Here is a 112,214-nt window from a genome sequence, read left to right on the forward strand (position 1 = left end):
CGTACTGCCGGTCAACGGCTCGCCCCGCCTCATCATCGACATTCCCAAACGCGCCGACGTGCATCTGGCCGACAAGGACGTCGTCTATACCGACTTCGTCATCGAGGCGACGATCGAAGCGTTGCGCGAAGCGGGCCTCGGCAACGCCAAGGTTGGCCTCGTCGGCGAGGATGTCATGCCGGTGAGCTTCCACCGGGCGATCACCACCGCCTTGCCGGGCATCGTCTTCACACCCGCCGATGCGATCCTGACGGCGATGCGCCGCATCAAGTCGCCGGCGGAGATCGCTCTGCTGCGCCATGCCTCGGTGGTCGGCTCGCGCATGATGGACAAGATGATGGCGGCGGTCGTCCCCGGCGCCTCGCATGGAGACATTGTCGCGGCCGGCATGCAGAGCCTGCTGCCCGCGGGCGGCATGCTCTACAACTCCTTCATGGCTTCGGGCCGTGGCGGTGACAATCCCAAGATCGTGCGCCAGGCCTTCCCGACCTGGGGCTCACCTGAGCGTCTCGAGGCCGGCGACTGGTTCAGGGCCGGCATCTCCGGCGTCGTCGGCGGTTACATATTCGACCTGTCGCGCTCCAAGGCGGTCGGTGGCTCGACCACCAACCGCCAGATCAGCCTGTTCGAGGCGGCGATCTCCTGCGTCGAGGCCGGCATCGAGGCCATCAGGCCCGGCGCCACCGCCGGCGACCTCGCCACGGCGGGCCTCGGCCGCCAGCGCGAGCTCGGCTTCGAGATCAAAGGCGTCTTCTCCGGTCTCGGCCACGGCATCGGTCTCGGCTGGGATGCGCCCTGGCTCACCCCCGGCGAGCCGACGCCGATCACCCCCGGCATGGTCCTGTGCTTCGAGCGCACCGTGGAGCAGGATGGCTATGTCGGCGATTTCGAGGAGACGGTGCTCGTGACCGAGACCGGAATCGAAATGCTGACCGATGCGACCAAGAGGAACTATTGAGATGCCACGCGGCGCCGCTATCGAAATTCGGGATCTCACCAAACGTTATGGCGACGTGAAGGCGATCGACGCCGTGTCGCTCACGGTTGCCGAGGGAGAGTTCGTGACACTGCTCGGGCTCAGCGGCTCGGGGAAGTCCACGACCCTGATGGCGGTCGCCGGTTTCGTCGATCCGGATGGCGGCGCGATCGCGATCTCCGGCAGCGACGTGACCACACTGCCGCCGGAGAAGCGCAATCTCGGTGTGGTGTTCCAGAACTACGCTCTGTTCCCGCATCTGAACGTCTTCGACAATATCGCTTTCCCGCTGCGCATGCGCCGCCATGCCGAGAGCGAGATCGACACCCAGGTTCGCCGTGTCCTCGACCTCGTCTCGCTGCGTGACCTGAGCGCAAGGCGCATCACAGAGCTTTCCGGCGGACAGCAGCAACGTGTGGCGCTGGCACGCGCCCTCGTCTTCTCCCCGCCGGTCCTGTTGATGGACGAGCCGCTCGGCGCCCTCGACCGCCAATTGCGCGAGCAGCTGCAGATCGAGATCCGCCGCATCCACCGCCAGCTCGGCGTGACCGTCCTTTATGTGACGCACGACCAGGAAGAAGCGCTGTCGATGTCCGATCGCATCGCCATCATGGCGGACGGGCGGATCCAGCAGCTCGGCACGCCGCATGAAGTTTACATGCAGCCTTCCAACCGCTTCGTGGCCGGCTTCTTCGGGGAATCGAACTTCCTCGATGTGGCCGTCGAGCGCGCCGGCGACAATCCCGTCCTGCGGCCCAAGGGCCTGCGCGACATCACGCTTCACGCCGCCTTGCGCCGGCCTCTCTCGGGTGACCGTTTTCTCGCCATGGTGCGGCCGGAAGCCATCGAGATCGGCGACAGCCGCGATCCCGCTTTCGAGAACAATCTGCCGGGCACCGTCGAGCAGCAGGACTTTCTCGGCGCGACGCAGCGCCTGACGGTCAAGACGGGCGCCGGCAGTGTTGCCGTCCGCATGAGCCGGCTCGCCAATGCCGCGGCGCTGCCGGCCGGGGCGCCGGTCTGGCTCAAATGGCGCGCCGGCGAAACGGCGGTCTTCGATGCACAGGACTGAGGCCGGCGCAGATTCATTCTGGGCGGCAAGCGCGCGAACCCCGGCTTTTGTGGGTGACGCCTTGCAGGGCGACCGCGTCGTCGACGTCGCCATTGTCGGTGGCGGCTTCACCGGGCTTTCCACCGCGCTGCATCTCGCCGAGGCGGGGCGCAGCGTGGCGGTGCTCGAGGCCAGGGACATCGGCTATGGCGCCAGCGGCCGCAATGGCGGGCAAGTCAATCCCGGCCTCAAATATGAAGAAGCGGCGCTCATAAAAAAGTTCGGCCCGCAAGGCAGCGCCTTCTACCGCCTCGGCCAGGAGGCGCCTGATTTTCTCGTCGGCCTCGTCAAGCGTCTCGGCCTCGACTGCGATCTGCGCCGCCCCGGCCTCATCCGTCTGGCGCATAATGAGCGGGCTCTCGCAACGCTGCGCGCGGCCCAGGCCGACTTCATCGGCCGCGGCCTGCCGATCACGCCGCTCGAACTCAAGGATATAGAGGCGCTCGTCGGCACCGACCGCTATCCCGGCGGCTGGATCGATGCGCGCGGCGCCAATGTCCACCCGCTCGACCTCGTCCGGGAACTGGCACGCGCCACAGCGGCGGCCGGCGCCCTGATCTTCCCGCATAGCCCCGCCGTCCGTCTTGCCCGCCGGAATGATGGCTGGAGCGTCGCGACACAATCAGGTTCTCTCCAGGCGCGCAGCGTCGTGGTCGCCACCAATGGTTATTCGGACGGGCTCGTGCCGGGACTCGCGGCCTCGTTGCTTCCGGTCAACAGCTTCCAGATCGCCACGGCGCCGCTCGATGAGGCGCGCGCCCGCCGGATTCTCCCGCAAGCTCATACGGTCTATGACAGCCGCCGGCTGATCCTGTATTTCCGCCGCAGCGCCGACGGGCGGGTGATCCTGGGCGGGCGCTCCTCCTTCAGCTCCAGCCGCGGGCTCGGCGCCAGGCGTGCCGATTATTCGGTGCTGGAACGTGTGCTGACCGGAATCTTTCCCGATCTCGCCGGCGTGCCCATCGCCCATCGCTGGACCGGCCTCGTCTGCATCACCATGGATTTCCTGCCGCATTATCATGAGCCCGAGGACGGGCTGCATGTCGTGCTGGGCTTCAACGGCCGCGGCGTCGCCCTCTCGCATCGCGCTGGCGCCTGGATGGCGAACCATCTCCTTGGCCGTCCGGACAGCGGCGCCATGCCGCGCACACCCATAAGGCCGGTGCCCTTCCATGCCTGGCGCGAGCCCTTGCTCAACGTGGCCATGCAGTGGAACCATCTGCTCGACAGATTCGGCCGCTAGGGGAAAAATGGGCAAACTTGCCCGGCCTGCCGATCCTTACTATATGACTGGCCATGACTTATGTGACCGCCCATGAAGGCACCGAAGGCCGCACCGGCCAGATCAAGCTGCACGGCCCGGAAGGCTTTGCCGCCATGCGCAAGGCCGGCCGGCTGACCGCCGAGGCCCTCGATCTCCTGGTTCCGCTCGTCAAGCCGGGCATTGCCACCGAGACGCTCGACGTGGCGATCGCCGAATTCGCCCGTGACAACAAAGCGGTTCCCGCCTCGCTCAATTACCGCGGCTTTCCGAAGTCGATCTGCACCTCGATCAACCACGTCGTCTGCCATGGCATTCCCAATGACAAGCCGCTGCGCGAGGGAGATGTCGTCAATATCGACGTCACTTTGATCGTCGATGGCTGGCATGGCGATGCGAGCCGCATGTACAAGGTCGGCGAGGTCAACCGCAAAGCCGAGCGGCTGATGGAAGTCACCTATGAAAGCCTGATGCGCGGCATCGGCGCGGTGAAGCCCGGCAACAAGACCGGCGATATCGGTCATGCCATCCAGACCTATGCGGAAGGCGAACGTTGCTCGGTGGTGCGCGACTTCTGCGGCCACGGTCTTGGCCGCCAGTTCCACGACCATCCCAATATCCTCCATTACGGCCGCGCCGGCGAAGGCGTCGCCCTCAAGGCCGGCATGTTCTTCACCATCGAGCCGATGATCAATCTCGGCCGCCCGCATGTGAAGATCCTGAGCGACGGCTGGACCGCGGTGACCCGCGACCGTTCACTCTCGGCCCAGTTCGAGCATACGATCGGCGTCACCGAAACGGGTTGCGAGATCTTCACTCTGTCGCCCAAGGGGCTCGACTACCCGCCTGCTGCTCAAAACTGACGCCCCGGCGTCCTTGCCGAACGCACTTGTTCATGATACGTTCCGCCGATCATGGGCGCGAAATCCAGCGATAGTTCTGGCTCTCTCGACGAAGTCGGGTTCAGCCTAGGGTGCGACGGAACCGTCGCGGAACTCCTCGAATTGCCTCGGGATTTGCGCTCGTCGCGGTCGCAGAATATCGTCGGCACCGCCAGGCAGATCGAGAAGCCTCACCATCTGGGTCACCGCGAGCGGCTACGCCAGCGTTTCCGGCAAGGCGGCGCCGATGCCCTGCCCGATTACGAACTGCTCGAGCTCCTGCTCTTCCGCGCTCTGCCGCGCCAGGACGTGAAGCCGCTCGCCAAGGCGCTCATCGCCCGCTTCGGCAGCTTCGCGGAAGTCGTCGCCGCCAATCCCGAACGTCTGAAAGAAGTGCCGGGTGTCGGCGAGGCGGTGGTGACCGAGCTGCTGATCACCCACGCGGCGGCGCAACGCGTCACCAAAGGCGAGATCAACCGGCGCACTTTGCTCGCCTCGTGGAATGCCGTCATCGATTATTGCCGCGCCGCCATGGCCTTCGCCGAGCGCGAGCAGTTCCGCATTCTCTTTCTCGACAAGAAGAACGGCCTCATCGCCGATGAAGTCCAGGGTGAAGGCACCGTCGATCACACACCGGTCTATCCGCGCGAGGTGATGAAACGCGCTCTCGAACTGTCGGCGAGCGCCATCATCCTGGTGCACAACCATCCCTCCGGCGACACGACGCCGTCGATCGCCGATATCGACATGACGCGCAAGCTGATCGAGGCCGGCGACAGGCTCGCCATCAAGGTGCATGACCACATCATCGTCGGCCGCAATGGTCATGCGAGCTTCCGCAGCCTGAAGCTGATCTGAGCGTTGACGGCCCGATATGCCGCATGCTACTCGGCCGGCGCGCAATCCACCCAGAATAAGGGAATTGTTGATGCCGGAGCTTGTGACCACCCGCTGATCGTCTCGACTGATCGAGACATCTAACCGCACCATTTCGCCAGGCGCGCTGCGCCGGCACTGAAATGCTGCGCGGGTGTTTTCCATTCACAGGCTAATTTCATGAACATCTCACGCGGCGAGCAGCGTGTTCTGCACGTCCTCGCGCAAGGCGGATATATCCGTCATCAACGGGCCGATACCGGCCGTATCCTCGAAGTCCTCTGCTTCACCCGCGACGGTCACGTGCTGACCGATTGCACGCTCGAGGTCTTCGGCAAGCTCCGGCGCAAGCGCCTGATCGAATCCCGGGAATCGAGCCCCTATCGGATCTCCGAAAAGGGCCGTCGCTCGGTGCGCGGCCAACTCGATAATCGTTAAAGGAAGAGAACCATGAACTTCACAATCCGTCCCGAGCGTCCCGCAGACATGCTGATCATACGGCAGCTCACCGACGCAGCCTTCAAAGGCGCCGACTACAGCAGCGGCACGGAAGGCGCCATCATCGGCGCCCTGCGCGCGGCCGATGCGCTGTCCGTGTCTCTCGTCGCAACCATCGACGAAGCGGTAGTGGGCCATGTCGCCTTCTCGGCCGTCACCATCGACGGTGCTGATATCGGCTGGTTCGGCCTCGGTCCTGTCTCGGTCCGGCCCGATCTTCAAGCGAAGGGCATCGGAGGCGCCCTGATCCGTGAAGGACTGAAGCGTCTCAGAAGCGCTGGCGCCAAGGGATGTATTGTCTTGGGTGATCCCACCTACTACCGGCGTTTCGGGTTCGAGCATGATCCGGCTCTCACCTATGACGGGGCTCCGCCTGAATATTTCATGCGGCTGTCGCTTGACGGCTCGAAGGTTTCGGGAGCCGCTGCCTATCACCCGGCCTTCTCAGCCCCCTGACGATGAGAGGGTGATCCCGCGCAAGCGCGGATCACCCCTTTCGCGGCCTTGCCTTGCGAGACTGTCCGGCAAGCCGGACAATGAGTTCCGATGGCCAAGCTACCGGCTTCGGTCGTATCAGGCTATCCAGAGTGTGGACATCCACGACACTTCGGCAGGCACATGACGACAAATCCAAGCTGGCTCCTCAAGCGCTTTCCCACCGGAATGCCGGGCCCCGACGACTTCACATTGGAGGATCGCCCCATCCCGGCGGGCCGGCCCGGCGAGTTGCTGGTCAGGACGCTTTGGCTGTCGGTCGATCCCTATATGCGCGGCCGCATCAGTCCCGCGAAAAACTACGCGGCCGGCGTGCAGATCGGCGATCTCATGCGCGGTGGCGGCGTCGGCGAGGTCGTGGCCTCCGAGTCACCGCTTTTCAAGGCCGGAGACATCGTCCAGGCCGACGATTTCGGCTGGCAGCCTTACACGACCATATCCGCGGCAGGCGCCATCCGCCTCGACCCGGCAGAGGCACCGGTTCAGACGTCCCTCGGCTGCCTGGGTATGCCGGGCCTGACCGCCTATTTCTCGCTGTTGAAGACCGGCCGGCCCAAGGAAGGTGAAACCGTTCTGATCTCGGCGGCGTCAGGTGCCGTCGGCCAGATCGCCGGCCAGATTGCGCGCCTCAAGGGATTTGATCCCGTCGCGGTCGCCGGCAGCGATGCAAAGCTCGAATGGTGCAAGAGCATCGGCTATCGGACCGGTATCAATCACCGATCGGCAGCGGACATGGTCGAAGCGGTGGCCCTCGCCTGCCCGCGCGGCGTCGATGTGTTCATCGACAACACCGCCGGGCCCATTCACGATGCGGCGATGCAGAATATCAACCTGTTCGGCCGGGTCGTCATCGTCGGAACGGTCTCCCTCGCCGACCGCTTCGGCCAGCCCGATATCGGGCTCAGGCACCTGCGCCGCATCCTCGTCTCGCGTGTCCGCATCGAAGGTTTTCTCCTCGACGATTTCGCCGCCGACTATGCGGCGGCCCGAGCTGAGCTTCTGGACTGGCACAGGCGTGGTCTTCTCGAGACGCGTGAGGATGTTTCGAACGGCATCGCGACGGTTCCCCAGGCCTTCGTGCGCATGTTAAAAGGCGAGAACTTCGGCAAGCAGCTGGTCAAGCTCTAGCGGCGGACGTTTTGGAAAACATCGACGATATGATCCTCTTTGCCGAGGTGGCCGACTGCGGCAGCTTCACCAAAGCGGGCGTTCGCCTCGGCATTCCGAAATCCACGATCAGCCAGCGTATTTCGCAGCTCGAGGCACGGCTCGGGCTGCGTCTGCTCAACCGCTCGACCCGCAATGTCACCCTGACGGGCAGCGGCCAGGTCTATGTGGAACATTGTCGCCGCATCCGGGCCGAAGCGGCGCTTGCCACGATGGCCATGTCCAATCTGAAGGACCAGCCGGTCGGCGCGCTGCGGATCACCTGTCCGGAAGTGACCGCCAGCTACTTCATGCCCGGCTTTCTGCGGGACTTTTCGGCCCAGTTCCCCAGGATCGAGATCGAAGTGCTGGCCACCAACGAAAACCTCGACATCATCCAGGAGCGTATCGATTTCGCCTTCCGCGTCGGTTCCGTGTCGGGCCAGGACTTCATCGTCCGCACCATTTCCTCGATCAAGCGCATTCCCGTCGCATCGCCGGATTATCTCAATTCTGCCGCGCCGGTCACACAACCGGATGACCTGCTTCATCACCGCTGCCTGATCCACGCCGCGCATCCCGAATGGAGCTTCACGAAGGATGATGCGCGATCGGCGTTTCATCCGCCTGCCGCTATAAAAAGCGACTCGATGGGTTTCCTCCTGCAGGCGAGCGTCGCCGGCTCCGGGATAGCTTTGCTGCCGGCCTATATCAGCGCGTCCTTCAGAGCCGCCGGCGCGCTGATCGAGCTGCTGCCGGACTGGCAGGTGCCGGCGCACCAGATGAGTCTGATCTTTCCCAACCGGGACAATCACTCGAAAGCGCAATCGGCCTTTCGCGCCTATGTCGAGGCCTGTGACTTTTCACGCCTGTCGTCCACCTTCTGAAGGCTCCGCGCCGCCGTGACGATGCCGATGAGCGGCGCCAGCGCGAAGACGGCAAAAAGCCAGAAGGCGGCGCTCTGCGTGCCGGGGATGCCGCCCGGCGCGGTGAGGCCGGCGAGATTGACCACCATGCCGGCGAGCGCCGCGCCGAGAGCGGTGGCGAACAGCTGCACGGTGGTGATCGCCGCCGAAGCGAGGTCCTGCTCGTCCCGGGGAGCGGCGTGCAGGATGCGGGTCAGAAGATGCGGCCAGCTGATGCCGACACCACCGCCCACCAGCAGGAAGGCGACGGAGAGCGGCGCCAGCACCTGCCATTCGCCTCGGCTCGCCGGCGGCATCAAAAGCGCCAGCAGGACCATGCCGGCAAGCGTCAGCATCGGCGCCAGGCGTACCGCCTTTTCGGCACGCCGCCCCTGATTGCCCGAGCTCAGGATCGATCCCAAGGTCCACCCGACCGATGTGATGACGGCAAGATACCCGGCAAGCAGCGGAGTCTGCGCATGCAGCACCTGCAGGAACAAAGGAATGAACATCTCGCTCGTCGTCACCGTGATGGCGAGGAGCGACATGGTGAGGAACAGCATGCAGATAGGTGCCGCGAGGCTGAAGGCGCCGCGCGGCAGGAGACGCGTTTGCGCCCTGCCCTCGACGACGATCAGCACCGCCACCAGGACCAGCGCCGCGGCGATACCGGCGATGTTCCAGACGAGCAGCGGCGAGACGCTGCCGACCGACACGACAAAGACGGCGAGAACGAGAAGCCCGAGCTGCGGCAGGGCCAGCGGAGAATGTTCATCCGTATCCGGATTTTTTCGGGGGAGAATGGCAAGCGCCAGGCCGGCGAACAGGATCGTCGCCGGCAACATCGTCCAGAACGCGGCCCGCCAGCTGCCGAGCTCGGCGAAGGTGCCGCCGATGGCGGGACCGGCAAGCGTCGCCACGCCCCACATGGCGGAAACGATCGCCATGGCGCGCGGCCACAGGGCCTCGGCAAAAACCAGCCGGATCATGGAATAAGCGAGCGCGAACAGAAATCCACCGCCTAGCCCTTGCACGAAGCGCCCGGCCAGAAGCACCGGCATGCCGGGCGCCACGGCGCAGATGAGCGTTCCCAGGCCGAAGAGGCCGGCCGCAACCGCATAAGCGACGCGCGGACCGACCAGGCCCAGAAGCTTCGCCGAGAGCACCGAGCCGATGATCGAGGCGACGATGAACAGCGTCGTGTTCCAGGCATAATAATCGAGACCGCCGATATCGGCGACGACCGACGGCAGGATCGTGGTCGCGACAAACACATTGATGGCGTGCAGCGCCACCCCGCCGGCCAGGGCCAGCGAGCGCACACCATTGCCGCCGGAGAGCAAAGCGCTCCAGCCGATTCGTCGATCCGTCATGCGCGAGCCCCGATTCAGTTGGGGCGTCTTTAGCCCAGAAGAGCTCGCTTCCACCAATGCATTGTCAGTCGGCCGGGCATGCTCTCGCTTGCGGTCTCATGGCGCGATCTGCTGCTGCAATCGGCGCAGGCTCCGGCCAAAGACGGCCTTGTCGTCGAGCGCCCGCGCCAGCGTGAGCGCCCCCTGTATGCCGATCACCACGTCCTCGGCCACAGGCCTAGCCAGGCGCGCTTCCATGCCGGAACGGATCAGCGCCCCTTCCAGCGCCATTACCCAGCGTTTGAAATACCCCCGGATGGCGCCGGCGAAACGGTCGCGTGTCTCGTCCAGCGCGAAAGCGCCGATGAGACAGACGCGGCGGCCGGACTGGAAATAGCCATCGACCGACTTCCACATGCGGGCGATCGCCTCGCGGGGCTCGCCTCGCTCCAAGGGCTCGAAGACTTCGCGCACGAACCAGCCATCGACATGGGCGAGGATCTCGGCCGCCATCTCTTCCTTGCCGCCCGGAAAGAAGTGATAGAGGCTGCCTTTCGAAAGCCCGGTGCGCGCCGTGATGGCGCTGAGAGACGCGCCCTCATATCCCAGCTCGCGAAACACTTCCGCGACGAGCGGGATCACATCGGCTTTTTCGAAAACCTCGCGCATCTAAAGCCCCAGGTCTGAGAGACCCGGATGATCGTCGGGCCGGCGTCCGAGCGGCCAGTGGAATCTGCGGCCGCTTTCCTTGATCGGCATGTCGTTGATCGAAGCGAAGCGGCGCTGCATCAGGCCGGAGGCGGCGAATTCCCAATTCTCATTACCGTAGGAGCGGAACCAGTGGCCGTTGTCATCGTGCCACTCATAAGCGAAACGCACCGCGATGCGGTTGCCGGCGAAGGTCCACAGTTCCTTGATCAGCCGGTAATCGAGCTCGCGCGCCCATTTGCGGGTGAGGAATTCGACGATCTGGGGACGCCCGACCGGGAATTCGGCGCGGTTCCGCCACTGGCTGTCTTCCGTATAGACGAGCGAAACGCGCGCCGGATCGCGGCTGTTCCAGCCGTCCTCGGCCATGCGGACCTTGGCGGTGGCGGTTTCGAGGGTGAAGGGAGGCACCAGAGCTGCGGCCATGTCGATCTCCTATTAGACCTTTTAACTCACTCTAAACCGATCGGTTTACAGATGCAAGCAGGACCGTTGAACCCACTTCTTTTTATGTGTAGACAATAACCGAACTCGCTTTTTCATCCGGATTCTCCCGAATGCCCGCCAAGCCTGCCCGCAAGAAGGCCGAACCGACCCTCGCCCTCGACGGCAACGGCCCGATCTACAAACAGATCGAGCGCGCCGTGCGCGGCGAGATCCTGAGTGGCCGCTGGCCGCCCGGCCACCGCATCCCTCCCGAGCACACGCTGCTGCAATGGTTCTCGACCACGCGCGCGACGGTCAGCAAGGCGCTCACCAAAATGACCGAAGCGGGCTTGCTGGAGCGCCGCCGTAAGCAAGGCACGATCGTCGCGCAGTCGACGGAATCGCATGCCGTCATCGGCTTCCTCGACATCCGCAAGGAGATCGAGGCGAAAGGACGCGAATACAGCTACCGGGTGCTGCGCTCGGCGAAGATCGTCGCCGGCCCCAAGACCGCCGCCTGGCCGGAAGTGCCGGCCGGCACGCCGATCCTGCATCTGCAGGCCGTCCATAGCGGTTTCGGCAAGCCGGAGGTCCTCGAGGAGCGCTTCATCAATCTCGAGGCGGCGCCTGATGCCGTCCATGCCGACTTCGAGGCCGAGACACCGAATATCTGGCTGCTGGCGCGCCTGCCCTGCACGCGCCTGCGCCATTCGATCAAGGCCGAGATCGCCACCGCCGAACAGGCCCAGCAATTGCAGATTCCCGCCAATGGGCCCTTGCTGGTATCCCGCCGCCGCACCTGGGCAGACGCCCTGCCCGTCACCTGCGTCAAGCTTGTCTATCCGGGCGAGCGCAATGAATTCGTCGGCGAGTTCAATCCGCTGGAGTCATAAGGCGATGAGCGAGCTGGCGCGCCACAACCGCAGAAGGGTGATCGACCTCATCGGCGCCGCCGACCGGCTCATCATCGCCACGACACCCGAGCATGTCTTCTATTGCAGCGGCTACCGCAGCATGAGCTACGACACCGATCCCGCGACCCGCATGGCGGTGGTCTTCGATGCGGACCACGGCATTCTCATCGGCCATAAGGCGGATCACTGGGCCGCCGTCGAAGCAATGGGCGAGGACCTCGAGTATTTCGCTTATGGCACGTTCTTCTTCGACGAGCGCGACGTGGCGCCAACAGTGGGGTTCAAGACCTACGACGAAGCGCTTCTCGCCGCCATTCGGCAACTCTCAGGCGGTAAACGCGGCATCTTCCATGATCGCGCATCGGACGATCTGCTGAAAGTTTTTAGCGACACTCTCAGCGGCACCGACGGCTCGGCCGTCTTCCGTCGCGCCCGCGCGGTCAAAAACGAGCTCGAGATCGACCTCATGCGCAAAGCCTCCGCTTTGACCGAACGGGCTTTGGCACGAGCCCTCAAGGAAGCCCGCGCCGGCATGAGCGAAGCCGATCTTACCGCCATCATCTCGTCCGAAATGATCATCGAGGGCGCCCAACCCGGCTTCGTCGTCGTCACCGCGGGCGAGCGCAGCGCGCTGGCCGATGCCTATTCGACGACCAGGCGGTTGCTCGGCCATGACATCGTGCGCATCGATGTCGGCTGCCGGTTCAACGGCTACTGGTCCGATACCGCGCGCAGCGCCTTTGTCGGCGAGCCACGCCCGGATGCGCTCGCCGCCTTCACGGCGACGGCAGCCGGCCAGGATGTCGGCCGGAAGCTGGTCAAGCCCGGCATATCGACGGATATCGTGTTCCGCGAAACCGTCGCCACGGTGCGCACGTCCGGCCTCCCCGATTACCAGCGTCATCATGTGGGCCACGGCCTCGGCCTCGAGTCGCATGAATATCCGACGATCTCCGCCGCCAACAATGTGACCCTCGAGCCCGGCATGGTGCTCTGCATCGAGGCGCCCTATTACCGGCCGGGCTGGGGTGGCGTGATGACCGAGGATACGATGGTCGTCACGGCGGAAGGTGCCGAATTCTTCACCCATCTTTCCCACGCGCCGATCATCATTGCCGCCTGACGCAGTTCGCCGGCTTCTTCCGCCCTCACCCTGAGGTGCGAACGCAGCGAGCCTCGAAGGGTGTGCTTCAGCAGCGACACTCTATCCTGATGGGCGCTTCGAGGCCCGCCTTCGGCGGGCACCTCAGCGTGAGGGATGTTGACTACCCCCGGTCAAGAATGGTGAAGGACGCCTCGACGAAACGGTCGACCTCCTCGATGCTGTTCGACAGGCTCGGCGACACATGTATGCCCTTAAGCGACCGGTCTTCCTCGACCTCGAAGGCCAGCACATGGATCTTGAATTCATCGAACAGCGCCTTGGTGAAGGCGGCGTTCTCCATGCCTTCGACCGTGAAGGCGCCGAAGCCGGTGCCGGGCTTCGCCTCGATATCGGTGAGGATGCGGACCCGTTCATGGGCGCTGAGCGGAACGACCCAGCGCTCGCGCATATAGCGCAGACGGGCCGACTTCTCCTCCTGGCCGATACCGCGATTGAAGTCGATCGCATCCGGTATCGCGGCCGGCAAGGCCTTGAACACCGACCCCACTTCCTCGAACTTCTCGATCGACGACGCCGGCTTGTTCGACCAGCTCGCCCATAGCGGCCAGACATCGGCGATCCGCTCGCGCCGGACATAGAGGAAGCCGGTGCCGCGCGGCCCGAACATCCATTTATGCAGGCAGGCCGCGAAGGCGTCGCAGCCGAGCTCGTCCAAGCTCAGGCAGATATGGCCCGCCGAATGGGCGCCATCGACAAAGGTGAAGATGCCCTTGCTGCGCGCCAGTGCCGCGATCTTGGCCGCCGGCAGGACCTGGCCGCTCCGCGCCACGACATGCGGGAAGGTGATGAGACGCGTACGATCGCTGATCAGCCTGGAGAATGCCGCCACGACCTCATCGTCGCTGGCGCGGCCAAAGGGAATGTCGGCGAGCTTGACCACGATGCCCTCGCGCTCGGCGCGCTGGCGCAGGATGGCGAGATTGGAGTCGTAGCAATATTTGGTGGCGATGACTTCGTCCCCGGCCTTCAGCGTCAGCCCGTTGAGGACGGTGGCGATGCCTTCCATCGCATTGCGATTGAGTGCGATCTCATCGTCGCCGGCGCCGAAATAGTCGGCCAGGAGCTTGCGGATCCGCGGCGACGACCCGCTTTCCTTCAACTCCCGGAACGGCTCATGCACATCGAGCTCATAAGAGAGCGACAGATCGACCAATGACCGGACCCGGTCGCGCACCTGCGCCGGCGCCGCCCCGCGCCGCGTATTGACGAGCTGCGTATGCGTATACATGGGCTTCATCAGCGCCCGCACCGAGCTCCAATAGGTTTCGTCATCCGGCGCCTTCTTCAAGACGGTGACGGCAGTGGCGACATCATTCTTCAGCAACATGTGAAGGCTCCCGGAATAGTCGAAAAAGATTCAATGGACCTTGGGGGCGATGACCTCGCCGCGATGGACCTGCTCGGCGATGACGCAGGCGGCACTGTGGCCCGAGGACAGCGCCACCGTCTCGGGCTCGTTCACGGCGCAGATTGCCATCGCCTGCGGGCAACGGGTGCGGAACCGGCAACCCGAGGGCGGATTGGTCGGGCTCGGAATGTCGCCCTTGAGCACCGGCGCTTCGCGCAGGGCCTCGATACGGGGATCGGCGCTCGGCACCGAGGCGAGCAGCGCCGACGTATAGGGATGACCTGGGCGCGCATAGACATCGAGCGAGCTGCCACCCTCGATGACCTTCCCGAGATACATGACATAGACGCGCGAGGCGGCCTGGCGCACCAAAGCGAGGTCATGCGCGATGAACAGGCAGGCGACCCCCAGCTCCTTCTGCAAGGTCAGGAACAGGTTCATGACCTGCGCCCGGATCGAGAGATCGAGCGCGCTCACCGGCTCGTCGCAGATGAGGACCCGCGGCTCGACCGCCAGCGAGCGTGCGATGGCGACACGCTGGCGCTGCCCGCCCGACAGCTCGCGCGGATAACGCTCGGCGAGCACGGCCGGCAGGCCCACCTGATCGAGAAGCTCGAGAATGCGCCGGCGCTGTTCCGTGCGGTCGGCGACGCCATGGATGATCAAGGCCTCGGTGATGGCTTCGCCGATCGTCTGCCGGTCATTGAGCGAGGCATAAGGATCCTGGAAGACATATTGGATGGCGCGCCGTGTCTCGCGCAATTTGCGGCCGCCGAGCGTGCCGAGATCGACACCGTCGAGCAGCACACGCCCGCTTTGCGGCTTCTCGAGCCCGACGATCGAGCGGCCGAGGGTCGACTTTCCGCAGCCCGATTCACCGACGAGCCCGACGATCTCGCCGGGATTGAGATGGATACTGACGCCGTCGACCGCCTTGACCCATTTGCCGCGTTCGACGCTTTTGAAACGGGTGACGAGATTTTCGACTTTGAGCAAAGCTGTATCAGCCGGCATGGAGAGCCTCGCTGGAACGGTTCACGATGGGACAGGCGGCGAGCACATGGCGATCGGCGGTCGGCGCCAGAAGCGGCCGCGCAGTTTCACAAGTCGGAACCGCATGGCGGCAACGCTCGACAAAGGCACAGCCCGGAATGGGCGCGCCCAGTACCGGCGGCATGCCCGGCAGCCCGCGAAAGGTGGAGCCCGGCAAATCCTCAGCGCGCGGGATCGCGTCGATCAGGCCCATCGTGTAGGGATGCCGCGGCGCCGTCAGCACGCTCTGCACCGGGCCATATTCCATCACCCGTCCGGCATACATGACGGCAAGGCGTGACGCGATGCCGGCGACGACGCCCATGTCGTGGGTGATGAGCACCATCGCCATGTTGAGGCGCTTCTGCAGGTCCTTGAGCAAGGCGATGATCTGCGCCTGCACGGTGACGTCGAGGGCCGTCGTCGGCTCATCGGCGATGAGGAGCTTGGGCTCGGCCGCGATGGCGATGGCGATCATCACGCGCTGGCGCAGGCCCCCCGACAGCTCATGCGGATATTGCCGGAGCCGCGCCTCGGGATCGGACATGCGCACCATCTTGAGAAGATCGAGCGCCCGCGCCTCGGCCTGTGTGGAGGTGAGGCTCAGATGCAGCTCGGCGACCTCGGCGATCTGCCGGCGGATGGTGCGTGCCGGGTTGAGCGCGCTCATCGGGTCCTGGAAGATGACGCCGATAGAGCCGCCGCGCAGCTTGCGCAGAGCCTCGTCATTCATCCCCACCAGCTCCTTGCCGTCGAAGCGGATGGAGCCCGAGACATGGATGCTGACGCCCAGCGGCATGAGCCCCAGCGGCGCAAAATTGAGCACCGTCTTGCCGCTGCCGCTTTCACCGACAATGGCGAGCGTCTCGCCGGCCGCGACCGAATAGGAGACCTGATCGACCGGACGCAATGCCGAGCGGGCGGTGAACAGATCGATGGATAGATCGCGGACGGTCAGGATCGGAGATGACGTGCTCATGCTGCTTCCTTCGCCCACAAAGCCGCGGTCAGTTGCCGTTTGCGCAGAACCCTCGCCGACAGCGGCGTCGGCACGCGGTTGAGCGCCACGGCTTCGCCCAGCAGATTGAAGCCGATCACCACCGCCGTCAGCGCGAGGCCAGGCAGGATCACCTGGCGGGGCGACGCCTCGAGATAGGGCAGCGCGTCGACTAGCATCTGGCCCCATTCGGGCGTCGGCGGCTGGATGCCGAGACCAAGGAAGCTCAGCGTGGCGATGGCCAGCGCGACCGCGCCCGCATCGGCCGTGGCATAGACGAGCACGGCGCCGAGCGTCGTCGGCAGCAGATGCTTGAAATAGATGCGCAACGGGCTGGCGCCGAGGACGCGCAGGGATTCGATATGCGGGCGGTTCATCACATTGACCGCGACGGCGCGGCTGATGCGGGCGCTGCCCGGCCACCAGGCGAGCGCCAGAGCGAGGATCATGTTCCAATAGCCGGTGCCGAAGATACCGATGACGGCCAGCGCCACGATGAGGCTCGGCATGGCGAGACCGACATCGACGATGCGCATCAGCCCCTCCTCGACCCAGCCGCGGCGGTAGCCGGCGATCGTGCCGATGGTGACGCCGACCGAGAGCGCCAGGATGAGCACGAGGCTCATGCCGACAACGGAAGTGCGCGCCGCGGCGATCAGCCGGCTCAGCGTGTCGCGGCCGAGATGGTCGGTTCCCAGCCAATGGGTGAAGGACATGTCCTGGTTCGCCTGCAGCAGGTCCTGGGCATTGGGATCATGCGGCGTCAGCCACGGCGCGAAGATGCCGAGGAAGAGGAAGATGGCGACCGCGCCGACGGCGACTTTCGGCATGCCGGCGATGGTGGAAAGGAAAGCGCGCAGAAATTTCATCGTCAGCTCCCTTGCCGCCTGAGTTTGGGGTCGGTGAAGATCATGCCGATATCGACCAGAAGATTGAGAAGGATGAAGAAGGAGATGAAGATCAGGAGGCAGGCCTGCACGACCATGAAGTCGCGGAAGCGGATGCCGGTCAGGAAGAGATCGCCGACGCCATGCCAGGCGAAGAGCGGCTCGACCACGACGGCGCCCACCACCATCACGCCGGTCTGGGCGCCCAACGCGTTGATATAGGTAGGCGCGATATTGGGCAGCGCGTCGCGGAAGAGAATGGCGCGCCGGTTCAGCCCCTTGGCGACGGCGGTGAGCGCGAAGGGACGCGCCATCGCCTCTTCGAGCCCGACCCGCACCACCCGGCTCAAGACCGCGGCCGGCAGGAGGCCGATAGTGAACCAGGGCAGGATCCAGCTCGACGGCCCGGCGAGCCCGAAAGTCGGCACGAGGCGAAGCTCGACCGCGAAGGCATAGATCAGCAGCGCGCCGACGAAGAAGGACGGCATCGAAGCGCCCAGCAAGGCGACACCGCGGCCCGCCACATCCGGCCACTGCCGTGGCCACATGGCCCCGGCGAAGCCGAAGACGAGGCTGAGAAGCAAGGCGACCGTGCCGCCGCCCGCCACCAGCATCGCCGTCACCGGAATGCGGCTCGCCAGCGCCGGCCCGACCTCCTCGCCCGTCTTGTAGGAGATGCCGAGATTACCGGTGAGCGCGCCCGTGAGCCACCCGGCGTACCGCACCGGGATGGGATCGTTGAGCCCGAGCTCCTCCTCGATCTTCTGGATGTCGGCGAAGCTCGCATTGGGCGATCTCAATTCGGCGATCAGCACCGCGATATTGCCGGGCGCCGACACGACGAGCGTGAAGCACAGCAGCGTGGCGAGGACCAGCAGCACCAGCGAGTTGTGGACCCGGCGCGAGACCAGAGACAGCATGGTCTAGCTCTGCTCGCTCAAGGTGATGCCTTCATAGGGAAGATCATATTCGGTCGAAGGCGGCGTAAAGCCCTTCACGCGCGGCGAGTGCGCCCACATCGACGGCACATAGAGCAAGGGGGCGACCGCCGCCTCGGCCTGGAACCAGTCATAGATGTTCTGCAGCGCGGTTTCGATATTCGCTTCCGACGCCTGCATCACGGCGGTGACCAGCGGGTCGAGATTCTGCGCATCGACGAAGAGCTTGCCGTCGACGCCATTGTCATAGGTCGACAGGAACAACCCGACGATGCTGCCGAAGGGCTCATAGGGCGCGCCGAAAGTGAGGAAGAAGGCCATGTCGTATTTGCGCGCCGGAATATCGCTGTGGCGCGAGGCGTGGTCGATCGAGCGGATCGTCAGGTCGATGCCGATCTCGCGCAGTTGCGCCTGCATGACCTCGGCGACGGCGCGCGATCCGGCGATCTGCTCCTCGCTCGCGACGAGCTCGACGGCGAGCGGCTTGCCGTCCCTCTCGCGGATGTCATCACCCGTCCATCCCGCCTCCTCGAGCAAGGCCTTGGCGGCGGCAACGTCACGCGCGGGGACATCGACAGGTTTGCCGGCCATCGGCACGGTCGGTGCGAAGAAGTTGCCGGCGGGCTGCGCCAGTCCCTGATAGAGCACCTGGGCGATCGCCGCGCGGTCGAAGCCGATATTGATCGCCTTGCGGACGCGCGCATCCTTCAGCGCCGCATTGCGGTCGGGATTAAAGCCCAGCACGATGGTGGTCGTGCCGGTCTCGACCGAGACCTCGATGCCGGCCTTCTTGAGCGTCGTCGCCTCATTGGCGGTGAGCGGCGCCAGGAAATCACCGCCGGTGAGGTCGATCTCGCCGGCCCGGAGCGCCGCCATGCGGCTGCGTGAATCCGGCAAGACCTTGAGCTCGAGGCGCTCGAAGGACGGCTTGTCGCCCCAATAGCCGTCGAAGCGGCGGAACGAGCTGCCTTCATTGGTGGCGCTGTCCTGAATCCACGGGCCGGTCCCGACCGGCGCCTGATAGTTGCCGTCCTTATCCACGGATTTGGGGCTGAGGAAGCGGCTCGGCCGGATGAAGGAAAGCTCATAGAGAAGGCCGAGCACCGGCTCCTTGAACCGGATTTCAATCGTATTCTCGTCGATGATCTTCTTGCTCTCATAGGCGCGCGACAGGTTCATCCAGTTCTGCGCGTCTTTGCCGATCCAGCGGTCGAGATTCCACATGCAGCTCTCGGCGTTCCACGCCGTGCCATCCTGGAAGGTGACGCCCTGGCGCAGCTTGAGGCGGAGCAGCTTGCCGCCCTCCTCGAGCGTCCATTCGGTGGCGAGGCAAGGCAGCGCCTCGCCGTTCCGACCATACCGGATCAAAGGCTCGAAGATGAGATCCTGCACGCCCCACAGGCCTGCATATTTATGCGGATTGAGATCGCCGGCCGGCTTCATGATCGCCACCGTCAGCGCGCTGCCCGTAGCAGTCTGCGCGATGGCGGAGAAGATCGGGAATGTACCAAAGGCGGCAGGCGTGGCGAGCATGCCCTTGAGAAAGATGCGTCTGGACGTCGTCATCGGCGTTTCCCTCGATTTTGTTATTGTCTATACAATAAGAAATATGAGATTTTTATTGTCTAGGCAATAGAAAATCGTCGCCCTCGGTGAGATTCTCAAAACCCCGGGCGCGCAGGACGGTCCGATGCGGTACGAGCGGCGATGGCCGCTTCACGCCTCCTCCCTTAAGACTGTTCGGGAGGCAGCGCCGATGAGAAGTAAGGCGCCATCCATTGGTAGAAGAGCTGAACGCGCGGTTCCTGATAACGGCGTCGCTGTGAGATCACATACCAACCGCCGTCGGCTTCAGTAGTGATCGCAAAAGGACGCAGCAACGAGCCTTCCTTGACATAGGAGCCGGCGAGTTCCTCGCTCGCCAGCGTTATGCCGCCGCCGTGATAGGCGATGTCGATGGCGAAGCCGGTGTCATTGCAATAGATATGTTTGCGAAATGCACTGAGACCAGAGATGCCTGCGGCCTCCAGCCATTGCCGCCATTCCTGTCCGTCATCCTGGTGAATGATCGGATAGTCGACGAGATCAAGGATGGTGCGTGGAATTCCCCCACGCGCGGAGAAAAGCTTGGCGCTGCAGACCGGCGCCAGCTTCACCTGCCCCAACAGCATCGTCACATGATCAGGCCACGGTCCTTTGCCGAACAGGATTCCGATATCGGTATCCTCTTCATGGGCGACCCGGCCATTGTCGACCAGTTTCAGATTGCAGCCGACATGCGGATGGCGCTCCACGAAATCTCGCACATGGCGTGACAACCACTTGCTGCCAAACATCGAAGAGCACGTGATGGTCATCGTGCCGGCCGATCCGGCGCTTTGATGCAGCACCTGAACGGAATCGGCGAGCGCGCCCAGCGTCGTCTGAACTGTGCCGAGGAACAGCCGGCCCTCCGGACTTAGCCTGACCGAACGGCCATGCCGTTCGAACAGAGACACGCCGAGGCTCTCCTCGAGCCTCTTGATCTGATGGCTGACGGCGCTGTCGGTGAGGTGAAGCGCACGCGCCGCTTGCGAGAAGCTCTCGCTTTGCGCGGCGATGCGGAAAGTTGGAAGTGTATCGAGCGGAATACGCATGGCACCTAGATGAATTACATTCATCGATCTTCTTAAAAACGATCACTGGATGTCAATGTGATTCATACTACTATCGCGACCGCCACGTCGGCCAATGATGACATCCGGGAGAAAACACCATGAAACAATTGGGAAAACTGCTGCAGGTGATGCTGCTTTCGGTTTGGGCCGTGCTCGCCGGCACAGGTACCGGGTCCGCCGACACGCTTGCCGACATCAAGAGCCGCGGCACGCTCCGGGTCGGCATGGCCGATTCAACGCCGTCCCAGTCGAAGGATCCCAACAGCAACGAATGGGAAGGCTTCAATGTCGACATGGCGAAGAATCTCGCCGAGCAGCTCGGGGTGAAGCTCGAAATTGTCGATGCCTCCTGGAGCACCCTCATTCCCGGATTGCTGGCCGGGCAATATGACATCGCGATGTGCGACATGTTCGCCACGCCAAAACGAGCCCAGACTGTCGCGTTCACGACGCCTTATATGAATCTGGGCTTCTCCTGGGTGGTGCGCGCCGACTTCCCCGGTGAAGACGCCGCCGCTCTCGACGACCCGGCGATCCGGATTGCCAATTTGTCGGGCTCCGCCATGGGTGATATCATCCGCAAGCTCGCCCCCCGGGCGCAGGTCAAAGACGTCGCCAGCGACAATGTCTTCTCACCGCATCTCGAAGTGGCTTCCGGCCGCGCCGACGCCACCTTGTCCGACCATTACAACAATACGCAATTCCTCAAGCGCAATCCCAGCGTGAAAGCGCGCATTCTCGGCGGCGACAAGCAGTTCCAGCAAACGCCCATGGCCTATGCGGTGCGTCCCGACGATCAGCCGTTCCTCAACATGCTGAATAGCTGGATCATCTACAACCAGACCACCGGCTTCTCCGAGGAGCTCAGGCACAAATGGTACGGCTTCTGATGCTCTAGCAGCCGCATCCACTCTCACCACCTCAGCGCTGTGATCATCATGTATTCCATCGTCAGCGATCTCCTGCCCGGCTTTCTGACACAATATTGGCTGGCTCTTGCTTTCGCCGTGCTGACGTCGCTCAAGTTCCTGGCCTTGGGTGTCGGCGTCGGCTTCACCGCCGGCCTGGGCCTGGCCATTGCCCAGCTCTCACCTTCGCCCTGGCTGCGCGGTCCTGTCGTGGCACTGGTCGAGCTGATCCGCAACACGCCGCTTCTCGTCCAGCTGTTCTGGATACATTTCGCGCTGCCGGCGCTGACCGGCATCGGCAGCTCTCCCGAGCGCAGCGCCGCCATCGGCATCGCCCTGTCCGGGGCGTGCTATTTCAGCGAGATCATCAGGGGCGGCATCCAGGGGGTGCCCAAAGGCCAGCGCGACGCCGCGGCGGCGCTTGGCTTGTCACGCTGGTGCATCTGGAGCCGCATCGTGCTGCCGCAAGCGGTCATCGACACACTGCCGGCGCTGGCCAACACGGTCCTGTCCTTCTTCAAGGCAACCTCGATCCTATCGGTCATCGCCGTGCCGGAATTGATGATGACATCGACCCGGATCAGCGCGCGCACCGGCGACCCGATCGGCGTCCTGACCTTGATGACTCTTCTCTACATCTTCGTCGGCGCCTTGCTCACGCTCATGCTCCATCGCGTCGAGACCGCTTTCAAGCTCAGGAGCACACGCTGATGCGCCTTGATCTGACCTTCCTCGCCGAAACCTGGCCGCAGCTCGCACAAGGCGTGCTGGCGACGCTCGCCATCACAGCAATCTCCTTTCTCGGAGCCCTTGTCCTGGGCTATGGCCTGACGATCCTGCGGCTCTCCGGCCGTACCGGCTTGCAGCGCGCCGGAAATCTCTATGTGGCGCTGTTCCGGGTGATCCCCGAGCTTGGCGTGATCTTCTGGAGCTATTACTGCCTGCCGATCCTCCTCGGCCTGGCGCTGTCGGAATACACCTGCGGAATTCTGGCCCTGATGGCAATCGGCGCCGCCTATGCATCCGAGATCTTCCGCGCCGGTTACAACGCGCTTCCTCGCGGCCAGATGGACGCGGCGCGCGCTCTGGGGCTCGGCAACTGGCAGACCTGGCGCCTGGTTCTAGCCCCACAGATCCTCCGCCGAACGATGCCCGCTCTCATCAATTGCGGCATCGACACGCTCAAGAATTCGACACTCCTCGCTGCAATCGGTGCGTCGGAGCTCGCCTATCAAGCCTATCAGATCGGCAATGCCACTTATAACTATCTCGCCCCTTTCACCTTCGTGGCGATCGTATTCTTTCTGATCATCTTCCCCTTGAGTCTCCTCTCGCGCCACCGCGAAGCGGCGCTGCAGAGACAGTCACGGTAACATCCATGCAATTCCGGCAAGACCTTCTCGACCATCCGCAACGCGAGCACCTCCTCGATATTCGCCGCGCCATTCATGCCGAGCCTGAGCTCTCCCACCAGGAATTCGCAACCAGCGCGCGCGTCGCGCGCGAGCTGCGCCGGGCGGGCCTCGATCGCTTCACTCCCGTCGGTCCCATCGGCTTCGCGGTGGATATCGCCGGCACCGGAACAGGATCGGCACGGAAGATCGGCATTCGGGCCGATATGGACGCGCTTCCGATTCATGAGACCGCCCAGGTCGCCTTCCCATCGCGGCGGCCCGGCGTCATGCATGCTTGCGGCCATGACAGCCACACGGCGATGGTCCTCGAAACAGCGCTCTGGCTGCAGCATCGCCGCGACCGCTTCGCGGGCACCGTCCGCTGCCTGTTCCAGCACTCCGAGGAAACGCTGCCGAGCGGTGCTCGGGAGTTCGTGACCGCCGGCCTCGCCGATGACCTCGACATGGTGTTCGGCATCCATGTCGATCCGATGCTCCCTTGCGGACAGATCGCCGCTCCAGCCGGCCCCTTCGCCTGCTCGTCCGATCATTTCGATGTCGTCCTCTCCGGACGTTCGGCTCATGGCGGCCGACCCCATGAGGGAATTGACGCAATCGCCGGTGCCGTCACCTTCCTGCAGGAAGCGAACCGAATCAGCGCCCACAATGCCGACCCGATGATGCCGCTGGTCGTCACCGCCGGCAGGATATCCGGCGGCACAGCACACAATGTCATTGCCGACCGTGCCACCATCGGCGGCACGATCAGGGCCGGCGGAACCCAGGCGCGTGACATCGCCCATCTCCGCCTGCATGAAATCGCCAAGGGCCTCGAAACTTTGCACGGCGTAACGGCCTCGGTGACAATCAGGGAGGATGCCCCTCTCCTCTCCAACGATGCCGGCGTCGCCGCGATCGTGCGCGAAGCGGCGGTCAAGGTCTGCGGCGACAAGGCGATCCTGTCACAATCGGGCATGTGGAGCGCCAGCGACGACTTCGCCTATTTCAGCAATGTGAAGCCCGGAACCTATTTTCGCCTCGGCGTGCGCAACGAGGCCAAAGGGGTCGTTCACCCCCTGCATCACCCGGATTTCGCCATTGATGAGGACGCCCTCGCCCTCGGCGCCGCCGTGCTCATCCAATCCGCGCTCGATGCGCTTGCCGCCTGACCTTGATGAATTCACCTAAGCAGAAAGGGATACCACTGTGAGCCAGACCAGGAACCTGCGCTTCGATGCCGCCGAATATGCCCGCCGCCTCGCGACGATCAAGAATAGTATGGCCAAGCAGGGCATCGAGGTCCTCTGCGACGCCGATCCGGCCAACATGTATTATGCGACAGGCTTCGATGCGATGTCGTTCTTCACGCCGCAGCTGATGATCATCGGGCTCGACGCCGAGGAGCCGATCGTCATCACACGCAAGATGGATACGCGCGCCGTCAAGCGCACGGCCTATATCGGCGATGACAGCATCTTCGGCTGGCCCGAGATCATGTGCCAGCATCTCACCCTCAATCCGATGACCTATGCCGCCGAGGTGATCCGAGGCAAAGGCTGGGACCGCAAGCGCATCGGCATCGAGATGGATGCCTGGATGATGAGCCCTCGCGATTGCGATGTGCTGCGCAGTCATCTGCCGAACGCCCAGATTTTCGATGCCAAGCTTCTGATCAATTGGGCACGCACTGTGAAGTCGTCGGCCGAGATCGCCTATATGCGCCAGGCGGGACGGATCCAGGAGAAGGTCATGCGCGTGGCCATCGATACGGCACGGCCAGGGGTGCGCGAATGCGATCTCGCCGCTGAGATATATCGTGCGCAGTTGCGCGGCACCGAGGAATATGGCGGCGACTATTCGGCCTATCAGGCTTCGATCCCGACCGGCGACAAGGCCGGCAACCCGCATCTGAGCTGGACGGATGCCCCACTGCAGAACAACCAGGCCTTCACGATGGAATTAGGCGCGGTTCGCCACCGCTATCACGCTCCCATGGCCCGCACTGTCTATCTTGGAAGGACGGCTCCCCAGAAGCTGATCGACACATCGAAACATGTCACGGACGGCTTCGACGAGACAGTGAGCCGCATTCGTCCGGGCATGACCTGTCACGAGGCCAATGCGATATGGGAACGCTATAATCGCGACTTCAATCTGGAAAAGGATTCGCGCATCGCTTATGCGATCGGCTGTTGCTATCCGCCGGTCTGGCAGGAAAAGACCGTCAGCATTCGCGCCGGCGAGCCGGTCATTCTCGAAGAGAACATGACTTTCCACATGATCCTTGGCATTTTCCATGACGACTGGGGATACTCGATGAGCGAGTCCATCCGTATCGGTGTCGAAGGGGTGGAGATTCTGGCCGATTTTCCGCGTGAGCTGTTCGTTCTCAACTGACGGGGCGACACGCGCGGCGGAACAGCAGAACCCGGCCGCGCGGAATGGCGACGGTCTGCATGTGAGCATCGATCGGGTCCATGCGCACATGCTGCTCGCCGGCCGGCAATGTCAGGACTAAAGGTCTAGCGACCGCCTGATACGCACCTTGCCGATATTACGTCCGTCCATGGACACGACTTCGAAGACAAAGGCACCGACGGTCACCGTTTCACCGGCTTCGGGCAGATGGCCGAGCTGCCAGAGAATATAACCCGCCAAGGTGGAATAGCGGTCGGCTCCGTCGACGAGATCCGCCTCGAGCAGCGCCGAAGCCTTGCGTATGTCCATCCACCCGTCGACCAGCCAGGAACCGTCCTCCCCCTGCTCGGCCACGAGAGAGTCCTCGCCCTCCTCCGGAAACTCTCCGGCGATCGCTTCCAGGATGTCCGTCGGTGTCGCAATGCCTTCCAGGGAACCGAACTCGTCCACGATCACCGCCATCTGGAGCGGCGATTTGCGCAGCTGCTCCATCAGGCGCAGCACGCTGATGCCCTCATGCACGACCAGAGGCTGACGCAGCGATTTTTCCAGATTGATCCTTCCCTCCGCGATGAGATCGCGCAGGAGATCCCTGGCCAAAGCGATGCCGACGAATTCGTCGAGATTGCCCCGCGCCAACAGAAACCTGGACCGGCCCAAATCGAGAATTCTGGCTTTCAGCGCATCATGGCCGTCGTCGAGATTGAGCCAGTCGATGTCGGTACGCGGCGTCATGATGGACACCGCCGGCCGCTGGGCGAGCGTCAGCACGCCCTGGATCATCTCCTTCTCCTCCGGCGCGAAAAGCCCGCGCTCCTCGGCGCGCTCCGCAATGACTTCGGCGGCGCCACCCAGCGCCAACTCGCCCCGCTTGCCGCCCAGCAGCCGCAACACGGCATCCGCCGTGCGCTCTCTGAGATCGCCCGTCGTAACCAGCCGTTCCTTGTTGCGCCGCGCCAGCTGGTTGAACGCCTCGATCAGGATGGAAAAGCCGATCGCCGCATAAAGATAACCCTTCGAGATATGGAAGCCGAAGCCTTCGACGATGAGCGAAAAACCGATCATCATCAGAAATCCCAGACACAGGACGACAACTGTCGGATGTTTAGAGACGAAAGCCATCAACGGCTTGGACGACAGCATCATCACCAGGACCGCGACGACGACCGCGATCATCATGACTGTCAGATCCTGGACCATGCCGACCGCCGTAATGACGCTGTCGAGAGAGAAGACGGCATCGAGCACGACGATCTGCACCAGCACTTGCCAGAACACCGCATGGGCCACTTTGCCTTGCGCGTGCCCGATCCTGCCTTCCAGCCGCTCATGCAGCTCCATCGTTCCCTTGAACAGCAGGAACAGGCCACCGAAGATCAGAATGAGGTCGCGCCCGGAGAAATCGAAGCCACCCACACTGAAGAGCGGCCGGGTCAAGGTCACGATCCAGGCGATCGAGGCCAGGAGACCGAGGCGCATGATGAGCGCCAGGGATAGGCCGATCAGTCTCGCCCGATCGCGCTGTTCGGGCGGCAGCTTGTCGGCAAGGATGGCGATGAAGACGAGATTGTCGATGCCGAGCACGATCTCCAGCACGATCAGGGTCGCGAGCCCTGCCCATGCGGTAGGGTCGGCCATCCAGTCGAAAAACATGCTCTTATCCGTCGGCGGATCGGAATATCGCGTGGGCGGCGGCACCGATGCCGCCGTCCACCCGACAAGGTTCAGATCTCGAAGTCGCCGAAGCCTCCGACGTCACTGTCCTCGAAGCTGGCGGGTTCCGCCTGCGCGCTCTCCGGCGCTGGCGCCGGTGCGGCATCGGCCGGCGGTGTGGCTGCCTGCGCCGCGCTGCCGCCGAACATGCTGGTGAGCATGCTGCCCAACATGAGGCCGCCCGCGACCCCCATGGCCGTCTGTGCGGCGCCGGCGAGGAACCCGCTGCCCTGGCGCTGCGCCGCCATGGCTTGCACCGGAGGCGCCTGAGGAGGCTCCGACGAAGCCCGGCCCATTCGGGGAACCAGACCGCTCGGCCGCGTGTCCTCGCGATTGTCGCACAGAGCGCCGGGAGCCTCTCTCTCCAGCTCTGCGATGCGCGCCTGCGCGGCATTCAGCGCCTGCTCCTGGACGATGATCGTCTGGGCCATGAAATAGGCCGCTCCCGGCTGACGCTTCAGCTGCTCGCCGATATAGGCCTCCGCGCCGCCATCGCGCGGCGGCGAATGCCGCTCGACATCGGCCAGCCTTCCGAACAAGGCCTCGATGGCTTGCTGGTCGCTTTTGTCCATACTCTGTGACTCCATAATTTGCTTTGTGATGTCACTCTTCGCGCTGGCCGGTGAAATGCAGCAGCAGCTGGAAGATGTTGATGAAATTCAGGTAGAGCGAGAAGGCGCCGAACACCGCGAGCTTCTGCCTGGCCTCGGCATCGAAATTCTCGGCATATTGCTCCTTGATCGTCTGGGTGTCCCAGGCGGTCAGGCCGAGAAACACGAAGATGCCGATCACCGAGATGATGAACTGCAGCGCGCTCGAGCCGAGAAAGAGATTGACCAGGCTGGCGATCACCACGCCGATCAGGCCCATGATAAGGAAGGACGAGAACTGGGTGAGGTCGCGCTTGGTCGTGTAACCATAAAGGCTGGTCGCGCCGAACATCGCGGCGGCGATGAAGAAGGTGCGCGCGATGCTGGTGCCGGTGAAGACCAGGAATACGGAAGCGAGCGACAGTCCCATGACGGCGCAGAACGCCCAGAACATGACTTGCGCCGTGGCCGCGGACATCGTCTGGATGCGGAAGGAAAACAGCAGGGCGAAAGCCAGTGGCGCCAGCATCACCACCCATTTGAGCGGCGAGGAGAAGATCGGCACATAAAGTGCCGGCGTGGACGATACGACGAAAGCCACGATGCCCGTCAGCACGAGGCCGAGCCCCATATAATTATAGACGCGCAGCATATGCTGGCGCAGTCCCTCGTCGAACAAGGCGTCGGAGCGGGCGGTGCCGCCGCGCGACACATAGGGTGGCGTATTCATTCGGTCTCTCCTTGTGTTTTGGGATCAGTAGAGCGAGCTTGCGAGTCCGGCGGCAATGCGGTCCAGATGTTCGGTTCCGGGTTTTGCGACAAGCGCATAGGCCACTTCACCGACCTGAAAATAGACAGAAGTGGCATCAGTCGTCGTCACCACGGTCGGAGAAACGACCTCAAAGGTGCCCGGACGGACGGCGAAGAGGGAAAGCTCACCATCGTCCTTGGATTCGACCGCCATTTCCACGCTCGCGCCGAATTGCGACGGGAAGACCTGCACGTCTTTCACCTTCCAGCTGTCGGGCAAGACGGGAAGCACGATCGCGGTGGCGGCCCGGATTTCCACCGGATCGAACTCCGGGACTTCCGGCTGGGAGACCATCGCCGCACGCACGATGCTCGCCTTCTGGGCTTCGATCGCGTCCTTGACATAGGGCGGCGGAGCCGCGAGCGCGACGCCGTGCAGACCGCCCTGCGATCCGAACATCCCATGCGCCGCCCATCCGGCGGCGACGAGCAGGAAGACCGCGGCGCCACGGCGCAGATTGCTCCACAGCCGGCCGCGCGCGAGGCCCCGCTCAAGCCGGCGCGCTGCATCGCTGGTCGCCGGGCGGGCCGTTCCCTCCGGTTGGGCAAGGGCAAGCCTCAGCTCATCGCGTGCCCTGAGATCCGACATCACGCGGGCCGCCACCACCGGGTGGGCGGACAGATAGGCCTCCACCTCTATGCGGCGCGGCACATCGAGCTGATCGTCGACATAGGCGTCGAGATCGGTGTCCTGGATGGAATCGAATGGCCTATTCATCCCGGCCTCCAACGAGTTTCAGATAAGATCTGGATCCTGGCGGAGTGGCTGCTTCGAGCTGCCGGAGGCTCGCCCGTGCCCTGCCGATCCGTGACATCAGAGTGCCGATCGGAATGCGGAGCGCATCCGCGGCATCCTGGTAGGACAGGCCTTCGATGGCAACGAGGTGCAGCGCCGCCCTCTGCTCCTCGGGCAGATCGAGGAAGGCCTCGCGAATCTGGGACAGCCTGACGACATGCTCCTGCGGCGGCTCGGAGAAAGTCGCCGCCACCTGCCCGGCCGCGTCTATTCTGGCCTGCTCCGAACGGCGCGACCGGCGGCCGTCGACGAAGACATTGTGAAGGATCGACAGCAGCCAGCTGCGCAGATTGCCATCGTGCCGGAATGTATGCTTTCGCTCGAAAGCCCGCAGCAGCGCATCGTGAACCAGATCCTCGACATCGGCCGGATCACGCGTCAGCGAACGCGCATAACGTCTCAGCGAAGTCAGTTGCCCGATGACATCGAAGCGGCCTCTGAATCTGTCCATATAGCGTGTACGGAACCTAGCCGAGGCTTAATCCGGAAAAAATGATCGGCCGCGGGAGCGTCATAGATCACGAATCCGGGCCGGTTGACCTGAACAGGCCGTGATCCGACGGTAACCTTTTCGTGACTGACGGAAAGGCGGCCCTATTTCTTGACCGGGCGCTGGCCGAGGATCGCCGCCAGCGGATTGGCGGTCGGTGCGGCGGCGCGCTTCAGCGTGTTCGTGTCGTGATGGTTGAAGGGCTTGCCATGCACGAAGAGGTCGGTCTGGACGAGATAGGTCCAGCTGTCGTCGTCGTTGAACGTGATATCGATGCGGTAACTGTCGGTGCGGAACGCCTCATCGAGAAACTCGGTCGAGCAGATGCCGTATTTCGTGTCACCGCGCTTTGCCGCGACCGAGATCTTTTTGTCATTCGGTCCCGCGTGTCCCGCCGCCAGCAGGACCTGGCCGCGCGGAATGGCGACGGTCTGCATGATGAGGCCGGTCGCCGGCTCCCACAGCCAATAGCCGACCTGGTCGTGGAAGGTGATGTCTTCTTCGGGCGTGTTGATATGGATGTGATAGCGCAGGCCATAGAAGAGCTGCGGGCCATTGGTCTGCGCATCGATCGGATCCATGCGCACATGCTCGATGAACACGCGCCGTTCCGGTCCTTCCGCCTTGGGATTTATGTCGACGCCCTTGTCGGCCTGCCATAGCCCCGCAAGCCCGCGCAACGGACCAAGATTGGCGAGTGTGTCGGGGGACACATTCGTGGGCTCGGTGAAGATGTCGGCGGGAATGGGAAGCATCGGTGCCCTCTTTCTCTAGGTGGGATCAGTCGCGAGAAACCGTGTTGCGGCGGCGGCGAGCGTCACCGCGCCGACCGGCAACGCCGCCTCATCGACCCGGAATTTCGGATGATGCAGCGGATAAACCGCGTCCATCGCTTCGTTGCGGATGCCGAGGCGGAAATAGACCGACGGGCGTTTCTCGCTGTAGAAGCCGAAGTCATCCGCCGCCGTCCAGCCGGGCGCATTCAGCACATTCTCGGGTCCGAATTTCTCGGCGGCGCTGTCGCTGACGATGCGGGTGAGCTCCTTGTCGTTCACCACCGGCGGCTCGCCGCGTTTGATGTCGAGCTCGACCTTGGCCTGATGGCTCTGAGCCACGCCATTCAGAATCTCGCGCAGGCGCTTCCAGGCCTTGGCCCGCGTCGTCTCGTTGCCGCTGCGGATCGTGCCCTTCAGCCTGACTTTGTCGGCGATGACATTATAGGCGCCGCCGCCTTCGAAGCCGGTCACCGAGATGACCAGGGGATCGTAAGGATCGATCTCGCGCGCCACGATCTTCTGGATCTCCGACACCATGGCCGCGGCGGTGGCAATCGCATCGACACCTTCGGACGGCTTTGCCGCATGGGCGGACGAGCCCGTCACCGTCGCATCGAAGATATCGCAAGCGAGCGTATAGGGACCGCTGCCCACCGCGATCTTGCCCGCTTCCGTGTAGGGATCGACATGGATGCCGATGGCGCCGTCGATATCATCGAGCAGTCCCGCCTCGACCACCCGCCGGCCGCCCAGAGGCTCGGCCTCCTCGGCCGGCTGGAAGATGATGCGCACCGTGCCGCCGAATGTGTCGCGTGAGCGGTGCAGATGCGCCGCCGTGGCAAAGACCATGGCCGCATGGGCGTCATGGCCGCAGGCATGCATGACGCCCGGATTGAGGGAGGAGAAATCGACACCCGACTCCTCCAGGATCGGCAGCGCATCGATATCGGCACGGATCGCCACTTTGCGGTTGGAGGGTTGCGCTTGGCCGATGATGTCGACCGCAAGTCCGTAGCCCGCCACTTCGCGCACGCCGGCGAGCCCTTCCTTCTCGAGCGCCTGCTTGAGATAGGCCTGCGTCTTCACTTCCTCGTTCGAGAGCTCCGGATGCCGGTGCAGATGGCGGCGGATCTCGATCATGCGATCGAGAATATCCTTGTGCATCCCCTGCTCACGCTTTGACATGGATCTCCCTCGGGAACCTGGTCAGTGTCTCGTTGCCGCGCTCGGTGACGAGAATGGTTTCGCTCACCTCGATGCCCCAGCCCTCCATCCACATGCCGAGGATGCTATGCACCACATTGCCGGACTCCAGCACCGTCTTGTCACCGGGGCGCAGGCTGATCGTATGCTCGCCCCAATCGGGCGGATAGGCAACCCCGATCGAATAGCCGATGCGCGATTCCTTCTTGAGCCCGTGACGCGCGATAACCTTGCGCCAGGCGGCTTCGACATCTTCCGCCAGGATGCCCGGCCTCGTCGCCTCGAGCACCGCATCCATGCCTTCGATGACCGCCTTGGCCGTGTCGGCGACGCGTTGGGGAGTCTTGCCCAATTGCATCGTGCGGGCCAGCCCCGCCGCATAACGCCGGCAGACACCTGCGAGCTCGAGCGCAATCGTCTCATTGGCGCCGAAGCGGCGGTCGCTCCACATGATGTGCGGCGCCGAAGCATTCTCGCCGCCGAGAATGGTCGGCGGCAGCGCCGTGATGTCGCCGGCGAAATCGGGACTGCCCGCCACTTGCGCGCCTTGGATCTGGGCGATGGCGTCACATTCGCGCACGCCGGGCGCGATGACTTCATAGGCCTTGCTGACGGCCGCCTGCGCCAGCAGCGACGCTTTGCGCAAGTATTCGATCTCCGGCTTCGTCTTCACCGCGCGGATCCAGTTCACCAGGAGATCGGCGTCCTGGAATTTGGCATTGGGAAGGCCGGCGGTGAGCCGCGCATGCGCCTTGGGCGAGTAATAATAGGCTTCGAGCTCGATGCCGATGCGGCGGCTGCCCCAGCCCTTCCTGCTGATCCACTGGGCGATCCAGTCCATCGGATGGCGGTCGACGCGCTGCACATGGTCTTCCGGGAAGCCGACGACATTCTCAGGTTTCATCCAGGCGGTGAGCAGACCACCCGCCGCATCCATGGCGCGCCCGATCCATACCGGCTCTTCATTCTCGATCGGCACCAACACGACCTGCGGCGTATAGAAGGACCACCCGTCATAGCCGGTGATGTAATGCTGGTTGGCGACGTCATTGACGATCAGGAGATCGAGGCCGCGTTTCTCCATTTCGGTCCTGATCTTCTTCAGCCGCAAATCATATTCCGCACGCGCGAAAGGCAGTTCGATCATTTCCAGACTTTCTATTGTGAAGCGGTGGTGAGCCGGGCCAAGGCTTCCGGCGTATCGAAGTCGGCGAGCACCACATCGGTCCGTATCTGAACCTCGGTGATCTGATCCTCATGCCTGTCCATCAGGCTCTTGGCGCCGCGGTCACCGTCCAAAGTGAGCATCTCGGCGAAATGCTGACGGCCCCACAGCACCGGATTGCCGCGCTCACCGGCATGGACGGGCACGATGATGGTGCGTCTCTCGGCCGGGCTGAAGGCAGCAATCAATCGGTTGATATGGCGACCGCCGACGAGCGGCATGTCGCCCAGCGCCACCACCACGGCATCCGCGTCACCGGAAAGTCCCGCAAGCCCGGCTTTGAGCGAGCTTGCGATCCCCGACGCGTAAGCCGGATTATGGACAAAACGCACATCGAGGCCGGTGAGTGCTGCCTCGACCTTCTCCCGCTCATGGCCGGTGACCACCAGCACGGGCTTCGCCGCCGAGGCCAGCATGGCTTCCGCCGTCATGCGGATCATCGCCCGGTCATGGATGACGCTGAGCAGCTTGTTGGCGCCCATACGGGTGGAACGCCCGGCCGCCAGGATCATGCCGGCGATCTGCGGCGCCTTTTGCGGTTTTGCGTCATCGCCCTCGCGTGGCGTCGGCCGGGTGGAGATTTCCTTGAGGAGCCCGCCTGCTCCCATATCCATGATGTCCTGCCCAGAGACATGCAGGCCCGCCATGATCCGCGCCAGCACCCAGTCGAAGCCATTGAGCTTGGGCGAGCGCGCGCAAGTCGGCACGCCGATCACCGAGGCCCCTTCGAGCCTGCCGAACATCATCAGATTGCCCGGATCGACCGGCATGCCGAGATGCACCACCTCGCCTTCCGCCTGCTCGAGGGCGGCGGGAATGACATCGCCCCGGTCGACGATCGCCGAGGCGCCGAAGATCAGGATAGGATTGCGGCCTTTGCCATGCAGTGCCGCCACCGCGTCGCGCACCGGCGCCACGGCATGATCGACGACCATCACCTCGGCGAGCTCGCCATCAAGCGCGGCGATACGCTCGCGGATCGCCTCTTCCGATTTGGCGATGAGCGACGGCTTGGTCTGCGGCAGCTTGGTGATGATGAGACCGGCCTTGCGGTGCTTGAAGCTCTCGACCCGGATCAGCGGATCGGAGCCGATGACGGCGAGCCCGTCTTCCAGCATGTCGCGCGGCACCGCGAAGGGAATGACCTTCACCGTCGCCACCAATTGCCGCTCCTCGACGATCTCGAAGGGCGAAGCGGTCGCAAGCGTCAGGCTCTCATGCACGCGGTTGAAGGTTTTCACGCGTTCGGTGTCGATGACGACGAGGCCGCGGCGATGCGCATGCAGATTGGCGCGTCCGGTGAAGGGCGCCTGGACGATCGTCCCCTCGCCGGCGATCGCCTTGGCCACCGTCTCGGCGGCCTTGTCCTCCGACACGTCGTCCTCCGACAGGCGCGCGGCGAAAACATGGCCGACACCACTGTCTTCGAGCAGACCGATATCGGCGGCGGTCAGCACCCGGCCCTTCTTGAACGTGCCGCTTTTATGCTTGACCGAATGCGCCAGGATCGCGCCGGCGGCATCCGCGGTGGGAATCTCGCCGAACTTCATTAGCTCCCCAGCCTCAGCACGCGTGTCACTTCTGCCATGATCGATATCGCGATCTCGGGCGCGCCCTGGGCGCCGATATTGAGGCCGATCGGCCCATGGATCCGGGCGATATCGGATTCCGAGAAGCCGGCGCCGATGAGGCGCTGGCCACGCGCCGCCTGGTTCTTCTTCGAGCCGAGCGCGCCGATATAGAAAACCTTGGACTTGAGCGCCAGATGCAGCGACGGATCGTCGATCTTCGGATCATGGGTCAGTGCCAGGATGCCGGTGCGCTGATCGAGGCCGAGCGTCGGCAGGATCTCATCCGGCCATTCGGCATGAAGCGTGATCTCGGGAAAACGCGCGCCCGTTGCGAAGGCGCCGCGCGGGTCGACCACCACCACGTCATAACCCGCCGCCTTGGCGATCGGGATCACCGCCTGCGCGATATGGACGGCGCCGATGATGACGAGGCGCAGGGCCGGGTTATAGATATGGACGAAGAACTCGCCTTCCGGGACCTTGTGAACACCGCTGCGGTCGAAGCGGAAAGCTTCATCCAGCACATGGGCGAGGATGTCGTCGGCGGCATGGTCGCGCGCTACCACACGCTGCGCGCCATTCGCAAGTTGGGTGACGAGCGCCACGGCCTTGCGTTGCGTCCGGGCCTCCAGGACCTGCTCGAAGATGTCGAGTTTCATGCGCCGAGCGGTTCCACATAGACACGGATCTTGCCACCGCAAGCGAGGCCGACTTTCCAGGCCGTCTCATCCGCCACGCCGAAAGCCAACGTCTTGGGCTTGCCCGACGAGATGATGTCGATGGCCTCGGTGACGACGGCGCCCTCGACGCAGCCGCCCGATACCGAGCCGATGAAATTGCCGTCAGCGTCAATAACGAGCTGGCTGCCGACCGGCTGCGGGGCCGACCCCCAGGTTTCGATGACGGTGGCGAGCGCCACTTGCCGCCCATCCTTCAGCCATTGCGCCGCCTGATCGAGGACGGTGGGATCGGAGCCTGCCATGGTAATTCTCCTAACCTGCCTTGAGCCATGTCCTGGGATCATGCTCCGCCCGCTTGGGCGCCGCAAGCGCGGCCGCCAGATCGGCGAGGCTGTCGAGCGAATGGACCGGCCTGAATTCATCGATATAGGGCATCATGGCGCGAATGCCAGCGGCGCGCGCCTCGAAGCCCTGATAGCGCAACAGCGGGTTGAGCCAAATGATGCGCCGGGCCGAGCGGCTGAGCCGCGCCATCTCGGTCTCGAGCACGCTGACATCCTCGCGGTCGAGTCCGTCAGTCATCAGCAGCACATGTGCGCCCTGGGTCAGCACCCGCCGCGTCCACTTGTAATTGAACTCCTTCAGCGCGCTGCCGATGCGGGTGCCGCCCGACCAGTCCTTCACCGCCGACGCGACCTTCATCATCGCCTCATCGACATCGCGCCGCTTGAGCTCGCGCGTGATGTTGGTGAGTCTGGTGCCGAACAGGAAGACCGAGACACGCTCGCGATCGTTCATCAGCCCATGCAGGAAATGCAGGAACATGCGGCTGTAATTCGAGCACGAGCCCGATATGTCGCACAGCACCACCAGCGGCGGCTCACGCCATTGCCGTTCGCGCCGGGCGAGATCGATGAGATGGCCGCCAGCCCTGAGCGAGCCCTTGAGCGTGCGCCTGAGATCGATCCGTGCGCCGCTATGGAACGGCCGGTAGCGCCGCGTTGGGATTTCGAGCCGGTGGATGCGCAGGCGCGCGATGGCCTGCCGCGCCTGCGCCTGCTCGGTGACCGTCATCTGCTCGAAGTCCTTGGCGCGCAGCACCTCCAGGGCCGAATGCGAAAAGGTCGCATCGAACTCAAGCGAGCCCGGCTTCTCCTCGCGCCGGCTCTGCGCCTCGACCTTGTCGAACATCGCTTCGGCCAGGCGCCGGAATCCCGCCTTCTTCGCCTTCTCGTCCGCTGGCCGCGTGATCTGCTGGAACATCAGCTGCATCAGTTGCTCCAGCATCTTGGGCTTCTTCCAGAAGACGTGGAACGCCTGGTCGAAGATCTCCTTCTGCTCGCGCCGTTTCACGAAGACGGCATGCAGCGTCCAGTAGAAATCCTCGCGCGATCGGAGCGTGCCGATCATCGCGGCATCGAGCGCGTCGATCACGTGGCCCGGACCGACCGGAAGTCCCGCCTCGCGCAGCACCCGGGCGAAATGCATGATGTTGAAGGCGAGCCGGCCCGACGGCGCGCCGCCCGAGAGCATGGCAGGCGGCTGCTCCATCAGGTCCTCGCCATGGCGGCGATCTCGGCCTTGATCTGGTCGAGGATACGCTTGGCTTCAGAGCCTTCCATGCGCACGATGTCGTCCTGATATTTGAGCAGCACGCCCAGCGTGTCGTTCACCGTTTGCGGGTCGAGCGCCACCGCATCGAGCTCATGCAGCGCCGACACCCAGTCGAGCGTTTCGGCGACGCCCGGTGCCTTGTAGAGCTCGCCGCCGCGCAACGCCTGGACAAAGCCCACCACTTCGCGTGCCAGCTTCTCCGATGCTTCCGGCCGGCGGGCCTTAATGATGGCGACCTCGCGCGCGGCATCGGGATAGCCGACCCAGTGATAGAGACAGCGCCGCTTCAGCGCATCATGCACCTCGCGGGTGCGGTTGGACGTGATGATGACGATCGGCGGCTCTTCCGCCTTGACCGTGCCGAGCTCGGGGATCGTCACCTGGAAATCGGACAGCACTTCGAGGAGGAAGGCCTCGAAGGCCTCATCGGTGCGGTCGAGCTCGTCGATGAGGAGCACCGGCGCCCCACCCTTAGGCGCTTCCAGCGCCTGCAGCAGCGGCCGCTTGGTGAGGAATCTTTCCGAGAATATGTCTTGGCCGAGCCGGTCACGGTCGAGCTCGCCCGCCGCTTCCGCGAGCCGGATTTCGATCATCTGGGCCGAGTAATTCCACTCATAGACCGCCGCATTGACGTCGAGCCCTTCATAACATTGGAGCCGGATGAGCTTCCGCCCCAGCGCCTCGGACAGCACCTTGGCGATCTCGGTCTTGCCGACGCCCGCCTCCCCTTCGAGAAACAGGGGCCGCCCCATCTTGAGGGCGAGGAATACGACGGTGCTGAGCGCCCGGTCGGCGATATAACCTTGCGACTTGAGAAGCTCGACCACGGCATCGATCGAGGGCGGCAGGTTGGTCACTTTCTGGCTGGCATCCATTCCTTGTTTCCTGATCAGATTACCGCTTCGAGATCGAGCGTCTTGGTGGGTTTTCCGAGGCGTCTGCCCGGCTCGAATTCATATATCTTCAAATGGCGCCCGGCCGCCACCATGAGACGACCATACATATCCCAGCCCGCCCAGTTGGCCAGCACGATGTGTTCGGCGCCCTTGATATCGTAGCCGTCGCCATCCTGAAGCACATAGTCGAAATGATCATAGCTGCCGAGAGATTGCGGCCTTGCCGTTCGGACGATCGCCGGCTGCCGTTTGCCGCGGGCCTTCAGCGGCCATGGATATGTCGTCACTTGCGGCGGCTTCAGGCGAGCTTTGAGCGCCGCCGCCTCGTCCTCCGGCAGGGAGTTGGCATCATGCAGAATCCGATGTTTACGGAAGTTCTGATATTCGGGCCCGGCTCCCGGCGGCAGCGCCTCGAACACCATGAGCCGATGGTCGCTGAGGAATAGGCCGCCTCCGCCCCAGGTCGACCCATTAGGGTAGAACAGATGTGCTGTGAGCGAGGGGGGTGAAGCTACGGCCGTCCAGGTGGAAGGATCGGAACGGCCATCGGTCTTCTGTCCTTGCATGGCGAAATAGACGAGAAGCTCGCCGTCAGGCGACAGATGCGAGCGCTCCGGGAATAGACGGCCACGGAAACGCGATCCCTTGCTGAGCTGATCGCGGCACCCTTTTCCCCGTCTTTCATAATCGAGCAGCAGGCAATAGGTGGTGAGGCGGCTGCGCCTATAGAAGATCACCGCCACCGGCGCAGCGCTCGCCAGGAGGACCGCAGATTTCGCTGTCGCGGGCGTCATGCGTCACCAAGACAAAAGGCCCGCATGTCTACACATACGGGCCTGTATTCGCAAAACCTCAAAAAGCGCTACTTCGCCGCCGCCACCGCGCGGCGTGCGAGCACGGTCACGAGATGGGCGCGGTATTCGGGCGAGGCATGCATGTCGCTGTTGAGGCCGCTGGCCTTGACCTTGATGCCGCCAATGGCATCGGCCGAGAAGTTGGCCTCGAGCGCCTTCTCCATTTCCGGCACCCGGAACACTTTCGGCCCCGCCCCCGTCACCGCCACGCGCACCGAGCCGTCTTTCAGCTCGGCCACCATGACGCCGACCATCGCATAGCGCGACGCCGGATTGGGGAACTTCACATAGGCCGCCCGCTTCGGCACCGGGAACTCCACCGCAGTGACGATCTCATCGTCCTTGAGCGCGGTGGTGAAGATATCGGTGAAGAACTTGTCGCCGGGGACGCTGCGCGCCGAGGTGACGACGGTCGCATTGAGGCCGACCACGGCGGCGGGATAATCCGCCGCCGGATCATTATTCGCGATCGAACCGCCGATCGTGCCGCGGTTGCGGACATGCGGGTCGCCGATGCCGCCGGCAAGTGCTGAGAGAGCCGGAATGGCTTTCTTGACGCCCTTGTCGGTCGCGACATTGGCGTGAACCGTGCCCGCCTTGACCGTAACCTTGTCGGCGCCGACCTCGACGCCCGAATTCCCGAGGCCGCCGAGATCGATGATGTCGGAAGGTGCGGCAAGCCCCTGCTTCATGGTCGGCAGCAAAGTCATGCCACCCGACAGGAATTTGCCGTCCGCCGCATCCTTCATCGCCTTGACGGCGTCGGCGGGCTTCGTCGGCCGGTGATAGATAAAGTTTTCCATGGATCCCTCCCTTATTCCGCCGCCATCTTCGTGGCCTGCAACGTCTTCCACACCGTATGCGGACTTGCCGGCATCGCCAGGTCCTTGACGCCTAGCGCATCCGTCATGGCATTCATGACCGCCGCCGGCGCCGCGATCGCACCCGCTTCGCCGCAGCCCTTCATGCCCAGCGGATTCGATGGGCATTTGGTTTCGGTGAAGCCGAGCTTGAAGGACGGCACGTCGGTGGCGCGCGGCATGCAGTAGTCCATATAGGAGCCGGTGAGCAGCTGGCCTGACTCGCTGTCATAGACACAGCCCTCCGTCAGCGCCTGGCCAATGCCCTGCGTGATGCCGCCATGCACCTGGCCTTCAACGATCATCGGATTGATGACGGTGCCGAAATCATCGACGGCCGTCCAGCTGACGATCTCGGTGACGCCGGTCTCAGTGTCGATCTCGACCTCGCAGATATGGCAACCCGCCGGGAAAGTGAAGTTGCTCGGGTCGTAGAACGCCGTTTCCTTCAATCCCGGCTCGATTTCCGAGGTCGGAAACTTATGCGCCACATAGGCCGCCAGCGCCACTTCGCCGAACGCCATCTTCTTGTCGGTGCCCTTGACCGAGAAGCTGCCGTTCTTGAACTCGATGTCGCCTTCCGCCGCCTCCATCACATGGGCGGCGATCTTCCTCGCCTTGGCCTCCACCTTGTCGAGCGCCTTGGAGATCGCCGACATGCCGACGGCGCCCGAGCGCGAGCCATAGGTGCCCATGCCGAACTGCACCTTGTCGGTATCGCCATGCACGATCGCCACCGAGTTGATGTCGACGCCGAGGCGGTCCGACACGAGCTGGGCGAAGGTCGTCTCATGGCCCTGGCCGTGGCTATGCGAGCCGGTGAGCACTTCGATCGTGCCGACCGGATTGACCCGGACTTCGGCCGACTCCCACAGGCCCACACCGGCGCCCAGCGAACCGACCGCCGCCGACGGCGCGATGCCGCAGGCCTCGATGTAGTTGGCGAAGCCGATGCCGCGCAGTTTGCCCTGCTTGGCGGCGGCCGCCTTGCGCGCCGGGAAGCCCTTGTAGTCGGCTATCTCCAGCGCCTTCTTGAGCGAGGCATCATAGTCGCCCGCGTCATAGGTCATGATGACCGGCGTCTGGTGTGGGAAAGAGGTGACGAAGTTGCGCCGGCGGAATTCCGCCGGATCGATCTTCATCTCGCGCGCCGCCGTCTCGACGATGCGCTCCACCAGATAAGTCGCTTCCGGCCTGCCCGCGCCGCGATAGGCATCGACGGGCGCGGTATTGGTATAGATCGCATCCACCTCGGCATAGATCGCCGGAATGGCATATTGGCCGGAGAGCAGCGTGGCATAGAGATAGGTCGGCACGCAGGAGGCGAAAGTCGACAGATAAGCGCCCATGCTGGCGAGGGTATGGCATTTGAGGCCAAGTATGTGGCCATCCTTGTCCATCGCCAGCTCGGCATGAGTTACGTGATCGCGGCCATGCGCGTCGGCGAGAAAGCTTTCGGTGCGTTCCGCGGTCCATTTGATCGGCCGGCCGCCGATACGCTTCGATGCCCAGACGCAGACGACTTCCTCGGCATAGATGAAGATCTTCGAGCCGAAGCCGCCGCCGACATCGGGGGCGATGACGCGCAGCTTGTGTTCCGGTGCAAGCCCGTGGAAGGCCGAGATGACGAGGCGCGCCACATGCGGGTTCTGGCTTGTCGTATAAAGCGTGTAGTGGTCGCTGCCTGAATCGTAGGAGCCGATGGCCGCGCGTGGCTCCATCGCATTGGGGATGAGCCGGTTATTGACAAGGTCGAGCTTGGTCACGTGATGGGCGCGCTGAAAGGCCGCCTCGGTCGCCGCCTTGTCGCCGAGCGACCATTCGAAGACGGTGTTGTCGGGAGCCACATCGTGGATCTGCGCCTTCGACTTCGTCGCCTTGGCCACGTCGACCACATGCGGCAGCACGCCATAGGTGACGTCCACCCGGGCGGCGGCGGCCTTGGCCTGCTCTTTGGTTTCGGCGATGACGACGGCGACATGGTCGCCGACATAACGCGCCTTGCCCTGCGCCAGGATCGGATGCGGGCCGGCCTTCATCGGCGAGCCGTCCTTGGAATGGATCATCCAGCCGCAGATGAGGCCGCCGATCTTGTCCTCGGCCACATGCTCGCCGGTGAACACGGCGACGACGCCGTCCTCCGGCGCCCATTCCGGCTCCTTGATCGACTTGATGGTCGCATGCGCATGCGGGCTGCGCACGAAATAGGCGTAGGTCTGGTCTTTCAGATTGATATCATCCGTATACTGACCCTTGCCGGTGATGAAACGGTGATCTTCCTTGCGCCTGACCCGAGCGCCGATTCCAGTGTCCATGATCTGTCCTCCTGATCCGCTCTGCGCTTACATATTCTCGGCGCCGGCCTGGATGGCCTTGACGATGTTGTGATAGCCCGTGCAGCGGCAGATATTGCCTTCGAGCTCGTGACGGATGGTTTCCTCGTCGAGCGTCTTGCCCTTGCGGTTTACGAGATCGACCGCCGCCATGAGCATGCCGGGCGTACAGAAGCCGCATTGGAGCCCGTGATGCTCGCGGAAGGCCTCCTGCATCGGATGCAGCTTGCCGTTCTTGGCCAGGCCTTCGACCGTCGTCACCTCGGCGCCGTCGCAAGCGACGGCGAGCGCGGTGCAGGATTTGATCGCGGTGCCGTTCACATGCACGACGCAGGCGCCGCATTGGCTGGTGTCGCAGCCGACATGCGTGCCCGTCAGGCCCAGATTCTCGCGCAGGAACTGCACCAGAAGTGTGCGCGGCTCGACGGCGCCGCACACGGCTTTGCCATTCACTTTCATGGAGATCGCAGACATCGATATTCCTCCCAGGAGGGATCGCCCGGTCCCAATTTGGATGGGTTTTGGGGGGCCGATCCCATGTCTTCGCCGGCCGTGAGCTTGCGCCGGGAGGCCATTAGGGTCAAGCGACCACCAATTGAGACCAAAGTACTAACACTCGATATCAAGGGCCTTTCATGCCATCATGACAGGCCTGCAACCTTGGGCACCGGCGCCGCGTAAACCCATGACGGAGATACGCTCATGACCCGCAGACTGCTCATTGCCCTTGTCGGCGCCCTGGCCGTCCTGGCCACGCTGCTGCCGTTGCGCGCGCAAAGCGTGTCGGACGCCGAGGCGGCAGAATTCCAGCGCATCATCACAAGCCAGCTCAATGCCTTCTCGGCCGATGACGGGGCCACCGCTTATGGCTTCGCCGCCCCCAATATCCAGCGCCTCTTCCCGACCCCTGAAGTCTTCATGTCGATGGTCCAGAAGGGTTATGCGCCGGTCTATCGCCGGCAGTCCTATGCCTTCGGCCGGATCGGCACTGAAATGGGCGGCCAGCCGACGCAGCATGTCACCATCATCGATGCCAATGGCAAGGCTTGGACGGCGCTCTATGCCATGCAGCGCCAGCCCGACGGCTCCTGGAAGATCTCTGGTTGCTCGCTGGTCGAAGCACCCGCTGCCGATGCGTGAACCTTTTGTGAATGAGGCCTTCAAGGCGGATTCAGGCTGAGCCGCACATGATCGGCATCGTTGAGGCAACACAACGAAACGATCAACCACGCGGAGCTCTCTTCATGAAGACCCTCACCATCGTCGCTGCCCTCGTCCTCATCTCGGCCGGCCAGGCCCTGGCGGGATCGGGCGCCCAGTCGACCGCCAAAACGAGCCAAGGCGTCACGCCTCAGGCCGCCCAGAGCTATGTCGCCTCCTACAATGTCGTCGAGGCCAAGGTGGCCGAAGGCGTGAAGTTCCAGAATACGGGCAAGGCCAAAGGCGTCAGCCAGCAGCCCGGCAAGATGATCTTCAAAGCCCTGCCGAGCCGCGGCTGAACCCGCCGGCCGTGACTTTCGGGGCCCACTGGATTAGAGCCTCTGCCATATCGATGGCAGGGGCTCGAATCGCATGACGGACACGACCTACCCCGCGACGGTGCGCCGGCAGACGATCTATTGGTTGGCCGCCGCCCTGCTCGTCATCGCTTGCGCCGTCATCCTTCTCGCTATGGGCCGCGAACCCATCTGCAAATGCGGCTATGTCAAGCTCTGGCATGGCGTGGTGATGAGCTCGGAGAACTCCCAGCATCTCACCGACTGGTACACGCCCTCCCACCTCATCCATGGCTTTATCTTTTATGGGCTCCTGTGGCTCATCGGCCGGCGCTGGCCCTTAGGACTCAGGCTCTGCCTCGCCATTCTCGTCGAAGGCGCCTGGGAGATCACCGAAAACAGCGACTTCATCATCAACCGCTATCGTGAAGCCACCGTCTCGCTCGATTATTTCGGCGACAGCGTCATCAATTCGGTGAGCGACATCCTGGCGATGGTGGCGGGTTTCTTCCTCGCCTGGCGCGCCCCAGTCTGGGTGACGGTGGCGCTCGCCATCTTCTTCGAGGTGTTCACCGGCTTCATGATCCGCGACAACCTCACCCTCAATATCATCATGCTGACCTGGCCGCTCGACTGGATCAAGGAATGGCAGGCGGCTTTACCGTCGCGCTAGCAAGGAGCGGGCGAGCAGCACGCCATTGGCGGGATTTTCGCCGATCCGCCTGATCGCATAGGGCCACCAGTCGCGCCCGAAGGGCACATAGAGGCGGACCCTTTCGCCCTGCTGTGCCAGCGCCTCGGCGACATCACTGCGCACGCCCAAAAGCATCTCGAATTCATAAGTGCTCTGCGGCCAGCCATTCTCGCGGGCGAGCGCCAACGCCTCGGCCTGGATGCGGTCATCATGGGTGGCGATGATTGGATAGAAACCACTTTCGCGCGCTTCCTCGCTCAGCATCAGCGCCACGAGCTTGCGATAATTGGCCTTGATCTCGGGCTCCGTCGCGAAGGCCACATGTTTCGCACCGACAAAGGCGCCCTTGACGAGGCGCGCTTTGGCGCCGGCCGCGATCAGCCTGATCAGATCACCTTCGGTGCGCCGCAAATAGGCCTGCAGCGTCACCGCGGCGGGCAGCTCCAGCCGCCGGAGATCGTCATGCAGCGCCAAAGTGACATCGACGACGCTCGCATCCTCCATGTCGAGCATGAGGCAATGCAAACCGGGCTTGCCGCCGGAAGCGAGCGCGATGGCGCGGCCGATGCTGCGGGCGCGCGGCCCCACCTGCTCCGCATCGGTCTGCAGCCCGATCTGGGTCGGATCGACCGAGATATGCACATCGAGATCGGCATCGGCGAGCCTGGCGGCGATGGCGAGCTTCTGGTCGACATTCTCCTGTACCAGCTCCAGCCGGTCGACATATTCGCCGAGATAATAGAACGAGGTGCGGATGCCCTTCTCGTCGAGAAGACGCTCCGCCGTGGCGAAGGCGGACGCGACATCGGGTCCCGCCACGAAGCGCTGGGCCAGCTTCCTCATGCCGTCCCGGCCTTGCATGAAATCCTTGACGGCGCTCGAGCGGGCGAGCGCAATCATGCCTCTCTGCCAAAGTCGTTTCATGCAATGCTCATCCTGGCATGGCTCGGCGGCCGGCCATATTTCTGTTTGAAGGCGCGGGAGAATTCGGCGAGCGTCGAGAATCCGGTGGCGAGCGCCACGTCGCGCACGCTAAGCCGCGAATAGGTCAGAAGGCGCAGCGCCCTATCGAGCCGCAATTGCCGGTAGAAGCCGACCGGCGTCGTCTGCAGATGCTGGTGGAACAGGCGCTCGAGCTGGCGGTCGGAAAGCCCAGACGTCGCCGCCACGTCCTTCAAGGTGAGCTTGTCCTCGACATGCTCCTCCATCAAACGGATCGCTTTGACGAGGCGTGGATCGCCGACCCGGTAACGCGTGCCGACCGGGACCCGGGCCTCGCCCGGATGATTGAGATGGCGGGTATGGACCAGCGTGTCGGCCACCTTCTGCGCCAACGCCTCGCTTTCGATCGAGCCCAGCCAGTCGAGCATCATGTCGAGTGCCGCCGCACCGCCGGACGCGGTCATGCGGCCGCGGTCGAGCACATAGGTCTCGTCCGCCACATCGATCTCAGGATAGCTTTCGCGAAAGGCCGGCAGCGTCTCCCAGTGACAGGTGGCGCGGTAACCGTCGAGCACGCCCGCCCCCGCCAGCAGGAAGGCGCCGGTATCGACCGCGCCCAGAAGCGCGCCATTGCGGGCGAGCCGGCGCAATTCATTGAGCACCGGCCGCACCATGCCGGCCTCGTGCTCATAGGACGCACAGGCGAAGACCACATCCGGCCGGCCGATGTCCTCCAGGCTCGCCGAGACCGATACCGGGATGCCGTTGGAGGCGACCACCGCTTCGCCATCCATCGAGACGAAGCGCCAGGAGAACACCTCCCCGGCGAAGCGGTTGGCGACGCGCAAAGGCTCGAGCGCCGAAAACAGCGCGATCATGGAAAAACGCGGAATGAGCAGGAAGGCGATATCGCGGGCCATGGCGGCGGTAAATATCAAGCTGATGGCGGAAAAAGTCAAATCCTATCAAAAATCCGACCTTACTCTGCGCCGATCCAATTCCCAGGGAGGACAGAATGAATCCGAAAGTCATCATCACCTGCGCCGTGACCGGTGCGGGCGACACGGTCGGCAAGCACCCGGCCATTCCGGTAACCCCTGAGCAGATCGCCAATGCGGCGCTCGAGGCCGCCGATGCCGGCGCCGCCATCGTCCACTGCCATGTGCGCAACCCGAAGACCGGCAAGGGCGCGCGGAACGTCGAGCTCTATGCCGAGGTCGTCGAGCGCATCCGCGCCAAGAACAAGACGGTGATCATCAACCTCACCGCCGGCATGGGCGGCGATGTCGAGATCGGCCCCGGCGAGACGCCGCGCCAGTTCAACGAGGCCAATACCGATCTGGTCGGTCCGGCCGAACGCCTCCTCCATGTGAAGGAGCTGCGTCCCGAAATCTGCACGCTCGATTGCGGCACCCTCAATTTCGGCGACGGCAACACCATCGTCGTCCAGACCCCGACGCAGTTGCGCGAGCAGGCGAAGCTCATCCAGTCTTATGGCGTGAAGCCCGAGATGGAGATCTTCGACTCCGGCAATCTGTGGTTCGCCAAGCAGCTCGTCGCCGAAGGCCTCATCGACGAGCCGCCGATGTTCCAGCTCTGCCTCGGCATTCCGTGGGGTGCGCCCGTCAACACCCAGACCATGGCCTACCAGGTCGGCGAATTGCCGAAGAACGCCGTCTGGGCCGCCTTCGGCATCGGCCGCAACCAGTTCCCGATGGTGGCGCAGGCTGTCCTCCTCGGCGGCCATGTGCGCGTCGGCCTCGAGGACAATCTCTATCTCGAAAAAGGCGTCTATGCCTCGAACGGCACGCTCACCGAGCGCGCCGTGAAGATCATCGAGATCCTCGGCTCCAAGGTCGCGAGCCCCGACGAAGCACGCGACATCCTGAAACTGAAGCCAAGGAAAAGCTAAGGCCTAGTTCCCCTCCCCCTTGTGGGGGCGAGGAACGGCGGCGAAGCCGACAAAAAGGTCCGGTGGACCTTTTTGAGTGACAAGCGCCCGGAGCGTAAGCGAAGGGCGGGTTGGGTTGGGGGGTGGGGGTCGGGCAGTTTCTCAATTGCAGCCTCGATCATCTGAGAAACCACCCGACCCCCATCCTTGATCCCTCCCCGCAAGGGGGAGGGAAAATGAAATCGCAAAGATTCGAGAGGAAACATCCATGTCCATCAAGACCGTCGGCATTGCGGGAACGGGTCTCATCGGCGCCGGCTGGGCGGCGCGCCTGCTCATCCGGGGTTACGACGTCATCGCCTATGACGTCGTCCCCGAGGCCGAAGCCAAGCTCAGGGCCGCCATCGACGTCGCCTGGCCGTCCATGATCCGTCTCCTCAACACCCCTAAGGTGAAGAAAGGCAAGCTCAGTTTCACCATAGATCTCAAGGAGATGGCGTCCAAAGTTGACTTCATTCATGAAGCCGCGCCCGAGCGTGAGGCGCTCAAGATCAAGCTGTTCAAGGATTTGGACGCGCTGAGCCGTCCGGATGTCATCATCGCCTCTTCTTCCTCGGGCTTCCTGCCCTCCAGGCTCCAGTCCGAATGCGCCCATCCGGAGCGTGTGATCATCGCGCACCCCTTCAACCCGGTCTATCTGCTGCCGCTCGTCGAGACAGTGCCGGGCGACAAGACCTCATCCGAAGCGATGGACCGCGCCGGCAAATATTTCGAAGCCGTCGGCATGCATGTGCTGCGCCTCAAAAAGGAAATCGACGGCTATATCTGCGACCGTCTCCAGGAGGCTCTGTGGCGCGAGGCGCTGCATGTCCTCGACAAGGACATCGGCACCACCGCCGATATCGATGACTCGATCGTCTATTCGGCCGGCATGCGCTGGGCCTTCATGGGCTCGTTCCTCACCTATCATGCGGCCGGCGGCCCTGGCGGCATGCGCGCTTTCATCAATCAGTTCGACCCGACGCTCGACCTGCCCTGGACCGATCTCAAATATCCGAAGTGGAATGACGCGCTGGAGAAGCGGCTCGTCGAAGGCTGCGAGGCCCAGGCCGACGGCCTGACCGTCGCCGAGATCGAGGCCAAGCGCAACGACGTCCTCGTCGACATGATGCATCTCTTCAAGCAGCACAAGGTCGGCGCCGGCCTCGTGCTGGCGCGCGAGGAAGAGCGCCGCCTGAAGGCGCTGAAGCGCTGGAAGAAGGGCGCCAAGGTCGGCGGTCCCCTCGCCCTTCACCACGGCACGGTGATGACCTCCTGGGTCGATTACAACAACCACATGCAGGACGCTTATTATCTGGTGGCCTTCGGCGATGGTCTCGACGCCTTCTTCCGCTATATCGGTGACGACGAGGCCTATCGCGTGTCAGGGCTGACTTTTTTCACCGCCGAGACGCATCTCAACTACTATCGTGAGATGAAAGCGGGCGAGCCCTTCACCATCGAGACCCAGCTAGTCGGCCTCGATGAGAAGCGCATGCATCTCTTCCACCGCATGCTGCATGGCAAGACCGGCGAGCTCGTCGCCACCAATGAGATCATGCAGCTGCATGTCGACCAGAAGGCCGGCAAGGTCTCCCCGATGCGTGCCGACATATTCGAAGCGCTCTCCGCCGTCTGGGCCGAGCACAAGAAGCTGAAGGCCCCGGCCGAGCTCGGCCGCGTCATGAACGTGCCTAAAAAGACGAAGCCGGCGGCGAAGAAGAAACCGGCCGTCAAGAAGAAGGCCGCTAAGAAGAAACGCTGATTATCTTCGGGAGGAAACCATGCTTCAGCGTGTCATGATCACGGCGGGCGGCTCCGGCATCGGCTGGGCCATCGCCCGGGCCTTCGCCGACAATGGCGCCAAGGTCCATATTTGCGATGTCGACGAACGGGCCCTCGGTGAAGCGACCGAGAAATACCCGCAGATCGCCGCCACCCATCTCGATATCACCGACGAGGAAGCGGTCGACCAGTGGTTCGACGACGCGCTCGACGACATGGATGGCCTCGACGTGCTCATCAACAATGCCGGCATCAAGGGGCCGACCGGTTATGTCGAGGAGCTGAAGCTCGACGACTGGCGCGAATGCCTGAGCGTCTGCCTGGATGCGCAGTTCCTGTGTGCCAGGCGCGCCGCCCCGGTGATGAAGGAGCAGCGTTCCGGCTCCATCATCAACATCTCGTCCACCGCCGGTCTTTATGGCTATGGCCTCAGGACACCCTATGCGGCGGCCAAATGGGCGGTGATCGGCTTCTCGAAGTCGCTCGCCGTCGAGCTCGGTCCCTATGATGTGCGCGTCAACGCCATCTGCCCGGGCTCGGTCGAAGGCCCGCGCATGGAGCGTGTCATCAAGGCCGAGGCCGACAGCCGCGGCGTCGCCTTCGACGTCGTCTACAAGGACTATGTCCAGGCTCAATCGATCAAGCGTTTCGTCAAGCCGGAGGAGATCGCCGATATGTGTCTCTTCCTGGCTTCGCCCGCCTCCAAGATGGTGACCGGCCAGGCGATCTCGGTCGACGGCCATTCTGAAACCTTCCATATAGGGAGCTGACTCCATGGATTTCGCCCTCACCGACGAGCAGCGCATGATCGTCAAGACGACGCGCGATTTCGTCGAGAACGAGCTTTTCCCGCATGAGGCGGAAGTCGAACGCACCGGCGAATTGCGCAAGGACCTCTATGAGGAGCTGAAGGCCAAGGCCATCGAAGCCGGACTCTATGCCGCCAACATGCCCGAGGAAGCGGGCGGCGCCGGTCTCGATACCCAGACCTGGGTCATGTATGAGCGCGAGCTCGGCCGCGCCAATTACGCGCTGCATTGGAACTGCGTGGCGCGCCCGTCGAACATCCTGATGGCGTGTGAGGGCGAGCAGCGCGAGAAATATCTCTTCCCGGCGGTGCGCGGCGAGAAGTCGGACTGCCTCGCCATGACCGAGCCGGGTGCGGGCTCCGATGTCCGCGGCATGAAATGCGCCGCCGTCCAGCAAGGCGACGATTTCGTCATCAACGGCGTGAAGCACTTCATCAGCCACGCCGATGTCGCCGATTTCGTCATTCTCTTCGCCGCCTCGGGCGAGGAGAACACGCCGCGTGGCAAGAAGAAGCTCATCACCGCCTTCCTGGTTGACAAGGGCCATCCGGGCTTCGTGGTGCGCTACGGCTACCGCAATGTCTCGCATCGAGGCTACAACAACTGCATCCTCGAATTCACCGATTGCCGCCTGCCCAAATCCGCCGTGCTGGGCGAAGTACACAAAGGTTTCGAGGTGGCTAATTCCTGGCTCGGCGCCACCCGCCTTCAGGTCGCCGCCACCTGTATCGGCCGCGCCGAGCGCGCACTGGAGCACGCCAAGCAATGGGCGGTCGACCGCGTCCAGTTCGGCCAGCAGATCGGCAAGTTTCAGGGCGTCTCCTTCAAGCTCGCCGACATGGCGCTCGAATACAAAGCCGCCTGGCTCCTCACCCTCGAAGCGGCCTGGAAATACGACCAGGGCACTGTCGAGGACATGGATATGGCGATGGCCAAGCTCAAAGCCACCGAGATGCTGGCCATGGTCGCCGACGAAGCCATCCAGATCCATGGCGGCATGGGCGTGATGGAGGAATTGCCGCTCGAGCGCATCTGGCGCGACGCCCGCATCGAGCGCATCTGGGAAGGTACCAGCGAGATCCAGCGCCACATCATTTCACGCGCTTTGCTCAGACCACTTGGAGGATAGACGGAGCAACTGCCCGACCCCCACCCCTAACCCCTCCCCACAAGGGGGAGGGGAATAGAGTTTACCCTCCCCCTTGTGGGGAGGATCGGCCCGAAGGGACGGGGTGGGGGTCGGGTGGTCTCTCCCTTAGACAAAACATCATGACAACATCCCTCACCCGCCTGCTCTCGCCCGCGTCCATCGCCTTCATCGGCGGTCATGAATGCGACGTCGCCATCAAACGCACGCTTGCCTTGGGCTTCACCGGCAAGATCTGGGCTGTCCACCCCAAGCGCGAGCAATTGGGCGGCATTGCCTGCATCCGCTCGGTCGAAGAGATCGACGGCGTGCCGGACGCGGCCTTCGTCGCCGTCAAGCGCGAGCCCACCATCGAGATCGTCCGCCATCTGAGCAAGATCGGCTGCGGTGGCGCCGTCATCTACGCCTCGGGCTTTTCCGAGACGGGCGAGACCGGCAAGGAATTGCAGCGCCAGCTTCTCGAGGCGGCGGACGGCATGCCGCTGATGGGTCCCAATTGCTACGGCTTCGTCAATGCCCTGGCCAATGCCGCTTTGTGGCCGGACGAGCATGGCCTGTCGCATCTCGAGCGTGGTGTCGCCATCATCACCCAGTCCGGCAACATCGCCTGCAACTTCACCATGACGCGCCGCGCGCTCCCCGTGGCCGCCGTCTTCGCCATCGGCAACCAGGCCGATGTCGACATCGCCCGCATGCTCGAGGCGTTGGCCGAGGATGACCGCATCACCGCCGTCGGCCTTCACATCGAAGGGCTCAAGGACATTCCAGCTTTCGCCAGGGCCGCCGAGGTCGCGCGAAAGAACCGCAAGCCCGTGGTCGCGCTCAAGACCGGCCGTTCCGAGCAAGGCGCCAAGGTCGCAATGAGCCACACGTCCTCGCTCGCCGGCGCCGACACGCTGTATGACGCCCTCTTCGAACGCTGCGGCGTCGCCCGCATGACGTCCGTCACAGCCTTCGTCGAGACACTCAAATTCCTGCACAATGGCGGCCCCCTCAAGGACAATCGCCTCGTCTCGATGAGCTGCTCGGGGGGCGAAGCCGCTCTCATCGCCGACATGGCGATGGGCAAGAAGGTGAGCTTCCCTGAATTCGATTCCTGCACCAAGCCGAAAGTGGCGGCGACGCTCAATGAATATGTGTCAATCGACAATCCGCTCGACTATCACACCTTCATCTGGAACCAGGAAGACAAGCTCACCGCCACCTTCTCCGCGGTTCTTGGCGGTGGCTTCGATGTGTCGATGCTGATTCTCGACGTGCCCACCAATCCGGCGATGAAGCCCGATGGCTGGCTCACCACGGCGCGTGCGCTGCGCACCGCGGCACAGGCGACCAAGGCCCGCGCCGCGATGGTGGCGAGCCTTCCCGAATGCCTGCCTCTGCCGCTCGCCGAGGAAATGGCGGCCGCCGGCGTCGCCCCGATGATGGGGCTCGATGATGCGCTGACCGCCTTCGAGGCAGCGGCCTTCATCGGCCGCAACTGGGCGCGCCGCGACAAGGTGCCGACCCTCGTCACGACCACCGAACGAGGCGGCGAGCTGACGACGCTCACCGAATATGACGCCAAGCAGCTTCTGAAGAGCTTTGGCCTCAGCGTGCCGGACGGCATCGTCTGCAAGACCGGCGATGCGGTGAAGGCAGCGGAAAAACTCGGCTTCCCGGTCACGCTCAAGGTCTCATCCGCCGCGATCGCGCATAAGACGGAAGCCGGCGGCGTGGCGCTCAATCTCAAGAACGCAACTGAGGTCGAAGCGGCGGCGCAGCGCATGGCCAGGCTCGCGGATGAAGTCATCGTCGAACGCATGGTGACGGGCGCCGTCGCCGAGCTGATCGTCGGTCTCAAATCCGATCCGCAATTCGGTCTGGCTTTGGTGCTCGGCGCCGGCGGCATTCTCACCGAGCTGCTCAAAGATTCGGCAACGCTCATCCTGCCGGCGTCGCGGCCTGAGATCGAACGCGCACTCAAGTCGTTGAAAGTATGGAAGCTCGTCGAAGGCTTCCGCAACAGATCTGGTGATCAGGAGGGTGTGATCAAGGCGGTCGAGGCAATTGCAGGCTTTGCCGAGGCGCATCGGGGCCTTATAGAGGAGCTCGATGTCAATCCCCTGCTCGTCCTGCCTCCAGGTCAAGGTGCCGTGGCGGTCGATGCCCTCATCGCAATGCGCAAAGGTTAGCTCATGTCGTCACCTCTCATTGTCGAACGCCGCGGCAAGATTCTCGAAGTCACCATCAACCGGCCCAAGGCCAACGCCATCGACGCGCCGACGAGCCGCATCATGGGTGAGACCTTCGCCAAATTCCGCGACGATCCGGAACTGCGCGTGGCGATCCTCACCGGCTCGGGCGAGAAATTCTTCTGCCCCGGCTGGGATCTGAAAGCCGCGGCGGAAGGCGAGGCACCTGATTCCGATTATGGCGTCGGCGGCTTCGGCGGCCTGCAGGAATTGCCCGGCCTCAACAAGCCGGTGATCGCCGCGGTCAACGGCATCGCCTTCGGCGGCGGCTTCGAGATCATGATCTCGGCCGACATCATCATCGCCGCCGACCACGCCACCTTCGCACTTCCGGAAATCAACTCCGGCACACTGGCCGACGCGGCCACCATAAAATTGCCACGCCGCATTCCCTACCATGTGGCGATGGAGCTTCTCTTCACCGGACGGCGCATGGACGCCCACGAAGCCAAGCAATGGGGCATCGTGAACGAAATCGTCACGCAGCCCAATCTGATGATCCGCGCCCGCGAAGTGGCCGCCATGCTGGCCGAGGGCCCGCCGCTGGTCTTCGCCGCCATCAAGGAAACGGTGCGCGAGACCGAGCGCCTCACCGTTCAGGAAGCTTTCGACCTCGTCACCAAGCGCAAGCTCAAGACGGTCGATACGCTCTATGCGAGCGACGACCAGAAGGAAGGCGCCCGCGCCTTCGCCGAGAAGCGCAAGCCGGTGTGGAAAGGTCGCTAGCGCGAAACCATGAGCCGCTCCCGATACCCTCATGCTGAGGTGCGAGCGCAGCGAGCCTCGAAGCATGATCCAGGGACAAGGATCGTGCCGCTGGCCACCCTTCGAGGGCCGCTGCGCGGCCACCTCAGGGTAAGGATTGTAGAGTCCTTTCCATCCATAAATTCATGAGATCAACAGTATGAACCGCCGGACGTTCTTCAAATGGCTGGGCGGTCTCGCTTTGTCGGGCGCGGCGATGACCGGCTACGCCTTCGGCATCGAACCGGGCTTCATGCTGCGCGTGCAGCAATACAAGCTGACGCCGCCCGGCTGGCCCGCCGACTTCAAGCTGCGCATCGCTGTCTTGACGGACATTCATGCCGGCGAGCCTTATATGGGCCTTGGGCGGATCGAGCGCATCGTCGAAACGACCAATGCGCTCAAACCCGATCTTGCGCTCTTGCTGGGTGATTTCTCCACCGGCCATCGGATGATAACCAGGCAAGTTCCGATCAAGGACACTGCCGCGGCCTGCGCCGGCCTCGCGGCGCCACTCGGCCGGCACGCCATTCTCGGTAATCACGACTGGTGGGACGACCGGGCGGCGCAGAAGCGGCAATCCGGTCCCAGCCTCTATGGTGATACGCTGAAAGCCGCCGGCATTCCCGTCTATGAGAATGACGGTGTGCGCCTCGAGCATAATGGCCGGCCCTTCTGGCTTCTGGGCCTCGGCGACCAGCTTGCCTTCGTCCGGGGCCGCGGTCGCTTCACAGGCGTTGACGATCTCGACGGCACGCTCGCCAAGGTCACCGACGACGCGCCCATCATTCTCATGATCCATGAGCCCGACGCCTTCATCAAAGTGCCTAAACGCGTTTCACTCACGCTCGCCGGCCATACCCATGGCGGCCAGGTGCGCCTCTTCGGCTATTCGCCAGTGGTGCCGTCCGGCTATGGTAACCGCTTCGCCTATGGCCATGTCGTCGAGGACGACCGCCATCTGATTGTGTCGGGCGGCCTCGGCTGCAGCATCCTGCCGGTACGTTTCGGCGTGCCGCCCGAGATCGTGCTGATCGAGCTCGGCGGCTAACCTTCATTCCACCTTGAAATAGGCCTGCGCCTGGACGGCATAATGATCGTCCTTCATCAGGCGCAGCTCATATTCGCCGGGCGCCAGGGGTTCGCTCAGCGCATTTTCGTCCAGCGTCACCGTGCCGTTGAAGCGCGCATTGGTGTAGACATAGGTCAGATAGTTGAAGGCATTCGCATCGCCCTGCCCGCGCGCATAAAGCGCGATCCAGTCGAATTTGTAGCCCGGCGCATCGCTGAAGGTAATCTGGATCGGCTCGCCCGGTTTGTAGACTTCCTTGTCGGTTTGCAGATCCGCCTGCGCATCTTTCGTCTGCATGGTGAAGAGCGAACGTGCCATCTCCTTGCCTTGCGCGTCGAGCAGCACGGCGGTGAATTCGCCGCCATCGCTCCAGCCGGGCAATGTCAGCTTGATCGAGGGCCGATCCCAGAAGCCGACATTGGCGACACCGGTCAGCGCATCGGTCGCCGGATCACCGTCGCGCACCATGACGATGGCGCTCCAGTCGGATTTGTCCGGCATGTTGACGCGCAGACGGAAGTCCTCGCCGGCGATCACCGGCCGGGGCTCGACCGTGATCAGGGCCGGCGCATCGACCGGCGTCACGTCGAAGGTCGAGATCACCGCGCGATGGTCGGACGGCCACGGATCGACCACGACGCCGACATCGGGATTGCCTTTCTCGCCGCCGAGCACGCTCGCCACCGGCTTGGCATTGGCCGACCAGATCATGTCGATGCGATCGAGTGTTTCAGTCGGGCGGATATAGGGCTGCGGATAACCGACGGTCCAGGTGAGGCCGGGATTTTTCACCGGATCGGGATTCACCGCGCGATAGGAATCAGTAAGCCCCGCGTCGGCGAAGGCCTTCGAGGCCGGCCATTCGACCGGGAATTTCACCTGGGCACGCGCCTTGGCCGCTTCCGCCGTCCAGTCGAGATGCGACGGCGAGTTGAAGTCGCCGGTGAGAAACACCGGCACGCCCGCTTTGGCGAGCTTGCCGAGCGCGTCGGCGATCGGCTGCGCTTCCGGCACCCGCGTCTCGGTCTCGATCTTCAGCACCTCTTCGAGCGTCTTGCCGTCGCGCACCGCTTCGGGTCCGTACGGATCGCTGGTCAGATGCAGATTGGCGACCGCGACCGCCTTGCCGGGCCTGACCATGACCCAGGCATGCACCGTGTCGGGCCCTACGCCGTTGAGCGAATAGACGAGGCCTGACGATTCGGGCGCGGCACCATTGCCGGAATCGAAGAGCGGATAGCGGCTGATGATGTGGCGGCGCGTATCGACATAGGAATAGCCGGCGAGCTCTGCGATCTTCTCGATATTGCCGTCCGGCTCCTGGATGCCGATGATGTCGGGATCGGCCGCCTTGATCGCCCGGATGACCGCGTCGAAATCCGACTGCTCGCCGCCATACCAGATATTGAAGCTCATGACCTTGAGCGGCACGCTGTCCTGCGCCGACGCCGTGCCCGGCAGCATGAGCCCCAGGCAACACAGAATGATCCTGATCAAGCCCTTCGCCATCCCCATCTCTCCCCTTGGCTATTGATGCTCAGTACACTTCCAGACGTGACCGGCTCATGACGAAGCCGTTCTTGCCGCGCTCACATTTGAGGCCTTTGCTCGACGCCTGACAGGTGAACGGTCCGGCCTTCCATGTCTTGCCATAGGCGAGCACCGGCTCGGCCGAGCAACAGGACGCATCGCCGACCTGCTTGTAAATTTTGCCGCGCCCATTGGGCCCGAGGATGATGCGCGCATATTTGGGCTCGACCCGGTCGCAGGAAAGCTCCGGCCCGCCATCCACCGGCTGATAGACATCGGTGCCGCCTTTGGGCGTGTAGATGCAGCCGATATTGCCGGAGGGCAGCACGAATTCGATCTGCTTCCCGGCGAGGACCGGCGTGGTCAGTCCGGCCAGCAACGCAACGACGCTCAAGAACCGAAAGACCGCCATCCTGAAATCCTTCGCTCTAATTGAATGAACGTTCAGCATACTGCCATGGATGCGCGAATGCCGTCAGCAGGAATCCGGCATGGCGATGTCGGAATTTGTTCTTCAGCCGACATTCATCTTGGGATTGCAAAGCTCATCTGGATGAAACCGATCCTTGTCGCATTCATGGTTGCTGCAGCATTGGATGCCAACGCAGAACCAGTGCAGCCCACACGCCCTTCTCCCAACAAGCCACCTGTCGTTCTGGGGCCGATTGATGACAGAGAACTCTATGGCAATCCGCTTCACTGTGTTTATCATGAACTCCGATCGGCCTCAGTTCACCTCTTACGATGCCGCAGCAGCAAGTCTTGCGAATTGCCGACGACACAAGCTCTCGCTGACCTCGAGGAGGACTTCGACTCGGCAAAAATCGTCAAGCTAGCTCCGTTGCCGAACGGATGCATGGCCGTCACCCTTGTCGGCAAACTCAAGCTTCCGGATGCGCCGCCTTGGGCAGGTGCCGCCTATCCCGGCTGGCGCCCGTTTGCGGACGCCCCATAGCGCCGCCATAGAAGGACGGTGTAGGATTGCGCCCCCGGTTACCCTGACCCGATATCGGTGAACATGAAATCGAATCTTGCCGCTCTTGTCATATTTGCCGTGTGCGCGGTCGCGGGCGGATCGATGCGCGGCCAGGCGGCAGAGACCGAGCCGGAGATCGAAGCCCCCGGCGCATCGCCTCTCGGTGCCCCGATGCAAGGCAAGCCGGCGCGCGGCGCTCTCTTTTGCACCTATGAAGACCAAAGCAACGCCGAGGTCCATGTCCTCCTGTGCCGCTCGGAGATTTCCGAAGGGTGCGCGCTGACCAATCCCGTGCCGCTACGGGTTCTGATGAGCAGATATGACGGCGTGAAGATCCTCGCCATCGGCGCGAGCCCCGAAGGATGCTCGCGCGTGACCTTCACGGGCTCGCTGAAGACGAACTGACCGTCTTCGGCAGGAACAGCAGCACCAGCGCCGCCCCCACCCACAGGCTCGCCGTTGCCGCGAGGCTGGTGGCGAAGAAGCCGTAAGCCGCATAGACGCTGCCATAGACGCCGCCGCCGATGCCCACCGCGACATAGGTGATGAAGGAGAAGAGCCCCATGGCGGTCGAACGCTCGGCCGCCGGCGCCGCACCGATATAGGAGACGAGCACATTCATGCCGACATGCTGCACGAGGCCCCAGACCAGCGGATAGGCTATCGCCGTCCACAGATTGAGCGTGGCGAAAGGCAGCAAAATGTAGTTGATGCCGACGACGAACAAGGCGGCCGCCATCAGCTTCGCCGGGCCTATCCGGTCGATGAAGCCATCGAAGAAGACGGCGAGCCCGAAGCCGATGCCATAGGAGCAGGCGATAAGCCCGCCGAGCCAGGCGCCCGCCTGATGCAGATGGCGCGCGTGATCGCCGAGAAACGTATAGGTCTGATAGAAGCCGATCATGAAGACGAAGGTGGCGACAAGGGCCAGCGGAATGCCTTTCACCGCCAGCGCCCGGCGATAAGGCACCGGCCGCGAAGCGGCCGTCGCCTCCGCCCTCGGTAACAGCCCGATGCCGAAAATCATCACGGCCGAGATCAGGGCGACGGCAATGAAGGTGCCGCGCCAGTCGACGAGGTCCGACAGGATGGCGGCGACCGGCACACCCGCCACCATCGCCACCGACCAGCCGAAGATCACCCGTCCCATGGCGCGTGAGCGCATATGGTCGGGAGTCAGATCGGCGGTGAGCGCGTAGGTGCCCGGGATGATTACGCCGGCGGCAAGGCCGGTGAGGAACTGTCCGGCCACCAGCACGCGCCAGTCGAAGGCGGCCGCGCATAGCGCCAGGCCCGCCGCGATGACGGCGAAAGCAATCTGCATGGCCTGGCGCTTCGGCCACTGGCCGAGCCGGGGCGCCGCCAGCAGCGCCGCCAGCGCCACGCCAACACCATAGGCGCCTGAGGCAATACCGATCTCGACCGGCCCTGCCGCCAGCGCGCGGGCGATGTCGGGAAGCATCGGCGACAGCATCAGCGCCTGAATGCCGACGGCGGCAATGCCGCACATCAGGATCAGCAGATGGTTCTGCGAGGACGGGGCGCTGGTGACGGCGGTCATTTTGTCTAACTCTGATAGAGAGATTACGATTTTTCCCATATCATGTTATGGTTATGATCAGGAATGGCTATTTTATACCATCCAAACCTCGTTAAGGGATAACCCGCAATGGATGCCACCGACCGAAAGCTGTTAGCCATCATGGCCGAGGATGCCTCGATCGCCTATCGCGACCTGGGCGAGAAGCTCGGCCTGTCCGCCCCTTCCGTCTATGAACGGGTGAAGAAGCTCAAGAAGGAAGGCGCCATCCGCCGTACCACCATCGAAATCGACGGCGAGGCCATCGGCTGCCCCCTCCTCGCTTTCGTCCATGTCACCACCGAGGGCTGGGGCAAGACGCCACAAATGCTGGCCATGGGCGAGGATCCGCGGGTCGAGGAGCTCCATTCGGTGGCCGGCGACAGCTGCATGATCCTGAAAGTCCGCTGCGAGGGCACCCAGGCCCTCGAGCAGCTCCTGAAGCGCGTCTATGACATTCCAGGCGTGCGCAGCACCCGCTCCTATATCGCGCTCAACACCTTCCTGGAGCGCGGTCCCCGAACGGAGCTTTTCGCTAAAAATTAGGTCAAAGCCAATTATTAACGGGCCCTTTCGCCGACCCCTGAGTTTTCAGGGTTGGTATTGAAACTCTTTACACGCGTCTCCCGTAACTAGGCACTAAGTGCAAGGCGACAGGAGGCGCGGTCCGATCCAGAGGGCGATCGGGCCGCGTTTTATTTCTCCGCCAGCGCCTTCAGCCTGGCGAGGCCCTTTTCATTGTCGGGCCCGAAAGTGCGATCGTAGAGCAGCCCCATCCAGCGCTCGAGCGGATTGCGCAAAAGCGTCTTGAAACCCCAGGTGACCCGCGTCTCGTCGGCGATGGCCGAGAAATCCAGATAGGCCACCGCATCGCCCATGCCGCCGAAATCGAGCGTCGTGGCGAAGCGTTTGTTGGGCTGGTAGTCGACGACCGTCTGCGAACCGGAGCCGAGCTGCGGATTGTCGGAGGTCCAGGACATCTTCTGCCCGATGCCGATCTCCGGCCCTTCGAACGTATAATGCAGCCCGGGATCGACCTCCGCCCAGGGTGAGAGCTCCCTGAACCGCTTGAGATCGGCGGCGATGGCGAAGACTTTGTCCGGCGGCGCCGCGATGGTGATCCGGCGTTCGACCACCGCCTCGCCCGGCAGCACATAGGCGCCGCCCATGAATACGACGAGAAGCGCGATCAGCGCATAGACGACGCCCAGCACGACTTTCTTCATGGCTTCCTTCTGGAGCCCTTCCCGTTTTGATCGAATCGTTTCGATTCGATCAAAACGGAAAAAGGGCTCGAATACATATAATCTGGAGCGCTTCCTTATCGCCAAAGTCGAGCAACTTTGGCGGGAAGCGCTCTGGTCCTGACTGACGGGCGCTTCTATAGCTTAGGCCATGCGCCCTGCCCAACTCTTCTGCATCAGGCCCTTGGAGCCGCGCGATCTTGACGCGGCGGCCGCAGCCGCCAATGCCGCATGCCGCCAGGCCTATGCGTTTTTTGGTTATGACCAACCCGTCTCGGCGAGCCGCGAGCGCATCCGCGAGGCCCAGGCGCACGGGGAAAGATGTTTCGTGCCCGAGGTCGCCGGCGTGGTCGTCGGCATCCTGACGCTGAAGCCCGCTTTTATCGACCGGCTGTTCATCTCGCCCTGCTGGCAAGGTCACGGCATGGGCTCCGCCTGTCTCGATTTCACCAAGTCGCTCTACCCGTCCGGCCTCGAGCTCCACTGTGCTCAGCAGAACTACCCTGCCCGTCGCCTCTATGAGCGTCACGGCTTCATTGCCGTGGCCGAGTACATCTACGAGCCGATCGGCATCGGCGACGTCGTCTATCGCTGGCCGGGGAGCTGATACGGCGTCGGGCTGAGAAACCTGCACATCTGTCTTTGGCAGAAATTCAGATAGGCCCGCACGATGCTGGAAGGATTGCGATGCGAGGGATAGACCAGATTGATCTGCTGCTCCGGCAAGGGATGCCCGGCGAGCACTGGGCAGAGATGACCGCTACGCAAGCCTTGCGTCGCAAGGAAGGGCGGCAGTTCGGTCACCGCCTCCCCGGCCAGCGCCCGGCTGCGCAGATGCTCGTAATTGTTCGTGGTCAGCATCGCCTTCGGCTCGAAGACAATGTCGCCCAGACGCCACATGGGCGGTGCACTCGCATCCCGCGACCATCCGGCGCAAGGATAGCGATGGAGGTCCTCCGGAACGACGGGCTCGCCGAGGCGTCGCAACAATCTGGGGCTGGCGACCAGCACATGGCGGTAGGCCAGCAATAGCCGCGCGACCATCGCCTCATGCATGATGGCGCCGACGCGCAGCGCGACATCAATGCCGTCCTGGACGAGATCGACGCGCCGCTCCGTTTCATAGACGCTGACCTGAATACCCGGATATTCGCGTTGAAAGGCGCTCAGCAGTTCCCACCACGGCTCAAATACCGGCGGCAAAGACAATCTGAGGCGTCCCCTCAGGCAGTCCTGATCGCTCCTCACCGTCTGCTCGGCTTCGAGAAGCGCGTCGATACCGCGGAGCGCATGTTCGTAGAGGCGCATGCCCGCATCGGTCAGCTTTATTCCGCGTGCGGAGCGTTCCAGAAGCTGAACCTTGAGATCCTGCTCGAGCTCGCGCATCCGCCGGCTGAGTGTCGGCAGCGGCGTGTTCAGGCGCGATGCGGCCGCTGACAGGCTGCCGGCCTGCACGACATTCACAAACATCTGCACGGCATTCAGATCCATCTTTGGTGCACTTCCACAAACGATAGGCTGACTGTCATATTTGCTACTACCGCAGCGTGCAAGCCCGCTTACAGTGTTGCTCATCGGCGAGGCACACGCTTCGTCCGCATGGGAGTGCTTAACGATGAACTGAGTTGGTTGGCAGGATCCGGAGGCAAACATGAACGCTCAAATCACGGCGGAGATCCGTGGCTACGATATCGGCCCGATCAACGCCAAGGCCGGTTTTACGTCCGATATCACCCTGGCGGCGGATATAACGCCACAAAACCTCATAGACATGGTGGAGCGCGAGCGCCCCAATATGGATATCCGTCCGGGCATGCGGCACAAATACACGCCGCTGCGTTTCGATCCCGCCACCGGGTATCTCTACAATGGCGGGCGCTATCTCTTCGACACCTGGGAGAATGTTCTCGACTACAACCACTACACGAATGAGGTGCTCGAGCCCGAGCCCGGTGTCAAATTCTGGACGCGTCCCTCTTTCGTCCATGTCGACAAGCATTACTGGCGGGTTACCGGCGCCCATGATTTCAAGCCGCTCGCCACCGCGCACCACATCAACCGTTTCGAGCGCCATGCTTACACCAACCAGGATGCGGCGGACCTGCTCACGCGTGCCTGGCCGGCGATCCGGGACGATGCCCAGAAGCAGGGGCTGTCGAGCGTCTGGCTGATGTATCAGCCGGAGGAAAGGCAGATCGGCATCGTCGCAGTCGCCGCCAGGAGCGCCGACAAGGACCCGGCGACCGCCCTCGCGAAAGGTTTGGCCGTGCTGGAGGCAGCCCCTCCTGTCGGTCGCCTGCTGCCCGGCGAGCTCGGTCTGACGAAACTCTTCGACCGGACCAGCCTCATCGGCTCCTCATGGCTGCCTTGGTCCCGGGCACTCGGCGGGGCGCACTCGTCCTTCCCCGTCTCTCCACCGCATCCATTGCCGCAGCTCTGATCGCGGTGGCATGAGGAACCTGACCCCACAGGCGTCAGGTCGAACAACCGGCCGTTTTCTGCACAAGAGCCGGGGGCGTGGGGGAGCGTGACGAGCGCTCCCCCTTTTTTCTTCGAAGCAAATGACGGGGAACATCATGATCAAGCTGATCTACGCCCTCAGGCGGCGCAATGACTTCTCGCTCCAAGCGTTCCATGAGCGCTGGCTCGTCCACGGCCGGCTGGTGACCGAGGTCGCGGCGGCGATACGTGCAAGCGACTATTTCCAGAGCCATACGATCGATGCACCGGTGAACGTCCAGCTCGCGGCAATGCGCGGGATAACGGCGCCGCCTTTCGACGGGGTCGCTGAGATATGGTGGACGTCGCTTGACGAGCTCATGATAGGCGCCGCGAGCCGCGAAGGCCAGGCCGCCTATGCCCGCCTCCTCGAGGACGAAAGGCAGTTCATCGACCTCGCCAACTCGTCCATCTTCCTGACCGAGGAGCACACCATCTTCGGCAATCGAGGCCGCCGCTGACTTCCCCTTGCCTCAATGCCCATAGACCTGGCGCGGCAGCCAGAGGCCGATCTCCGGGAAAACATAGAGCAGCACCATGGCGATGAGCACGATGAAGATGAACGGCATCACGCCTTTGAAGATGTCGTTGATGTTCACATGCTTCGGCGCCACGCCCTTCAGATAGAACGGCGCCATGGCGACCGGTGGCGACAGGAACGACGTCTGGATGTTGAGCGCGATCAGGAGCCCGAAGAACAACGGATCGATGCCGAAATGCTCGAGCAGCGGCAGGAAGATCGGCACGAAGATGACGATGATCTCGGTCCATTCGAGCGGCCAGCCCAGGATGAAGATGATGATCTGGCTGACGATCAGGAAGGTGACCGGCGACAGATCGAGCCCGACCACGAAATCCTTGATCACCGCATCGCCGCCAAGCGCTGCGAAGACGGCCGAGAACATGAAGGAGCCGACGAACAGCCAGCCGACCATCGCCGAGGTGCGGGCGGTCAGATAGACCGACTCGCGCAGCTTCTCATAGCTGAGCGAGCGATAGGCCGCCGCCAGGATGAGCGCGCCGAGCGCGCCGATCGCCGCGGCTTCCGAGGGCGTCGCGAGCCCGAACATGATGGCGCCCAGCACCGAGAAGATCAGGAGAGCCAGCGGCAGGAACGACGTGGCGAGCTGATAAAGAACTGTCGCATAAGGCACGTCGCGTTCGGCCTTGGGCATTGGCGGCGCCAGTGACGGGTTGATCAGCACCCGGATCATCACATAGGCCATATAGAGCCCGGCCAGCATGAGCCCGGGGAAAAACGCGCCGGCATAGAGCTGCACCGGCGACACGCCGGCCGTCGCTCCGTAGAGGATGAGCATGATCGAGGGCGGAATGAGAATCCCGAGACAGCCGCCGGCGCAGACGACGCCGGCCGACAGCTTCACGTCATAACCGTGCCGCAGCATCGCCGGGAATGCCAGAAGTCCCATCAGCGTCACCACCGCGCCGACAATGCCGGTGGCGGTGGCGAAGAGCGCGCAGGTGGCGAGCGTCGCGATGGCGAGCGACCCCGGCAAGGCGCCGGAGGCGAGCTGGATCGACCGGAACAGGCGGTCGAGGATGTTGGCGCGCTCGACGATATACCCCATGAAGACGAAGAGCGGCACGGAGATCAGCACGTCGTTGGTCATCACCGACCAGGTGCGCTGGACGAGCAGCGCCGCCACCGTGTCGATATTGCCGTCATAGGCGAGGAAGGCAAAGCCTACGCCCATCGCCATCAGCGTGAAGGCGATCGGGAAGCCCAGCATGATCAGGAAGATGAAGAGGACGAGCATGAGCACGCCCAGTTGCGGGTCGGTCATGGACGGCCTCCGGTCGGATTGGCGGCTTCGGCATGCTGGGCGAGGATGACATTCTCCAGCTCTTCGACGTCATGCAGCCTTTGCGGCCACTCGCCGCGCCTGAGGCAGAAGATGCAGCGCGCCACTTCGACGATGCCCTGGAGCAGCAGCAGCACGCCGGTCGCCGGGATCAGTGTCTTGTATTGATAGACCGGCAGGCCGTCGGGGCTGTAGGCCGAATGCTCATGCGTCATCCAGGATTGCGCCGCGAAGCCGTAGCCCGCGAAGATGAAAGCGATGATTCCGGGAAAGAAGAACAGGAAGTAAAGCACCAGGTCCATCAGAGCCTGGCGGCGCGGCGACCAGGTGCGGTAGAGAAAATCGCCGCGCACATGCGCGTTGCGCGACAGCGCATAGGCGCCCGCCATGATGAACAGCGCGCCATAAAGGATGTAGCTCGCATCATAGGCCCAGGTGGTCGGCGACCTCAGCACATAACGCGAGAAGACCTCATAGCTCACGGCGACAGTCAGAATGACGATCGACCAGGCGAAGAGCTTGCCGACGAATGTCGAGACCTGATCCACCGGAATGAGGACGCGTTGCAGCCGCGGCCCCCAGCCCTCGTCGACCGAGCGCTTGGCGAGGTTCATCGCGAAGCTCGCCAGGATGGCGATGGCGCCCAACCAGAAGAGCCACGGCGAATAGGCCCAAGTCCCGCGCTCGGCATGCGCCGCGGCAAGCGGCGCACAGCGCTCGAACGGGCCGAAGAGACAGAGGAAGACCTGGTTGGGCCGGAGACCCTTGCCCGCCACCAGGCCGCCGACCTGCCCATAGGCATAAAGCGACCAGAAGATCGCCAGGATGATGAGCGCCACCCCTCCGCCAAAGAGGAAAAGTGGCAGGCGCTGATTTTTCATGGCGCCGTCACGCGGTCCGACAACAGCACACAACTCCCCTTCCAATTAGGCCGTCGCCTGCCCCGCGCAGACGACGCATCATGCGGCTGAAGCTCAGGCCTTGAAGAAGTGATCGAAGGCGGTCTTCTGGTCGACCTCCATGTCGAACTGGAGTGCCACGACCCGCTTGGCCCAGGCTTTCTGCGACTCCACCACCTTGGCGAAGAACGGTTCCTGCGACTGCGCCGCGATCACCTTGTCCCAGGCGGCGAGCTGCGCCTGCAGCACGGCATCGGGTGTCCGGTGCACCTTGACGCCGCTTTCGGCCTTCATCGCCTCGAGATCCTTGGAGTAGCGGTCCATCGCTTTCCAGGACATGTCGGCCGAGGCCGATTCAGTGGCATATTTGAGGATCGCCTGGAGATCGGGCGCCAGCGCGTCGTATTTCGCCTTGTTGAACATGATCTCGAAGCACTCCGCCGACTGGTGATAGGACTGCAGCATGTAGTCCTTGCTGACATCGGGGAAGCCCAGCACGCGGTCGGAGGACGGATTGTTGAACTCCGCCGCCTCGAGCAGGCCACGATCCATCGCCGGCACGATCTCGCCGCCGCCCAGGATTGTCACCGCGGCGCCCATTTCCTTGAACAGATCGGCCGAGAGACCGACGGTGCGATATTTGAGGCCGGCCAGATCTTCCGGCTTCTCGACCGGTTTCTTGAACCAGCCAAGCGGCTGGGTCGGCATCGGTCCGGTGAGGAAGCCCACGAGATTGAGGCCGAGCACCTGCTGCACGAGCTCTTCATAGAGCGCCTGCCCGCCGCCATATTTCATCCAGCCGACCATCTGATTGGCGCGCCAGCCCCAGGCCGGGGGCGTGCCGAACAGCGAATAGGCTTTGTGCTTGCCGTACCAATAGGCGCAGACGCCATGCCCGCCATCGAGCGTGCCGGCGATCACCGCATCCTGCAATTCGAAGGCTTTGGCGACGGCGCCCGCCGCCAGAAGCTCGAGCTTCAGGCGGCCGCCCGACATCTCGTTCACGCGATTCACATAGTCCTGCGCATATTCGTGGAAGATATCCTTGGACGGCCAGGTGCTCTGGAATTTGAACACCACCGCCTCCTGGGCCCGGACGACATTGGGCACGGAGAGCGCGGCGGCGCCGGCGACGGATGCGGCACCGGTCGCCAGGAAGTGACGGCGTGACTTGGACGGACGGTCTTTGGCCATTGGGGTTCCTCCTCATGCGCCTTGTTGTTGCTTGGGCGCTTCACGGCGGAGTGTGCAGGAGAAACACAGGTGAGGCAACTTGCCGCGCCATTCAACTAACGTCGAATAGCCGCTTCTCGTGGCGCCGCAACTTCTCTCCTTAAGTGACTGATTTGGAAAAGGGAAAGAGCTGGTGTTATGATCCCCGGAGTCGCCAGCCAGCGTGTGAGCTTCATGCCATCACAGATATTTCATCCCGACTTCAAGGCCCGCCCCTTCTGGTGGGAGGCCTATGCCCCCGAAGCGATCGCGCCGATCGAATTGCCCAAGGAAACCCGCGTCGCCATCATCGGCGCCGGCTATGCAGGGCTTTCCGCCGCTTTGGCGTTGAACGAGGCGGGTCTCGATTGTCTTATCCTGGATGCCAATGAGCCGGGCTTCGGCGCCTCGACGCGCAATGGCGGCATGGTCTCGGGCGGCGTCAATGTCGCCAAGCGCTATTTCGCCAAACCGCTCTCGGCGGAAGAATCGGTCCCCTATCTCAACGATGCCGCCGACGCCTTCGCCCATGTCGAGGACCTCATCGCGCGTGAGAACATCGCCTGCCACTGGACCAAGGCCGGTTATTTCCTCGGCGCCTGGTGCAACGCCCATTACCGCACCATGGAGAAGAAGGTTCAGGTCCTCAATGCCGACGCGCAGTCGGGCGCCTATGTCGTGCCCGCGGCGCGCCAGCGCGAGGAAATCGGCTCGGACTATTACCGGGGCGGCATGGTGGTCGAGCGCGCCGCCCATATCCACCCTGCCCTTTACTTCAAGGGCCTCTTCGATGTCATCCGCCGGCGGAACATTCCGGTGGCGGCCAAGACCCCCGTGACCAATCTGGTCCAGTCGGGATCGGGCTGGACCGTCGAGACGCCGCGGGGCGCGATCAAGGCCGGCGACGTCATCATCGCCACCAACGGCTATACCGGCAATATCACGCCGCAATTCAAGCGCCGGCTGGTGCCGATCGGCTCCTACATCATCGCCACCGAGGAATTGCCGCCCGAGATCGCCGCCTCACTTTCACCGAAGAACCGCTCCTTCGCCGACACCCGCCGCGTGCTCACTTATTACCGCATGTCGCCGGATAGGAAGCGCCTCATCTTCGGCGGCCGCGCCAAATTCGGTCAGACCGATCCGGTGGAAACGGCGCCCATACTCTATCGCTTCATGCTCGACCGCTATCCGCAGCTGAAAGGTACGCGCATCACCCATGCGTGGACCGGCAATGTCGCCTTCACGCTCGATGAGATGCCGCATATGGGCAAGCTCGACAATCTCCATTACGCGCTGGGCTGCAACGGCTCCGGTATCGCCATGCTGAGCTATCTGGGCTTCCAGACCGGACGCAAGATCGCCGGCCAAGTCAACCGCATCTGCGCCTTCGACCAGGATGAGTTCCCGACCCACCCGCTCTATCACGGCAACACCTGGTTCGTGCCCTGGATCGGGCGCTATTTCCGCACCCGCGACTGGATTGACCGCCGCCTCGATTGACGCAGCGGCATATCTGTGCAGGATGGCAACAGCCGGGCGATGAGCCCGGCCGGGGGCTCTTCGTGCATGCGGTTCCAGGTTGCCTGCAGGCTGATCATGCCCTGCATGACGCCCGGCGCGCGCAACGAACGCTGTCAGGGTGCTGGGGAGTGGGCAAAAAAGCTGAGTTGATTGACGTCACGCGCGGCCTTTTGCACGTGCCTGATCCGCGTGATGTGCCACCCGGGCACCAATTGCTGCCCGACTGCCTGCTCGTCTTCGTTCATGGTTTTGCCAGCGGACCGGAGGCCTGGAAGAACGAGCCGCGCCGCATTCTGAACGATCTCGCTGTCGAATGCGCCTATTTTCAGTACCGCTATCCGTCCAAATTCTGGGAAGCGGCGGATGTCGAAAGTGCGGCTGCCGACCTCAGATCATATCTCGACGGCAATCTCGGTAAGTTCGCGCATATCGTATTCTTCACCCACAGCACCGGCGCCCTGGTGGTTCAAGAACTGCTCCGCTCGTCTTTCACGCCAGCCCTCCCTATCGAGGAACCGGCGGGAAGAGTGCAACGTCTGGGCTCGCTGCTCAGCCGGACCCGAAGCGTCATCAATCTGGCCGGGGCGCATCACGGCGCACAGCCTTTCGCCCGCTCACTGAAATGGCTGTACAATATCGGCTGGGCGCCTGTTTCCTTCGTGCTGAAACGCATACCCGTCATTGGGAAGCGCTTCGGCGATTTCAAGCTGCGCAACCAGATCCAGCCAATTCAGGATAATGATTTTCTCCGGAAGCTGACGGAACAATATCGGATCGTGTTGGAGAACCAGGCAGCGCTCGGTGAACCGTGCCCGGTTAGCTTCGACTACACGGCAAGAATTGAAGGCGTCGTTCAGCAGGAGCAGGACAATCCGGCTCGCCGCCGTAACGTGCTGAGCATCGGCTACGCCTGGCATTTCCTCAGCTCCCTCCTCACCGTTGCGGGATCGACTTTGCCGGCCAGGGTCTTTCCGCAGACCATGCGGAACGCAATATCGCAGACCGGCGCCGCTTCGGCGCTCCGATGGGATTTGGCGTATGACTCGCTCCGCTTCATCGCACTGATCGACTCCGAGCAAGGCGTTGAAGGCCTCCTGACGGACGAGATGAACACCAAGTCATCCTCCAGAACGCAGAAGACATTGTTCGACGACATTCGGGCCACTCTCGCCGGCAACGAAGCCCGCATCCTGGTGCTCAGCGGACCCGGAGGAACCGGCAAATCGGTTCTGATGCGCCAGGCGGCTCGCGCGCTCGCCGTAGATTGGCTCTCGCATGAGAATGCCTCGGGCTTCCGCCTTCCCTTCACCATCAACATGAAACGCCTCGAAATCCCGAATGACGTCGTTCAACGCTATGTGAGCAACGGCCGGCAACCCAAGGATCTCTGGGATGCGATCAAGGAGGCCTGGAAACCCGTTGGGCACGCCCTCAGGGCTGATCGGCCTGTGGGGGAGATCCTGATCGACGCCAAGGGATCAAATCGACGGCCGGAAATCATTCTGAGCGACAGCGATCGGCCGCAAGTCACATCGGACTGGATGGACGAGTGCTGGCGCGGCGGCGACACCGTTCTCTTCCTGGACAGCGTCGACGAGTTCCTCAACAGCTATCGCTTCCTTGGCGCCGGCGACTTCATTGGCCTGCTGTACTATTTGAGCGGATCCGACAATGTGCACCGGAAGATCGTCTTTGCGATCCGCGAGGGTGAGCGCGAGGCGATAGGCCAGATCGCCCTGCCCTGTGCCTGGTTCCGGTTGGACCGCCTTTCCGACGACAGCACGCTTGATTTTCTCGAGCGTCATGCTCGCCCCGCCAACACCAATGGCACGAATGGCGCGGTCGATCATCGCAGGCAGCAGCTCAATGAAATATTCCGGGCTCTGCCGGCCGCCGCCCGCGAAACCATCGCAACCCCGCTTGTCTTCTACAAGCTCCCCAGTCTCCTGGATATCGAGGAGCCGAGTAAGCTCTCCACGGTTTCAGGTGTTCTGGAACTGGCCCTGCGCAAGACCATTGAGGACGAACCGTTGGGACGTCCGGTACTGCCGTCAGAACAACACACATCCTGGCAAATGGCGCGTCCCGACGAGCGTCTCGACATGCTTTCCGTGCTCGGCTGGATCTATGCTTGTGACGACGAAGGCCCCTATCGCGCCCGGCCACTCACCTGGCTGATCTCAATGCTGGCTGAGCAGAAAGCCGTCTGGGATGATCAAGACCCGCCCGAAGCGGCACAGCGCATTACGAAGGCCTTCAACAACCTTATGGCGGAAGGCGGGCTCCAGGCCTGCTTGCGCCGCTCCATCGCCCGCTTTCTGTCGCTTTGCATTCTCTCCGGCGTGTTCAAGCCGCTGACGGAGCGAACCTATCATCCATCCATCTTCCTGCGCATAGCCGACTATCTGAGCGTTCCGCCGCTTCCCGGATTCCCGACCAGCATCCGCAGATCGACAATAGACAAGATGCTGGCCTGGCTGTCGCGTGATCCACGCGACGGCCAGTTCGTCATCGGCAATTTTGCCGCCATCATGAGTCACGGAAACTTTGCCATCGATGCTGACGCCTTGGCGGCGATCATGAGCAATCTCGATAGAATTCCCGCATTGGCGAAACATGTCGTGCTGTCCGGCTTCGGCTATCGCGCACTGGCCGAAAACCCGCGCGACCCTACAGCCGGTATCCTGAAAACTCAGATCATCCCTGCGGCCGCCGAGCACATCTCCAGGGTAAATCCAGCCACCGCAAGCCTCGTCTGGTCGCTGATACGGGCGCTCGACCCGGCCGCGGTGGAAAAGCTCGGCAGCTGGCCAAATCCGGATAATGCGGATGCCGAAGCAATCTTCAGAATGGTCTGTCCGGGCTTTCCTGACAACGACGATCTCGCCCAGAGAATTTCCCTGCAGAATGGCTATGTACAAACCACCATGTCGATGCTCGAGGACGAACATCGAACCATTGCCTCCATGCATTATCTGCTGTTCGCAGTCATGACCCTGCATCGCAACGCCGCGGTCGCCGACACGATCACCGAGCTGAGCAAGATACTCATCGACATGAAAGACCTGTTCACGGCACGGCTGCAGGCATATGAGCGATGCCCCGAGATGCTCGAGCTTTATAAATTCGCTCAGACTGTCTTCCGCGAGAAGACCGGCCGGGGCTGAGGGCAGCTAGGGCCTGCCGAACACCGCGAAGGACGCCCATTGTCCGGGGTTGGGAAAACGCTCGCGTGTGGCAAGCGTCGCGAGCCGCAGCGCCTCGGCCGGCGCATGGTCGGTGATCAGGCGATAGAAATGCTCCATCAGGAAGCGTGTCGCGTCGTCGTCCACGCTCCACAGGCTCATGACCGTGTTGGCGGCGCCGGCCAGCTGAAAGGCGCGCGCCAGGCCGATGACGCCGGCATCGAGGGCCTGGCCGAGTCCGCTCTGGCAGGCGCTGAGCACGACCAGGGGTCGATTGTCGAATTCGAGCGACTGGATGTGGCGCGGTGACAGCCGCTCATCCGCCAGCGCCAGAAAGCTCTTGTCGAGAGGCGAGGTTTCATCCGCGATCCCATGTGCCGCGAGCACGATCAGATCGGCCGACGGCGCCAGTTCCTCGAAACGCGCGACGGTCGCCTTATCCCGCGTGAGCATCATGCCGCCGAACAGGTCATGCGCGAAGCGCGCTTCCGCCTCGGCTCCCGGCAGATCGGGGAAGTCCCACTCCGTGTCCCGGGTGGTCGGATTGCCCATGATCAGGACATTGGTCTTGGCGCGTAGTGGCGCCGGCTCGGGCTCCTGAATGTCTTCCATCAAGGTAAGGATGTTGATGGAGAAGCGCTCCGCCGCCACTTGGCCGTCGCCAAGCGGCTTGAGCATGAACAAGGGAATGGTGGCGATCGGTCCGACCGGAACAATGGAGAGATGATCCGTCTTGGCCAGCACGTCATGCAGCTCGGGCGGAAAGAGCAACGCCGACACATCGTCCGTCACGACGCCGACGTCACCCGGCGGCGTCTCCGCGGCGTCATAGGCCGTAGCTCCACGCTTGTGTGGCAGGCGGCCCGCCACGGCCATTGGCGCTTGCGCCAGCTCGCTCAACTGGCGTGCATCACGGATGAGCTTGTCGCGCGCGCTGGGCAGACGCACATAGATCGCGTGATCGGGCGCCGCCCACAGGAAGAGGCATAGATCTTTCTCGTCCCAGGCGAAGACGAGAAGCGCTGCGCGCTCCCGCCCTCCCACGAACCGCAAGGCGTCGGCGGCGAGATTGTCGAAAGGCCGGGGCCTCAGCGAAATTGAGCGCGCCCTGAGCAGGCTGCGTGTCGCCAGCTCATGGAATTGCTCGAATTGCCTGAGCGCCGCATCGCGGTCCTCCAGGCAAACCCTGGGCGCTTCAGCACGTGCAACGGGCAGAGAGCACAGGAGCGCCGCTCCCAGGCCCAGACAAAGGAGAATTATTCGGAGAACCACCGCCAGCACCCGAAAACATGTTCCGATACCGTGGTGCTAGCAGCAGGCGGCGCCTCGTTACAAGAGTGGCCGCCGGACGATCATCCGCAGCGCGCCTGGAGCGCCCATACGCCGCCCTTGAATTTCGGCGCGCCGACGAGGCGGCCGCGCTGGCCGTCCGGGCAGGCGAAGTAGCCGAGCGACGACGATGCGATGTTCACCGCGTCCTTCTGGGCATCCGACTTCATCGGCGAGGTCGTGCCCGAGACCTTCATGTCGAAGGCCTTCATCGCGTCGTTGTAGGTGTAGTTCAGCGCGTAATGCTTGCCGTTGTAGAAAATCGGCTCGGAGCGCGACTGGGTCTGGACGCTGCGGGCGCTGCCGGAATTGATGTCGATATTGCCCGGCTTGCTGGAGCAGGCCGCAAGCAGGACGGGCACACAGAGAAGGACAGGCGCAGTCAGTTTCATGGCGGTTCCGGATGTCGGGGAAGGCCTGCGCATATAGGGGTATTCGCCCTTTATGTACAGAAAGGAGGTTAAACAAATGCACCGGTACAATGTGCACTGGTGGTATGGTGGCCGTAACGGCAGACTGTGACATTTTTGCGAGGCCTCCTCGACCTCTCGGCGGGGTCGTGGCATAGAGCCCGCATCATGGCCCCGTTCGATATTTCCTCCCTTCTCGCCCGCCGCGCCTCCCAGTCCGACGAAGGCGCCATCGTCCGCATGTCGCAGCGCGCCCGCGAGCTTCGGGCCAAGGGCCAGGACATTGCGAGCCTCACCATCGGTGAGCCTGATTTCGACACCCCGGCCCATATCCAGGCCGCCGCGGCCGAAGCGATGCGCAAGGGCCTCACCCATTATTCGCCGGTCACCGGCATCCTCGAGCTGCGCCAGGCGCTGGCGAAGAAACTCAAAGACGAGAACGGGCTCGACTACGCCGCCAACGAGATCGTCATCGCCAATGGCGCCAAACAGGCCATCGCCAATGCCGTGCTCGCACTGGTCGAGCCTGGCGATGAAGTCATCCTGCTGTCGCCCTATTGGGTTTCCTATGAGATCACCGTGCGCCTGGCGGGCGGTGTGCCGATCATCCTCAAGGCCGACGTTGACGAGGATTTCAAGGCGCCGCCGGCCCGCATCGCCGCCGCCCTCACCGAGCGGACCAAGCTCCTGATCCTCAACTCGCCCAGCAATCCGACGGGCGCGGTCTGGAGCCGGCCGGAGCTCGAGGCGCTGGCCGAGGTGGTGAAGAGCCATCCGCGCCTGATGGTCCTCTCCGATGAGATCTACGAATATATCCTGTTCGACGGAAAAATGACGTCCTTCGCCAGCCTCCCCGGCATGCGCGAGCGTTCCATCACCGTCAACGGCTTCTCCAAGAGCTTCGCCATGACCGGCTGGCGGCTCGGCTATGCGGCGGGTCCCGCCCCGCTCGCGGTCGCCATGGCGCGACTGCAGAGCGGCATCACCGCCGGCGCCAATTCTTTTGTGCAGCATGCGGCACTGACCGCTTTGTCGGCGCCACGCGACGATGTCGAGAAGATGCGCGCCCGTTATGAGATACGCAGGGACATGGTGGTGAAGGCGCTGACCGCCATACCGGGCCTGCGCCTGGCGCCCATTCCCGCCACCTTCTATGCCTTCCCGGATGTCGGCGCCTTTCTCGGCCGCAAGGCCGGCAATCATGTCATGGACAGCGTCGACACGCTGTGTGACTGGCTGCTCGAAGAGCATGGCGTCGCCACCGTGCCGGGTTCGGCTTTCGGCGATCCCAGCTGCATCAGGCTGTCTTTCGCCACCGGCGAGGCCGAGCTCGAAAAGGCGCTCGCCCGTTTCGCTGAAGGCTTGAACCGGCTTAGCGCGTGATCAGGAAAAGTGGGCACCGGTTTTCCGTCCGATCACGCGCCAAATATTATGGTTTCCGATCACGTTTATCACTTTCGGTCAAGCCGACCTAAAGTGATCGTGATCTAAGGCGTGATCCGCTTCAGCACTTCTTCCATGACGGGATCGCGGCGCGCGACGTAATCACTGAAAGCGGGCTTTACCTCCACTTGCGGATCCAGTGAGCCGGGCGCGGCACCATAAATGTAGTTGGGCAGGAAGCAGTAAGTGATCTGCTCCAGCCGGCAGCCCTTCTCCCAATCGTGATAGCCGGTGGCATAACGCACGGCGATCTTCGAGTTGGGCAGCGTGGCGACACCGCCCTCGCCCCACATTTGTCCGCGATCCCCCATCGGCTCTCCGACTTGAACACCACGATCCCCGGAGAAAAATTTCAACCGGGACGCGATACTGATCGCGGCGGAAAAGGTGTTTTCGCCGGTCAATATGAATACCCGGCCATCAGCGGGCAGCGCTTCCGGCAGAGCGCGCGCGAAATCTGCTGCCAGCATGTAGTTTCCGCCGCGATTGAAGCGCAGATCGACCGCGACATTTCTGACGCCCGCGCGGCGGATTTCTCCCAGCATACGGTCCAGATACGCCCCGAGCGGTTCCGTCCCCTCGTCCCGCATCCGGTTGATCTGCAGATAGAGGAGTTTGCCGTCCGCCAAAGAGTCATTCCAGTAATTCCGGTCGAGCCGGGAGAGATATAGCGGCGCGGTGTCCGGCTGGCCGAGCACATGTGTCCAATCGGCATTGTCCTTATCCGGCGGAACGGGACTGAGATCCCGTACCGGCCAATAGGCACCCGCTTTCGTTTTTTCATAAGCGAGAGCGGTCAGCGTGCGCTCGATCTCGGAGCCATCCGCCAGGCGAAAGCGAAAGTCGGCGCGCTCTGGGCTGTCGCCGAGGCCGGCGGCGTGAAGAAGCTCCGGCGATACGATGAGTCTCGGCGCCTGGGCGCGCAGCAAGGTCGCCGGTCCGCCGATGAAGGGCCCGAGCGATGCGATCAATGCCTCGCTCTCCCGCCCGTTCACAGCGAGAATTTGTGCCCCCAGCAACTCCCGGTTCTCACCTGTGGTTTTCACGACGAACAGGCCGTCGGCAAAGACGCCGAGCCGCACCGGCACGGACTTGAACGTCGTGTCGTCCAGGAGCGTAATGACATTGGTATGGCCGTTATTGGCGACGGCCACGAGGCGCGCCACCTCCATTGTCAGCTGGGCCCGATCGAGACCGGCGGCACGCGCCTTGAGCGCTTCGAGCCCTTGCACGAAGGTGGAACGTGTTTCCGGCGTGAAGCTGCGGTCGATCTCGGGCAACTGGCGCAGATAGTCGAGATCCTGGCCGTTCCTCTCCGCGACTGAGGTCGCGGCCGGAAAGTCGGCTTCCGGATAAGAGCGCCAGACCGGGTATATGAGAAAGGCAACGGCCGCGAAAATGGTCACCAGCAACGCCAAGAGTGTCAGCGTTCCACGCAGCAACCAGCGGCGTAACGATGCCGGGCGACGGCGTTCGGCGATGCTGATCCCAGTCATTTACGCTTGCTCCATGGGGAAACGCCTTACGGCGTGATCCGCTTCAGCACTTCTTCCATCGCGGGATCGCGGCCCGTCAGGTAATCACGGAAAGTCAAGCCGGTCTCCACCTGAGGAGCGAGCGAGCCGGGGGCCACCGCATAAGCATAGTTGAACAGGAAGCAACGCCCGATATCGGCGAGGCCGCAGCCCTTCTCCCAGTCGTGATAGGCCGTGGCGTAGCGAAAACGGATCTTCGAATTGGGGAGCTCGGTGCGCCCCCCTTCTCCCCAGAACTGGCCGCGATCGCCAATCTGCCCGCCGATCTGAAGCCCGCGCGCGCCGGCAAAAAATTTGAGCCGCGCCAGCGTGACGATGCCGGCGGAATAGGTATTGCTCCCGCTCAGGATGAAGATGCGACCGTCGGCGGGAACGGTCTCGGCGAGGCGGCGGGTGAAATCGGCCGCCAGCAGGTAATTGCCGCCGCGGTTGAATCTGAGATCGACGACGACATTTTTGATGTTGTTGGCCTTGATGTCGCCGATCACGCGGTCGAGATAGGCCGCGAGCGGCTCCGGCCACGAATTCTTGACGCGGTTGAGCTGCAGATAGAGAAGGCTCTTGTCTGCCTTGATCTCATGCCAATAGGCCTGATCGGGGCGCGCGAGATAATCGGGCAATTGCATCCGTCCGCCCAGCACATGCGGCCAGGAGCCATCGTCACTGACGAGTGGTACCGGGCTCAGATCACGCACCGGCCAGTAGTTCTTTCGGGGCGGCGCCTCGGGCCGGCCGCCCTCCAGAATCTGCTCGGCCTCGGCCCCATCCGAAAACCGCAGGCGCAGGCGGCTCTCGGTCGGCTTGTCGCCGAGGCCTGCCGCATGCAACAGCTCGGGCGACGTGAGAAGCCGCGGCGCATGGTTGGAGAACATCGCGTCATTGCCGCCGATGAAATTCCGGAGCGCTGCTAGCACCTCGCCGATCGGCCGTCCATCGACGGCGACGAGCTGTCCGCCGAGCAGATCAGAGTGGTCCTGGCGCGCTTTGACCACGAACAGACCGTCGGTAAAGGTGCCGAGCCGAATCGGCAGGGACGTGAAGCTGCCGGTTCCGAAATAGATATGGGCATTGGTATGCGCATTGTCGGCGAGTGCGGTGAGCCGCGCCACCTCGACCGCGAGCCTGGCTCTGTCGAAATTTGCCGCCGCCGGCATCAGGGCATCGAGCCGGCTCAGAAACTCGGCCCGCGTCGCGGGCGTGAAGCTGGGGTCGAAATCGGCGAGCTTGCGCAGATAGTCGAGATCCTGCCGGTTCGCCTCTTCCTGCGAGGCGGGCGGCGGATAATGCGGTTCCGGATAGGGCCGCCACACCCGATACATCAGAAGGGCGGCCGCGATGACCGGAATAGCGAGCAACAAAACGCCGCCGGCGAGCCAATACCAGATCGGGCTCCTGCGGCGGCGCTCATTCATCCAGGCGGCATCCGGTTTTACTCCGCCGCCTCGGCGCGCGGCGAATGCCTGGCCTTGGCCGCTTCGACCTCGCGGTCATTGGCGGCGGCGTCGACCACGGGCGGATGCCCGCTCGAACGCGCGGTGACACCACCCGCAACAGCTTCCTTGGGACGCCGGTCGGCGGCGATATAGGTATAGACCACGGGTGTGATGAACAATGTGAACATCGTGCCGACCGTCATGCCGGCAGCGATGACGAGGCCGATATCGAAGCGGCTCTTGGCGCCGGCGCCGGCGGCGATGAGCAGCGGCACGACGCCGATCACCATGGCGGCCGTCGTCATCAGAATCGGCCGCAGACGCACCGCGGCGGCTTCCTTGATGGCCGCGAACTTGTCATAGCCCTGCTCTTCCTGAAGCTTGTTGGCGAATTCAACCATGAGAATGCCGTGCTTCGAGATGAGGCCGATCAGCGTCACGAGACCGATCTGAGTATAGATGTTGATCGTGCCGGAGCCGAGATTGATGCCGAGCTGCCCCTGTGTCGCGCCATTCACCTCGCCCATGATGAACAGGAAGAACAAGGCGCCGAACATCGAGGCCGGCAGGCCGATCAGGATGATGAACGGATCGCGGAAGCTCTCGAACTGGGCGGCGAGCACCAGATAGATGACGATCAGCGCGAACAGGAACGTATAGGCCAGCGTGTTGCCTTCAGTGACGAACTGACGGCTTTCACCCTGGAAGTCGTAGGTCATGTTCTGCGGGAAGAACTCCTGCGCCTTCTGCTGCAGGAAGGTCACCGCCTCGCCGACGGTGCGGCCGGGGAAAGGCGCGCCCTGGAAGGTCGCCGAGTTCAGCTGCTGGAAGGTCGCGAGGCTGTTGGGCTGCACCGTCTGGTCGAGCTTGATGAAGGTCGACAGCGGCACCATGTCGCCCGACGTGGTGCGCAGCTGATAATCGAGGAGGCGCGCCGCCGAGCCGCGGAAGGCGCGCGGCACCTGGGCGATCACTTCATAGGAACGACCCTGGATGTTGATGCGGTTGACGTTGTTGCCGCCGAGCAGCACCGCCAGCGTGGCGCCGACATCGCTCATCCGCACGCCCAGCTGGTTGGCCTTGTCCTTGTCGATGATGAGCTCGGCCTGCGGCGTCTCGAATCTGAGATCGGTATTGGTGAAGATGAACAGGCCGCTCTTCTTGGCTTCCGCCTCGATCTTGTCGAGCACTTCGGCGACCTTGGTGTAGTCGCCAGGCGACTTGATGACGAATTCGACCGGCATTTCGCCGGCGCCGATCGGAATGGCCGGCGGCGCCGTGGCGAAGGTCTTCACCCCTGGAATGCCGCCGAGCTTGCCCTGCAATTCGCCGAGGATCATCGTGTCGGAGCGCTCGCGCTGCTCCCACGGCTTGACGATCAGGCCGACGAACGAGGCATGCACCGACCCCATGCCGACGATGGTGAAGACGTTCTGGCGTTCCGGCACGTCCATGAAGATCTGCGTGACGCGGTCGGCATAGATCTGCAGGTAATCGAGATTGGTTTGCTCGGGCGCATTGACGAAGGAGAACACGACACCCTGGTCTTCGGCCGGCGCCAGCTCTTTGTTGATCGCCGTATAGAGGATGCCCGACAGGGCGACGATGAGCACGACCATCACCGCGAAGACCGGACGCTGCTTGAGCGCGCCGTCCAGGCGGCGTGAATAGAAACGCCGGAGGCCACCGAAGATGCTCTCGACAAGACGACCGAACCAGCCCTCCTGCTCATGCTGCTTGAAGATCTTCGAGCACATCATGGGCGACAGCGTCAGCGCGACGATACCGGACACGACGACGGCACCGGCCAGCGTGAAGGCGAATTCGCGGAACAAGGCGCCGGTGAGGCCGGCGGTGAAGCCGATCGGCGCATAGACCGCCGCCAGCGTCAGCGTCATGGTGACGACCGGACCGGCGATCTCGCGGGCACCCGCAAGGGCGCTCTGGAACGGCGTCATGCCGTCCTCGATATGGCGGTGGATGTTCTCCACCACCACGATGGCGTCGTCGACGACGAGACCGATGGCGAGCACGAAGGCGAGCAGCGTCAGGAGATTGATCGAATAGCCGAGCGCCAGGAGGAAAATCGCGACGCCGACCAGCGACAGCGGGATGGTGACGACGGGAACCAGCGTCGAACGCAGATTGCCGAGGAACAGGAAGATGACGACGATGACGATGAGCGTCGCCTCGAGGAGCGTCTTGCTCACTTCCCAGATCGACGCGTTGATGAATTCGGTCGCGTCATAGGCGATGCTCGCCTTGAGCTGCGGCGGCAGCTGCGCCTGCAGCTTGGGGAACTCGTCGCGCACCTGCGAGATCACCGACAGCGGATTGGCGTCGGGCGTCGTGGTGATGCCCAGGAACACCGCCTTGAGGCCATCGAAGGAAGAGGTCGAATCGAAGTTCTGCGGCCCCAGATCGACGGTGGCGATCTGGCCGAGACGGATGATGGTGCCGTCCTTCACCGCCACCACGAGCTGCAGGAACTGCTCCGGCGTCTCTAGCGATGTCTTGGCGTTGATGTTCTGCTGGGTGAAGTCACCCTTCACGCTGCCGGCGGCGGTGGTGAAGTTGTTCTGCGCCAGCGCGGTGTTGACGTCGAGCGGCGTGATGCCGAGCGCCGCCATCTTGTCCGGGTTGAGCCAGACGCGCATGGCGAAGGTCGAGCCGCCGAGGATCTCGGCCTCGGCAACACCGTTGATCGCCTGGATCTGCGGCCGGATCACGCGGTCGAGATAGTCGCTGATCTGCGCCGGCGCCATGCTCTCGGAGCTGAAGCCGATATACATGAGGGCGTAGGGCGTGCCCGTGGTGCGGGTCACCACCGGATCCTTCGATTCCTCCGGCAGCACGCTCTTGACTTCGTTCACCTTCGACAGAACGTCGGCCAGCGCCCGGTCGCCATCGGCGTTGAGCTTCAGCTTCATCGTGATGGTCGAGACGTTCTGCGCCGAGGTCGATTTCAGCGTATCGATACCCTCCGTCGAGGCCACCGCCTGCTGGATCGGGGTCGTGATGAAGCCCTTGATCTGGTCGGCATTGGCGCCGGGATAGGACGTCGTGATGGTGATGGTCGTGTCTTCGACCTTCGGGAACTGCCGCACCGGCAGATTCCAGACAGCATTGGCGCCGACCAGCAGGATGAGAAGGCTCACCACCGACGCCAGCACAGGGCGGCGTACGAAGATGTCGGTGAAACTCATGGGGTTCCCCCGTTATTGCGCGTTGCGGTCAACCGTCAGGTTGAGCGCGATCGAATTATCGATTCGAACTTTCGAACCCTGGTCGATCTTGTTCTGACCGGCGATCACGACTTGATCTCCGGGCTTGATGCCCTCGACCACATTCACTCTGCCGTCACGCACCAAACCCAGCTTGACGAAACGCCGCTCGGCCTCGAGATCGGGCTCCTTCGCATTGGGATCCGCATCCTTCGCCTTCACCACCGCGAAGACGCTGTCGCCATAGAGCGAATAAGTGACGGCCGACTGCGGGATGGTCACCACCGGGGCCGGCTCGCCGACGATCACTTTCACGTCGGAATACATGCCGGGCACCAGACGCCCCGCGGGATTCTGGAGCTTGCCGCGCACCGTGATCATGCGGCTCGCTTCCGAGACCCGGGCGTCGGTCGTGAAGACCTCGCCGTCGAATGTGTCGTTTGCATAGGCGCTGAACTTCGCCTTGACCTTCTGGCCGACCTTGATGCGGCCGAAATCATTCTCGGTCACGGTAAAGTCGACATAGATCGGATCGACGGTCTGTAGCCAGATCATGTTCTGGCCGGGCGCCACATATTTGCCGACCGCGACGTCGCGAAGGCCCAGGCGGCCATCCCATGGCGCATAGATCGACTTCTGGGCGATCAGGGCTTCGGTGCGCTCGATTTCGGCCTGCATGCGGTCGCGCAGCAGGCGCGCCGTGTCAAAGGTGGACTTCGAGGCGAAGCCCTTGTCGAGCAATTTCTGCTGGCGGTCGAGCTCGGTCTCGGCATTGCCGAATTGGACGCGGAAATTCTTGAGATCGGCCTCTTCCGTATCGGTATCGAGCTGGAAGAGCTTCTGGCCCTTTTTTACGAGGTCACCCGAATCGAAAAGAATTTCTCTGACGATGCCGCCGACCTGCGGCGCCACTTCGATGCCGTTGACTGCGGTGAGCGAGCCGATCGCCGAAACCTCGGGTTCCCACTGGTCCTGGCGCGCCTCTTCCGCCGAAATGGTCTCGACCGGTTTGGGCGCGCTCATGATGAAGCCGGCGATCATCTTCGGCTTGAAGTCGAAGGCGTAATACGCAATCGCCCCGGCCAGTCCGCCGAAGATAATAAGTACGAGGAAAAGATATATGATGCGGCGCAACATGGGGCGTCTAGATAAGCCGTTTGGACCTGAATGTAAATGATATAAACTTACGGAATAAACACTACTGACAAAAGCGACAAGGCTTTGCGGCCAAGTATTTCGTTACGAAATATTTCATTCCCTGAGAGGCGAATCTTAGACTTTTGGTCAGCCCTCTCAGGACAGCTTGTGTTTCCAAAATGATACCTTTAAGGATCGCTTTACCGGCCGTCCAGAAGCCGGGTAATCAAAAGAGAAAAGACATGGGTGAGAAACGGCAACAGGGGGGCTCATGGAATATTTCCTCGAGCAGCTCATAAACGGCATTACACTGGGGTCGATCTACGGCCTCATCGCCATCGGCTATACGATGGTCTATGGCATCATCGGCATGATCAATTTCGCTCATGGCGACATTTTCATGATCGGGGCCATGATCTCGCTGATCGCGATTCTGGCCCTCGGGCTGACCGCCTCGGCGAGCTTCGCCCTCCTTCTCCTGGCCCTCATCCTGGTGCTCGCCATCGCGATGATCCTGGCTTCGGCCTTCAACTGGACGGTCGAACGGGTCGCTTACCGGCCGCTCAGAGGGTCCTTCCGCCTGGCGCCCCTCATTTCGGCCATCGGCATGTCGATCGTCCTCCAGGAATTCGCCCGCATCGCCCAGGGCGGCCGGCCGAAGCCCATGCAGCCTTTGCTCTCCGGCGGCTTCGAGCTGATGCACCGCACCACCGAGGCTGGCGACTTCATCGTCCGCATTTCGACTATCCAGATCATCGTCATCGTCACCACGCTCGCCCTGATGGCGCTGTTCACCGCCCTCATCACCCGCACCTCGCTCGGCCGCGCCCAGCGCTCCTGCGAGCAGGACATGAAGATGGCCTCGCTCCTCGGGATCGACGTCAATAAGACGATTTCGATCACCTTCGTCATGGGCGCCTCTCTCGCCGCGGTGGCCGGCCTCATGTTCTTCCTGCGTTATGGCGTGATCGACTTCTATATTGGCTTCGTCGCCGGTGTTAAGGCCTTCACGGCGGCGGTCCTGGGCGGCATCGGCTCGATCCCCGGCGCCATGCTGGGCGGCCTCGTGATCGGTCTCATCGAGGTGTTCTGGTCGGCCTATTTCTCGGTTGAATACAAGGACGTAGCCGCTTTCGCGATGCTGGCCGTCGTCCTCATCTTCCTGCCGCAGGGCCTGCTCGGCAAACCGGAAGTGGAGAAAGTCTGACCATGGCGCTTGCCCCGCAACCAACACAGCAAGGCGGCGCAAGAACCGCCCAGACGCCAACCGTCCCGAAGGGCGACCAGAAACGCCTCCTGATCGATCTGCTCCTTACCGGCCTGATCGCGTCAGCGATTTTCGGCCCCATTGTCGGCATGAATGCCACGGCCCCTCAGGGCGGCCTCGTCCTGGAATATCGCTGGGCGGCCGTCCTCTGGCTCGTCGGCATTGTCGTCGTCGGCCGCCTTCTCCTCCATCTTCTTGTCTGGAACCGCCCCGACTGGGTGAAGCCCATCCATATCAAGCGCCTCGGCGCCGGTCTTGCCGGCCTCGGGCTGGTGTCGCTGCTTCTCGGCCTGTTCGTCGTCAAAGCCCCCTGGTTCGACGCCGCCGGCGTCTTCGGACTGATCGCCGGCGCGTGGTTCTACATTTCGAGCAGCAACGAGACGGCGGCGGAACGCGGGGCCCCCTCGCCACTCGCGAACGCCATCGAGCCCCTCGGTAAATATGTCGGCGTCGCCCTGCTGCTCATCGCCATTGCCCTGCCCTTCATCCCCGGCGTCGACCGGCGCATCGTCGATCTCGCCATCCTCATGCTGACCTATGTCATGCTGGGCTGGGGCCTCAACATCGTGGTCGGCCTCGCCGGCCTTCTCGATCTGGGTTATGTCGCCTTTTATGCGGTCGGCGCCTATGCCTATGCACTGCTCTCCACCATCTATTTCCCGCTGTGGTTCGGCGACGGCATCACGCCCTGGGCGTTCTGGCTGGTCCTCCCCCTGGCCGGCTTGTTCGCCGCCTGCTGGGGACTGATTCTCGGTTTCCCGGTGCTGCGCCTCAGGGGTGACTATCTGGCGATCGTGACGCTGGCTTTCGGCGAGATCATTCGCCTCATCCTGATCAACTGGTACGACTTCACCGGTGGACCGAACGGCATTTCCGACGTTCCGCGGCCGAGCTTCTTCGGCATCCCCTTCACCAATGACGAGAACGGCTTCGCCGCCACCTTCGGCCTCACCTATTCACCGCTCCAGCGCATCATCTTCCTCTATTACGTCATCTTGATGCTGGCGCTGATCACCAATTTCGTCACCATGCGGCTGCGCAAGCTGCCGATCGGGCGCGCCTGGGAAGCGTTGCGCGAGGATGAAATCGCTTGCCGCTCGCTCGGCATCAACACCACCAACACCAAGCTCACCGCTTTCGCCATCGGCGCCATGTTCGGCGGCTTCGCCGGCTCCTTCTTCGCCACACGGCAAGGCTTCGTGTCGCCGGAGAGCTTCGTCTTCATGGAATCGGCCATCATCCTCGCCATCGTCGTGCTCGGAGGCCTCGGCTCGCAGATCGGCGTCGTCGTCGCCGCCATCGTGGTGATCGGCGCCTTTGAGCTCTTCCGCGAGCTCAATTTCCTCAAGGCGATCATGTGGGAGGGCTTCGATCCCACCCAGTACCGCATGCTGGCGGTCGGCGTCGCCATGGTGCTGATCATGCGCTGGCGACCACGCGGACTCGTCACCAAACGAGACCCCTCCATTTATCTCAAGGAGAAAAAAGCGGTCTCCGCCGATCTCGTCGCGCAGGGACACGGCTGACATGGCGAACACTTGGCAAGCCGACCCGGTGCTGAGCGTCGAGCATATCACCATGCGTTTCGGCGGACTCGTCGCCATCGACGACCTCTCCTTCAATGTCGGGCGCCACGACATCACCGCGCTGATCGGGCCTAACGGCGCCGGCAAGACCACGGTCTTCAACTGCCTCACCGGCTTCTACAAGCCGACCGAAGGCATGATCGTGATGCGCCACGAGGACGGCAAGAATTTCATCCTCGAGCGCATGGACGATTTCCGCATCTCGCAATTCGCCAAGGTGGCGCGCACCTTCCAGAACATCCGGCTCTTCGCCGGCATGACTGTCCTCGAAAATCTCGTCGTCGCCCAGCACAACACCCTGATGAAGGCCTCGGGCTACACCGTTGCCGGCATCTTGGGCTCACGGTCCTATAAACGCGCCGAGAAGGCAGCGGTCGAGAAGGCCACATACTGGTTGGAAAAAATCCATCTCATCGACCGCGCCGACGATCCGGCGGGCGATTTGCCCTATGGTGCCCAGCGCCGTCTCGAGATCGCCCGTGCCATGTGCACCGAGCCCAAGCTCCTCTGCCTTGACGAACCCGCCGCCGGCCTCAATCCGCGCGAATCCGACGACCTCAACAAGCTTCTCCTGTCGATCCGTCAGGACGAGGGCATCGGCATCCTGCTCATCGAGCACGACATGAAGGTGGTGATGGAGATTTCCGATCACGTGGTGGTGCTCGATTACGGCCAGAAGATCGCCGACGGGACACCGGCCGAGGTGAAGATCGATCCGGCGGTGATCCGCGCCTATCTGGGCGTCGACGAAGAGGAAGCGCCACCCATCGCCGAGAAGCTCATCACCGAAGCCATCGCCCGGGCGGAGAACGAGCCCCCGGCCCAGCAGGGAGGCCGTTGATGGCGTCCCCTCTTCTCACCATCCGCGGCGTCGAGACCTTCTACGGCAAGATCCAGGCGCTCAAGGGCATCGATCTCGATGTCAATGAGGGCGAGATCGTCACGCTCATCGGCTCGAACGGCGCCGGCAAGTCCACCTTGATGATGACGATCTGCGGCACGCCACGCTGTCGCACGGGCTCCATCCGCTTCGGCGAGGCCGACATCACCCAGACGCCGACCCATGAGATCATCCGCCTCGGCATCGCACAGTCGCCCGAGGGCCGGCGCATCTTCCCGCGCATGAGCGTTCTCGAGAACCTGCAGATGGGCGCGGCGGTGACCGATCCGAAATATTTCGACGAGGACCTCGCCCGCGCCTTCAAGACCTTCCCTATCCTCGAGAAACGCCAGAGCCAGCGCGGCGGCACATTGTCGGGCGGCGAGCAGCAGATGCTCGCCATCGCCCGCGCTCTGATGGCGCGCCCGCGTCTCTTGCTCCTCGACGAGCCGTCGCTCGGCCTCGCCCCTCTCATCGTCAAGCAGATCTTCGAGGTCATTCGCGAGCTCAACGCCAAGCAAGGCCTCACCGTCTTCCTGGTCGAGCAGAATGCTTTCCACGCGCTGAAGCTCGCCCATCGCGCCTATGTGATGGTAAACGGCCGTATCACCATGTCGGGCACCGGCAGCCAGTTGCTGGCCAGCCCTGAAATCCGCGCCGCCTATCTCGAAGGCGGAGCTCATTAGGGAAACACAAGATGTCTCTCTTCGTTGAGGACGATCCCTGGATCTTCATCATCATGACGGTGATCATAGGCGGCGGCGCCGCCTATCTTTCCGGCCGGGCGCTCGCGTCCAAATGGCGCCCATGGGCGATGGCCGCCTTCTACATGATCCCGCTCGGCCTCGCTTTACGCTTTTTTCACTATGCGTTGTTCAACGGCAACCTGTTGAGCCTGCATTACTTCATCACCGACACGCTGGTGCTGGTCGCCGCCACCAGCCTCGGCTACCGGCTGACCCGCGTCGGACAGATGGTCAACCAATATCCATGGCTTTACGAGCGTTCCAGCCCCTTCGGCTGGAGGTCCAAGATCGCACCCTGAGTTTGGCATAAGGGCCATGCCGTCCAGCATGGCCCTTTCCAATCGCGCCCTTTTGCGCAAAGATAGGCGCAAGGGGTGTGTAACCCCCGAAGACCGATCAAGGTCATTACCCCAAGGGAGAAACAGATGAAAAAATATGTACTGTCGGGCTTAGCCGTAGGCTTCGCGGCGACCCTCGCCGCCTCCACGGCCTGGGCCGATATCACGATCGCCGTGGCCGGCCCGATCACCGGCCAGTATGCGGCCTTCGGTGAGCAGATGAAGCGCGGCGCCGAGATGGCGGTGGCCGACATCAACGCCGCCGGCGGCGTCAATGGCGAGAAGCTCGTCCTCGAAGTGGGCGATGACGCTTGCGACCCGAAGCAGGCTGTTGCGGTGGCCAACCAGCTCGCCTCCAAGGGCGTGAAGTTCGTCGCCGGGCATTTCTGCTCGAGCTCGTCGATCCCGGCCTCCAAGGTCTATGAAGAGGAAGGCGTCCTGCAGATTTCGCCCGCTTCGACCAACCCGAAGCTGACGGATGAAGGCGGCTGGAACGTGGCGCGCGTCTGCGGCCGTGACGACGCCCAGGGCATCGTCGCCGGTGGCTTCCTCGCCAAGAACTACAAGGACAAGAAGATCGCCATCATCGACGACAAGACGGCCTATGGCAAAGGTCTGGCGGACGAGACGCGCAAGGCGCTGAACGCGGCTGGCGGCAAGGAAGTCATGAACGAAGCCTATACCGCTGGTGAGAAGGACTACACCGCGCTCGTTTCCAAGCTCAAGGAAGCGGCGATCGATGTCGTCTATGTCGGCGGCTATCACACGGAAGGCGGCCTCATCCTGCGCCAGCTGCGTGAACAAGGCTCGCAGGCGCTGATGGTGTCGGGCGACGCGTTCGTGACCGATGAATTCTGGACCATCACCGGCCCGGCCGGCGAAGGCACGATCATGACCTTCGCTCCGGATCCGCAGAAGTTCGACGCGGCCAAGGCGGTCGTGGAGAAGTTCAAGGCGGCCGGCTACAATCCGGAAGGCTACACGCTCTACACCTACGCGGCCGTCCAGGCCTATGCGCAGGGTGTGACCGCCGCGGGCGGCGCCGGCGACAACAAGAAGATCGCCGAGTGGCTGCGCGCCGGCAACACGCTGAAGACGGTCCTTGGCGACCTCTCGCTCAACGAGAAGGGCGACATCAAGGACGCCAAGTATGTCTGGTACAAGTGGCATGACGGCAAATACGCCGAGGATGCCGAGCTCAACAAGTAATCCAGCGTACACAGACCAATAAAGAACCCGCATGGCACGCCATGCGGGTTTTTCTTTTTGCCGTACTGCTTAGTCGATGCGGAACTGCAGGCCTATGCCAGGGCCGCCCCAATAGCCGGGGCCGTAATAGCCGTAGCCTGGTCCGTAGTAGCCGCCATAGTAATAGGGATCGTAGTAGTACGGGTCGTAATAGCGGTGACGCCGCCATTTGCGGTGATGATTCCAGCGGTCGCCGCGCCAACGACGCGATTCACGCCAGCGACGTTCGCCGCGCCAGCGCCGATGCTCACGGCGCCACTTCTTCTTGTGATTGGCGAGGACGAAATTGCCGTCCTGCGCCGTCTGAGCTTTTGCCGGCCCGACAGGCATCGCCTGGCTGGTTGCCGGCATCACGAATGCTGTGCCCACAGCCAGGGCGGAGGCCACAGCAAGGGCTTTGATGTTGAACACGATAAGGTCCTCCTCTCTCGACAGACCTCGTTACTTCCGATGCGACCAACATAGGGATCGCATATGGCCGTTAAAAGGCATCTTGACCGGGACAACGAACGGCAGGAAGGATCGTTCCGGAATCTAGAGGAGCCGCCAATGAAGGCATATTTCGTCCAGATAAAGTGTGAGCTGGGCAAAGCTTACCAAGTGGCAACCGCCATTGCCGATGCCGAGATCGCGTCGGAAATCTATTCAACTTCAGGCAATTACGACCTTCTGGCGAAGTTCTATCTGGAGCCCGAGGCGGACATCGGACACTTCGTCAACGAGAAGCTCCACAAGATCAAAGGCATCAAGGATACCTACACCATCATCACCTTCCGCGCTTTCTGAAGATCAGCCATGCGTCTTGCCACTGCCCTCTTGTTTCTGGCCATCACTGCGACGGCAGCCTCAGCGGCCGACAATGCGGAGCGCGCCGCCATAGGTTTTTCACCGGATGGCCGCTATTTCGCCTTCGAGCAGTATGGTGTGCAGGACGGATCGGGATTTCCCTATTCCGAGATCTTCGTGATCGATCTCGACGCCAATCAGTGGGTGAAGGGCTCACCGTTCCGCGAGCGGATCGAGGACGAGGCTGCGCTTGTTTCATCCGCGCGTGCCAAGGCCGCCAAGTCGGCCGCTGCCCTCATCGGCCAGCTGAAGACCGCCGAGCCCGGTGACGCGCTCGCGGCGCAGCTGCCGACCCAGGCCGTAGCCGACCGCCACCGCATCGGTTTCGACCCTTACTATCAGAGCCAGACCAGCCAGAAGGGCGGGCAATACACGCTGAGCCTCGCGCTGGTGCCATTCGCCGCTCCCGAAAGCTGCTATGCCGAGGATGGCAAGCAGATGGGCTTCAGGCTTATCCTCAAGGACAATGACTCCGGCGCCGAGACGGAAGTCCACAAGGACGCCGCCATTCCAGCCTCGCGTTATTGCCCGCGCGACTACGACATCTCCGATATCATCGCCTACCGCCCCGGCTCCGGCACGGCGCGGCAGGTCGCGCTGATCGGCGTCTATACGCCCGGCTTCGAGGGCGTGAACCGGCGCTTTATCGCAGTACCCTTCCGGCTACCCTAGAACCGCATCCCGCTTTCTGCCAATATATCCGATGTCATCCTCTTCCGGGGGCGTTGGTCACGGGAGAAGAGCATGGACGGCACTTCGAGCAACGAAACCTCCGGAGGGAAGGCCTCCTCCGGATTGCGGCGGCGGGCATTCCTGCTGAGCGGCGCGGCCGCCGGCATAGGTCTCGCAACCTCCGCCATTGCGACAAACGCCATCGGTAAGACCGCGCAGCCCAATATCATCCACATCGTCGCCGACGATCTCGGCTGGAAGGATGTCGGCTTCCACGGCTCCGACATCAAGACACCGCACATCGACAAGCTGGCCGAGACGGGCGCCAGCCTTGAGCAGTTCTATGTCCAGCCGATGTGCACGCCGACCCGCGCCGCGCTCATGACCGGACGCTATCCGCTGCGCTACGGGCTGCAGACAGGTGTCATTCCTGCCGCCGCCAACTACAGCCTTCCCATGGACGAATATCTGTTGCCGCAGGTGCTCAAGGATGCCGGCTACAGCACGGCGATGGTCGGCAAATGGCATCTCGGCCACGCCAAACCGGAATTCTGGCCGCGCCAGCGCGGTTTCGATTCATTCTACGGCGCCACCGTCGGTGAGATCGATCATTTTAAGCACTCATCGCACGGCGTCCTCGACTGGTACCGCAACAACAAGCCCCTGAAGGAGGACGGCTTCGACAATACTCTGTTCGGCGCCGAAGCGGCGCGGGTAATCGAAAAGCACGATACCGGGAAACCGCTGTTCCTCTATCTCGCCTTCACCGCGCCGCACACACCTTTTCAGGCGCCGCAGAGCTATCTCGACCGCTATCGTCACATCCCCGACGAGAACCGGCGGAAATACGCCGCCATGGTGTCGGCGATGGACGACGAGATCGGCCGTACCGTCGCGGCGTTGGAGAAGCGCGGCATGCGCGACAACACGCTCATCATCTTCCATAGCGACAATGGCGGAGTGAGATCATCGCTCTTCGCGGGAGATTCGAAAGTGACCGGCGGACTGCCCGCCGACAATGGCCCCTATCGTGATGGCAAAGGGACTCTCTTCGAAGGCGGAACCCGGGTCGCGGCTCTCGTCAACTGGCCGGGCAAGATCAAGCAGGGAGCTATCGACGGCATGATGCATGTGGTCGACTTCTATCCGACGCTGGCAGCCCTTGCCGGCGCCAGTCTCGGCAAGAACAAACCGCTCGACGGCATGGATATGTGGCGGACGCTCAGCGCGGCGGCGCCGTCCCCGCGTAGCGAGATCGTCTACAATATCGACCCGATGGCCGGCGCCGTGCGTCAGGGCGACTGGAAACTGATCTGGAAGGCGGCTCTGCCTCAGATGCTGGCGCTCTTCGACCTCGCCAAGGACAAATCCGAGACCACCGACCTGGCCGGCGCTAATCCGGAGAAGGTCAGGCAGTTGCAGGCGCGGATCAGCGAGCTGGCCGGCGAGATGGCGCAGCCGCTCCTGCTGATGGAAGCGGTCAGGCTGACCTTCTTCAGCCCGCCGGTGATGCCCGACACGTCGCAGATGTTCAATATCGGAGATTGAAGACACGCTGGTGCTTGCGCAACCGGATGCGGCCAGGGAGGTCCCATGTATATTCTCTACGGGGGTGACTACACCCGCGCGGCGCTGGTGCAGTGGCTGCTCGACGAAGGCAAGCTCGACTATGAATTGAAGAAGGTCGACATCATCAAGAACGAGCATCGGACCGCCGAGTTCCTGGCCATAAACCCCGCTGGCCTCGTGCCGGTGCTCGTCACGCCCGAGGGCGACACACTGCACGAGGTCGCGGCTTTGCTGGTCTATCTCGCCGACCGGCACCAGCTCACGAACCTGGCGCCCGCACCGGACGATCCGCTGCGCGGACGGTTTCTCTCGGCGGTTTTCCACATCGCCAGCGACATTCAGGCCGAGATGAAACGCTTCCACTTCCCCCATCGCTTCTCATTGCGAACGGAAGACAATGGGAGGATTCAGGAAATGGCGAAAGACCTCGTCCTCAGTCGCCTGGAGGTGGTCGATGCCAGACTGGCCAAAGGCGGCCCATACACCCTGGGAGATCGCTTTTCGCTCGCCGATTTCTATCTGAGCTTCTGGATCGCCCTGCTCGATCGCCACACGGTGCGGCAGCGGCTTCGTTCAGTGGCGAGACTTTATGACCTGGTCCGCAACCGTCCGGGTGCATCGCGCTATCTCGTTGAAACCGAGAAGATGGCAGACGACTATGCGGAGCTGATGAGGAGGAACCCTTGCGGTGTAATCGCCTAATCGGCGATGGCCTTCAGGTAACGATCGACCGAGCGCGCCACCGCACCCTTGCCGTCTTCGAGGATGCGCATGTTGCGGAAAGCGCTGTAGACCTGGTCGTAGTCGAAAGGCTCGAGCGCTTTTGCGATGTGCTTCACCGCACGCGCATTGAGCGGCCAGAGATTGGGATAGGAATACATGAAGCTCACATATCTGCGGTCCATCACCACCTGCACGATGTCGCCGGCCAAGAGCACATTGGGCTTGTCCTTGCGCGCCCAGTGACAGACGGTGCCGCCCTCGAAATGCCCGCCGCAGCGGATCAGTGTCAGGTCGGGCAGGATCTGACGGGTCTCGCCGCTCCAGAAGACGATGGAAGAGTCCGGCCGCGTGACCCATTGCCGGTCGCCCTCATGGATATAGATCGGAATATTACCGAGCGCCCTGCTCCATTCGACGATCACCGAATAATAATGCGGATGCGAGATGGCCATCGCCTTGACCGGCCCGCGCGCCGTGAGCGCCGCCACCGCCTCGTCGGTCACGAGGCACACACTGTCCCACAATAGATTGCCGTCCGGCGTCTCGGCGAGCAGCGCGCGCTGGCCGATGGCAAAGGCGGGCTCGACGATGATGCTGAGCACACCATCCTCATCCGAGATCACCACCTTGTGGTCGCGGGCGAGCTCCTCCATCGTCGTCCAGTCCTGGCCCGCCCAGCGCACATACTGGCGGCCGTCGTTGCAGATCGGGCATGATGCCGGCGGGGTGGCGCTCGCCGCATACTGGACGCCGCACTGCCGGCACATATGATGAATCATGAAAGGGCCCTCCTGCGCTGGACGACCTGTCTAGCGCAGGAGGAAATAGGAGGCCATTACTGTTTGAGCAGTTCCAATCCTTGCGCGGACTTGGCGAGACGGACGAGGTTGACGAATTCGGCACGGTAGCCGAACTCGTCCTTGCCCCTGGCGCCCTGCGCCAGCGCGATCACGTCGTCATAGGAATAGGACTTGGTATATTGCCCGCCGCGCAGCAGCTGCCCGAAGGCGGCGACCGCTGTGGCGAAACGCGACTCCTGCGGCGCCGCATCGATATTCGCCGCAGCGGCGTCGATCTTCACCGGCTCGCTGATGAGCTTCGAGTCTTTCTCGCCCGGCAGCTTGTAGCGGATCTTGACGAAGCCGTACTCGTCCGCGCCCGCTTTCGCCGGCGTCTCGCTCGTGCCGTAACGCAGATCGTCATTGAGCTTCGACTTTGAATCCCGGGGCGTGATTTCGTAGATCGCCGTCACCGTATGGCCGGAGCCGATATCGCCGGCATCGACCTTGTCGTTGTTGAAGTCCTCGCGCTGCAGCATGCGCGTCTCATAGCCGATGAGCCGGTATTCCGAGACGGTGTCGGGATTGAACTCGACCTGGATCTTGACGTCCTGGGCGATGGTGAACAATGTCGAGCTCACCTCGTCGACCAGCACCTTGCGGGCCTCGTTGAGCGTGTCGATATAGGCGGCGTTGCCATTGCCGTTCTGGGCCAGCGTCTGCATCATCTCGTCATTATAGTTGCCGCGCCCGAAGCCCAGCACCGATAGGGTCACGCCGCTGTCGCGCTTGCGCTCGATGAAGCTCTTCAGCTCTTCAGGATCGGTGATGCCGACATTGAAGTCGCCATCGGTGGCGAGGATGACGCGGTTGATGCCGGTCTTGTCGAAGCTCTGCTCGGCGAGCTGATAGGCCTGCCGGATGCCTTCGGCGCCGGCGGTCGAGCCGCCCGCCATCAGCCGGTCGAGCGCACCGATGATCTTCGCCTTGTCCTTCGCCTTGGTGGGCTCGAGCACGGTTCCGGCATTGCCGGCATAGGTGACGATCGAGACAGTATCCTCAGGGCCCATCGTATCGACGAGCAGCTTCAGTGAATTCTCCAGCAGCGGCAGCTTGTTGGGCTCGTCCATCGAGCCGGACGTGTCGACGAGGAAGACCAGGTTGGATCTGGGCTTCTCCTGGCCGTTGAGCGAGAAGCCCTTGATGCCGATATGCATGAGCCTGGTGTCGGGATTCCATGGGCTGGGGAAGACCGAGACATTGGCCTTGAACGGCACCGTTCTGTCGGCAGGCCCCGCATAATCATAGGGAAAATAGTTGATCATCTCCTCGACGCGCACCGCATCCTTTTGCGGCAGCACATTCTGGTTCAGCTCGCCGCGCACGAAGCTGTAGGAGGACGTGTCGACGTCGATCGAGAAGGTCGAGACCGGCTCGTCCCTGGCGATTTTCACCGGATTGGTTTTAATGTCGGTGAACTTGTCGCGGCCCTGATCCTGGTAATAGAGCTGACGCTGATCGGCGCTCTTCGCGGCGGTCGTCGGTGCATAGGTCATGACGCTGCCGGCCAGGCTCTCCGATTCCGCATAGTCGGAGAAATTACCGCCCTTGGGTGCGATGGCGTCCGCGGCGCTATCGGATTTCGACATGTCCAAGCCGAGCCCGCCCGACGCCTGGGGCGCCGGCTTCGGAACGGCCGGCAACTGCTCGATGATCTCCTTGCGTGCCGGCGACGCGTCCGCCCTCTGCCTCGGCTCCGCCTTCTTCACCTTGCTGTCGATTTCCGTCGGCAAGGCGGGCGGCTCCTCGACGTAAAATGAATTCTGCGGCCCACGCAGCATACCGCTATTGACCGTGATCAACGCGATCACCGCGAGGCTCGCACCGGCCATCAGGCCGTAACTCAATCTCAAACCGTGCATCTTTGTGCTCCCAGAAAGGAAACCCCTTACCCGAGTCATGAGACGGGGCTTGGCGCGGGTTCCTTGGGAGGTCTTCGCAAAAATTTCATCATAGGCGGCCATCGCCGCCGCAATGCCGGCCGCTTTCGCCGCCGGATCGGGTTTCGGCGCCTCGCCGCGGAAGGGAGATTTCAGAGGGTCGAAATCGTCGGTCATTCTTCCATCCTCGCCAGCACCGCGAGGCGCTTGCGTATTTCATGCATCCGCCAGGACACGGTGGATTCCTTGACGCCCAGCACCTCCCCTGCTTCGGCGTGGTTCATGTCTTCGGCCAGCACCAGCAGCGCCGTTTCCTTGAGGTCGGGCGAGAGCCGATCGATCGCCTGATAGAGCCATTGCAGCCGCCGGTCGCTGTCGGCCCAGTCGGCACTGCGCTGGGCGTCGATCTCGACGAAGGCCGCTTCCATCCGCCCTGCCGTCTTGCGCCGCCGGATCAGGTCGCGGCAGTGATTGAGAGCGAGCTGATAGAGCCAGGTCGAGAACCGGCTCCGGCCGCCGAAACTGCCGATCTTGCGCGCCAGCGCCATGGCCATCTCCTGGGCGGCATCCTCGGCCTCGGCCCGGCTGCCGAGCAACCGATAGGCCACCCGGAACAGGAGATCGTAATGCCGCTCCAGCAGAAGCCGGAACGCGGCACGGTCGCCGTCCCGGGCAAGCCGGACGAGATCGGGGTCGCTCGCATCCATGTGTCTGAAGCTTTGACGCATGCCGATGGCAAAAGCTTGGGCCGCTGAGAAAATTTTTGCGGCGATCCGCGGCGTTGCCCTCGAGCGCCATAACTGTTAGACCCCGCCCGACCTCCAAACAGGGCCAAAATCTCATGATTCCGCGCTATACCCGTCCCGAAATGGCTGCCATCTGGGAGCCGCAGACCCGCTTCCGTATCTGGTTCGAGATCGAGGCCCATGCGGCGGACGCCATGGCCGAGCTTGGCATCATCCCCAAGGAAGCCGCCGTGACCATCTGGGCCAAGGCCAGGGATGCCGTCTTCGACGTCGCCCGCATCGATGAGATCGAGCGCGAGACCAAGCATGACGTCATCGCCTTCCTCACTCATTTGTCCGAGATCGTCGGCCCCGAGGCACGTTTCGTCCATCAGGGCATGACCTCCTCCGACGTGCTCGACACCTGTCTCAACGTCCAGCTCTGCCGCGCCGCCGACATCCTGCTCGCCGATCTCGACGATCTGCTCTCAGCCCTCGAGCGCCGCGCCAAGGAGCACAAGAACACCGTCACCATCGGCCGCAGCCACGGCATCCATGCCGAGCCCACCACCTTCGGCGTCAAGCTCGCTTTCGCCTATGCCGAATTCATGCGCGCCAAGGAGCGTCTTGCTTTCGCGCGCATGGAAGTCGCCACCTGCGCCATATCGGGCGCCGTCGGCACCTTCGCCAATATCGACCCCCGCGTCGAGGAGCATGTCGCGAAGAAAATGAGCCTGACACCTGAGCCGGTCTCGACCCAGGTCATCCCGCGCGACCGTCATGCCATGTTCTTTTCGGTGCTGGCGGTGATCGCGAGCTCGGTCGAGCGCCTCGCCACCGAAGTGCGCCATCTGCAGCGCACCGAGGTGCTGGAAGCGGAAGAGTTCTTCTCGCCCGGCCAGAAGGGTTCGTCCGCCATGCCGCACAAGCGCAATCCGGTGCTGTCGGAAAACCTGACCGGCCTCGCCCGCCTGGTACGCTCGGCCGCCGTGCCGGCGCTCGAGAATGTGGCGCTCTGGCATGAGCGCGACATCTCGCATTCCTCCGTCGAGCGCGGCATCGCCCCTGACGCCACCGTGCATCTCGATTTCGCCTTGCGCCGCATGACCGGCCTCATCGACAAGCTGGTCGTCTACCCTGAGAACATGCGCAAGAATCTCGACCGTCTCGGCGGCCTCATCCATTCGCAGCGCGTTATGCTCGCCCTCACCCAGAAGGGCATGGCGCGCGAGGAGGCCTATGCCGCGGTCCAGCGCAACGCCATGCCGGTCTGGCGCGGCGACGGTGATTTCCTCACATTGCTGCAGGCCGACAAGGACGTGACCGCCAAGCTCTCCACGACCGAGCTCGCCGAGCTCTTCGACCTCGGCTACCACACCAAGCATGTCGACACGATCTTCAAGCGGGTGTTCGGCGACGCCTAGCTCATAGCCGCTAGTGTCCCGAATCCGAAGTTCGCCCCTGCCAGCGGCACCGTCCGAGCGAACTTCGGATCCGGAAGCTTAATGATTTTAGTGTGCTTTTGAACGCGAAGTTCCTGTCGGTGCAAGCCGCCTGATATCAGGACTTCGCGTTCAGCACACTAGTCACTGGCCGCGTCATCGACTACAGTTTCAGCCGAACCGGAGAACTGTAGCCTGAAGGCGTTACCCCTTAGGGAGGCCAGGATATGATCGAACTCACGGTAAATGGCGAGAAACGCCAGACGGATGTCTCGCCCGATATGCCCCTGCTCTGGGTCCTGCGCGACGAATTCGGCATCACCGGACCGAAATATGGCTGCGGCATCGCCCAATGCGGCGCCTGCACGGTACACATCAACGGCGTGGCAGTGCGCTCCTGCCAGGCGCGGATCGGTGAGCTTGGCGGCGCCAAGGTGCTCACCATCGAAGGCCTCGGCGCCCAATCGCTGCACGCCGTTCAGAGGGCCTGGATCGACCATCAGGTGCCGCAATGCGGCTACTGCCAGACCGGCCAGATCATGCAGGCCGCTGCTCTCCTCGACAAAACTCCGAAACCGACGGATGAGGATATCGACATGGCGATGTCCGGCAATCTGTGCCGCTGCGGGACTTATGTGCGCATCCGCGCCGCGATCCACGCGGCAGCCGAAAAATTGTAGGAGGCGGAGATGGATCACATCACCAATATCTCCCGCCGCGCTTTTCTGATCGGCTCCGCCGCGCTCGCCGGCGGCGTCGCTTTCGGCACCTGGTCCTTTGCGCAAGATGCGGTGACGGATGTTCCCAATCCACTGTTGCCCGGCCTCGGTCCGAATGCGGCGAGCTTCAATCCGTGGGTCAAGATCAGTCCCGACAAGATCACGCTCATCACGCCCCATGCCGATGTCGGCCAGGGTGTGGCGTCGGCGCAGGCGATCCTGATCGCCGAGGAGATGGATCTCGATCTCGGCCAGTTCGATACCGAATTCGGCCCGCCGAGCGCTGCCTATTGGAACACCGGACTCGTCAATGAATTCGTGCCCTTCACCGAGACCGACCGCAGTCCGGCGGCCGAAGCGGCGCGTGAAGGAGCCCGGAAATACCTGAAGGAGTCGGGCCTGCAGATCACCGGCGGCTCGAGCACCATTCCCGACAGCTATGAGAAGCTGCGCATGGCCGGCGCCGTCGCGCGCGAGACCTTGAAAGCGGCCGCCGCAAAACGCAGCGGCGTAACACTGGCGGAAATCCGCACGCAATCGGGCCAGGTGATCCTGCCCGACGGCACGAAGATTCCCTATGGCCAGCTCGCCGCCGAGGCGGCGCAGCTGCCGCCCATCCAGAATGTGACCCTGCGCGCGCCGTCGCAATGGCGGCTGATCGGCAAGCCGACGGAGCGCGTCGACATCAGGGCCAAAGCGACGGGTGCCCTGAAATTCGGCATCGATCAGACCGTCGACGGAATGGTCTTCGCATCGGTGAAGCTCAATCCTTATAAGGGTGGCGCCCTCACCGCCTTTGACGCCGGCAAGGCCGGAGCCATGCCGGGCGTGAAGAAGGTGCTGCAGATCACCAACGGCGTCGCGGTGATCGCCAGCAACAGCTGGTATGCGATGCAGGCGGTCGATGCGGTCGAATGCACCTGGGCCAAGGGCAGTTATCCAGCCGAGCAGGCCGAGCATTGGGCCGCGGTCGAAGCGTCCTTCAGCCCCGCCAAGGTCGACAAGGAGTGGCGCAATGAGGGCGACATCGCCGCGGCGCTGAAAGACGCAACTGTGATCGACGCCGAATACCGCGCCCCCTATGTCGCGCACCAGCCGCTGGAACCTCTCAACGCCATCGCCATCGTCCGCGACGATGCGGCCGAGATCTGGGTCGGCCATCAGATGCCGCGTATCGTCCAGTCGATGGTCGCGACCTTGACCGGCCTCAAGCCCGAGCAGGTCGTGTTCCACAATCAGTGGTCGGGCGGCAGCTTCGGCCATCGTCTCGAATTCGAGAATGTCCGCACCGTGATCGAGATCGCCAAGGAGATGCGCGGCACACCGGTGAAAGTCGTATTCTCGCGCGAGGAGGACTTCCTCCAGGACTTTCCGCGCCAGATCGCCATGGCGCGCAACCGCGGCGTGGTCAGGGACGGCAAGATCATCGCCGCCGACATGCATTTCGCCAGCGCCTCGGCGGTCCGGTCGCAATTCGGCCGGCTCGGCATGCCGTCGCAGGGACCCGACACGCAGATCCCGGCCGGCATCTGGAACATGACCTATGCGATCCCTAACTACCGCGCCACGACCTATGCGGTGGAGGGCGTCTCACCCACCTCCTCCTGGCGCTCGGTCGGCGCCTCGACCGGCGGCTTCTTCGCCGAATGTTTCATCGACGAGCTGATCCATGCCGCCGGCCTCGATCCCCTCAAGGCGCGCATCGCCATGTCCACCATCGACGTCTACCGCAAGGTGCTGGAAGCGGTGGGCGAGATGTCGGACTGGAAAGGCCCGCTCGGCAACGGCAAAGGCCGCGGCGTCGCCTTCATGGAGGCCTTCGGCGTGCCCATTGCCGAAGTCGTCGAAGTATCGGCGACCGACAAAGGCATCAAGATCGACAAGATCTGGATTGCCGCCGAGGTCGGCAAGGTGGTCGACCCGGTCAATTTCGAGAATCTGGTCCAGGGCGGAGTCGTCTGGGGGCTCGGCCATGCCATCAATTGCGAGCTGACCTATTCGCAAGGTGCGGCGCAGCAGACGAACTATACGAGCCATGAAGGCATGCGCATGTATCAGTGCCCGCCGATCGAGGTGCGCGGGCTCGAAAACGGCGCCGATATCCATGGCATCGGCGAGCCGCCCACTGCCATCTCGCCGCCGGCGCTCGCCAACGCCATCTTCGCGGCGACAGGCAGGCGGCTGCGCGAAATGCCCTTCAATAAATCCATCGACTTCGTCTGAGGGAGAGGGCCATGCGCAAAGCACTTCTGATCGCCCTGCTCCTGGCGCCTTCCGCCGCCATTCCGGTGGTGATGTCGCTCGCCGCGGATGTCACGCCGGCGAGCGAAATGCCCGCCACGGGCAGTATCGGCAAAACCGAAGGTCTCGCCGCCTGGAAGCGGGTCGAGGCTGTCTTGACCCATCCGCGCTGCGCCAATTGTCATGTCGGTCCCGACAATATTCCGATCTGGACGGTCGCTGGCGAGAAGAAATCGCGGCCGCACGGCATGAACATCCATGCTGGCGAAAGTCGGATCGGCGCCGAGACCATCGCCTGCTCGACCTGTCACATGACCTCGACGGCCCCCAACAAGCTGGCGCATGCACCGCCGCATGTCGGGCTCGACTGGCAATTGGCGCCGGTCGATTTCGTCTGGTACGGCAAGAGCGGCGCTGAAATCTGCGCGCAGCTCAAGGATCCCCAACGCAATGGCGGCCGCGACGCGACGGGCCTCGTCGAGCATCTGCGCCATGATGCGGACGTGAATGGCTTCATTCCCTGGGCGTGGAATCCCGGCGGCGGTCGTGAGACGCCGCCCGGCACCTTCGAGGATCACGTGAAGGACGTGGCGATGTGGGGCGCGGCCGGCCAGCCCTGCCCTGAATGACTTACTCCAGCCGCCCGCGTGCCATCAGGCTCCACAGCTGATCGGCGCTGAGCTGCTTGACCGGGCCGTCATAAGCGACGCGCCCGAGGCTCAGCACCACGATGCGGTCGGCCAGCGCCCGGACCGTCGCCAGATCATGCGTCACCAGAATGACGCCGGTGCCTTGCGCCGCGATCGAGCGGATCAGGTTCATGACCTGCGCGGTCTGCTTGACGCCAAGCGCCGCCGTCGGCTCGTCGAGACAGATAAGTTTCACATGTTCGCCAAGTGAACGGGCGATCGCGATCGACTGGCGTTGGCCACCGGAGAGTGAACGCACCAGGACATCCTCGTCCCGAAGCTTGACGCCCAGGGCCGCCAGCCGCTCCCGGCATTGCTCGGCCGCCTTGCGATCGTCGCGCACCGGCAGAAAACCGAGCCAGCGTCGCGTCGCTTCGCGCCCGAGGATCATGTTGTGGGAGACGCTGAGATTGGGACACAGCGCCAGATCCTGATAGACCGTCTCCAGCCCGGCGGCGCGCGCATCCTGCGGGCTCCGGAAGGCGACCGGCTGGTCTTCCAGCGTCATCGTGCCGGCATCCGGCTGAAGCGCGCCCGAGATGATCTTCACCACCGTCGACTTGCCGGCGCCATTGTCGCCGAGCAGGCAGACGATCTCACCCTTGTTGACGGTGAACCCCGCTTCTTCGAGGGCCGTCACGGCGCCGAAGGATTTGCGCGCCCCGGCGATCGCGAAAACCGGAACGTCTTCATGCGGCGTCCTCGCCGTCGCCGCCGGCATCAGGGCGGCGCCTGGATCGGCGACACTGAAGGACGCGGTCGCGGCACGCGCCCGTTTGCGCCGCATGCCGATTGCCAGCTGGTCGGCGGTGAGCGCCAGCAGCAGCATGAAGCCCACCGCGATCGACTGCCACCAGGATTGCAGGCCGACGAAGATCAATCCGGCATTGAGGATGCCGATCGTGGCGACGCCGATGGCGATGCCGAGCGGCCGTCCGGCGCCGCCCGAGAACGCGACGCCGCCGAGGATCGCCGCGGTCAGCACATCGAGTTCGAAGCGCACGCCGATGGTCGGCGTGATGCTGCCGAGCCTTCCGGCGATCAGCACCGCGACCAGGCCGATCAGGAGTCCATTGGCGGCATAGAGACCGACCACGGTCTTGCCGACCGGAATACCGCACAGTTCCGCCGCACGCGGATCACCGCCGATCGCATAGATGCGCAAGCCGGTCACCGTGCTGGTCAGGATGAAGGCGCCGATGATGAAGACACAGAGCGCGATGATCACGGTGAACTGGATGCCGAAGATCTTGCCGCGCCCAAGCTCGAGCAGGCCCGGCGGAAAGCCATAGACGGCGGTACTGCTCACCACGAAGGCGAAGCCGCCATAAAGCGCCAGCATCGCCAGCGTCACGATGAGCGGCGAGATGCTGAGCCGGCGTACCAGGAAACCGTTGAGCAGCCCGAGCAAAAGGCCCAGCCCCAGGCCGACGCCGACAGCGAGCACCGCACTTCCCGTCAGCACCGCCACCTTGGCGGTGATGATGCCGATGAGCGCCACCATGCTGCCGATCGACAGATCGACATAGCCGGCGATCAACAGCGCCGAGGTGCCGAGCACCGCGATCAGGATCGAGGTCGAATTGACGCCGATGACCACGAAATTATCGAGACTGAAGAATGAGGCGTTGAGCAGCGAGAAAAGGACGACCAGCCCCAGCGCGACCAGCGCCAGGCCGATGCGCCCAGAGGCTTCGCCGGGCGCCTTGATGCCGAGGCGCAGGAAGGATCCTTCCTGCGCCTGGGGCCACGCCGATCCGACATTATCCGTCGTCATAATGCTACTTGGCTTCCGACGACCACGGGAAGTTCACATACTGGTCGCGCGTGTCGTAGCAGATATTGCCATACATCTTGAGATAGAGGTCGCGCTTCTTGGGATCCTTGTAGACGGACGCGGGATCCGCGACATCGGCCTGGTACTGCGCCAGGAAATCGGCGGTGAGCGCCACCGGTAGGATGTCCATCGCCTGCGGGATGCTCTTGCCTTCGATCCAGTCGGCGGCATGCTGGCCCATCGCATAGGCGAAGACCGGCGATGCGAGGCTGATGCTGGCCTTGTAGGGCCCGTCGCCCTTCTTGATCGCCGCCACCGCTTCCGGCTCGCCGTCGATGCCGCCCAGGAACTGGTCAGGTCTCGCTTTGCCGGCGGCTTCGAGTGCCGCGAGCGCGCCCAGCACGACCGTATCGGCGCCCAGCACAACATCGACATCGGGATGCGCCTGCAGGATGGTGCTCATCGTCGCGAAGCCGCCTTCCTTGTTGACCGGGCTCGGCGAGATGTCGGCGACGATTTTCACATCCGGCAGGGTCTTCATCACGTCGCGCATGGCGGCGAAGCGCGGCGCCAGGAACTCCATGCTGTCATGCGAGAGGATGACGACATTCGCCTTGCCGCCGAGCTTGTCCTTGATATAGGCCGCGGCCGCTTCCGCCAGCACTTTGCCGGTTTCGTATTGCGGCGCGTTGAGGAGCGAGGTGGCGGGCGGCGGCACGATGGTGCCGACATAGGCGCCCGACCAGATGAGCTCCTGCAGGCTGCGGCTCATCGAGGCCGGATCGACGGGTGCAGCGACGAGGCCGCCGATCTTCGAGGCAAGGAAGAGCTGCACCTGCTCGACGCCCTTGGCGGCGTCGTTGTTGGCCAGCGCGCGGCGATATTCGAGGCCGCGATCCTTGGCCGCCTTGGCGAGCCCCTGATCGACGCCTTGCATGAATTCACGCTCATTGTCCTGGGCGAAGGCCAGCACCTTGGCGAGGCCCGGCGGCGGGCTGCAAGCGGGCGCCGCCGGATCGAAGGGCTTGAAGACCGTCTGGGTGGTGATGCCCGGCGGGCCTTCCTGCGCCAATGCGAGCGGCAGGCCGAGCGCGAGCACACTCGCCGCGCCAAGTATTGTCGGAAACACTTTCCTTCTCAGCATGTTCTATCCTCCCATTTGCTTTCTTCGTATCACTCACGCCGCCAGCGCCTGGACCGCTTTGGCGATCTCGGTGCCGAGGACGCGATGTGCGTCGCTTTCGAAATGAATGCCGTCGACGGTGCTCGATTCGATGATGGCTCCGGCATCCAGGAAGGCCACACCGGCGCGCTTGGCCGCTTCGCGGAACAGCCGGCTCAGATGTTTCGATTTCTCCGCGCCGCCCAAAAACATCTGGCCGAACCAGTCGATCTCGAGCAGCGGCGGCGGCGCCACCACGAGCACCTTGGGCACCACCCCGCCATCGCCCGCCTCACTGCGTTGGATGAGCCGAACCAGAACCTCAATGGAGTCGGCTACATCATTGGGCGTCAGAGAGAATCTGTGTTTGAGATCATTGGTGCCCAAGGCCAGGACGATGGCGTCGAGCGGCATATGGGTTTCGAGCAGCACCGGCAGCGCCTTGATGCCGCTCTTGTGCAGGCCTTCGATCGGGTCCTCATGCACGGTGGTTCGTCCGGGATGGCCCTCTTCGATGACGTCCCAGCCATTGCCGAGCGCTTTGCGCATCACCCCGGGCCAGCGCCGGTCGGGGGCGAAACGGTGCCGGCCGATGCGTGCCAGCGTCGGGATGGCGCCATAGGTATTGGAGTCCCCGAAGCACATCACGGTCTTGGCTTGCGTCACGGCGCCCCTCCCATTCCCTGACGCGCTCATTGGACGCCATCGCCCCCAGGGCCGTCAACTAATTTCTTCCACTGGAAGTAATTAAGCATTGCCTCCGACAGGCGGCGTTGCTAGTACCGCTCCGTGACAGGCACCAGTTTCTTCAGCGTCGAGAAGATCGGCTCGGGCCGCAGTGGCGGAACCACCCAGGCCGAGAGCCGCATCTACAATGAGCGCCTTGTCGTCGCTCTGGTGCGCCGCCACGGCCAGTTGGCCAAGACCGACCTGACGCGGCTTACGGGCCTCGCCCCCCAGACCATCACCACCATCGTGAACCGGGCCGCCGAGACCGGCCTGCTGCGCCGCCTGGAACCCCTGCGCGGCAAGCTCGGCCAGCCTTCCGTCCCCTATACACTCAATCCTGCCGCCGCCTTTGCCTTCGGCCTCAAGGTCGACCACCGCGGCGCCGATGTCGCCCTCATCAACTTCACCGGCGAAGTGATCGCCGTCGCGCGCGGCGACCTGCCGGAGCCTGGTCCCGCCCAGGTGATGGACTTCGCCCAGGACACCATCGCCCGCATGCGGGAGGCGCACGTCCTCGCGCCTGAACGTATCGCCGGCCTCGGCATCGCCTCGCCCTTTCATCGCGGCAGCCTCAGCGACGACGGCCTCCTGCCGGAGGCGCGCCTCGAGGCCTGGCGCCGGATCGACATCCGCGCCGAGCTTGACCGCCGCTTCGACTGGCCGGTCTTTCTCCACAATGATGGCACCATGGCCGTCGCCGCCGAACTGATGTTCGGCGCCGGCGCTCTATCCGCCGATTTCCTCCATGCCTATATCGGCCACAATGTCGGCGGCGGGCTGGTGCTCGACCATCATCTGCATCCAGGCCGCAACAAGCTGGCAGGCGCCCTCGGCGACCTCCTTGTCCCCGCCGCCGCCCAGGACAATGAAAGCGCCGTGCCCTTGTCGCGTGTCGCCTCCCTGCGCGCCCTCGCCGGCCGGCTCAATGGCTCGAGTGACGGGCGCATCTGGTCCTCGCCCGATGATTGGGGCGATCTCGGCTCCCCCTTGCAGGACTGGATCGAAGCCGCGTCCGACGGCCTCGCTCACGCCGTGCTCAACGCCGTCGCTTTGCTCGATATCGACAATGTCGTCATCGACGGCGCCATGCCGAAGGAGGTGCGCAAGGAGATCGCCAAGGCGATCCGGCGCAAGCTCGCCCGCGGTCTCGCCCAACGGCCACAGCCGTTTTCGGTGCTGGAAGGCGTCTTCGGACATCTGGGCCCCGCCATCGGCGGCGCCAGCATCCCGTTGCTGGTGAAGTATTCCAACGACCGGGACGTTCTCTTTAAGGACTAGCTTAGTTGGTGATCGTGATCCGCGTGCCGCCCTTGCCATATTGCTGGACGAGGCTGTAGAGCCGCGCCGCATTGCCGGGCGCCAGGCGGATGCAGCCATGCGACGCCGGACGGCCCAGCGCGCGCACATAACCCGTGCCGTGAATGGCGTAGCCGCCCTTGAAGAAGATCGAATGCGGCATCGGCGAATTGTCGTATTTGCGCGAGTAATGCATGCGCTTGAGCAGGAACGGCCGGTATGAGCCGCGCGGCGTCCAGTAGCCCGAACGCGCCGTCGAGACCCGCCAGGTGGCATAGGGCCAGCCATTGACGGAAACAGACATCGTCTGGCTTGAGATATCGATCCGTACAGAGACCTTGGCCTCGGCGCTGGAGGTCATCACCAGGAGGCCCAGCAGCCCGGCGGCGGCAATCGAGGCGGCCGACCGGAGAAAACCGTTACGCATACGCATGTTCAACCCCTAAAACACACTCAGCCGGGATTAGGAAAGCATGAAGCACTTCGGCCCGGCAATGGGCCCATCCTTCACTTCGGCGTGATTATTCCTAGCCTGTTTCAGGCTGGAACGCATTGAAATTGCCGAAATATGTTTAAAAAGATCGTGGGCGGATCAATCGAACAGGAATTCGCGCCCGACCTTGACCCGTCTTACCCCGTCATAGGCGATGATGTCGGCCGTCGCATAGGTCTCTGACAAGGTCGCCGGCAGGAAGCTCCCTGTACCGACGATATCGAGCGGTGCCTTGGCCGCGCCCATGACCTGGCATTTCTGGGGATCGAAGCCGGACGAGCCGACGATCTGGGCATCGCGATAGCCCGCTTCGTCGAGCGCCAGGCGCGCATGGATGATGGCGGCGACCGACACGCCTTTGCCGAACAGGATGCGGCGCACCTTGTCGACCAGTATATTGCCGGGATCGAGCTGGAAGGCGCGCCCGCCCAGAACCTGCTCGACGATGTTGTATTCGCCCGACACGCCGAGCCACTGGCCGACGCGCTCGACCGACTTCTCATAGTCGAGCCCTTCGGCGAACCGTCCGCCATGCGTGTCGAGCCGGACGCCGAAGGTCTTGCCCAGCTTGTCGAGCTTCGCTTCCTCGTAGAACCACTTGGCGCAGCGCAGGGAGTCGGTGATCTCCTCGCCCGTGTAATCGACGAGCGCGACAAGCGTCGTGGCGTCGGGGATCGTCGCCTGGAAGAGCTTCATCGCTTCCAGCACATCGCCGCCCGCATAACCGACGAGCGCATGCGGCATCGTCCCCATGCCGGCATCGGCGCCGAACAGAGGCGCGGTCAGATCCTGCGACGAGCCGATGAAGCCCTTCACCTTGGGATCGGCGCGCTTGGCGGCTTCGCTGCCGGTCGCCGCGCCATAGGCGGCAAGGATGTTCATCTCGGCGCCGCTCGCATGGCGCGCATGCATATCCATGAAGCCGGCGGTCGGGATGGCGCGGCACATCTCATAGGCGTTGTTGGCCGACACGCAGGGAATGCCGGTCTTCTGCAGCAGCAGCGTCTCGATCTCCGACAGCTTCGCCATCGAGCCGGTGATCTCCATCATCTTCTTTTCCGACGGCACCAGATCGCCTTCGTTGAAGAAGCGCTTCACCTTGGTGCCGGGCGCCAGCCGGTTGATGAGCCGGATGGTCGGCTCGAGGGCCGCCACCACGCGCCGGCGCATGAACACCGCGAAAGTGACCTCCGAATCGCCATGCGCCTTCACGATGCGCGACGTGTTGGTGAAATATTTGTCGGTCTGCACGTCGGTGGGACCGGCGCTCAGGCAGATGTCGACGATGCGGTCGAGAACCGCGTCGCGCTGGGCCGTCAGGGGAGTTCGCTGATCCATGAGTTGCCTCTCTGCCAGCGGCGGAGTTTGGACGCTTAAGGACTGCCGGTCAAATCTTCGCGAGCTGATCCTGCAAGGCCTTGGCGCCCGCCGCCAAAAGGCCGACATCGGTGGCCGCGGCGATGAAACGGAAGCCATGACCGGCGAAGAAGGCGCAGGCCTCGGGCGAGCCGCCAAAGGCACCAGGCACCAGGCTGTTCTTTTTGGCCGCCGCCGCGATCGCCTTGATCGCCGCTTCGAGCTTGGGGATCTTGAGATCCTTGCCGAGACCGAAGCCGAGCGAGATCGACAGATCGTTGGGACCGACAAAGAGACCATCGAGGCCCGGCGTCGAAGCGATGGCATCGAGATTGCCGAGCGCCTCCTCGGTCTCGATCATGGCGAAGATCATGGTGCGGCTGTTGGCTTCCTTCAGATAGTCGGCCGGCACCGTGCCCGCCGCCTGGACCGCCGCATAGCCGCCCCAGCTGCGCATGCCCATGGGCGCGTATTTCGCCGCCTTGACCACCGCTTCCGCCTGCGCCCTGGTATTCACCATCGGCACGATGACGGCGGTGGCGCCGGCATCGAGCGCTTGGCCGATGAGGCCCGGATCGTTCCACAGGATGCGCAGGACCAGCGGCTTGCCGCTGGCGGTGATCGCCGGCGACATCGAGGCCACGTCGGTGAAACCGGCGAGGCCGTGCTGCATGTCGATGCATACCGCCTCATAGGGCAGTCTTGCCATCTGCCCTGCGACAATTGCGCCCGGAAAGGTCATCCAGGAGAAATAGAAGGGATCCGCCTTGGCGAGCCTGCCCCTGAGATCGCTGGCCATTGGAACCTCAGGCGTCCGACTGCAGCTGCTGCAGGGCTTTTCCGAAAAGCTCGTCCATGGTGCGGCGGATCTGATGATCCGACTGCTCGACCTTCTTGGCGTCGAAATCCTTGCGGATCTTGCGGAATACGTCGTCGTCGCCCGCTTCCTCGAAGTCGGAGGCGACCACGGCCTTGACATAGGCGTCAGCCTCGGCGCCTGAAATCCCCAGCTTTTCCGCCGCCCACTGGCCGAGAAGCTTGTTGCGCCGTGCCGTCGCCCGGAACTTCATTTCCTCGTCAAGGGCGAATTTCCGCTCAAAACCTTCCTCGCGCTTGTCGAACGTTGTCATTCCGGTGCTCCCAAATAGGATTATGTACAAATCACGCTGCCGGATGAGATAGCGGCTGCCCGCCCCCAAATCAACCGCGCTTGATTATCGGGGTCTGTCGGGCTAGGTCCATTGTGCAGCGCACCCCCAGGCATTATGTTTGGGCCATGGCGGCAAGCTTTGAGTCGCATAACTTCTCGATATTGGTGGCGTAAGGACCCCTTGCGGACGTAATTTGCGAGGGTATCAAGGGTTTTCTGGATGAGGATTGTGAATATGAACACCAGGCGCACCCGCATTTATGAGGGCAAGGCCAAGATCCTGTATGAAGGGCCTGAGCCCGGAACCTTGATCGTTCACTACAAGGACGATGCAACTGCCTTCAATGCCCAGAAAAAGGCCGTCATCGACGGCAAAGGTGTGCTCAACAACCGCATCTCCGAGATGATTTTCACCAGGCTCAACGAGCTGGGTCTGCCGACCCATTTCCTCAAGCGCCTCAATATGCGCGAGCAGCTTGTCCGCGAAGTCGAGATCATCCCGCTCGAGGTGGTGGTGCGCAATGTCGCCGCGGGCTCGCTGTCGAAGCGCCTCGGCATCGAGGAAGGCACCGCCCTTCCCCGCTCGATCATCGAATTCTATTACAAGAAGGACGAGCTCAACGACCCGATGGTGTCGGAAGAGCACATCACCGCGTTCAACTGGGCGACGCCCCAGGAGATCGACGACATGATGCATCTCGCCATCCGCATCAACGACTTCATGTCCGGCCTCTTCCTCGGCATCGGCATCAAGCTTGTCGACTTCAAGATCGAGTTCGGCCGTCTCTACGAGAACGACATGATGCGTATCGTGCTCGCCGACGAGATCAGCCCCGATTCCTGCCGCCTGTGGGACATCAAGACCCAGGACAAGCTCGACAAGGACCGCTTCCGCCGTGACATGGGCGGCCTCGTCGAAGCCTACCAGGAAGTGGCCAAGCGCCTCGGCATCATGCCGGAGCTCGCCGAGCCCGAGCGTTCGCGTCCGCAGCTCGTGAAGAGCGACTGAACATCCCCTCCTCCTTCCCCGCTTGCGGGGAAGGTGGCGCTCAGCGCCGGATGGGGTGAGGCAGCAGACTATTTCCGCGAGGAACAATGAAAGCCAAGATCAAGGTGACACTGAAGAACGGCGTGCTCGATCCGCAGGGCAAGGCCATCGAGGGCGCGCTCGGCTCCCTCGGCTTCTCCGGCATCGAGCATGTCCGCCAGGGCAAATATTTTGAGATCGATCTCAAGAACACCGACAAGGCGAAAGCCAAGGCCGAGCTCGATGACATTTGCCGCAAGCTGCTCGCCAACACCGTCATCGAGAATTACGAGATCGAGCTCGCCTGATCGAGGCGGGCTCACACGCCTCGCTCTCCTATTGGCGCTCAAAATCCGGCAGGTGGACGAAGAGCGCGCAGCCTAACCCCAGCAGGCCTATGACGATTACGCTGAGCACGGTACCTTTGTGTCCGACCTCGCTCGCATAGTCCACTTTGTCTGGTCGACGGGGATTGTAACGCACGGGGACGGACCTTCCCACCCTCCAAACAAAGCTGGAGTCTATGGACCATGTATCGACAATAGCGCGGGTTTTGCGGCCCGGCTCCGGCTCGTAGATCACCCAAACATCGCTTGAAGTGCCATCTTTTCGATAGCCATCCGCGATAAGTTCCTTCACCTCCTCGGCGTTGCAATCCACATACTTTCTTTTGTACTTGGGAGCCTTCACCCGGATGATGCGTCGCTTGGCATAGACGCATTTCGTCTCGATCGAACTGATCACGGCGTTCGCGGTTTGCCGCGTGAGCGCCTTATAGTAGCTATGTCCTACATAGGCCGTAACGGCTGACAGCCCGATGAAGACGACCAGAATGGTCCGTGCCGCCGATTGCAGCAACCAGAACAATAGCGCGCTGGCCCAAAGATTCCACATGATGGACCCTGAACACCTCGACAAGGCTTGACGCTACCGTCTCATATTGAACTGTGCGGATCGAATAGCGTCGAAACCTGATATGGTTGCTGATCCGCTACCGCGAATGCTCAAAGCGGTCGAGCGTGTCCGGATGGCTTAGTCGGATGTACCCTTCCCATCACCTTCATATGTGATGAAGGCGATGAGGCATGCGAGGAGCAGAGCGCCAAGAATAAAACCCAGGATGACGACGGGCGCTTTTCCCGATCCGGTGACCAATTCGGCCTCGTTGGGCGAAAAGGGAGAATAGCGGATTTGAATGACGTTACCCGGACGGAGAGTGCTCACGCTCTGCCACCAAGGCTTCAGAGTTGCGGAGGCCTTTCTCCCGGGTTGCGCTTCATAAACCGCCGTGATGAGCGCTTCTCTGTCGGGCTCAAGCTTGTAACCGTCAGCATGAGTCCCGCCGCGGTCGCCTCTGAATCCGCACCGCAGCTCAGATACTTTCTTATTGTCGATCGACGCCCGCTTTTCTTTGCATAGACGCAGATCGGCTTGATGGAAGTCACCACGGCCGGAACATGGGGCCAGACCAGATATTTGTAGGAATTGTAAAAGATGAGGCCGACGAGAACCACCACTGTGATCGCGATCAGGCCGATCATCCGATCGACAAAATAGCGCATTGCTGGGCTTCTCATCAATGCCGCTTGAGCAACAAATATCCGCTGCCCGTCAGAACAACAACGAAAAGCGCAACGACGAAACCTTTCCGATCCGGATCGGCCGCATATTCAGCGCGGCTGGGGGTGCCGGGGTTGTAGCGCACACGCACATGCATACCGACGCCGAGCGCGCCGGCGCCCTCGGGCCGCGAGCTCAGGGTTGCGTAGGTCTTCCGCCCGGGCTCCGTTTCATAGACGAGCCACATCGTATCGGAGATGCCTTGATAGGCATAGCCGTCCGCGACCAGCCTGGCCGCGTCTTGCTTGGCGTCGCAATTCACATATTCGGTGTAGCCACTGCGTCGCCAGCCGTCCTTGTAGTAAACGCAGCTCGGCTCGATCCTGTCGACGACGGCTTCGGCGGTAGGCCAGAAAAAATACTTGTAGTGACTATAGGCGGAGCTCGCCGCGAGAAAGAAGGCAAGGGCCCCACCCATCCACGGCAGATTATCTCGCAGATCCTTGCGTATCTTGGCTCTGAAGCGCACCATCCCTTCCGTTAGATAAGCATCTGCACCGCCCCACGCAACCGGGACCGACCAGCCACCTCTTCAATCGCGCGCGCGATCCGCATTTTGCCGTGCCAGCTTACGTCGCAAGTAGTACCAACCATAGGCCCCGATCACCGCCGCCGCGCCGAGGGCGATGAGCCCTTGCGTGCCATCTGGCGCAAGGGCCAGTTCGGAACTGCCGGGTGTCATGGGAGAAAGTCTTATGCGAATCGTACTGCCCGACTCCACCTGCGAGGCGTCCTTCAGAAAGGGATCGAGTGTCGTATGCACCTTCTGTCCCGACGGGGCCTCATAGACCGCCTCGATTCGAAGCCGTTTGACGTCGCCTGGCTCGAATCCCTCGGCAATCAGCCGCGCGGCTTCATCCTGATTGTCGCAGAAAGGGTGCCTGGACTGGCGGGTAAATGAACGCCCTCTTGAAAAAGGCAGGTTTCCCGGGTGGAAAGGACGGTCGCGGTTATTTCCGGCCAGAAGTAAGATTTGTAAAAGTCATATGCTGTCTTACCGGCTAGGAACACCGAGACGCAGAAGAATACGACAATGAGCTTCTCGCGCATCAAAAAAGCTTTTGAACGGCCGGGAAATTCGCTATTCAGCCCCCTTAGACCAATAGCGGCCCGAGCAATATAGCCATGAAATCCGCCGTCGTCCTCTTCCCCGGCATCAACCGCGAGCGCGATATGGCGCGCGCACTTGAAGCCGTCACCGGCCACAAGCCCGTCATCGTCTGGCATACCGAGACGACACTGCCCAAGGTCGACCTCGTCGCCGTGCCGGGCGGCTTCTCCTATGGCGACTATCTGCGCTGCGGCGCCATCGCGGCCCGCTCGCCGATCATGACCGATATCCGCGCCAAGGCAGAAAAAGGCCTTAAGGTTCTGGGCGTCTGCAACGGCTTTCAGATCATCGCGGAAGCGGGCCTCCTGCCCGGCGCCCTTCTGCGCAATGCCGGCCTCAAATTCGTCTGCCGCGAGGTGAAGCTGAAAGTCGAGAATACCGACACCTTCTTCACCAACCGGATGAAGAAGGGCGCGGTGGTGCGCTGCCCGGTCGCTCATGGCGAAGGCAATTACATCTGCGACGATGAAACACTGAAAGCGCTCGAGGGCGAGAACCGCGTCGTCTTCCGCTATGCCGAGGGCACCAATCCGAACGGCGCCAT

At 63.0% G+C, this 112,214-nt stretch carries 111 protein-coding genes (2 of these 111 cut by a window edge); 53 read left to right on the top strand and 58 right to left on the bottom strand.

Features of this window, described 5'->3' with window-relative positions:
• The 9 genes from JHL16_RS02040 to JHL16_RS02080 all read left to right on the top strand — a co-directional run.
• Positions 1–958 carry the 3' portion of a M24 family metallopeptidase gene (locus JHL16_RS02040; RefSeq protein ID WP_200183242.1) on the top strand. Its footprint begins 227 nt before the window's first position, so only the last 958 of its 1,185 coding nucleotides appear in the window; the start codon falls outside the window, past its left edge; it ends in the stop codon at positions 956–958.
• A gap of 1 nt (position 959) precedes the next feature.
• Positions 960–2,048: an ABC transporter ATP-binding protein gene (locus JHL16_RS02045; RefSeq protein WP_200183243.1), complete on the top strand. Its 1,089-nt coding sequence runs from the start codon at positions 960–962 to the stop codon at positions 2,046–2,048.
• 61 nt (positions 2,049–2,109) lie between these two features.
• Positions 2,110–3,330 carry an NAD(P)/FAD-dependent oxidoreductase gene (locus JHL16_RS02050; RefSeq protein WP_200183244.1) on the top strand — a complete coding sequence of 407 codons (1,221 nt, stop codon included), beginning with the start codon at positions 2,110–2,112 and terminating at the stop codon, positions 3,328–3,330.
• 53 nt (positions 3,331–3,383) lie between these two features.
• Positions 3,384–4,211, top strand: coding sequence for a type I methionyl aminopeptidase (gene map, locus JHL16_RS02055; RefSeq protein ID WP_200183245.1), 828 nt, complete (start codon positions 3,384–3,386; stop codon positions 4,209–4,211).
• Between the two features lie 141 nt (positions 4,212–4,352).
• A complete protein-coding gene (gene radC, locus JHL16_RS02060; RefSeq protein WP_420884508.1) occupies positions 4,353–5,087 on the top strand; it encodes a RadC family protein in 735 nt (244 codons plus the stop codon).
• A 198-nt stretch (positions 5,088–5,285) separates the two neighbouring features.
• On the top strand, positions 5,286–5,543 hold the full coding sequence (locus JHL16_RS02065) for a YjhX family toxin (protein ID WP_200183247.1): 258 nt from the start codon (positions 5,286–5,288) through the stop codon (positions 5,541–5,543).
• 12 nt (positions 5,544–5,555) lie between these two features.
• Positions 5,556–6,059 carry a GNAT family N-acetyltransferase gene (locus JHL16_RS02070; protein ID WP_200183248.1) on the top strand — a complete coding sequence of 168 codons (504 nt, stop codon included), beginning with the start codon at positions 5,556–5,558 and terminating at the stop codon, positions 6,057–6,059.
• A 162-nt stretch (positions 6,060–6,221) separates the two neighbouring features.
• Complete coding sequence (locus tag JHL16_RS02075) at positions 6,222–7,226, top strand: NADP-dependent oxidoreductase (RefSeq protein WP_200183249.1); 1,005 nt, start codon at positions 6,222–6,224, stop codon at positions 7,224–7,226.
• 29 nt (positions 7,227–7,255) lie between these two features.
• Positions 7,256–8,131, top strand: a complete 876-nt coding sequence (locus JHL16_RS02080; protein ID WP_200183250.1) for a LysR family transcriptional regulator — start codon at positions 7,256–7,258, stop codon at positions 8,129–8,131.
• Here JHL16_RS02080 and JHL16_RS02085 read toward each other — a convergent pair.
• The 3 genes from JHL16_RS02085 to JHL16_RS02095 form a co-directional block, all read right to left on the bottom strand.
• Positions 8,086–9,522 (bottom strand): MFS transporter, encoded by a 1,437-nt coding sequence (locus JHL16_RS02085; protein WP_200183251.1) that lies wholly within the window; start codon positions 9,520–9,522, stop codon positions 8,086–8,088. The genes JHL16_RS02080 and JHL16_RS02085 overlap by 46 nt on opposite strands.
• Positions 9,523–9,618: 96 nt before the next feature.
• Positions 9,619–10,170, bottom strand: coding sequence for a TetR/AcrR family transcriptional regulator (locus JHL16_RS02090; protein ID WP_200183252.1), 552 nt, complete (start codon positions 10,168–10,170; stop codon positions 9,619–9,621).
• On the bottom strand, positions 10,171–10,635 hold the full coding sequence (locus JHL16_RS02095; RefSeq protein WP_200183253.1) for a nuclear transport factor 2 family protein: 465 nt from the start codon (positions 10,633–10,635) through the stop codon (positions 10,171–10,173).
• 131 nt (positions 10,636–10,766) lie between these two features.
• Between JHL16_RS02095 and JHL16_RS02100 the strand changes: the two genes are divergently transcribed.
• Both JHL16_RS02100 and JHL16_RS02105 read left to right on the top strand, forming a co-directional pair.
• A complete protein-coding gene (locus JHL16_RS02100) occupies positions 10,767–11,528 on the top strand; it encodes a UTRA domain-containing protein (RefSeq protein ID WP_137856874.1) in 762 nt (253 codons plus the stop codon).
• Positions 11,529–11,532: 4 nt separating this feature from the next.
• Complete coding sequence (locus JHL16_RS02105; RefSeq protein ID WP_200183254.1) at positions 11,533–12,672, top strand: M24 family metallopeptidase; 1,140 nt, start codon at positions 11,533–11,535, stop codon at positions 12,670–12,672.
• A gap of 142 nt (positions 12,673–12,814) precedes the next feature.
• On the opposite strand, the gene JHL16_RS02110 is transcribed toward JHL16_RS02105, so the two are convergent.
• The 7 genes from JHL16_RS02110 to JHL16_RS02140 form a co-directional block, all read right to left on the bottom strand.
• The gene (locus tag JHL16_RS02110) at positions 12,815–14,041 is read right to left on the bottom strand and encodes an aminotransferase class V-fold PLP-dependent enzyme (RefSeq protein ID WP_200183255.1); all 1,227 of its coding nucleotides are present in this window, start codon (positions 14,039–14,041) and stop codon (positions 12,815–12,817) included.
• Between the two features lie 30 nt (positions 14,042–14,071).
• Positions 14,072–15,076, bottom strand: a complete 1,005-nt coding sequence (locus JHL16_RS02115; protein WP_200183256.1) for an ABC transporter ATP-binding protein — start codon at positions 15,074–15,076, stop codon at positions 14,072–14,074.
• Complete coding sequence (locus JHL16_RS02120) at positions 15,066–16,073, bottom strand: ABC transporter ATP-binding protein (protein ID WP_200183257.1); 1,008 nt, start codon at positions 16,071–16,073, stop codon at positions 15,066–15,068. Before JHL16_RS02120 ends, JHL16_RS02115 begins: the two co-directional genes overlap by 11 nt.
• Positions 16,070–16,960, bottom strand: a complete 891-nt coding sequence (locus JHL16_RS02125) for an ABC transporter permease (RefSeq protein WP_200183258.1) — start codon at positions 16,958–16,960, stop codon at positions 16,070–16,072. Before JHL16_RS02125 ends, JHL16_RS02120 begins: the two co-directional genes overlap by 4 nt.
• Before the next feature lie 2 nt (positions 16,961–16,962).
• Entirely contained in the window at positions 16,963–17,898 is a 936-nt protein-coding gene (locus JHL16_RS02130; RefSeq protein ID WP_200183259.1) for an ABC transporter permease, read from the bottom strand.
• Positions 17,899–17,901: 3 nt separating this feature from the next.
• The gene (locus JHL16_RS02135) at positions 17,902–19,482 is read right to left on the bottom strand and encodes an ABC transporter substrate-binding protein (RefSeq protein WP_200183260.1); all 1,581 of its coding nucleotides are present in this window, start codon (positions 19,480–19,482) and stop codon (positions 17,902–17,904) included.
• 164 nt (positions 19,483–19,646) lie between these two features.
• Entirely contained in the window at positions 19,647–20,552 is a 906-nt protein-coding gene (locus tag JHL16_RS02140) for a LysR substrate-binding domain-containing protein (RefSeq protein WP_200183261.1), read from the bottom strand.
• A 119-nt stretch (positions 20,553–20,671) separates the two neighbouring features.
• Here JHL16_RS02140 and JHL16_RS02145 point away from each other — a divergent pair, with 119 nt between their 5' ends.
• The 5 genes from JHL16_RS02145 to JHL16_RS02165 are packed head-to-tail and all read left to right on the top strand — an operon-like array spanning position 20,672 to position 25,272.
• Positions 20,672–21,463 (top strand): substrate-binding periplasmic protein, encoded by a 792-nt coding sequence (locus JHL16_RS02145; RefSeq protein ID WP_200183262.1) that lies wholly within the window; start codon positions 20,672–20,674, stop codon positions 21,461–21,463.
• A gap of 48 nt (positions 21,464–21,511) precedes the next feature.
• Complete coding sequence (locus JHL16_RS02150) at positions 21,512–22,192, top strand: amino acid ABC transporter permease (protein WP_200183263.1); 681 nt, start codon at positions 21,512–21,514, stop codon at positions 22,190–22,192.
• Positions 22,192–22,854, top strand: coding sequence for an amino acid ABC transporter permease (locus JHL16_RS02155; protein ID WP_200183264.1), 663 nt, complete (start codon positions 22,192–22,194; stop codon positions 22,852–22,854). The genes JHL16_RS02150 and JHL16_RS02155 overlap by 1 nt, the downstream gene beginning before the upstream one ends.
• 5 nt (positions 22,855–22,859) lie before the next feature.
• Complete coding sequence (locus JHL16_RS02160) at positions 22,860–24,044, top strand: M20 metallopeptidase family protein (protein WP_200183265.1); 1,185 nt, start codon at positions 22,860–22,862, stop codon at positions 24,042–24,044.
• A gap of 37 nt (positions 24,045–24,081) precedes the next feature.
• Complete coding sequence (locus tag JHL16_RS02165) at positions 24,082–25,272, top strand: M24 family metallopeptidase (protein ID WP_200183266.1); 1,191 nt, start codon at positions 24,082–24,084, stop codon at positions 25,270–25,272.
• A gap of 117 nt (positions 25,273–25,389) precedes the next feature.
• On the opposite strand, the gene JHL16_RS02170 is transcribed toward JHL16_RS02165, so the two are convergent.
• The 17 genes from JHL16_RS02170 to JHL16_RS02250 form a co-directional block, all read right to left on the bottom strand.
• The gene (locus JHL16_RS02170; RefSeq protein ID WP_200183267.1) at positions 25,390–26,946 is read right to left on the bottom strand and encodes a TerC family protein; all 1,557 of its coding nucleotides are present in this window, start codon (positions 26,944–26,946) and stop codon (positions 25,390–25,392) included.
• A gap of 71 nt (positions 26,947–27,017) precedes the next feature.
• Positions 27,018–27,578 (bottom strand): DUF2076 domain-containing protein, encoded by a 561-nt coding sequence (locus tag JHL16_RS02175; protein ID WP_200183268.1) that lies wholly within the window; start codon positions 27,576–27,578, stop codon positions 27,018–27,020.
• Between the two features lie 31 nt (positions 27,579–27,609).
• Positions 27,610–28,326 (bottom strand): Bax inhibitor-1/YccA family protein, encoded by a 717-nt coding sequence (locus tag JHL16_RS02180; protein WP_200183269.1) that lies wholly within the window; start codon positions 28,324–28,326, stop codon positions 27,610–27,612.
• A gap of 24 nt (positions 28,327–28,350) precedes the next feature.
• On the bottom strand, positions 28,351–29,124 hold the full coding sequence (locus JHL16_RS02185) for an anti-sigma factor family protein (RefSeq protein ID WP_200183270.1): 774 nt from the start codon (positions 29,122–29,124) through the stop codon (positions 28,351–28,353).
• Positions 29,117–29,653, bottom strand: coding sequence for a sigma-70 family RNA polymerase sigma factor (locus tag JHL16_RS02190; protein WP_200183271.1), 537 nt, complete (start codon positions 29,651–29,653; stop codon positions 29,117–29,119). The genes JHL16_RS02185 and JHL16_RS02190 overlap by 8 nt, the downstream gene beginning before the upstream one ends.
• A 143-nt stretch (positions 29,654–29,796) precedes the next feature.
• Positions 29,797–30,447 (bottom strand): FABP family protein, encoded by a 651-nt coding sequence (locus tag JHL16_RS02195; RefSeq protein ID WP_200183272.1) that lies wholly within the window; start codon positions 30,445–30,447, stop codon positions 29,797–29,799.
• A 15-nt stretch (positions 30,448–30,462) separates the two neighbouring features.
• A complete protein-coding gene (locus JHL16_RS02200) occupies positions 30,463–31,653 on the bottom strand; it encodes a M20 metallopeptidase family protein (protein ID WP_246770737.1) in 1,191 nt (396 codons plus the stop codon).
• Positions 31,640–32,818 carry a M24 family metallopeptidase gene (locus JHL16_RS02205; protein ID WP_200183273.1) on the bottom strand — a complete coding sequence of 393 codons (1,179 nt, stop codon included), beginning with the start codon at positions 32,816–32,818 and terminating at the stop codon, positions 31,640–31,642. Before JHL16_RS02205 ends, JHL16_RS02200 begins: the two co-directional genes overlap by 14 nt.
• 11 nt (positions 32,819–32,829) lie before the next feature.
• Positions 32,830–34,446 (bottom strand): NTP transferase domain-containing protein, encoded by a 1,617-nt coding sequence (locus JHL16_RS02210; RefSeq protein ID WP_200183274.1) that lies wholly within the window; start codon positions 34,444–34,446, stop codon positions 32,830–32,832.
• Complete coding sequence (locus tag JHL16_RS02215; protein WP_200183275.1) at positions 34,446–35,126, bottom strand: XdhC family protein; 681 nt, start codon at positions 35,124–35,126, stop codon at positions 34,446–34,448. Before JHL16_RS02215 ends, JHL16_RS02210 begins: the two co-directional genes overlap by 1 nt.
• The gene (locus JHL16_RS02220) at positions 35,123–35,449 is read right to left on the bottom strand and encodes an XdhC family protein (protein ID WP_200183276.1); all 327 of its coding nucleotides are present in this window, start codon (positions 35,447–35,449) and stop codon (positions 35,123–35,125) included. The genes JHL16_RS02215 and JHL16_RS02220 overlap by 4 nt, the downstream gene beginning before the upstream one ends.
• Positions 35,450–35,459: 10 nt before the next feature.
• Entirely contained in the window at positions 35,460–36,698 is a 1,239-nt protein-coding gene (locus tag JHL16_RS02225; protein ID WP_246770738.1) for a vWA domain-containing protein, read from the bottom strand.
• Complete coding sequence (locus tag JHL16_RS02230; protein ID WP_200183277.1) at positions 36,698–37,636, bottom strand: AAA family ATPase; 939 nt, start codon at positions 37,634–37,636, stop codon at positions 36,698–36,700. Before JHL16_RS02230 ends, JHL16_RS02225 begins: the two co-directional genes overlap by 1 nt.
• A 14-nt stretch (positions 37,637–37,650) precedes the next feature.
• On the bottom strand, positions 37,651–38,451 hold the full coding sequence (locus JHL16_RS02235) for a hypothetical protein (protein WP_200183278.1): 801 nt from the start codon (positions 38,449–38,451) through the stop codon (positions 37,651–37,653).
• Between the two features lie 68 nt (positions 38,452–38,519).
• Positions 38,520–39,314, bottom strand: coding sequence for an FAD binding domain-containing protein (locus JHL16_RS02240; RefSeq protein ID WP_200183279.1), 795 nt, complete (start codon positions 39,312–39,314; stop codon positions 38,520–38,522).
• 11 nt (positions 39,315–39,325) lie between these two features.
• Entirely contained in the window at positions 39,326–41,686 is a 2,361-nt protein-coding gene (locus tag JHL16_RS02245; protein ID WP_210345933.1) for a xanthine dehydrogenase family protein molybdopterin-binding subunit, read from the bottom strand.
• Between the two features lie 27 nt (positions 41,687–41,713).
• A complete protein-coding gene (locus tag JHL16_RS02250; RefSeq protein WP_200183280.1) occupies positions 41,714–42,178 on the bottom strand; it encodes a (2Fe-2S)-binding protein in 465 nt (154 codons plus the stop codon).
• A 228-nt stretch (positions 42,179–42,406) separates the two neighbouring features.
• Between JHL16_RS02250 and JHL16_RS02255 the strand changes: the two genes are divergently transcribed.
• The 3 genes from JHL16_RS02255 to JHL16_RS02265 all read left to right on the top strand — a co-directional run bounded on the left by JHL16_RS02255 (position 42,407) and on the right by JHL16_RS02265 (position 43,873).
• Positions 42,407–42,844, top strand: a complete 438-nt coding sequence (locus JHL16_RS02255) for a DUF4864 domain-containing protein (protein WP_200183281.1) — start codon at positions 42,407–42,409, stop codon at positions 42,842–42,844.
• A 104-nt stretch (positions 42,845–42,948) separates the two neighbouring features.
• On the top strand, positions 42,949–43,203 hold the full coding sequence (locus JHL16_RS02260) for a hypothetical protein (protein ID WP_200183282.1): 255 nt from the start codon (positions 42,949–42,951) through the stop codon (positions 43,201–43,203).
• A gap of 73 nt (positions 43,204–43,276) precedes the next feature.
• Entirely contained in the window at positions 43,277–43,873 is a 597-nt protein-coding gene (locus tag JHL16_RS02265; protein WP_200183283.1) for a DUF2585 domain-containing protein, read from the top strand.
• Here the strand turns inward: JHL16_RS02265 and JHL16_RS02270 are convergent.
• Entirely contained in the window at positions 43,859–44,818 is a 960-nt protein-coding gene (locus JHL16_RS02270; RefSeq protein WP_200183284.1) for a proline dehydrogenase family protein, read from the bottom strand. The genes JHL16_RS02265 and JHL16_RS02270 overlap by 15 nt on opposite strands.
• Positions 44,815–45,756 carry a GlxA family transcriptional regulator gene (locus JHL16_RS02275; RefSeq protein WP_200183285.1) on the bottom strand — a complete coding sequence of 314 codons (942 nt, stop codon included), beginning with the start codon at positions 45,754–45,756 and terminating at the stop codon, positions 44,815–44,817. Before JHL16_RS02275 ends, JHL16_RS02270 begins: the two co-directional genes overlap by 4 nt.
• Before the next feature lie 95 nt (positions 45,757–45,851).
• Here JHL16_RS02275 and JHL16_RS02280 point away from each other — a divergent pair, with 95 nt between their 5' ends.
• From JHL16_RS02280 to JHL16_RS02310, 7 genes are all read left to right on the top strand, one after another.
• The gene (locus JHL16_RS02280; protein ID WP_200183286.1) at positions 45,852–46,748 is read left to right on the top strand and encodes a beta-keto acid cleavage family enzyme; all 897 of its coding nucleotides are present in this window, start codon (positions 45,852–45,854) and stop codon (positions 46,746–46,748) included.
• A gap of 247 nt (positions 46,749–46,995) precedes the next feature.
• The gene (locus tag JHL16_RS02285) at positions 46,996–48,531 is read left to right on the top strand and encodes a 3-hydroxyacyl-CoA dehydrogenase NAD-binding domain-containing protein (protein WP_200183287.1); all 1,536 of its coding nucleotides are present in this window, start codon (positions 46,996–46,998) and stop codon (positions 48,529–48,531) included.
• A 19-nt stretch (positions 48,532–48,550) separates the two neighbouring features.
• Positions 48,551–49,321, top strand: a complete 771-nt coding sequence (locus JHL16_RS02290; protein ID WP_246770739.1) for an SDR family oxidoreductase — start codon at positions 48,551–48,553, stop codon at positions 49,319–49,321.
• Positions 49,322–49,325: 4 nt separating this feature from the next.
• Positions 49,326–50,489 carry an acyl-CoA dehydrogenase family protein gene (locus tag JHL16_RS02295; RefSeq protein WP_200183288.1) on the top strand — a complete coding sequence of 388 codons (1,164 nt, stop codon included), beginning with the start codon at positions 49,326–49,328 and terminating at the stop codon, positions 50,487–50,489.
• A gap of 140 nt (positions 50,490–50,629) precedes the next feature.
• The gene (locus JHL16_RS02300) at positions 50,630–52,681 is read left to right on the top strand and encodes an acetate--CoA ligase family protein (RefSeq protein ID WP_210345934.1); all 2,052 of its coding nucleotides are present in this window, start codon (positions 50,630–50,632) and stop codon (positions 52,679–52,681) included.
• Between the two features lie 3 nt (positions 52,682–52,684).
• Positions 52,685–53,467, top strand: coding sequence for a carnitinyl-CoA dehydratase (locus JHL16_RS02305; protein ID WP_200183289.1), 783 nt, complete (start codon positions 52,685–52,687; stop codon positions 53,465–53,467).
• 178 nt (positions 53,468–53,645) lie between these two features.
• The gene (locus JHL16_RS02310) at positions 53,646–54,536 is read left to right on the top strand and encodes a metallophosphoesterase (RefSeq protein ID WP_200183290.1); all 891 of its coding nucleotides are present in this window, start codon (positions 53,646–53,648) and stop codon (positions 54,534–54,536) included.
• Between the two features lie 3 nt (positions 54,537–54,539).
• On the opposite strand, the gene JHL16_RS02315 is transcribed toward JHL16_RS02310, so the two are convergent.
• The gene (locus JHL16_RS02315) at positions 54,540–56,066 is read right to left on the bottom strand and encodes an endonuclease/exonuclease/phosphatase family protein (RefSeq protein WP_200183291.1); all 1,527 of its coding nucleotides are present in this window, start codon (positions 56,064–56,066) and stop codon (positions 54,540–54,542) included.
• A gap of 28 nt (positions 56,067–56,094) precedes the next feature.
• Positions 56,095–56,499, bottom strand: coding sequence for a hypothetical protein (locus JHL16_RS02320; protein ID WP_200183292.1), 405 nt, complete (start codon positions 56,497–56,499; stop codon positions 56,095–56,097).
• A 45-nt stretch (positions 56,500–56,544) separates the two neighbouring features.
• Here JHL16_RS02320 and JHL16_RS02325 point away from each other — a divergent pair, with 45 nt between their 5' ends.
• Both JHL16_RS02325 and JHL16_RS02330 read left to right on the top strand, forming a co-directional pair.
• On the top strand, positions 56,545–57,042 hold the full coding sequence (locus tag JHL16_RS02325; RefSeq protein ID WP_200183293.1) for a hypothetical protein: 498 nt from the start codon (positions 56,545–56,547) through the stop codon (positions 57,040–57,042).
• A gap of 63 nt (positions 57,043–57,105) precedes the next feature.
• Positions 57,106–57,468 (top strand): hypothetical protein, encoded by a 363-nt coding sequence (locus tag JHL16_RS02330; RefSeq protein ID WP_200183294.1) that lies wholly within the window; start codon positions 57,106–57,108, stop codon positions 57,466–57,468.
• On the opposite strand, the gene JHL16_RS02335 is transcribed toward JHL16_RS02330, so the two are convergent.
• Positions 57,443–58,624: an MFS transporter gene (locus JHL16_RS02335; RefSeq protein WP_200183295.1), complete on the bottom strand. Its 1,182-nt coding sequence runs from the start codon at positions 58,622–58,624 to the stop codon at positions 57,443–57,445. The two genes, JHL16_RS02330 and JHL16_RS02335, sit on opposite strands and share 26 nt — an antisense overlap.
• Positions 58,625–58,732: 108 nt before the next feature.
• Between JHL16_RS02335 and JHL16_RS02340 the strand changes: the two genes are divergently transcribed.
• Positions 58,733–59,188, top strand: a complete 456-nt coding sequence (locus tag JHL16_RS02340; protein ID WP_200183296.1) for an Lrp/AsnC family transcriptional regulator — start codon at positions 58,733–58,735, stop codon at positions 59,186–59,188.
• Between the two features lie 149 nt (positions 59,189–59,337).
• Here the strand turns inward: JHL16_RS02340 and JHL16_RS02345 are convergent, their stop codons facing one another.
• Positions 59,338–59,868, bottom strand: coding sequence for an SRPBCC family protein (locus JHL16_RS02345; protein ID WP_200183297.1), 531 nt, complete (start codon positions 59,866–59,868; stop codon positions 59,338–59,340).
• A gap of 169 nt (positions 59,869–60,037) precedes the next feature.
• On the opposite strand from JHL16_RS02345, the gene JHL16_RS02350 reads away from it, so the two are divergent.
• Positions 60,038–60,493 carry a GNAT family N-acetyltransferase gene (locus JHL16_RS02350; RefSeq protein ID WP_200183298.1) on the top strand — a complete coding sequence of 152 codons (456 nt, stop codon included), beginning with the start codon at positions 60,038–60,040 and terminating at the stop codon, positions 60,491–60,493.
• On the opposite strand, the gene JHL16_RS02355 is transcribed toward JHL16_RS02350, so the two are convergent.
• On the bottom strand, positions 60,472–61,377 hold the full coding sequence (locus JHL16_RS02355; protein ID WP_200183299.1) for a LysR family transcriptional regulator: 906 nt from the start codon (positions 61,375–61,377) through the stop codon (positions 60,472–60,474). The genes JHL16_RS02350 and JHL16_RS02355 overlap by 22 nt on opposite strands.
• A 160-nt stretch (positions 61,378–61,537) precedes the next feature.
• On the opposite strand from JHL16_RS02355, the gene JHL16_RS02360 reads away from it, so the two are divergent.
• Both JHL16_RS02360 and JHL16_RS02365 read left to right on the top strand, forming a co-directional pair.
• Positions 61,538–62,326 carry a hypothetical protein gene (locus JHL16_RS02360; protein ID WP_200183300.1) on the top strand — a complete coding sequence of 263 codons (789 nt, stop codon included), beginning with the start codon at positions 61,538–61,540 and terminating at the stop codon, positions 62,324–62,326.
• 136 nt (positions 62,327–62,462) lie between these two features.
• Entirely contained in the window at positions 62,463–62,846 is a 384-nt protein-coding gene (locus JHL16_RS02365) for an EthD domain-containing protein (RefSeq protein ID WP_200183301.1), read from the top strand.
• Between the two features lie 12 nt (positions 62,847–62,858).
• Here the strand turns inward: JHL16_RS02365 and JHL16_RS02370 are convergent, their stop codons facing one another.
• The 3 genes from JHL16_RS02370 to JHL16_RS02380 all read right to left on the bottom strand — a co-directional run bounded on the left by JHL16_RS02370 (position 62,859) and on the right by JHL16_RS02380 (position 66,301).
• Entirely contained in the window at positions 62,859–64,190 is a 1,332-nt protein-coding gene (locus tag JHL16_RS02370) for a TRAP transporter large permease (RefSeq protein ID WP_200183302.1), read from the bottom strand.
• Positions 64,187–65,089 (bottom strand): TRAP transporter small permease subunit, encoded by a 903-nt coding sequence (locus JHL16_RS02375; RefSeq protein WP_246770740.1) that lies wholly within the window; start codon positions 65,087–65,089, stop codon positions 64,187–64,189. The genes JHL16_RS02370 and JHL16_RS02375 overlap by 4 nt, the downstream gene beginning before the upstream one ends.
• A 93-nt stretch (positions 65,090–65,182) precedes the next feature.
• Positions 65,183–66,301: a TRAP transporter substrate-binding protein gene (locus JHL16_RS02380; protein ID WP_200183303.1), complete on the bottom strand. Its 1,119-nt coding sequence runs from the start codon at positions 66,299–66,301 to the stop codon at positions 65,183–65,185.
• A 213-nt stretch (positions 66,302–66,514) separates the two neighbouring features.
• Between JHL16_RS02380 and JHL16_RS02385 the strand changes: the two genes are divergently transcribed.
• Positions 66,515–67,822: an NAD(P)/FAD-dependent oxidoreductase gene (locus tag JHL16_RS02385; protein ID WP_200183304.1), complete on the top strand. Its 1,308-nt coding sequence runs from the start codon at positions 66,515–66,517 to the stop codon at positions 67,820–67,822.
• A gap of 149 nt (positions 67,823–67,971) precedes the next feature.
• Complete coding sequence (locus JHL16_RS02390) at positions 67,972–71,010, top strand: esterase/lipase family protein (RefSeq protein WP_200183305.1); 3,039 nt, start codon at positions 67,972–67,974, stop codon at positions 71,008–71,010.
• Positions 71,011–71,016: 6 nt separating this feature from the next.
• Here the strand turns inward: JHL16_RS02390 and JHL16_RS02395 are convergent, their stop codons facing one another.
• Together JHL16_RS02395 and JHL16_RS02400 are read right to left on the bottom strand one after the other, a co-directional pair.
• Positions 71,017–72,300: a CHAT domain-containing protein gene (locus JHL16_RS02395; protein ID WP_200183306.1), complete on the bottom strand. Its 1,284-nt coding sequence runs from the start codon at positions 72,298–72,300 to the stop codon at positions 71,017–71,019.
• 80 nt (positions 72,301–72,380) lie between these two features.
• Positions 72,381–72,749: a hypothetical protein gene (locus JHL16_RS02400; protein WP_200183307.1), complete on the bottom strand. Its 369-nt coding sequence runs from the start codon at positions 72,747–72,749 to the stop codon at positions 72,381–72,383.
• A gap of 186 nt (positions 72,750–72,935) precedes the next feature.
• On the opposite strand from JHL16_RS02400, the gene JHL16_RS02405 reads away from it, so the two are divergent.
• Positions 72,936–74,150, top strand: a complete 1,215-nt coding sequence (locus tag JHL16_RS02405; protein ID WP_200183308.1) for a pyridoxal phosphate-dependent aminotransferase — start codon at positions 72,936–72,938, stop codon at positions 74,148–74,150.
• A gap of 104 nt (positions 74,151–74,254) precedes the next feature.
• On the opposite strand, the gene JHL16_RS02410 is transcribed toward JHL16_RS02405, so the two are convergent.
• Genes JHL16_RS02410 through JHL16_RS02425 form a run of 4 tightly spaced genes read right to left on the bottom strand, consistent with a single transcriptional unit; the run spans position 74,255 to position 81,539 of the window.
• Positions 74,255–75,706 (bottom strand): S41 family peptidase, encoded by a 1,452-nt coding sequence (locus tag JHL16_RS02410; protein WP_200183309.1) that lies wholly within the window; start codon positions 75,704–75,706, stop codon positions 74,255–74,257.
• Positions 75,707–75,732: 26 nt separating this feature from the next.
• Positions 75,733–77,157 carry a S41 family peptidase gene (locus JHL16_RS02415; RefSeq protein ID WP_200183310.1) on the bottom strand — a complete coding sequence of 475 codons (1,425 nt, stop codon included), beginning with the start codon at positions 77,155–77,157 and terminating at the stop codon, positions 75,733–75,735.
• A 17-nt stretch (positions 77,158–77,174) separates the two neighbouring features.
• Positions 77,175–80,384 (bottom strand): efflux RND transporter permease subunit, encoded by a 3,210-nt coding sequence (locus tag JHL16_RS02420; protein ID WP_200183311.1) that lies wholly within the window; start codon positions 80,382–80,384, stop codon positions 77,175–77,177.
• Between the two features lie 12 nt (positions 80,385–80,396).
• Positions 80,397–81,539, bottom strand: a complete 1,143-nt coding sequence (locus JHL16_RS02425) for an efflux RND transporter periplasmic adaptor subunit (RefSeq protein WP_200183312.1) — start codon at positions 81,537–81,539, stop codon at positions 80,397–80,399.
• 271 nt (positions 81,540–81,810) lie between these two features.
• Here JHL16_RS02425 and JHL16_RS02430 point away from each other — a divergent pair, with 271 nt between their 5' ends.
• The 6 genes from JHL16_RS02430 (at position 81,811) to JHL16_RS02460 (ending at position 87,565) form a co-directional block, all read left to right on the top strand.
• Positions 81,811–82,746, top strand: coding sequence for an ABC transporter permease subunit (locus tag JHL16_RS02430; RefSeq protein ID WP_200183313.1), 936 nt, complete (start codon positions 81,811–81,813; stop codon positions 82,744–82,746).
• Positions 82,747–82,748: 2 nt separating this feature from the next.
• Positions 82,749–84,332: a high-affinity branched-chain amino acid ABC transporter permease LivM gene (livM, locus tag JHL16_RS02440; protein WP_246770741.1), complete on the top strand. Its 1,584-nt coding sequence runs from the start codon at positions 82,749–82,751 to the stop codon at positions 84,330–84,332.
• A gap of 1 nt (position 84,333) precedes the next feature.
• A complete protein-coding gene (locus JHL16_RS02445) occupies positions 84,334–85,233 on the top strand; it encodes an ABC transporter ATP-binding protein (protein WP_200183314.1) in 900 nt (299 codons plus the stop codon).
• Positions 85,233–85,958 (top strand): ABC transporter ATP-binding protein, encoded by a 726-nt coding sequence (locus JHL16_RS02450; protein WP_200183315.1) that lies wholly within the window; start codon positions 85,233–85,235, stop codon positions 85,956–85,958. The genes JHL16_RS02445 and JHL16_RS02450 overlap by 1 nt, the downstream gene beginning before the upstream one ends.
• 11 nt (positions 85,959–85,969) lie before the next feature.
• Positions 85,970–86,317: a DUF6867 family protein gene (locus tag JHL16_RS02455; RefSeq protein ID WP_200183316.1), complete on the top strand. Its 348-nt coding sequence runs from the start codon at positions 85,970–85,972 to the stop codon at positions 86,315–86,317.
• Between the two features lie 126 nt (positions 86,318–86,443).
• A complete protein-coding gene (locus tag JHL16_RS02460; protein WP_200183317.1) occupies positions 86,444–87,565 on the top strand; it encodes a branched-chain amino acid ABC transporter substrate-binding protein in 1,122 nt (373 codons plus the stop codon).
• Positions 87,566–87,634: 69 nt separating this feature from the next.
• Here the strand turns inward: JHL16_RS02460 and JHL16_RS02465 are convergent, their stop codons facing one another.
• Entirely contained in the window at positions 87,635–87,955 is a 321-nt protein-coding gene (locus JHL16_RS02465) for a hypothetical protein (RefSeq protein ID WP_200183318.1), read from the bottom strand.
• Positions 87,956–88,153: 198 nt separating this feature from the next.
• Between JHL16_RS02465 and JHL16_RS02470 the strand changes: the two genes are divergently transcribed.
• From JHL16_RS02470 to JHL16_RS02485, 4 genes are all read left to right on the top strand, one after another.
• Positions 88,154–88,390: an Lrp/AsnC ligand binding domain-containing protein gene (locus JHL16_RS02470; RefSeq protein ID WP_137856927.1), complete on the top strand. Its 237-nt coding sequence runs from the start codon at positions 88,154–88,156 to the stop codon at positions 88,388–88,390.
• Between the two features lie 9 nt (positions 88,391–88,399).
• Positions 88,400–89,122, top strand: coding sequence for a DUF2259 domain-containing protein (locus JHL16_RS02475; RefSeq protein ID WP_200183319.1), 723 nt, complete (start codon positions 88,400–88,402; stop codon positions 89,120–89,122).
• A gap of 72 nt (positions 89,123–89,194) precedes the next feature.
• A complete protein-coding gene (locus JHL16_RS02480; protein ID WP_200183320.1) occupies positions 89,195–90,670 on the top strand; it encodes an arylsulfatase B in 1,476 nt (491 codons plus the stop codon).
• Between the two features lie 45 nt (positions 90,671–90,715).
• Positions 90,716–91,393, top strand: coding sequence for a glutathione S-transferase family protein (locus JHL16_RS02485; protein WP_200183321.1), 678 nt, complete (start codon positions 90,716–90,718; stop codon positions 91,391–91,393).
• Here JHL16_RS02485 and JHL16_RS02490 read toward each other — a convergent pair.
• Genes JHL16_RS02490 through JHL16_RS02500 form a run of 3 tightly spaced genes read right to left on the bottom strand, consistent with a single transcriptional unit; the run spans position 91,390 to position 94,840 of the window.
• A complete protein-coding gene (locus JHL16_RS02490) occupies positions 91,390–92,193 on the bottom strand; it encodes an MBL fold metallo-hydrolase (RefSeq protein WP_200183322.1) in 804 nt (267 codons plus the stop codon). The genes JHL16_RS02485 and JHL16_RS02490 overlap by 4 nt on opposite strands.
• Positions 92,194–92,249: 56 nt before the next feature.
• Entirely contained in the window at positions 92,250–94,310 is a 2,061-nt protein-coding gene (locus JHL16_RS02495) for a vWA domain-containing protein (RefSeq protein WP_200183323.1), read from the bottom strand.
• Positions 94,307–94,840, bottom strand: coding sequence for an RNA polymerase sigma factor (locus JHL16_RS02500; protein ID WP_200183324.1), 534 nt, complete (start codon positions 94,838–94,840; stop codon positions 94,307–94,309). Before JHL16_RS02500 ends, JHL16_RS02495 begins: the two co-directional genes overlap by 4 nt.
• 134 nt (positions 94,841–94,974) lie before the next feature.
• Here JHL16_RS02500 and purB point away from each other — a divergent pair, with 134 nt between their 5' ends.
• The 4 genes from purB to JHL16_RS02520 all read left to right on the top strand — a co-directional run bounded on the left by purB (position 94,975) and on the right by JHL16_RS02520 (position 99,889).
• Positions 94,975–96,282: an adenylosuccinate lyase gene (gene purB / locus JHL16_RS02505; protein WP_200183325.1), complete on the top strand. Its 1,308-nt coding sequence runs from the start codon at positions 94,975–94,977 to the stop codon at positions 96,280–96,282.
• 245 nt (positions 96,283–96,527) lie between these two features.
• Positions 96,528–96,980 (top strand): (2Fe-2S)-binding protein, encoded by a 453-nt coding sequence (locus JHL16_RS02510; protein ID WP_200183326.1) that lies wholly within the window; start codon positions 96,528–96,530, stop codon positions 96,978–96,980.
• Positions 96,981–96,989: 9 nt separating this feature from the next.
• Positions 96,990–99,242, top strand: a complete 2,253-nt coding sequence (locus JHL16_RS02515; RefSeq protein ID WP_200183327.1) for a xanthine dehydrogenase family protein molybdopterin-binding subunit — start codon at positions 96,990–96,992, stop codon at positions 99,240–99,242.
• Between the two features lie 11 nt (positions 99,243–99,253).
• Positions 99,254–99,889 (top strand): hypothetical protein, encoded by a 636-nt coding sequence (locus JHL16_RS02520; protein ID WP_246770742.1) that lies wholly within the window; start codon positions 99,254–99,256, stop codon positions 99,887–99,889.
• Position 99,890: 1 nt separating this feature from the next.
• Here JHL16_RS02520 and JHL16_RS02525 read toward each other — a convergent pair whose 3' ends face one another.
• The 3 genes from JHL16_RS02525 to JHL16_RS02535 are packed head-to-tail and all read right to left on the bottom strand — an operon-like array spanning position 99,891 to position 103,554.
• Positions 99,891–101,726: an ATP-binding cassette domain-containing protein gene (locus tag JHL16_RS02525; RefSeq protein WP_200183328.1), complete on the bottom strand. Its 1,836-nt coding sequence runs from the start codon at positions 101,724–101,726 to the stop codon at positions 99,891–99,893.
• Positions 101,727–101,730: 4 nt separating this feature from the next.
• Positions 101,731–102,870, bottom strand: a complete 1,140-nt coding sequence (locus JHL16_RS02530; RefSeq protein WP_200183329.1) for a sugar ABC transporter substrate-binding protein — start codon at positions 102,868–102,870, stop codon at positions 101,731–101,733.
• Positions 102,871–102,903: 33 nt separating this feature from the next.
• Complete coding sequence (locus JHL16_RS02535) at positions 102,904–103,554, bottom strand: SGNH/GDSL hydrolase family protein (protein ID WP_348647155.1); 651 nt, start codon at positions 103,552–103,554, stop codon at positions 102,904–102,906.
• 123 nt (positions 103,555–103,677) lie between these two features.
• Here JHL16_RS02535 and JHL16_RS02540 point away from each other — a divergent pair, with 123 nt between their 5' ends.
• Positions 103,678–104,895, top strand: a complete 1,218-nt coding sequence (locus tag JHL16_RS02540; RefSeq protein ID WP_200183331.1) for an ROK family protein — start codon at positions 103,678–103,680, stop codon at positions 104,893–104,895.
• A gap of 1 nt (position 104,896) precedes the next feature.
• Here the strand turns inward: JHL16_RS02540 and JHL16_RS02545 are convergent, their stop codons facing one another.
• The 4 genes from JHL16_RS02545 to JHL16_RS02560 all read right to left on the bottom strand — a co-directional run bounded on the left by JHL16_RS02545 (position 104,897) and on the right by JHL16_RS02560 (position 107,892).
• Positions 104,897–105,340, bottom strand: coding sequence for a L,D-transpeptidase (locus JHL16_RS02545; RefSeq protein WP_200183690.1), 444 nt, complete (start codon positions 105,338–105,340; stop codon positions 104,897–104,899).
• A gap of 165 nt (positions 105,341–105,505) precedes the next feature.
• Positions 105,506–106,744, bottom strand: a complete 1,239-nt coding sequence (locus tag JHL16_RS02550) for a nicotinate phosphoribosyltransferase (RefSeq protein WP_200183332.1) — start codon at positions 106,742–106,744, stop codon at positions 105,506–105,508.
• A gap of 49 nt (positions 106,745–106,793) precedes the next feature.
• Positions 106,794–107,561, bottom strand: a complete 768-nt coding sequence (locus JHL16_RS02555) for an HpcH/HpaI aldolase family protein (protein ID WP_200183333.1) — start codon at positions 107,559–107,561, stop codon at positions 106,794–106,796.
• 7 nt (positions 107,562–107,568) lie between these two features.
• Positions 107,569–107,892 carry a DUF1476 domain-containing protein gene (locus JHL16_RS02560; RefSeq protein WP_200183334.1) on the bottom strand — a complete coding sequence of 108 codons (324 nt, stop codon included), beginning with the start codon at positions 107,890–107,892 and terminating at the stop codon, positions 107,569–107,571.
• Positions 107,893–108,147: 255 nt separating this feature from the next.
• On the opposite strand from JHL16_RS02560, the gene purC reads away from it, so the two are divergent.
• Both purC and purS read left to right on the top strand, forming a co-directional pair.
• Complete coding sequence (gene purC / locus JHL16_RS02565) at positions 108,148–108,921, top strand: phosphoribosylaminoimidazolesuccinocarboxamide synthase (RefSeq protein ID WP_119391184.1); 774 nt, start codon at positions 108,148–108,150, stop codon at positions 108,919–108,921.
• 86 nt (positions 108,922–109,007) lie between these two features.
• Positions 109,008–109,247, top strand: coding sequence for a phosphoribosylformylglycinamidine synthase subunit PurS (gene purS, locus JHL16_RS02570; RefSeq protein WP_137856943.1), 240 nt, complete (start codon positions 109,008–109,010; stop codon positions 109,245–109,247).
• Between the two features lie 28 nt (positions 109,248–109,275).
• On the opposite strand, the gene JHL16_RS02575 is transcribed toward purS, so the two are convergent.
• From JHL16_RS02575 to JHL16_RS02590, 4 genes are all read right to left on the bottom strand, one after another.
• On the bottom strand, positions 109,276–109,833 hold the full coding sequence (locus JHL16_RS02575) for a DUF3592 domain-containing protein (protein WP_200183335.1): 558 nt from the start codon (positions 109,831–109,833) through the stop codon (positions 109,276–109,278).
• A gap of 347 nt (positions 109,834–110,180) precedes the next feature.
• On the bottom strand, positions 110,181–110,501 hold the full coding sequence (locus JHL16_RS02580) for a hypothetical protein (RefSeq protein ID WP_200183336.1): 321 nt from the start codon (positions 110,499–110,501) through the stop codon (positions 110,181–110,183).
• 14 nt (positions 110,502–110,515) lie between these two features.
• Positions 110,516–111,031 (bottom strand): hypothetical protein, encoded by a 516-nt coding sequence (locus JHL16_RS02585; protein ID WP_200183337.1) that lies wholly within the window; start codon positions 111,029–111,031, stop codon positions 110,516–110,518.
• Positions 111,032–111,091: 60 nt separating this feature from the next.
• Complete coding sequence (locus JHL16_RS02590) at positions 111,092–111,322, bottom strand: hypothetical protein (RefSeq protein WP_200183338.1); 231 nt, start codon at positions 111,320–111,322, stop codon at positions 111,092–111,094.
• Between the two features lie 362 nt (positions 111,323–111,684).
• Here JHL16_RS02590 and purQ point away from each other — a divergent pair, with 362 nt between their 5' ends.
• Positions 111,685–112,214, top strand: partial view of a phosphoribosylformylglycinamidine synthase subunit PurQ gene (gene purQ, locus JHL16_RS02595; protein ID WP_200183339.1) — the 5' portion only. Its footprint extends 133 nt past the window's final position; 530 of the gene's 663 nt are visible here — the first part of the coding sequence; its start codon is at positions 111,685–111,687; its stop codon lies off the right edge, out of view.

Source organism: Taklimakanibacter albus, from assembly GCF_016595235.1.
In the GTDB taxonomy this organism is placed as follows: Bacteria; Pseudomonadota; Alphaproteobacteria; order Rhizobiales; family Aestuariivirgaceae; genus Taklimakanibacter; species Taklimakanibacter albus.

Bases quoted from the DNA above. Each gene is read 5' to 3' on its own strand.
- JHL16_RS02045 (WP_200183243.1), top strand. From the start codon at position 960: ATGCCACGCGGCGCCGCTATCGAAATTCGGGATCTCACCAAACGTTAT.
- map (WP_200183245.1), top strand. From the start codon at position 3,384: ATGACTTATGTGACCGCCCATGAAGGCACCGAAGGCCGCACCGGCCAG.
- JHL16_RS02065 (WP_200183247.1), top strand. From the start codon at position 5,286: ATGAACATCTCACGCGGCGAGCAGCGTGTTCTGCACGTCCTCGCGCAA.
- JHL16_RS02070 (WP_200183248.1), top strand. From the start codon at position 5,556: ATGAACTTCACAATCCGTCCCGAGCGTCCCGCAGACATGCTGATCATA.
- JHL16_RS02075 (WP_200183249.1), top strand. From the start codon at position 6,222: ATGACGACAAATCCAAGCTGGCTCCTCAAGCGCTTTCCCACCGGAATG.
- JHL16_RS02080 (WP_200183250.1), top strand. From the start codon at position 7,256: ATGATCCTCTTTGCCGAGGTGGCCGACTGCGGCAGCTTCACCAAAGCG.
- JHL16_RS02085 (WP_200183251.1), bottom strand. From the start codon at position 9,522: ATGACGGATCGACGAATCGGCTGGAGCGCTTTGCTCTCCGGCGGCAAT.
- JHL16_RS02090 (WP_200183252.1), bottom strand. From the start codon at position 10,170: ATGCGCGAGGTTTTCGAAAAAGCCGATGTGATCCCGCTCGTCGCGGAA.
- JHL16_RS02095 (WP_200183253.1), bottom strand. From the start codon at position 10,635: ATGGCCGCAGCTCTGGTGCCTCCCTTCACCCTCGAAACCGCCACCGCC.
- JHL16_RS02100 (WP_137856874.1), top strand. From the start codon at position 10,767: ATGCCCGCCAAGCCTGCCCGCAAGAAGGCCGAACCGACCCTCGCCCTC.
- JHL16_RS02105 (WP_200183254.1), top strand. From the start codon at position 11,533: ATGAGCGAGCTGGCGCGCCACAACCGCAGAAGGGTGATCGACCTCATC.
- JHL16_RS02110 (WP_200183255.1), bottom strand. From the start codon at position 14,041: ATGTTGCTGAAGAATGATGTCGCCACTGCCGTCACCGTCTTGAAGAAG.
- JHL16_RS02115 (WP_200183256.1), bottom strand. From the start codon at position 15,076: ATGCCGGCTGATACAGCTTTGCTCAAAGTCGAAAATCTCGTCACCCGT.
- JHL16_RS02120 (WP_200183257.1), bottom strand. From the start codon at position 16,073: ATGAGCACGTCATCTCCGATCCTGACCGTCCGCGATCTATCCATCGAT.
- JHL16_RS02125 (WP_200183258.1), bottom strand. From the start codon at position 16,960: ATGAAATTTCTGCGCGCTTTCCTTTCCACCATCGCCGGCATGCCGAAA.
- JHL16_RS02130 (WP_200183259.1), bottom strand. From the start codon at position 17,898: ATGCTGTCTCTGGTCTCGCGCCGGGTCCACAACTCGCTGGTGCTGCTG.
- JHL16_RS02135 (WP_200183260.1), bottom strand. From the start codon at position 19,482: ATGACGACGTCCAGACGCATCTTTCTCAAGGGCATGCTCGCCACGCCT.
- JHL16_RS02140 (WP_200183261.1), bottom strand. From the start codon at position 20,552: ATGCGTATTCCGCTCGATACACTTCCAACTTTCCGCATCGCCGCGCAA.
- JHL16_RS02145 (WP_200183262.1), top strand. From the start codon at position 20,672: ATGAAACAATTGGGAAAACTGCTGCAGGTGATGCTGCTTTCGGTTTGG.
- JHL16_RS02150 (WP_200183263.1), top strand. From the start codon at position 21,512: ATGTATTCCATCGTCAGCGATCTCCTGCCCGGCTTTCTGACACAATAT.
- JHL16_RS02155 (WP_200183264.1), top strand. From the start codon at position 22,192: ATGCGCCTTGATCTGACCTTCCTCGCCGAAACCTGGCCGCAGCTCGCA.
- JHL16_RS02160 (WP_200183265.1), top strand. From the start codon at position 22,860: ATGCAATTCCGGCAAGACCTTCTCGACCATCCGCAACGCGAGCACCTC.
- JHL16_RS02170 (WP_200183267.1), bottom strand. From the start codon at position 26,946: ATGTTTTTCGACTGGATGGCCGACCCTACCGCATGGGCAGGGCTCGCG.
- JHL16_RS02175 (WP_200183268.1), bottom strand. From the start codon at position 27,578: ATGGACAAAAGCGACCAGCAAGCCATCGAGGCCTTGTTCGGAAGGCTG.
- JHL16_RS02180 (WP_200183269.1), bottom strand. From the start codon at position 28,326: ATGAATACGCCACCCTATGTGTCGCGCGGCGGCACCGCCCGCTCCGAC.
- JHL16_RS02185 (WP_200183270.1), bottom strand. From the start codon at position 29,124: ATGAATAGGCCATTCGATTCCATCCAGGACACCGATCTCGACGCCTAT.
- JHL16_RS02190 (WP_200183271.1), bottom strand. From the start codon at position 29,653: ATGGACAGATTCAGAGGCCGCTTCGATGTCATCGGGCAACTGACTTCG.
- JHL16_RS02195 (WP_200183272.1), bottom strand. From the start codon at position 30,447: ATGCTTCCCATTCCCGCCGACATCTTCACCGAGCCCACGAATGTGTCC.
- JHL16_RS02200 (WP_246770737.1), bottom strand. From the start codon at position 31,653: ATGTCAAAGCGTGAGCAGGGGATGCACAAGGATATTCTCGATCGCATG.
- JHL16_RS02205 (WP_200183273.1), bottom strand. From the start codon at position 32,818: ATGATCGAACTGCCTTTCGCGCGTGCGGAATATGATTTGCGGCTGAAG.
- JHL16_RS02210 (WP_200183274.1), bottom strand. From the start codon at position 34,446: ATGAAGTTCGGCGAGATTCCCACCGCGGATGCCGCCGGCGCGATCCTG.
- JHL16_RS02215 (WP_200183275.1), bottom strand. From the start codon at position 35,126: ATGAAACTCGACATCTTCGAGCAGGTCCTGGAGGCCCGGACGCAACGC.
- JHL16_RS02220 (WP_200183276.1), bottom strand. From the start codon at position 35,449: ATGGCAGGCTCCGATCCCACCGTCCTCGATCAGGCGGCGCAATGGCTG.
- JHL16_RS02225 (WP_246770738.1), bottom strand. From the start codon at position 36,698: ATGGAGCAGCCGCCTGCCATGCTCTCGGGCGGCGCGCCGTCGGGCCGG.
- JHL16_RS02230 (WP_200183277.1), bottom strand. From the start codon at position 37,636: ATGGATGCCAGCCAGAAAGTGACCAACCTGCCGCCCTCGATCGATGCC.
- JHL16_RS02235 (WP_200183278.1), bottom strand. From the start codon at position 38,451: ATGACGCCCGCGACAGCGAAATCTGCGGTCCTCCTGGCGAGCGCTGCG.
- JHL16_RS02240 (WP_200183279.1), bottom strand. From the start codon at position 39,314: ATGGAAAACTTTATCTATCACCGGCCGACGAAGCCCGCCGACGCCGTC.
- JHL16_RS02245 (WP_210345933.1), bottom strand. From the start codon at position 41,686: ATGGACACTGGAATCGGCGCTCGGGTCAGGCGCAAGGAAGATCACCGT.
- JHL16_RS02250 (WP_200183280.1), bottom strand. From the start codon at position 42,178: ATGTCTGCGATCTCCATGAAAGTGAATGGCAAAGCCGTGTGCGGCGCC.
- JHL16_RS02255 (WP_200183281.1), top strand. From the start codon at position 42,407: ATGACCCGCAGACTGCTCATTGCCCTTGTCGGCGCCCTGGCCGTCCTG.
- JHL16_RS02260 (WP_200183282.1), top strand. From the start codon at position 42,949: ATGAAGACCCTCACCATCGTCGCTGCCCTCGTCCTCATCTCGGCCGGC.
- JHL16_RS02265 (WP_200183283.1), top strand. From the start codon at position 43,277: ATGACGGACACGACCTACCCCGCGACGGTGCGCCGGCAGACGATCTAT.
- JHL16_RS02270 (WP_200183284.1), bottom strand. From the start codon at position 44,818: ATGAAACGACTTTGGCAGAGAGGCATGATTGCGCTCGCCCGCTCGAGC.
- JHL16_RS02275 (WP_200183285.1), bottom strand. From the start codon at position 45,756: ATGGCCCGCGATATCGCCTTCCTGCTCATTCCGCGTTTTTCCATGATC.
- JHL16_RS02280 (WP_200183286.1), top strand. From the start codon at position 45,852: ATGAATCCGAAAGTCATCATCACCTGCGCCGTGACCGGTGCGGGCGAC.
- JHL16_RS02285 (WP_200183287.1), top strand. From the start codon at position 46,996: ATGTCCATCAAGACCGTCGGCATTGCGGGAACGGGTCTCATCGGCGCC.
- JHL16_RS02290 (WP_246770739.1), top strand. From the start codon at position 48,551: ATGCTTCAGCGTGTCATGATCACGGCGGGCGGCTCCGGCATCGGCTGG.
- JHL16_RS02295 (WP_200183288.1), top strand. From the start codon at position 49,326: ATGGATTTCGCCCTCACCGACGAGCAGCGCATGATCGTCAAGACGACG.
- JHL16_RS02300 (WP_210345934.1), top strand. From the start codon at position 50,630: ATGACAACATCCCTCACCCGCCTGCTCTCGCCCGCGTCCATCGCCTTC.
- JHL16_RS02305 (WP_200183289.1), top strand. From the start codon at position 52,685: ATGTCGTCACCTCTCATTGTCGAACGCCGCGGCAAGATTCTCGAAGTC.
- JHL16_RS02310 (WP_200183290.1), top strand. From the start codon at position 53,646: ATGAACCGCCGGACGTTCTTCAAATGGCTGGGCGGTCTCGCTTTGTCG.
- JHL16_RS02315 (WP_200183291.1), bottom strand. From the start codon at position 56,066: ATGGCGAAGGGCTTGATCAGGATCATTCTGTGTTGCCTGGGGCTCATG.
- JHL16_RS02320 (WP_200183292.1), bottom strand. From the start codon at position 56,499: ATGGCGGTCTTTCGGTTCTTGAGCGTCGTTGCGTTGCTGGCCGGACTG.
- JHL16_RS02325 (WP_200183293.1), top strand. From the start codon at position 56,545: ATGGATGCGCGAATGCCGTCAGCAGGAATCCGGCATGGCGATGTCGGA.
- JHL16_RS02330 (WP_200183294.1), top strand. From the start codon at position 57,106: ATGAAATCGAATCTTGCCGCTCTTGTCATATTTGCCGTGTGCGCGGTC.
- JHL16_RS02335 (WP_200183295.1), bottom strand. From the start codon at position 58,624: ATGACCGCCGTCACCAGCGCCCCGTCCTCGCAGAACCATCTGCTGATC.
- JHL16_RS02340 (WP_200183296.1), top strand. From the start codon at position 58,733: ATGGATGCCACCGACCGAAAGCTGTTAGCCATCATGGCCGAGGATGCC.
- JHL16_RS02345 (WP_200183297.1), bottom strand. From the start codon at position 59,868: ATGAAGAAAGTCGTGCTGGGCGTCGTCTATGCGCTGATCGCGCTTCTC.
- JHL16_RS02350 (WP_200183298.1), top strand. From the start codon at position 60,038: ATGCGCCCTGCCCAACTCTTCTGCATCAGGCCCTTGGAGCCGCGCGAT.
- JHL16_RS02355 (WP_200183299.1), bottom strand. From the start codon at position 61,377: ATGGATCTGAATGCCGTGCAGATGTTTGTGAATGTCGTGCAGGCCGGC.
- JHL16_RS02360 (WP_200183300.1), top strand. From the start codon at position 61,538: ATGAACGCTCAAATCACGGCGGAGATCCGTGGCTACGATATCGGCCCG.
- JHL16_RS02365 (WP_200183301.1), top strand. From the start codon at position 62,463: ATGATCAAGCTGATCTACGCCCTCAGGCGGCGCAATGACTTCTCGCTC.
- JHL16_RS02370 (WP_200183302.1), bottom strand. From the start codon at position 64,190: ATGACCGACCCGCAACTGGGCGTGCTCATGCTCGTCCTCTTCATCTTC.
- JHL16_RS02375 (WP_246770740.1), bottom strand. From the start codon at position 65,089: ATGAAAAATCAGCGCCTGCCACTTTTCCTCTTTGGCGGAGGGGTGGCG.
- JHL16_RS02380 (WP_200183303.1), bottom strand. From the start codon at position 66,301: ATGGCCAAAGACCGTCCGTCCAAGTCACGCCGTCACTTCCTGGCGACC.
- JHL16_RS02385 (WP_200183304.1), top strand. From the start codon at position 66,515: ATGCCATCACAGATATTTCATCCCGACTTCAAGGCCCGCCCCTTCTGG.
- JHL16_RS02400 (WP_200183307.1), bottom strand. From the start codon at position 72,749: ATGAAACTGACTGCGCCTGTCCTTCTCTGTGTGCCCGTCCTGCTTGCG.
- JHL16_RS02405 (WP_200183308.1), top strand. From the start codon at position 72,936: ATGGCCCCGTTCGATATTTCCTCCCTTCTCGCCCGCCGCGCCTCCCAG.
- JHL16_RS02410 (WP_200183309.1), bottom strand. From the start codon at position 75,706: ATGACTGGGATCAGCATCGCCGAACGCCGTCGCCCGGCATCGTTACGC.
- JHL16_RS02415 (WP_200183310.1), bottom strand. From the start codon at position 77,157: ATGAATGAGCGCCGCCGCAGGAGCCCGATCTGGTATTGGCTCGCCGGC.
- JHL16_RS02420 (WP_200183311.1), bottom strand. From the start codon at position 80,384: ATGAGTTTCACCGACATCTTCGTACGCCGCCCTGTGCTGGCGTCGGTG.
- JHL16_RS02425 (WP_200183312.1), bottom strand. From the start codon at position 81,539: ATGTTGCGCCGCATCATATATCTTTTCCTCGTACTTATTATCTTCGGC.
- JHL16_RS02430 (WP_200183313.1), top strand. From the start codon at position 81,811: ATGGAATATTTCCTCGAGCAGCTCATAAACGGCATTACACTGGGGTCG.
- livM (WP_246770741.1), top strand. From the start codon at position 82,749: ATGGCGCTTGCCCCGCAACCAACACAGCAAGGCGGCGCAAGAACCGCC.
- JHL16_RS02445 (WP_200183314.1), top strand. From the start codon at position 84,334: ATGGCGAACACTTGGCAAGCCGACCCGGTGCTGAGCGTCGAGCATATC.
- JHL16_RS02450 (WP_200183315.1), top strand. From the start codon at position 85,233: ATGGCGTCCCCTCTTCTCACCATCCGCGGCGTCGAGACCTTCTACGGC.
- JHL16_RS02455 (WP_200183316.1), top strand. From the start codon at position 85,970: ATGTCTCTCTTCGTTGAGGACGATCCCTGGATCTTCATCATCATGACG.
- JHL16_RS02460 (WP_200183317.1), top strand. From the start codon at position 86,444: ATGAAAAAATATGTACTGTCGGGCTTAGCCGTAGGCTTCGCGGCGACC.
- JHL16_RS02465 (WP_200183318.1), bottom strand. From the start codon at position 87,955: ATGCCGGCAACCAGCCAGGCGATGCCTGTCGGGCCGGCAAAAGCTCAG.
- JHL16_RS02470 (WP_137856927.1), top strand. From the start codon at position 88,154: ATGAAGGCATATTTCGTCCAGATAAAGTGTGAGCTGGGCAAAGCTTAC.
- JHL16_RS02475 (WP_200183319.1), top strand. From the start codon at position 88,400: ATGCGTCTTGCCACTGCCCTCTTGTTTCTGGCCATCACTGCGACGGCA.
- JHL16_RS02480 (WP_200183320.1), top strand. From the start codon at position 89,195: ATGGACGGCACTTCGAGCAACGAAACCTCCGGAGGGAAGGCCTCCTCC.
- JHL16_RS02485 (WP_200183321.1), top strand. From the start codon at position 90,716: ATGTATATTCTCTACGGGGGTGACTACACCCGCGCGGCGCTGGTGCAG.
- JHL16_RS02490 (WP_200183322.1), bottom strand. From the start codon at position 92,193: ATGATTCATCATATGTGCCGGCAGTGCGGCGTCCAGTATGCGGCGAGC.
- JHL16_RS02495 (WP_200183323.1), bottom strand. From the start codon at position 94,310: ATGACCGACGATTTCGACCCTCTGAAATCTCCCTTCCGCGGCGAGGCG.
- JHL16_RS02500 (WP_200183324.1), bottom strand. From the start codon at position 94,840: ATGGATGCGAGCGACCCCGATCTCGTCCGGCTTGCCCGGGACGGCGAC.
- purB (WP_200183325.1), top strand. From the start codon at position 94,975: ATGATTCCGCGCTATACCCGTCCCGAAATGGCTGCCATCTGGGAGCCG.
- JHL16_RS02510 (WP_200183326.1), top strand. From the start codon at position 96,528: ATGATCGAACTCACGGTAAATGGCGAGAAACGCCAGACGGATGTCTCG.
- JHL16_RS02515 (WP_200183327.1), top strand. From the start codon at position 96,990: ATGGATCACATCACCAATATCTCCCGCCGCGCTTTTCTGATCGGCTCC.
- JHL16_RS02520 (WP_246770742.1), top strand. From the start codon at position 99,254: ATGCGCAAAGCACTTCTGATCGCCCTGCTCCTGGCGCCTTCCGCCGCC.
- JHL16_RS02525 (WP_200183328.1), bottom strand. From the start codon at position 101,726: ATGACGACGGATAATGTCGGATCGGCGTGGCCCCAGGCGCAGGAAGGA.
- JHL16_RS02530 (WP_200183329.1), bottom strand. From the start codon at position 102,870: ATGCTGAGAAGGAAAGTGTTTCCGACAATACTTGGCGCGGCGAGTGTG.
- JHL16_RS02545 (WP_200183690.1), bottom strand. From the start codon at position 105,340: ATGCGTAACGGTTTTCTCCGGTCGGCCGCCTCGATTGCCGCCGCCGGG.
- JHL16_RS02550 (WP_200183332.1), bottom strand. From the start codon at position 106,744: ATGGATCAGCGAACTCCCCTGACGGCCCAGCGCGACGCGGTTCTCGAC.
- JHL16_RS02555 (WP_200183333.1), bottom strand. From the start codon at position 107,561: ATGGCCAGCGATCTCAGGGGCAGGCTCGCCAAGGCGGATCCCTTCTAT.
- JHL16_RS02560 (WP_200183334.1), bottom strand. From the start codon at position 107,892: ATGACAACGTTCGACAAGCGCGAGGAAGGTTTTGAGCGGAAATTCGCC.
- purC (WP_119391184.1), top strand. From the start codon at position 108,148: ATGAACACCAGGCGCACCCGCATTTATGAGGGCAAGGCCAAGATCCTG.
- purS (WP_137856943.1), top strand. From the start codon at position 109,008: ATGAAAGCCAAGATCAAGGTGACACTGAAGAACGGCGTGCTCGATCCG.
- JHL16_RS02575 (WP_200183335.1), bottom strand. From the start codon at position 109,833: ATGTGGAATCTTTGGGCCAGCGCGCTATTGTTCTGGTTGCTGCAATCG.
- JHL16_RS02580 (WP_200183336.1), bottom strand. From the start codon at position 110,501: ATGCGCTATTTTGTCGATCGGATGATCGGCCTGATCGCGATCACAGTG.
- JHL16_RS02585 (WP_200183337.1), bottom strand. From the start codon at position 111,031: ATGGTGCGCTTCAGAGCCAAGATACGCAAGGATCTGCGAGATAATCTG.